98 protein-coding genes, 2 tRNA genes and 3 pseudogenes are annotated in these 107594 nt (G+C 46.4%); 58 read left to right on the top strand and 45 right to left on the bottom strand.

Annotation, left to right across the window (positions count from 1 at the left end):
• The first annotated feature begins 374 nt into the window (after positions 1 to 374).
• The 4 genes from HZB61_03730 (at position 375) to HZB61_03715 (ending at position 3840) form a co-directional block, all read left to right on the top strand.
• Positions 375 to 614: a hypothetical protein gene (locus tag HZB61_03730; GenBank protein MBI5055709.1), complete on the top strand. Its 240-nt coding sequence runs from the start codon at positions 375 to 377 to the stop codon at positions 612 to 614.
• Positions 615 to 999: 385 nt separating this feature from the next.
• Positions 1000 to 2376: a L,D-transpeptidase family protein gene (locus HZB61_03725; protein MBI5055708.1), complete on the top strand. Its 1377-nt coding sequence runs from the start codon at positions 1000 to 1002 to the stop codon at positions 2374 to 2376.
• 26 nt (positions 2377 to 2402) lie between these two features.
• On the top strand, positions 2403 to 2744 hold the full coding sequence (locus tag HZB61_03720) for a hypothetical protein (GenBank protein ID MBI5055707.1): 342 nt from the start codon (positions 2403 to 2405) through the stop codon (positions 2742 to 2744).
• Positions 2745 to 2862: 118 nt separating this feature from the next.
• A complete protein-coding gene (locus HZB61_03715; GenBank protein MBI5055706.1) occupies positions 2863 to 3840 on the top strand; it encodes a L,D-transpeptidase family protein in 978 nt (325 codons plus the stop codon).
• Positions 3841 to 4018: 178 nt separating this feature from the next.
• Here HZB61_03715 and HZB61_03710 read toward each other — a convergent pair.
• The 12 genes from HZB61_03710 to HZB61_03655 form a co-directional block, all read right to left on the bottom strand.
• A tRNA-Met gene (locus HZB61_03710) sits at positions 4019 to 4095 on the bottom strand.
• A 54-nt stretch (positions 4096 to 4149) separates the two neighbouring features.
• Entirely contained in the window at positions 4150 to 5502 is a 1353-nt protein-coding gene (locus HZB61_03705) for a phosphoglucosamine mutase (protein MBI5055705.1), read from the bottom strand.
• A gap of 34 nt (positions 5503 to 5536) precedes the next feature.
• Positions 5537 to 6184 carry a hypothetical protein gene (locus HZB61_03700; protein ID MBI5055704.1) on the bottom strand — a complete coding sequence of 216 codons (648 nt, stop codon included), beginning with the start codon at positions 6182 to 6184 and terminating at the stop codon, positions 5537 to 5539.
• Positions 6181 to 6954: a TIGR00159 family protein gene (locus HZB61_03695; protein ID MBI5055703.1), complete on the bottom strand. Its 774-nt coding sequence runs from the start codon at positions 6952 to 6954 to the stop codon at positions 6181 to 6183. Before HZB61_03695 ends, HZB61_03700 begins: the two co-directional genes overlap by 4 nt.
• Positions 6955 to 7152: 198 nt before the next feature.
• Positions 7153 to 7887 (bottom strand): TonB family protein, encoded by a 735-nt coding sequence (locus HZB61_03690; protein MBI5055702.1) that lies wholly within the window; start codon positions 7885 to 7887, stop codon positions 7153 to 7155.
• A 67-nt stretch (positions 7888 to 7954) separates the two neighbouring features.
• Positions 7955 to 8473, bottom strand: a complete 519-nt coding sequence (locus HZB61_03685) for a hypothetical protein (GenBank protein MBI5055701.1) — start codon at positions 8471 to 8473, stop codon at positions 7955 to 7957.
• A 20-nt stretch (positions 8474 to 8493) separates the two neighbouring features.
• A complete protein-coding gene (locus HZB61_03680; GenBank protein MBI5055700.1) occupies positions 8494 to 8946 on the bottom strand; it encodes a universal stress protein in 453 nt (150 codons plus the stop codon).
• Positions 8947 to 8996: 50 nt separating this feature from the next.
• The gene (locus HZB61_03675; GenBank protein MBI5055699.1) at positions 8997 to 9740 is read right to left on the bottom strand and encodes a type III pantothenate kinase; all 744 of its coding nucleotides are present in this window, start codon (positions 9738 to 9740) and stop codon (positions 8997 to 8999) included.
• A gap of 146 nt (positions 9741 to 9886) precedes the next feature.
• On the bottom strand, positions 9887 to 10678 hold the full coding sequence (locus HZB61_03670; GenBank protein ID MBI5055698.1) for a biotin--[acetyl-CoA-carboxylase] ligase: 792 nt from the start codon (positions 10676 to 10678) through the stop codon (positions 9887 to 9889).
• A gap of 12 nt (positions 10679 to 10690) precedes the next feature.
• Positions 10691 to 11320, bottom strand: a complete 630-nt coding sequence (nth, locus tag HZB61_03665; GenBank protein ID MBI5055697.1) for an endonuclease III — start codon at positions 11318 to 11320, stop codon at positions 10691 to 10693.
• Between the two features lie 78 nt (positions 11321 to 11398).
• Positions 11399 to 12016, bottom strand: a complete 618-nt coding sequence (locus tag HZB61_03660) for an MBL fold metallo-hydrolase (GenBank protein ID MBI5055696.1) — start codon at positions 12014 to 12016, stop codon at positions 11399 to 11401.
• 129 nt (positions 12017 to 12145) lie between these two features.
• The gene (locus HZB61_03655; protein MBI5055695.1) at positions 12146 to 12325 is read right to left on the bottom strand and encodes a hypothetical protein; all 180 of its coding nucleotides are present in this window, start codon (positions 12323 to 12325) and stop codon (positions 12146 to 12148) included.
• Positions 12326 to 12411: 86 nt separating this feature from the next.
• Between HZB61_03655 and mqnB the strand changes: the two genes are divergently transcribed.
• The 4 genes from mqnB (at position 12412) to HZB61_03635 (ending at position 14499) form a co-directional block, all read left to right on the top strand.
• Complete coding sequence (mqnB, locus tag HZB61_03650) at positions 12412 to 13131, top strand: futalosine hydrolase (GenBank protein MBI5055694.1); 720 nt, start codon at positions 12412 to 12414, stop codon at positions 13129 to 13131.
• The gene (locus tag HZB61_03645; GenBank protein ID MBI5055693.1) at positions 13121 to 13540 is read left to right on the top strand and encodes a hypothetical protein; all 420 of its coding nucleotides are present in this window, start codon (positions 13121 to 13123) and stop codon (positions 13538 to 13540) included. Before mqnB ends, HZB61_03645 begins: the two co-directional genes overlap by 11 nt.
• A complete protein-coding gene (locus tag HZB61_03640) occupies positions 13537 to 14103 on the top strand; it encodes a flavin reductase family protein (GenBank protein MBI5055692.1) in 567 nt (188 codons plus the stop codon). The genes HZB61_03645 and HZB61_03640 overlap by 4 nt, the downstream gene beginning before the upstream one ends.
• Positions 14104 to 14217: 114 nt before the next feature.
• Positions 14218 to 14499, top strand: a complete 282-nt coding sequence (locus tag HZB61_03635) for a hypothetical protein (protein ID MBI5055691.1) — start codon at positions 14218 to 14220, stop codon at positions 14497 to 14499.
• A 1-nt stretch (position 14500) separates the two neighbouring features.
• On the opposite strand, the gene HZB61_03630 is transcribed toward HZB61_03635, so the two are convergent.
• The 3 genes from HZB61_03630 to HZB61_03620 form a co-directional block, all read right to left on the bottom strand.
• Positions 14501 to 15004, bottom strand: a complete 504-nt coding sequence (locus HZB61_03630) for a nitroreductase family protein (protein MBI5055690.1) — start codon at positions 15002 to 15004, stop codon at positions 14501 to 14503.
• 3 nt (positions 15005 to 15007) lie between these two features.
• Positions 15008 to 16051: a peptide chain release factor 2 gene (prfB, locus tag HZB61_03625; GenBank protein ID MBI5055689.1), complete on the bottom strand. Its 1044-nt coding sequence runs from the start codon at positions 16049 to 16051 to the stop codon at positions 15008 to 15010.
• Between the two features lie 259 nt (positions 16052 to 16310).
• On the bottom strand, positions 16311 to 16820 hold the full coding sequence (locus HZB61_03620) for a metallophosphoesterase family protein (protein MBI5055688.1): 510 nt from the start codon (positions 16818 to 16820) through the stop codon (positions 16311 to 16313).
• A gap of 91 nt (positions 16821 to 16911) precedes the next feature.
• On the opposite strand from HZB61_03620, the gene HZB61_03615 reads away from it, so the two are divergent.
• The gene (locus HZB61_03615) at positions 16912 to 19902 is read left to right on the top strand and encodes a ChaN family lipoprotein (protein ID MBI5055687.1); all 2991 of its coding nucleotides are present in this window, start codon (positions 16912 to 16914) and stop codon (positions 19900 to 19902) included.
• Between the two features lie 108 nt (positions 19903 to 20010).
• Here the strand turns inward: HZB61_03615 and HZB61_03610 are convergent, their stop codons facing one another.
• Positions 20011 to 20760: a DUF3786 domain-containing protein gene (locus tag HZB61_03610; protein MBI5055686.1), complete on the bottom strand. Its 750-nt coding sequence runs from the start codon at positions 20758 to 20760 to the stop codon at positions 20011 to 20013.
• A gap of 106 nt (positions 20761 to 20866) precedes the next feature.
• Here HZB61_03610 and HZB61_03605 point away from each other — a divergent pair, with 106 nt between their 5' ends.
• A complete protein-coding gene (locus tag HZB61_03605) occupies positions 20867 to 24085 on the top strand; it encodes a PAS domain S-box protein (GenBank protein MBI5055685.1) in 3219 nt (1072 codons plus the stop codon).
• Positions 24057 to 24692 (top strand): response regulator, encoded by a 636-nt coding sequence (locus HZB61_03600; protein ID MBI5055684.1) that lies wholly within the window; start codon positions 24057 to 24059, stop codon positions 24690 to 24692. Before HZB61_03605 ends, HZB61_03600 begins: the two co-directional genes overlap by 29 nt.
• 63 nt (positions 24693 to 24755) lie before the next feature.
• Here the strand turns inward: HZB61_03600 and HZB61_03595 are convergent, their stop codons facing one another.
• On the bottom strand, positions 24756 to 25163 hold the full coding sequence (locus tag HZB61_03595; protein ID MBI5055683.1) for a hemerythrin family protein: 408 nt from the start codon (positions 25161 to 25163) through the stop codon (positions 24756 to 24758).
• A gap of 115 nt (positions 25164 to 25278) precedes the next feature.
• Between HZB61_03595 and HZB61_03590 the strand changes: the two genes are divergently transcribed.
• The 3 genes from HZB61_03590 (at position 25279) to HZB61_03580 (ending at position 27039) form a co-directional block, all read left to right on the top strand.
• Positions 25279 to 25908 (top strand): PHP domain-containing protein, encoded by a 630-nt coding sequence (locus tag HZB61_03590; protein ID MBI5055682.1) that lies wholly within the window; start codon positions 25279 to 25281, stop codon positions 25906 to 25908.
• A 95-nt stretch (positions 25909 to 26003) separates the two neighbouring features.
• Positions 26004 to 26390, top strand: coding sequence for a PilZ domain-containing protein (locus HZB61_03585; GenBank protein ID MBI5055681.1), 387 nt, complete (start codon positions 26004 to 26006; stop codon positions 26388 to 26390).
• Between the two features lie 4 nt (positions 26391 to 26394).
• A complete protein-coding gene (locus HZB61_03580; GenBank protein MBI5055680.1) occupies positions 26395 to 27039 on the top strand; it encodes a TIGR04282 family arsenosugar biosynthesis glycosyltransferase in 645 nt (214 codons plus the stop codon).
• A 41-nt stretch (positions 27040 to 27080) separates the two neighbouring features.
• Here the strand turns inward: HZB61_03580 and HZB61_03575 are convergent, their stop codons facing one another.
• The 5 genes and pseudogenes from HZB61_03575 to HZB61_03555 form a co-directional block, all read right to left on the bottom strand.
• Positions 27081 to 30080, bottom strand: a complete 3000-nt coding sequence (locus HZB61_03575) for a type I restriction endonuclease subunit R (GenBank protein ID MBI5055679.1) — start codon at positions 30078 to 30080, stop codon at positions 27081 to 27083.
• Between the two features lie 122 nt (positions 30081 to 30202).
• Positions 30203 to 31274: pseudogene (locus HZB61_03570) on the bottom strand (virulence RhuM family protein).
• A gap of 18 nt (positions 31275 to 31292) precedes the next feature.
• Positions 31293 to 32726 (bottom strand): restriction endonuclease subunit S, encoded by a 1434-nt coding sequence (locus HZB61_03565; protein MBI5055678.1) that lies wholly within the window; start codon positions 32724 to 32726, stop codon positions 31293 to 31295.
• Between the two features lie 16 nt (positions 32727 to 32742).
• Complete coding sequence (locus HZB61_03560) at positions 32743 to 33144, bottom strand: GxxExxY protein (GenBank protein MBI5055677.1); 402 nt, start codon at positions 33142 to 33144, stop codon at positions 32743 to 32745.
• A 9-nt stretch (positions 33145 to 33153) separates the two neighbouring features.
• A pseudogene (locus tag HZB61_03555) lies at positions 33154 to 34910 on the bottom strand (SAM-dependent DNA methyltransferase).
• Positions 34911 to 35198: 288 nt separating this feature from the next.
• Between HZB61_03555 and dnaJ the strand changes: the two are divergent.
• From dnaJ to clpB, 3 genes are read left to right on the top strand one after another with little or no spacing between them, the layout of a single operon-like run.
• Positions 35199 to 36260, top strand: coding sequence for a molecular chaperone DnaJ (gene dnaJ / locus HZB61_03550; GenBank protein ID MBI5055676.1), 1062 nt, complete (start codon positions 35199 to 35201; stop codon positions 36258 to 36260).
• Between the two features lie 2 nt (positions 36261 to 36262).
• The gene (locus tag HZB61_03545) at positions 36263 to 36604 is read left to right on the top strand and encodes a MerR family transcriptional regulator (GenBank protein MBI5055675.1); all 342 of its coding nucleotides are present in this window, start codon (positions 36263 to 36265) and stop codon (positions 36602 to 36604) included.
• A complete protein-coding gene (gene clpB / locus HZB61_03540; protein ID MBI5055674.1) occupies positions 36604 to 39210 on the top strand; it encodes an ATP-dependent chaperone ClpB in 2607 nt (868 codons plus the stop codon). The genes HZB61_03545 and clpB overlap by 1 nt, the downstream gene beginning before the upstream one ends.
• Positions 39211 to 39260: 50 nt before the next feature.
• On the opposite strand, the gene HZB61_03535 is transcribed toward clpB, so the two are convergent.
• Positions 39261 to 39626: a DUF5615 family PIN-like protein gene (locus tag HZB61_03535; protein MBI5055673.1), complete on the bottom strand. Its 366-nt coding sequence runs from the start codon at positions 39624 to 39626 to the stop codon at positions 39261 to 39263.
• Positions 39627 to 39631: 5 nt separating this feature from the next.
• The gene (locus HZB61_03530; protein ID MBI5055672.1) at positions 39632 to 39859 is read right to left on the bottom strand and encodes a DUF433 domain-containing protein; all 228 of its coding nucleotides are present in this window, start codon (positions 39857 to 39859) and stop codon (positions 39632 to 39634) included.
• Positions 39860 to 40366: 507 nt separating this feature from the next.
• Between HZB61_03530 and HZB61_03525 the strand changes: the two genes are divergently transcribed.
• From HZB61_03525 to HZB61_03430, 20 genes are all read left to right on the top strand, one after another.
• Complete coding sequence (locus HZB61_03525; GenBank protein MBI5055671.1) at positions 40367 to 40978, top strand: TetR/AcrR family transcriptional regulator; 612 nt, start codon at positions 40367 to 40369, stop codon at positions 40976 to 40978.
• Between the two features lie 26 nt (positions 40979 to 41004).
• On the top strand, positions 41005 to 42330 hold the full coding sequence (locus tag HZB61_03520; GenBank protein MBI5055670.1) for a TolC family protein: 1326 nt from the start codon (positions 41005 to 41007) through the stop codon (positions 42328 to 42330).
• Positions 42327 to 43310 (top strand): efflux RND transporter periplasmic adaptor subunit, encoded by a 984-nt coding sequence (locus HZB61_03515; protein MBI5055669.1) that lies wholly within the window; start codon positions 42327 to 42329, stop codon positions 43308 to 43310. The genes HZB61_03520 and HZB61_03515 overlap by 4 nt, the downstream gene beginning before the upstream one ends.
• Positions 43307 to 44224 (top strand): ABC transporter ATP-binding protein, encoded by a 918-nt coding sequence (locus HZB61_03510; GenBank protein ID MBI5055668.1) that lies wholly within the window; start codon positions 43307 to 43309, stop codon positions 44222 to 44224. Before HZB61_03515 ends, HZB61_03510 begins: the two co-directional genes overlap by 4 nt.
• Positions 44225 to 44226: 2 nt before the next feature.
• Complete coding sequence (locus tag HZB61_03505; protein MBI5055667.1) at positions 44227 to 45153, top strand: ABC transporter ATP-binding protein; 927 nt, start codon at positions 44227 to 44229, stop codon at positions 45151 to 45153.
• 1 nt (position 45154) lies between these two features.
• Positions 45155 to 46264, top strand: a complete 1110-nt coding sequence (locus tag HZB61_03500; GenBank protein MBI5055666.1) for an ABC transporter permease — start codon at positions 45155 to 45157, stop codon at positions 46262 to 46264.
• 2 nt (positions 46265 to 46266) lie between these two features.
• Positions 46267 to 47379 (top strand): ABC transporter permease, encoded by a 1113-nt coding sequence (locus HZB61_03495; protein ID MBI5055665.1) that lies wholly within the window; start codon positions 46267 to 46269, stop codon positions 47377 to 47379.
• Between the two features lie 20 nt (positions 47380 to 47399).
• Positions 47400 to 49658: a PAS domain S-box protein gene (locus HZB61_03490; GenBank protein MBI5055664.1), complete on the top strand. Its 2259-nt coding sequence runs from the start codon at positions 47400 to 47402 to the stop codon at positions 49656 to 49658.
• Positions 49659 to 49783: 125 nt separating this feature from the next.
• Positions 49784 to 50422 carry a hypothetical protein gene (locus HZB61_03485; protein MBI5055663.1) on the top strand — a complete coding sequence of 213 codons (639 nt, stop codon included), beginning with the start codon at positions 49784 to 49786 and terminating at the stop codon, positions 50420 to 50422.
• A gap of 292 nt (positions 50423 to 50714) precedes the next feature.
• The gene (gene nosZ / locus HZB61_03480; GenBank protein MBI5055662.1) at positions 50715 to 52670 is read left to right on the top strand and encodes a Sec-dependent nitrous-oxide reductase; all 1956 of its coding nucleotides are present in this window, start codon (positions 50715 to 50717) and stop codon (positions 52668 to 52670) included.
• An 11-nt stretch (positions 52671 to 52681) separates the two neighbouring features.
• Positions 52682 to 53080 (top strand): hypothetical protein, encoded by a 399-nt coding sequence (locus HZB61_03475; GenBank protein MBI5055661.1) that lies wholly within the window; start codon positions 52682 to 52684, stop codon positions 53078 to 53080.
• A gap of 175 nt (positions 53081 to 53255) precedes the next feature.
• Positions 53256 to 53648 carry a c-type cytochrome gene (locus HZB61_03470; protein ID MBI5055660.1) on the top strand — a complete coding sequence of 131 codons (393 nt, stop codon included), beginning with the start codon at positions 53256 to 53258 and terminating at the stop codon, positions 53646 to 53648.
• A gap of 3 nt (positions 53649 to 53651) precedes the next feature.
• Positions 53652 to 55025 (top strand): nitrous oxide reductase family maturation protein NosD, encoded by a 1374-nt coding sequence (gene nosD / locus HZB61_03465; protein MBI5055659.1) that lies wholly within the window; start codon positions 53652 to 53654, stop codon positions 55023 to 55025.
• A 10-nt stretch (positions 55026 to 55035) separates the two neighbouring features.
• Positions 55036 to 56100 carry a hypothetical protein gene (locus tag HZB61_03460; protein ID MBI5055658.1) on the top strand — a complete coding sequence of 355 codons (1065 nt, stop codon included), beginning with the start codon at positions 55036 to 55038 and terminating at the stop codon, positions 56098 to 56100.
• Between the two features lie 4 nt (positions 56101 to 56104).
• Positions 56105 to 57016 carry a 4Fe-4S binding protein gene (locus HZB61_03455; protein MBI5055657.1) on the top strand — a complete coding sequence of 304 codons (912 nt, stop codon included), beginning with the start codon at positions 56105 to 56107 and terminating at the stop codon, positions 57014 to 57016.
• 10 nt (positions 57017 to 57026) lie between these two features.
• Positions 57027 to 57671, top strand: a complete 645-nt coding sequence (locus HZB61_03450; GenBank protein MBI5055656.1) for an ABC transporter ATP-binding protein — start codon at positions 57027 to 57029, stop codon at positions 57669 to 57671.
• Positions 57671 to 58498: an ABC transporter permease subunit gene (locus HZB61_03445; GenBank protein MBI5055655.1), complete on the top strand. Its 828-nt coding sequence runs from the start codon at positions 57671 to 57673 to the stop codon at positions 58496 to 58498. The genes HZB61_03450 and HZB61_03445 overlap by 1 nt, the downstream gene beginning before the upstream one ends.
• A complete protein-coding gene (locus tag HZB61_03440) occupies positions 58495 to 59013 on the top strand; it encodes a TlpA family protein disulfide reductase (GenBank protein ID MBI5055654.1) in 519 nt (172 codons plus the stop codon). Before HZB61_03445 ends, HZB61_03440 begins: the two co-directional genes overlap by 4 nt.
• The gene (locus HZB61_03435) at positions 59010 to 60251 is read left to right on the top strand and encodes a cytochrome C (protein MBI5055653.1); all 1242 of its coding nucleotides are present in this window, start codon (positions 59010 to 59012) and stop codon (positions 60249 to 60251) included. The genes HZB61_03440 and HZB61_03435 overlap by 4 nt, the downstream gene beginning before the upstream one ends.
• Before the next feature lie 28 nt (positions 60252 to 60279).
• The gene (locus HZB61_03430; protein MBI5055652.1) at positions 60280 to 60627 is read left to right on the top strand and encodes a DUF488 domain-containing protein; all 348 of its coding nucleotides are present in this window, start codon (positions 60280 to 60282) and stop codon (positions 60625 to 60627) included.
• A 6-nt stretch (positions 60628 to 60633) separates the two neighbouring features.
• Here the strand turns inward: HZB61_03430 and HZB61_03425 are convergent, their stop codons facing one another.
• Positions 60634 to 60927: an antibiotic biosynthesis monooxygenase gene (locus HZB61_03425; GenBank protein MBI5055651.1), complete on the bottom strand. Its 294-nt coding sequence runs from the start codon at positions 60925 to 60927 to the stop codon at positions 60634 to 60636.
• 127 nt (positions 60928 to 61054) lie between these two features.
• Complete coding sequence (locus tag HZB61_03420; protein ID MBI5055650.1) at positions 61055 to 62023, bottom strand: 4Fe-4S binding protein; 969 nt, start codon at positions 62021 to 62023, stop codon at positions 61055 to 61057.
• Between the two features lie 52 nt (positions 62024 to 62075).
• On the opposite strand from HZB61_03420, the gene HZB61_03415 reads away from it, so the two are divergent.
• Together HZB61_03415 and HZB61_03410 are read left to right on the top strand one after the other, a co-directional pair.
• Positions 62076 to 62711: a CBS domain-containing protein gene (locus tag HZB61_03415; GenBank protein MBI5055649.1), complete on the top strand. Its 636-nt coding sequence runs from the start codon at positions 62076 to 62078 to the stop codon at positions 62709 to 62711.
• Positions 62712 to 62739: 28 nt separating this feature from the next.
• On the top strand, positions 62740 to 63282 hold the full coding sequence (locus tag HZB61_03410; GenBank protein MBI5055648.1) for an HPP family protein: 543 nt from the start codon (positions 62740 to 62742) through the stop codon (positions 63280 to 63282).
• 296 nt (positions 63283 to 63578) lie between these two features.
• On the opposite strand, the gene HZB61_03405 is transcribed toward HZB61_03410, so the two are convergent.
• The 3 genes from HZB61_03405 to HZB61_03395 form a co-directional block, all read right to left on the bottom strand.
• Positions 63579 to 64946 carry a cbb3-type cytochrome c oxidase subunit I gene (locus HZB61_03405; protein ID MBI5055647.1) on the bottom strand — a complete coding sequence of 456 codons (1368 nt, stop codon included), beginning with the start codon at positions 64944 to 64946 and terminating at the stop codon, positions 63579 to 63581.
• A gap of 136 nt (positions 64947 to 65082) precedes the next feature.
• A complete protein-coding gene (locus tag HZB61_03400; GenBank protein ID MBI5055646.1) occupies positions 65083 to 65754 on the bottom strand; it encodes a c-type cytochrome in 672 nt (223 codons plus the stop codon).
• Between the two features lie 158 nt (positions 65755 to 65912).
• Entirely contained in the window at positions 65913 to 66806 is an 894-nt protein-coding gene (locus HZB61_03395; protein ID MBI5055645.1) for a TIGR02757 family protein, read from the bottom strand.
• A 130-nt stretch (positions 66807 to 66936) separates the two neighbouring features.
• Here HZB61_03395 and HZB61_03390 point away from each other — a divergent pair, with 130 nt between their 5' ends.
• Complete coding sequence (locus HZB61_03390) at positions 66937 to 67524, top strand: MarC family protein (GenBank protein ID MBI5055644.1); 588 nt, start codon at positions 66937 to 66939, stop codon at positions 67522 to 67524.
• Positions 67514 to 67945, top strand: coding sequence for a PaaI family thioesterase (locus HZB61_03385; GenBank protein ID MBI5055643.1), 432 nt, complete (start codon positions 67514 to 67516; stop codon positions 67943 to 67945). Before HZB61_03390 ends, HZB61_03385 begins: the two co-directional genes overlap by 11 nt.
• 75 nt (positions 67946 to 68020) lie before the next feature.
• On the opposite strand, the gene HZB61_03380 is transcribed toward HZB61_03385, so the two are convergent.
• The 3 genes from HZB61_03380 to miaA form a co-directional block, all read right to left on the bottom strand.
• Complete coding sequence (locus HZB61_03380) at positions 68021 to 68422, bottom strand: NUDIX hydrolase (protein MBI5055642.1); 402 nt, start codon at positions 68420 to 68422, stop codon at positions 68021 to 68023.
• Positions 68423 to 68433: 11 nt separating this feature from the next.
• On the bottom strand, positions 68434 to 68667 hold the full coding sequence (gene hfq / locus HZB61_03375) for an RNA chaperone Hfq (GenBank protein MBI5055641.1): 234 nt from the start codon (positions 68665 to 68667) through the stop codon (positions 68434 to 68436).
• A 91-nt stretch (positions 68668 to 68758) separates the two neighbouring features.
• A complete protein-coding gene (miaA, locus tag HZB61_03370; protein MBI5055640.1) occupies positions 68759 to 69700 on the bottom strand; it encodes a tRNA (adenosine(37)-N6)-dimethylallyltransferase MiaA in 942 nt (313 codons plus the stop codon).
• Positions 69701 to 69911: 211 nt separating this feature from the next.
• On the opposite strand from miaA, the gene HZB61_03365 reads away from it, so the two are divergent.
• Positions 69912 to 72335 (top strand): DUF3536 domain-containing protein, encoded by a 2424-nt coding sequence (locus tag HZB61_03365; protein MBI5055639.1) that lies wholly within the window; start codon positions 69912 to 69914, stop codon positions 72333 to 72335.
• A gap of 144 nt (positions 72336 to 72479) precedes the next feature.
• Here the strand turns inward: HZB61_03365 and HZB61_03360 are convergent, their stop codons facing one another.
• The 5 genes from HZB61_03360 to selB form a co-directional block, all read right to left on the bottom strand.
• Complete coding sequence (locus tag HZB61_03360) at positions 72480 to 72830, bottom strand: hypothetical protein (protein ID MBI5055638.1); 351 nt, start codon at positions 72828 to 72830, stop codon at positions 72480 to 72482.
• 65 nt (positions 72831 to 72895) lie between these two features.
• Positions 72896 to 73186, bottom strand: coding sequence for a GIY-YIG nuclease family protein (locus tag HZB61_03355; protein MBI5055637.1), 291 nt, complete (start codon positions 73184 to 73186; stop codon positions 72896 to 72898).
• Positions 73187 to 73276: 90 nt separating this feature from the next.
• Positions 73277 to 73374 (bottom strand) — tRNA-Sec (locus tag HZB61_03350).
• Positions 73375 to 73462: 88 nt separating this feature from the next.
• Entirely contained in the window at positions 73463 to 74536 is a 1074-nt protein-coding gene (locus tag HZB61_03345; protein ID MBI5055636.1) for a hypothetical protein, read from the bottom strand.
• A gap of 99 nt (positions 74537 to 74635) precedes the next feature.
• Positions 74636 to 76525 carry a selenocysteine-specific translation elongation factor gene (gene selB / locus HZB61_03340; protein MBI5055635.1) on the bottom strand — a complete coding sequence of 630 codons (1890 nt, stop codon included), beginning with the start codon at positions 76523 to 76525 and terminating at the stop codon, positions 74636 to 74638.
• 303 nt (positions 76526 to 76828) lie between these two features.
• Here selB and HZB61_03335 point away from each other — a divergent pair, with 303 nt between their 5' ends.
• The 10 genes and pseudogenes from HZB61_03335 (at position 76829) to HZB61_03290 (ending at position 83634) form a co-directional block, all read left to right on the top strand.
• Complete coding sequence (locus HZB61_03335) at positions 76829 to 77830, top strand: WYL domain-containing protein (protein MBI5055634.1); 1002 nt, start codon at positions 76829 to 76831, stop codon at positions 77828 to 77830.
• Positions 77831 to 77948: 118 nt separating this feature from the next.
• Positions 77949 to 78448: pseudogene (locus HZB61_03330) on the top strand (ORF6N domain-containing protein).
• A 276-nt stretch (positions 78449 to 78724) separates the two neighbouring features.
• Complete coding sequence (locus HZB61_03325) at positions 78725 to 80056, top strand: AAA family ATPase (GenBank protein MBI5055633.1); 1332 nt, start codon at positions 78725 to 78727, stop codon at positions 80054 to 80056.
• Positions 80057 to 80066: 10 nt separating this feature from the next.
• A complete protein-coding gene (locus HZB61_03320; GenBank protein MBI5055632.1) occupies positions 80067 to 80561 on the top strand; it encodes a hypothetical protein in 495 nt (164 codons plus the stop codon).
• A complete protein-coding gene (locus tag HZB61_03315; protein ID MBI5055631.1) occupies positions 80558 to 81334 on the top strand; it encodes a hypothetical protein in 777 nt (258 codons plus the stop codon). Before HZB61_03320 ends, HZB61_03315 begins: the two co-directional genes overlap by 4 nt.
• Positions 81331 to 81903: a hypothetical protein gene (locus tag HZB61_03310; GenBank protein MBI5055630.1), complete on the top strand. Its 573-nt coding sequence runs from the start codon at positions 81331 to 81333 to the stop codon at positions 81901 to 81903. Before HZB61_03315 ends, HZB61_03310 begins: the two co-directional genes overlap by 4 nt.
• Before the next feature lie 70 nt (positions 81904 to 81973).
• On the top strand, positions 81974 to 82294 hold the full coding sequence (locus HZB61_03305; protein ID MBI5055629.1) for a nucleotidyltransferase domain-containing protein: 321 nt from the start codon (positions 81974 to 81976) through the stop codon (positions 82292 to 82294).
• A gap of 87 nt (positions 82295 to 82381) precedes the next feature.
• Positions 82382 to 82669 (top strand): nucleotidyltransferase domain-containing protein, encoded by a 288-nt coding sequence (locus tag HZB61_03300; protein ID MBI5055628.1) that lies wholly within the window; start codon positions 82382 to 82384, stop codon positions 82667 to 82669.
• On the top strand, positions 82650 to 83087 hold the full coding sequence (locus tag HZB61_03295) for a hypothetical protein (GenBank protein ID MBI5055627.1): 438 nt from the start codon (positions 82650 to 82652) through the stop codon (positions 83085 to 83087). Before HZB61_03300 ends, HZB61_03295 begins: the two co-directional genes overlap by 20 nt.
• Positions 83088 to 83163: 76 nt before the next feature.
• Positions 83164 to 83634, top strand: a complete 471-nt coding sequence (locus HZB61_03290) for a hypothetical protein (GenBank protein MBI5055626.1) — start codon at positions 83164 to 83166, stop codon at positions 83632 to 83634.
• A gap of 9 nt (positions 83635 to 83643) precedes the next feature.
• On the opposite strand, the gene HZB61_03285 is transcribed toward HZB61_03290, so the two are convergent.
• Complete coding sequence (locus HZB61_03285) at positions 83644 to 85029, bottom strand: L-seryl-tRNA(Sec) selenium transferase (protein ID MBI5055625.1); 1386 nt, start codon at positions 85027 to 85029, stop codon at positions 83644 to 83646.
• 165 nt (positions 85030 to 85194) lie between these two features.
• Here HZB61_03285 and HZB61_03280 point away from each other — a divergent pair, with 165 nt between their 5' ends.
• Positions 85195 to 86256, top strand: a complete 1062-nt coding sequence (locus tag HZB61_03280; protein ID MBI5055624.1) for a TIGR00730 family Rossman fold protein — start codon at positions 85195 to 85197, stop codon at positions 86254 to 86256.
• A gap of 19 nt (positions 86257 to 86275) precedes the next feature.
• On the opposite strand, the gene HZB61_03275 is transcribed toward HZB61_03280, so the two are convergent.
• The 5 genes from HZB61_03275 to HZB61_03255 all read right to left on the bottom strand — a co-directional run bounded on the left by HZB61_03275 (position 86276) and on the right by HZB61_03255 (position 97264).
• Positions 86276 to 90214, bottom strand: coding sequence for a hypothetical protein (locus tag HZB61_03275; GenBank protein ID MBI5055623.1), 3939 nt, complete (start codon positions 90212 to 90214; stop codon positions 86276 to 86278).
• 210 nt (positions 90215 to 90424) lie between these two features.
• The gene (locus HZB61_03270) at positions 90425 to 90910 is read right to left on the bottom strand and encodes a thrombospondin type 3 repeat-containing protein (GenBank protein ID MBI5055622.1); all 486 of its coding nucleotides are present in this window, start codon (positions 90908 to 90910) and stop codon (positions 90425 to 90427) included.
• A 1896-nt stretch (positions 90911 to 92806) separates the two neighbouring features.
• The gene (locus tag HZB61_03265) at positions 92807 to 93523 is read right to left on the bottom strand and encodes a hypothetical protein (GenBank protein MBI5055621.1); all 717 of its coding nucleotides are present in this window, start codon (positions 93521 to 93523) and stop codon (positions 92807 to 92809) included.
• A 54-nt stretch (positions 93524 to 93577) separates the two neighbouring features.
• Positions 93578 to 96325, bottom strand: a complete 2748-nt coding sequence (locus tag HZB61_03260) for a DUF4215 domain-containing protein (GenBank protein MBI5055620.1) — start codon at positions 96323 to 96325, stop codon at positions 93578 to 93580.
• A 303-nt stretch (positions 96326 to 96628) separates the two neighbouring features.
• A complete protein-coding gene (locus tag HZB61_03255) occupies positions 96629 to 97264 on the bottom strand; it encodes a hypothetical protein (GenBank protein MBI5055619.1) in 636 nt (211 codons plus the stop codon).
• A 313-nt stretch (positions 97265 to 97577) separates the two neighbouring features.
• On the opposite strand from HZB61_03255, the gene HZB61_03250 reads away from it, so the two are divergent.
• Entirely contained in the window at positions 97578 to 98312 is a 735-nt protein-coding gene (locus HZB61_03250) for a response regulator (protein MBI5055618.1), read from the top strand.
• On the opposite strand, the gene malQ is transcribed toward HZB61_03250, so the two are convergent.
• Both malQ and HZB61_03240 read right to left on the bottom strand, forming a co-directional pair.
• Positions 98309 to 99808 carry a 4-alpha-glucanotransferase gene (gene malQ / locus HZB61_03245; protein MBI5055617.1) on the bottom strand — a complete coding sequence of 500 codons (1500 nt, stop codon included), beginning with the start codon at positions 99806 to 99808 and terminating at the stop codon, positions 98309 to 98311. The two genes, HZB61_03250 and malQ, sit on opposite strands and share 4 nt — an antisense overlap.
• Before the next feature lie 163 nt (positions 99809 to 99971).
• Positions 99972 to 102392, bottom strand: coding sequence for a DUF3536 domain-containing protein (locus HZB61_03240; GenBank protein ID MBI5055616.1), 2421 nt, complete (start codon positions 102390 to 102392; stop codon positions 99972 to 99974).
• Between the two features lie 202 nt (positions 102393 to 102594).
• Here HZB61_03240 and HZB61_03235 point away from each other — a divergent pair, with 202 nt between their 5' ends.
• The 4 genes from HZB61_03235 to HZB61_03220 all read left to right on the top strand — a co-directional run bounded on the left by HZB61_03235 (position 102595) and on the right by HZB61_03220 (position 107482).
• A complete protein-coding gene (locus HZB61_03235; GenBank protein MBI5055615.1) occupies positions 102595 to 103926 on the top strand; it encodes a GAF domain-containing protein in 1332 nt (443 codons plus the stop codon).
• Between the two features lie 48 nt (positions 103927 to 103974).
• On the top strand, positions 103975 to 105192 hold the full coding sequence (locus tag HZB61_03230) for a U32 family peptidase (GenBank protein MBI5055614.1): 1218 nt from the start codon (positions 103975 to 103977) through the stop codon (positions 105190 to 105192).
• A 105-nt stretch (positions 105193 to 105297) separates the two neighbouring features.
• Positions 105298 to 106737, top strand: coding sequence for a hypothetical protein (locus HZB61_03225; GenBank protein ID MBI5055613.1), 1440 nt, complete (start codon positions 105298 to 105300; stop codon positions 106735 to 106737).
• A 106-nt stretch (positions 106738 to 106843) separates the two neighbouring features.
• On the top strand, positions 106844 to 107482 hold the full coding sequence (locus tag HZB61_03220; GenBank protein ID MBI5055612.1) for a glycerophosphodiester phosphodiesterase: 639 nt from the start codon (positions 106844 to 106846) through the stop codon (positions 107480 to 107482).
• Positions 107483 to 107594: the final 112 nt, after the last annotated feature.

Below are 107594 nucleotides of genomic sequence, written 5' to 3'. Positions count from 1 at the left end.
TCTGCAGATCATCCTTGGAGGAGGTATAAGCCTGAAACTCAAAACAACAATTATCAGCAAACAGAATCATCATTAACTCAAACATGAAAACCGGACATTTCTATTTTGGTAAAATCCGGACATTCTTATTTTGGCTTGACAGGTTTGAATTTCCTTCTTGACTAAGAAAAGAATTATTTAGTATAGTTAATCGCCTCGGTTGAGTTCTAACTTCAAGCCTAATTAACTCTAACTTAAATCGGAAACAGGAAATCAATAACGTACGGCACAACTACGCCACAGTTATATCGCGATGCGTTAGGTTGTCTAATAAAACCAAAGGAAGAACACAATACCTAATAATAGTTGCATAAAGAACAAGAACAGGGGGTATCATGGCAAAAACAAGAAAGATAAAATTTGAGTTACTTGTGGTCACAAAAAACGATACTAAAGGAAACAGCGGGAAGTCTCCAAGTGTCTGGAGAAATCTTATGTTCACTGAAGCTCGTGAGCTTATTCAAATGGCTCTAACTGTTACAGCAATCATTATCGTGTATGCCCTTATTGTTTATTCGGATAATATGATAAAACGGATCTTGACATGGTTTATTAATCTCATAAAGGATATCTAATCAATATAACCTTAAGGACGCCTGTTGAATAATTTAAGCCTTAACGCCAACAAAAAAAAGACTTACGGAAAACCGTAAGTCCCTGATTTGCATTGGTAGCGGGGAGAGGATTTGAACCAATGCAACATTTGAAAAAGATAAATAAGCAGGAATTCCCTAATATTGTTGTATGTAAAACCCTACAAGTTGTTATGAAAACCATACAAATCTGATCTCCTCTTAAAAATTAAATCATGCTGTTTGAATAACATCTTCTTAATATTAAAGAGATTATCACGGGGTTATACCTTGAGGCATTACTTTTGCATTTCAATTCTATTCAGCGCTTTTACTGAATAATGGTTTTTAAATTTTCTTCATTAAAGAAAGGGCCTTATTTTGACTCATGTGCCGAATCATTGACATGTCGCTCTTATCCAACATGCTGCGCCTTATAGCTCTTTTTATCGTCATCTTATCTCTCCCTGGATGTGCTACAACGAAAAGCGTTCATGAGGAATACCAGGCCGTTCCAAAACGTTTGGAAGAGTATGTCAAACGAAATGAGTTTTCAGTTGCAAAGGGAGATGATGTCATTGGCCGGCCGGCGTTCATCACTCTTGAAAAAGGGGATACGCTGCCGGATATTTCAAGGCACTTCAGCCTGGGAATCAATGGAGTCAGTGCAGCTAATCCATGGGTAGATACATGGGCGCCTGAAGCCGGAGAACGTATCATGTTGCCTATGAGTTTTATCCTGCCGGATGCTCCCAGAAGCGGCATCGTGATCAACCTGGCAGCAATGAGGCTGTTTCAATTTAAAGGAGATAGTGAGTCACCGGCGGTGTTGACCTACCCTGTAGGTGTCGGTACCGAAGAGCGGCCCTCGCCCACTGGTCAAATGTATGTGGAGCGCAAGGTAACCCGGCCGACCTGGCGTGTGCCTGTCTCAATTGCTGAGGACCATCGAAAAAAAGGAGATCCTCTGCCTGCTAAAGTTCTGCCGGGACCTCAAAATCCACTGGGAGAATACGCGCTATATTTAAGCAAGCGGGGTTACTTGCTCCATGGCACTAATAAACCGGCCAGCATTGGTCTCAGGGCAACCAATGGCTGCATAAGACTCTATCCGGAAGATGTGAAGAAACTCTATGAAAGCACCCCGGTCAAAACACCTGTACGCATCGTTAACCAGCCATATCTCATAGGTCAACTTAATGGAGTGGTTTACATGGAAGTTCATGCGCCCCCGGAAGACCTGGACACTGTTGAGTTTGACAGGATGTATACAAAATTGAGGAATATTGAAAAGGAATCGGGGCGCACACTTGACTGGAGCAAAGTCAAGAAAGTATTGGCCGAGGCCCGTGGGATCCCTGTCCCCATATTCGAGCTCAGACAGGGAAGTGGAAAAGAGGTTGCGGAAACCATAGAAGTCAGGCACCCGGGCAAATTATACGGCAGACCGGAAATACCGGAACTGAAGGCAGATGCGTGGTCTGTTTTGGCTGCTGACGTGCGTGACGAGGTTGATGCTGAGAGGCTTGCCGCCATCATCAACCACCAGGGGCCGCAAATCCCGGCAAGGGTGTTATCAAATTTCGGCAGCTACCTTGTTATCGCGGGACCTTTCGATAATATCAAAGAGGCCAAAGACACCATCAAACGCCTTAAAATTGATCTGGAAATAGATGGCAAATTGATTGAAAGAGCGGCCGCAAAACAATCAACAAAGAATACCAGGGTCCCTGGTTTAAGCGCAGGTAGAAATACCTTGCAATAATTTTTCATAGAAGGAGGTGATTAGACATGATGAAGACTCTATTAGTGATTTCAATGATGCTTGTTTTTGCTGTTACTGTGGGTTGTGCAACAAAAGGCGACCTCGCGCAAGTTCAGTCGCAGCAGATGCTGACCGGCGCGAAGGCTGATCAGGCAGCGCAGGATGCGCAGGCTGCCAGGGCGGCTGCTGATGCGGCCACGTTAAAGGCAGAGGATGCCGCAGCCCGCGCCGAAAATGCTATCAAGATGGCAGAGGAAAGGGAGAAGCTCGCGGAGGAAAAGGAGAAGATAGCAGAGGAACAGATGCAGCTCGCAGACCAAAAGGCAAAGAGGGCTGACGAAATTTTCCAGAAGTCAATGAGGAAGTAAGTCATTGGGAAGCTGTTAACTTTATTTTTAGCGCTCTGGTTAAAGGAGTGGCAGGGAGACCTGCCACTTCCTTAACGCTTCGCTTTTATCAAAGGATGAGGAGATTCGGGAATTGAGAATTTTTCATAGCAGGAGTAGGGGGCTTTTTTACTTATTCTTTGTATTCATAATAACACCGCTTCTAATATTTGGATGCAGTCACCTTAATGAAAGATCTCAGGCCAATGCAACCTTCAAGGAAGCGAATGATCTTTTCAGCCGGGGAGACTACAGGGCCTCTCTGAGCAAATATGAGCAGATCATTGAAAAATATCCCGACGCGGGAGATAGGGTCCTTTTCGAAATGGGTATTATTTATACCTATCCCGGGAATGAGCAAAAGGATTATCAGAAGTCTCTGGAATGTTTTCAGGAACTCATAAATAATTACCCGGAGAGCGGCTACAGGAAGGACAGCGAGATGATGATATTCCAGATCAATAATGTCATCTTGAAAGATAAGACGATTGCTGCGCAGCAAACACAGATTGAAGCTCTCCGGCAAGAAGGTAAAAGCAGGGGGAATGAGATTATTACGCTGCAAAAAAAGATTGAAGCGCTTGAACAGGAGGTTAAGAGCAAAGAGGATGAAATTATTACGCTGCAAAAAGAGGTTTTTGCAATCCAGAAGGGACCGGCAGATAAGATTCTGATAGAAAAGAAAGAGCGTCGATTGACTTTGCTCTCAAAGGACAAGGCGCTCAAAACCTACAACATAGCCTTGGGGGGAAACCCGGATGGTCCAAAAGAAAGGCAAGGCGACAACAAAACCCCTGAGGGAACTTACGTTATCGATTCAAGAAACAGGGACAGCCGTTATCATCTGTCTCTTCATATTTCCTATCCAAACGAGAAAGACAAAAAGCGGGCAAAAGAACTTGGTGTTTCTCCGGGCGGAGACATCATGGTCCACGGCATTAAGAATGGTTTCTCGTGGGTTGGTGATCGTCACACAGAGGTTGACTGGACGAAAGGGTGTATTGCCGTTACAGACGAAGAAATAGAGGAAATTGACAGGTTAGTGCCAAATGGTACGATTGTTGAGATAAGGCCATAGACTTAAGAAAGCGACATTCAGGGATTTACAGAGATATGGTTAAAGAGTTATGCAGAGCCGAATGTTAAACCTTCCACGCTGACCGAACTTTCAGACAACTCTTATAAATCCGTTAGAAAATCCCGCCATTTTCAACAAAAAAGGACCCACGGAAAACCGTAAGTCCCTGATTTGCATTTGGTAGCGGGGAGAGGATTTGAACCTCTGACCTTCGGGTTATGAGCCCGACGAGCTACCAGGCTGCTCCACCCCGCGAACCGTATCTAATGTAACATATTGAGGAAGTTTTGGAAAGTTACGATCCAAGGGCTAAGTCATCTTTTTTCTAATGACTTCGGCAACCTCCCCGGCTATTGTTTTTATACTGTCCATATCATCCCCCTCTACCATCACCCTGATTTTCGGCTCAGTGCCGGAGGGCCTGACAAGGATCCTGCCGCTGTCGAGTTTTTTCTCCGCCTTTTTTATCATCGCAGCAATTTCGGGGAAATCATCCATATGTTTCGATTTTGCAACCGGGACATTTATAAGTACCTGGGGATAAATGGGTATATTACACGCAAGTTCTGAAAGGGACTTTTGTCTCCGGCACATCACGGACAGTATCTGCAATGCGGTTATCGGGCCGTCGCCTGTGGTATTGTGGTCTAAAAATATTATATGCCCTGACTGCTCGCCGCCAAGATTGCAGCTTCTCTTGACCATTTCTTCAACAACGTATCTGTCACCCACTTTGGCCCTGACAACTTTTATCCCTGATTTCTTTAAAAATAATTCAAACCCTATGTTGCTCATCACGGTAGCGATAACCGTGTCGGCTTTCAAATTTCCGTCTTTTTTCATGTCAAGGGCACAGATGGCCATTATCTTGTCGCCGTCAACTATTTCGCCTTTTTCATCGCAAATGATAGTCCGGTCCGCATCGCCGTCATGGGCAATGCCGATATCTGCCTTATGCTCCAGGACCGCCTTTTGCACTATCTCCGGATGCATGGCCCCGCAGTTCAAGTTAATATTTATCCCATCGGGCTTATCATGGATTGATATCACCTCAGCGCCAAGTTCATTAAGCACAGTGGGGGTGATCTTGTATGCCGAGCCGTTGCTGCAATCAACCACGACCTTCAGTCCCTCAAGTGTCATGCCTTTGGGGAAGGCTGATTTTACAAATTCAATGTATCTGCCGGTGGCGTCTTCAATCCTTTTGGCCTTGCCTATTTCAGCTCCTTCAGGCCGGATTTTCTCAAGGGTCTTTGAGAACATGGCCTTCTCTATAGCTTCCTCAGTGCTGTCCGGGAGCTTAAACCCGTCCGATGAGAAAAACTTTATTCCGTTGTCATAATAGGGGTTGTGCGATGCGGATATGACAATTCCGGCGTCAACCCTCATGCTGCGCGTTACAAAGGCAATGCCGGGAGTGGGCATGGGGCCGATGAGAACCACGTTCATCCCCATTGAACAAATCCCTGAGGTAAGCGCGCTCTCAAGCATATAACCTGAAAGCCTCGTGTCCTTACCGATCAATATCTTGTTGCGGCCGTGCTTTTTCTTGAGAACGTAAGCCGCCGCCCTTCCGACCTCAAACGCTATTTCGCCGGTCATCGGATAATGGTTGGCCTTCCCTCTTATGCCATCGGTCCCAAAAAGCTTCCTCTTTGTCATTAGATGTTCTCCTTCATTTATGCAGCTCTTAACATTACCTGATTTTTTTAACAAATATATTTACGTCTACCTTCTGTTCATTTGCGCGGATATTGAAATTCGCCAGATTGACCTTTGCCTTATATTGCAGATCGGCATTTAATCCGCTTATGTCTATCGGCTCTGTCTTGACATTATAAATCTTGGAAATAACACTCCTCGGCCCTTCAATGATTATCATATCCGGCTCAACTGTTATTTCCATGATTACAAAACCGCGCGCCGGGACACCCACGATAGCTGGCTGCACGGAGACGGTTTTTTTCATCTGCTTTTCTAATGTCAAACTGATCGTTTGCGGTTCAATGCCGGTCACCTCAAGCGTGCTGGGCAGTTTAATGTTTTCATGCGTGAGGGTGATAAAAGACCTTCCGGCCTTTACGTCGCCCAGATCAACAACCGCGCTTATTTCGTTCTGCCTCAGGCTTTTCAGTATCCTCTCCTGTCCTTCTATGTTAACGCTTACCGTCTTTGGGAAATCCACCACCTCAAGGTCCTGGGCAACATTTTCATACATAATCGGGATATCCATGACAATGCCCGATCGTCCGCTCAAAATCACAAAAAACCACAGCGCGATTGCGAGCATAAATGAAGCGAGCTTCAGCCAGATGTTTCTTGTAAGAATATTTTCCTTTTTCATTTTTTCGCTTCCTGCGGCTTCACGAAGTTCTCGGTAAGAAAATTCCTGAGCGCGGCCATGTCAATATTTTTCTGGAGAACGCCTCCTGTGGCAGTGGTTATGCTGCCTGTTTCCTCAGAAACTATTATGACAACGGCGTCTGTCTCTTCTGTCAGGCCTATTCCCGCCCGGTGCCTCGTGCCAAAGGATTTTGAAATCTCAGCGCTTAATGTCAGCGGAAGGAAACATCCCGCGGCAACGACCCGGTTCCCCCTGATTATGACGGCGCCGTCGTGAATCGGCGATGTTGGATGGAAAATGCTTAACAGCAATTCGCGCGAAACTTTTGCGTCAAGCTGTGTTCCCATTTCAATGAAGTCTTTCAGGTTGGTTTCTTTCTCAATGACGATCAGCGCGCCGATCTTTCTGTTAGAAAGAGCCACGGAGGCCTTTACTATTTCCTCAAGGGAGCGTAATTCATCGGCTGTAGTGAAGGAAGGTAAAAACCGGGCCTCACCCATTTGGGCCAAAGTTCTTCGTATCTCAGGCTGAAATAAAATGATGATAGCAAGCACTATCTGCGCCCAGAGGCTTTGAATGATCCAGTCTGTTGTATAAAACCCGAAATACTTTGAGAAGACAAAAGCCAGGAACAGGACGCCGAGCCCGATCAGCATCTGGGCCGCCTTAGTGCCTTTTATTATCAAAAGCGCCCTGTAAAGTATTACGGTTACAAGCAGTATATCAACGATATCCTGCCATCTTATGAGATGGAATATTTTAGTCGTCATTTATGTTTTTTGCCTTTTGCCTTCATCCTTCAGCCTTTTTTAGTCCGGCATTATTGTAACAGTTTAGGCGTTATTTTAAAATTTACGATTTAAAATTTACAATTTTCTCTGCGTTGAAGCCTGCGTGTCTTTAACTCTATGCTCTCTGCTCTTAGCACTCTGCTTTTTTCATTTCGGCAACCATTGGAACAGGGGGGCTTACATTATTACGCCGCTGCCGTATACATATAGGAAATGCCCCTTGATCTCGAGCTCGTCCATTTCCCAGTCATCGGGCAGGGGCCAGTAAGGCTCAGCGTCTTTTAAAGCCTTCATTGCGGCCTCATCAAGTTCCTTATAGCCTGAGGTCCTGAGCAGTTCCACGCTGCCTAACTTGCCGTCTTTCTTAATCGTAAATTTAATATAAAGCTCGCCGGATAGTCCAAGCTTTGCAGCTTCTTTCGGATATTTCCATATACTCTCAATCTTTTCCTTCAGCATCCTCATATATCCCCTGTGCTTGAATCCTGGTATGTCGAAGGTCAGCCCTTTGTCCGCTGGAGGTTCTTTTTTAGCAAACTTTTCTATTGTGCCCTTGTCAAAAAGAGTTGAAGGCGGGACTATGGAAGGACCGTTTTTATCTGAAGGCAGAGGCCCCTTCTCGTCAGAAAGTCCACCTGTATCCCCCTTTTCCAAAGGGGGACTGCCTGACCCCACCTTACTCCTCCCCTTATTTAAGGGGAAGACGGGTGGGGTTTCTCTTTCGCTGTCGCCATACAGAGTTTCCGGCTGCAATTTTTCCGAAGGCTTCTGAGGGCGCTTCGCAACAGGCGGCGCTTGTTTTTTTGCCTGGGGCCTGATGATATTCGGAGAGGGCGGCTTTTCCGCCGGAAGGGGGTCAACGATTTTTACATTAAAGACAGGAGCCGCAGTTTCAACTGTGGGATGGATCATCCATAGGAAACCAAACAACAGCAAATGTGATAATACTGATACAACTATATAACGGCTCAGCTTCAATTTATCCTACTTTTAATCCGGGAGGGAACGGACAATAAATACGGGACCTTTGCGGCACACTGTCAACTTCTGGATAAAAATATGCGGATATCTTGAAAAAGAAATCACCCGTGCTTCCTGATATGCTGCCGTCTTTATTTTCTTTCCAGGGCTTGGGTGAGTTCAATTCGTTTATGGCTATTATTAAATAGAGGTTGTCTTTTTCCATCCCGTTGATATCTTCAACGCTTGGGATGGGAATGCCTTTGGCGTCTCCGTAAGGCGTGTGAGAGTGAAAGTCCCCTACGATTTGCAGCTTTACAAACTTTGACAGGATCGGTTCTATTTTTTTCTTGTCCCGGTGATGGAATATGACCCCTCGCCGCTTTCTTCTGGCTGTCTGCAGGCTGAACGCATATTCTATTATGAACCGGTCATGCAGGCGATAACCTAACAGATAGCCGAGAGATTCTTTTTTATAGACCTCCGCGCTGCTTAAAAGAATACCCATGAAGGCATTCTCCGAAAGATATACCTTCATGGGTTTCATCCTTTTTGTTATTACTGTCTGTGCTCCGGTATCCGGACTGTCATTACTGCGCACGGCGCACTCCTGACAACCCTTTCCGCTGTACTGCCGAATAAAAATCTCTCAAGGCCGGATCTCCCATAAGTCCCAATTACTATTATATCGATTTTTTGACTCGAAGCGTATTTTGTAATCTCTTCATATGGTATGCCTTTTACCACAATCTTTTCAACATTCGGAAGTCCCCTGACTTGTTCTATGCTGAAGGTGTCCATCTCTTTCATGGCCCATTGGTTCAAATCCTTATAGAGTTCTTCCTGGGACATGTGCGGCACATGCATCCCAGTGGCTTTTGCAAAATCATAAACGACGTGCATAATATGGAGTTTGGCATTATATTGCTTTGTTAAATCCACTGCGAACGGCAGCGCGAGTGAAGCCCCTTCGGAAAAATCCGTTGCGAAAAGAATGCGTTCTACTTTCATACATTATCCTCCTCGTTTATTGCCCCTCTACGAGACATATTTTAATAATTTCACAAATTAAATGAATATATTAAGCGCAATCCCTCAAGTGTTAATAAGGGATTTACAAACTCAATCGCCGCTGAATAAGGCTTTACTAAATGCGCGAACCCGCCAGTGGCAACCACTGTGAAGTTTTTACCGCTTTCTTTTTCGATCTCCCTGATGATCCTTTCAGCAGCGCCCGCATGTCCAAGGACAACGCCTGAAAGTATATTGCCTTCCGTGTCCTTACTTAGTATTTTATCAGGTTTTTTTAATTCAACAAGTGGAAGTTTCGCAGTTTTCTCTGAAAGGGCCGTAACCGATAGCCCAAGCCCCGGCATTATAGCCCCGCCCAGGTATTTCCCTTCTTCGGTAATTGCATTGAAAGTAGTTGCCGTGCCAAAGGTCACAACGATCAAATCACCTTTATAAAGTCCCCGGGCTGCAACAACGCCGGCAATCCTGTCAGCTCCTGTTTCTTCAGGGAATTTAATGCCTGTTTTTGTCCTATGAGTAACATTTATCGCCTTAATATCAAGGCTTTTTCCCACGGCCTTAATCACAAAAGGCGTAACTTCAGGCACAACAGAACATATTGCAGCACCCCGTGGTTTCTTTATGTTATTTTTTTTGATAAGGCCCTCAAGAATATAGCAATATTCTTCCGTGTCCCGCTGCCTCGCTGTTTTAAGGCTGAAGACCCTCATGCCGTTTTTCTCACTAAACCCGATCTTCGTGATTGTATTGCCTATGTCAATAAGTAATAACATGTTTAACAATTAATGAATTATTTATTACTAATTATTTCGGTTCGTCATTCCCGTGAAAACGGGAATCCAGAAGATGCAACTGGATTCCGGCTTAAGGACTGCCGGAATGACAGACACAGTTATGAACAGCCTCTAATTCTTCATTGCTATTCTTTTAAGATCGTCACATCCCCCGCGCTCAGTGTTTCAACGCCGCCGTCTGAAAGCCGGAGGACCAACTCTCCGTTTTCGTTAATATTTTCAGCAACTCCGGTCATGATCCTGTACTGGTCCTGGACTTTGACCTTCTGTCCGATGGTGCAGTTTAAACGAATCCATTCATTAATTAAAGCCCTCTTATCACCTTGTAAGATGATTTTATAACAGCGTTCAAGCTCCTCAAGAATTTTTGCTAAAAGTTCCACCCTGTCAACTGGACTGCCGGTTTCTATTTTTATTGAAGTTGCCGACTGCCTTATTTCATCAGGAAATTCATTTAAAGACATGTTAACGTTTAATCCGACGCCGACGGCAATGAGATTTATTTTATCTTTGCCGGATTTCATATCAAGTAGAATGCCGCCTGCCTTTTTACCGTTTATCATAATATCATTGGGCCATTTTATCTCGGCAGGCAGTTTTGTATTCTCCCGGATTGCGGAAGCAACAGCCACTGCGGCAACCAATGTAAGAATCGAAGCGTTCTGCGGGAGGAAAGGCGGTTTCAAAAGGACTGTGAAATAGAGATTGACCCCCGGAGGAGATATCCATGTCCTGCCCATCCTCCCCTTGCCGTGAGTCTGAGTATCAGCGACAACTACAATGCCCTCAGGGTTTTCCCTCTGCCTCCCGGTCTCGATTGCGGTATCGTTTGTAGAAGTTGTTGATTCAAGAAAGATGACCTCTTTCCCGATGATCTCACCCTGATACACCAATTGTATTTTTTCTTTTGTGAACATATGGGGATATTATCAGGCGTTCAGTTTTTCAGGCCATTCACATTCTTCATAAAGAACGCATACCGGGCACTTCGGCTTGATCGCGGTGCAGGTTTCCCTGCCGTGAAGGATCAGGGCAAGATTGAACCGGGTCAAAATATTTTCCGGCAATTTGTTAACAAGCTCTTCTTCCATTTTGTCCGGGTCGCCGGAGTTTGCAATGCCGAGCCTGTTTGAAACCCTCAGCACATGTGTATCAACAGCGATTGTCTGTTTGCCGAATGCGCTGCCGAGGACAACGTTCGCGGTCTTTCTGCCTACGCCGGGAAGAGTTGTGAGCTTTTCCAGGGTGTCGGGAACTTTGCCATTAAATTCTTTCACAAGCTTTTGACAGCATCCGGTGACCATCCTTGCCTTGTTTTTATAAAAGCCCGTCGGCCTTATCTCCTGTTCGAATGTCTTCAGGTCGGCTCCGGCATAATCCCCGGCAGTTTTATATTTTTTAAAAAGTGTTTTTGTAACTTCATTCACCTTGACATCAGTACACCTTGCAGAAAGTATCGTTGCCACAAGGAGCTCCAGCGGGTTGGAAAAATTGAGGGCGATCTTCGGGTCAGGATATTTTTTAAGTAATAGTTTCGCTATCTTTTTTGCGTCAGCCATTTATAAAAAAGTAGTTAGTAGACAGTAGTCAGGAATTTGGCTGTCGAGGTTCCCTAAGTTCCACCTACTTGCTACCGACTACTCCTCTTTCAATATTTTTACTTCCACCTTGCCTTTTAAACCTTCGGCAAATCTGTTGGCGTCCTTTTCTGTCCCGACGATTGAATTGTAGTGCATGGGTATCGCGACCTTGGGTTTAATGTCCAGCGCTGCCTGAACAGCCTCTTCCGCGGTCATTACATAAGTCCCTGATATCGGCAGAAGCGCGATATCTATATTGCCCAGGGTCTTCATTTCAGGTATATGGTCCGTGTCTCCGGCAATATAAATCCTCTGTCCATTGACTGTGAAAATGTAACCGGCCCAGTTTCTGTCCTTTGTGTGAAACTGTTTGTTTGTATTGTAAGCAGGCACAACTTCTATATCTATCCCGCTGACTGTAAGCTTGTCCCCGGGCTTTACTTTCTTTACATTCCCCGAAAGTTTTGAAGCGCAGTCGGAAGGGGCGACAATAACAGTGGCAGTACCCTGAATTTTCTTTATATCATCGGGTGAACAATGGTCATAGTGTTCGTGGGTGATCAATATTATGTCGGCGGTATCTCTCTTTTTAAGCTTAAAAGGGTCTGTGAAAATAACCTTCTCGCCGGTGATTTTAAATGTATCATGCCCAAACCAGTGAATGTTCTCTGTCATCTTGCCTACCTCCTCCGCTCCGGCAGGAGCAGAACATACAATTGCGACTGATAGGAACGAACAAAAAATAAGCGCAATCATTTTGTTAACCATTGTGTCCCTCCCTTTAGGGAGATTATATCACAGCGGTTACAGTATCCTGCCCCGTTTACTGAAGAACTCGCTCAGGGCCACTCTTATAACAGCGCCCTTCGACCACTTCTGCCCGGTCTCTTTTGCATATTGCCCGGCAAGTTCGGCCAGCGCTTCAATGACTTCCTCTTCGAGATAGATTGTGGTTTTGATTAGCTTTTCCTGTTCATCGGACATCTTTGAATCCTTTCTATTGGCCACAAACAATTAACGTATACTATAATACATCACAAATTATGAAATCTTTAGCGGTGCTATCATCAGTGCCATTTGAATCAGACAGGCTCCTTGCTTCTCTGAAGAACGTCCGGTCGATCAAGGTCGCGGGCAAAAAAGTCTTCCGGGGCAAGCTTCAAGGACATGACATTCTCCTGCTCAACACTGGAATTGGAAAGGTAAATGCCGCGCATTTCGCAACATGCGTCATTGAAAATTTCCATGTGAAACACATTATCAATATTGGCGTCGGCGGGGCTTATCCCGGCTCAGGGCTTCACATCGGAGACATTGCAATAGCATCAAAGGAGATCTTCGGCGATGAGGGCGTGATGACTGCAAAGGGATGGGCCGACATGACAGAAATCGGCATTCCGGTTGTGCAGATAGGAAAGAAAAAATATTTCAATGAATTCCCCCTGGATAACGGATTTGCTAAAAAGATTGTTCACCTCGTTACCCGTCATCCGTTACCCGTCACTCGTTACTCGTCACCCGTTACTAAATCTGGGACTTTCCTCACCGTCTCCTCAACATCCGGCACGCGCAAGAGGGCTGTTGAGCTTGCGAAACGTTTCAATGCCGCCTGCGAGAACATGGAAGGCGCGGCCATTGCGCAGGTCTGCGCGATTTACAAAATACCTTTTCTTGAGATCAGAGGCATCAGCAACATGGTCGGCGAAAGGGACAAGAGAAAATGGGACCTGCAACTCGCTTCAGAAAACTGCCAGGGGGCGGTTTTGGAGGTGATTAAAAATGCTTTCTGACATCACAACAGGCAATGCAAAGACCGACGGCAAAGAGTTCCGCTTCTGGTTTGTGGGGCAGGTCAGCCAGTGGTGCAGGGACAATAATATCCCGTTCGATGAAAGCAGATATGGCCTGCGAAATACCGGAGATGTAGAAATCAAATGGGGGATTTATAATAAGGACGATATCAGGACTGTGTGGGCGTCATGTTCTGATAAGATTGCAATGAGCATACTTATCAGAGGAGATTTTACTTTTCACTTCCGTGAAGTAAATGACCACGCCAAGGGCAAAGAGGTAAGGCTGAAAAACCAGGGCGACTATGTAATATGGCGCGAGGATGTCGAACATACATGGAAGATGTTCGAGGACTCGGAGATACTCACGCTTCGCTGGTCGCCGCAAGATGACAGGAGGATCATATGAAAAAATCATTGGGAGCAAAAACCATTGCATACCCGGCGCCTGTTTTTGTCATCGGCACTTATGATAAAAACGGGAAACCGAATGTAATGACCGCTGCGTGGGCGGGCTTGTGCTGTTCAGCGCCGCCGTGCATTGCAGTCGCCATCAGGAAAGCCACATATTCTTATGGCAACATCGTTGACCGGAAGGCCTTCACCATCAGCATTCCCTCCGAGACATTTGTGAAGGAGGCGGATTACATCGGCCTTGTTTCAGGAAGAGACCATGACAAGTTTTCCGCTGCTTCGCTTACGTCTGTTAAGAGCGACCTTGTCGACGCTCCTTATGTGAAGGAGTTCCCGGTCATAATTGAATGCAAATTGGTCCATACCCTTGAATTGGGACTGCATACTCAATTCATCGGAGAAATCATGGATGTCAAGGCTGATGAGCAGGTGCTTGCGGAAAACGGATTCCCTGACATTGAAAAAGTGAAGCCCCTTATATTTACCCCCGGAAGCCGCACATACTTTGGAGTCGGCCAGTTCATAGGCAAGGCGTTCTCCGCCGGGAAAGAGCTTTAAGCCAAAATGTAGAGACGCCCCGGCGGGGCGTCTCTACAGGTCAATGCATTGACTTATTCTGCCGTACTTAATATATTGTTAATATAACTTCTGAGTCAGCAAGGAGAGATGAATATGAAGAAAATATTAATTGTATTTTTGACACTGGTGATTGTTTTTACATCTACTGCGGTCTTTGCCAAAGACAAACCCGAGGCATCACATGTCATAGGTGACCTGGCGATAATGAGGCCTCTCGGTTTATGCTCTTTTGTTCTTGGCACCGCGATCTTTGTTGTTGCTTTGCCGACAGCTTTAATATCTGGAAGCACCAAACAGACCGCTGAAGTCCTGGTAGGCGACACCTTCAGATTCACGTTTACAAGACCGATCGGAGAAATCCCGTCAGGGTTGTAAATTACTTCCTGAAAATGATTGTTTGCTCCAGGCTTTTCCTGCTGCCCTTGCCGCCTTTTTGCGCCGGATAACCAAGCGCTATCACTGCCATGAGTTCAAGGTCTTGCGGGCCGCCGGTCAATTCCAGGATCTTGTCTTTGCTTCTTAATATTTCTCCAAGCCAAACAGCCCCAAGCCCCATTGAATGAATTGTCAAAAGCATGTTCTGGATACACGCGCCGATGGCCTGGCAATCCTTTGTCCTGTCGTAGCTCAAAGAGTTATCGAGGAACACGGCAATCAATGCGTTTGAGCTTAAGACGATCTTTGAGTAATGTGTGAGAGATGAGATCTTTGTCTTCATCTCACTGTCTTTAATGACTGCGAACTTCCACGGCTGGTTGTTCATTCCTGAAGGAGCCCACATGCCTGCCTCGATTATCCTGTCAACAATCTCATCAGCGATTGGTTCTTCAGTGAACTTCCTTATGCTCCGGCGGGTCTTTATGATCTCAAAGATGTCCATGGATCATTTGCCGTTTGTCTTTTTCATCAACAGATATTCCTTGATGAAAATATCTATCGCGCCGTCCAGCACCGCGTTTACATTTCCGCTTTCATGGCCTGTACGGTGGTCTTTGATGAGCTGATACGGCTGTAAGGTGTATGAACGTATTTGGCTGCCCCATGCGATGTCTTTTTTCTCCCCGATAAAACCCTCAAGCTTTTCGTCCTGCTCCTTTTTCTTCATCGTATAGAGGCGTGACTTGAGTATCTTCAGCGCCGTCGCCTTGTTCTTAAACTGGGAGCGCTCATTCTGACAACTGACGACAATTCCTGAGGGAATATGAGTGAGCCTCACAGCGGAGGAAGTCTTGTTAACATGCTGCCCGCCCGCGCCTGACGCCCTGAACGTGTCGATTCTCAGATCATCCTCTTTTATCTCAATGTCGATGTCCTCACTGATCTCAGGATAAACAAGTATGGCGGCAAATGAGGTGTGGCGTCTTTTGTTGGCGTCATACGGCGAGATCCTCACCAGACGGTGAACTCCAGCCTCACCTTTTAAATACCCGTACGCGTACGGCCCGCTGATGGTCAGGGTCGCGCTCTTTATCCCGGCTTCTTCGCCGGGCAGGAGGTCTACCAGCTCCACTTTGAAACCTCTGCGCTCGGCCCATCTGATATACATCCTCATCAGCATCTGCGCCCAGTCCTGGCTTTCAGTGCCGCCAGCCCCGGGATGGATGGTCATAATTGCCTCTGCTTTGTCTTCCGCCTGTGAGAGAACACTTTTCAATTCAACTTCATCGATCTCCGATGTCAGGCCATCAACTCCCCTTTCAGCGTCCTCAAGCAGGACCTCTCCGCCTTCTTCTTCAGAGAGTTCAAGCAGGACCTGGAGGTCTTCGTATTTTTTTTCTAATAATTGAAAAGGCTGGAGCGTATTTTCAATAGAGGATTTTTCTTTTAAGAATCCCTGCGTCTTTGCAGGGTCGTCCCACAGGCCTTCGGCTGAAAGTTCTTTTTGCAGGTCTTCAAGGCGTTGCAATTGCGAGGGGACATCAAAGATACCTCCTGAGGGCGGCGATCTTTGACTGGATCACACTGAGTTTATCTTTTAATTCTGAATACGTAATCATTTATTTTTTACCTCTTTCCTTCTGATACAGAGTCAATTTAAATTCAATTGTTATTATACACAATAGCCCGTCAGGTAGCCACATAGGATTATTGAATCGTAACGCGTGATGCGTAAAGCGTTATGAGTGAGGCTTTAAAAGGGTACAGTAGTTAGTAGATAGTAGCTGGGATCCCCTAACTACTGTCGACTAACTACCAGCTACTGTTTTGTTGTCAATAATTTCCACTATCCGCGCATCGAGGGCGCCTGCTTTTAAACTCAGAAGCGCAACTGACACCGGAAGGGTGAATCTCCTGGGCCCCGCGCTGCCGGGATTTATATAGAGCACACCCTTGTGGCTGCTTATTGAGGGCCTGTGAGTATGCCCGCTTATGACAGCCTTGATGTGAGAAGTTGCCGGGTCAAGATCGAGCGCGCTGATATTGTGGAGCACATAAAGAAGGACATTATTCAATTCAATGACTTCCGTCCTTTGAAATTTATAGGCCCACATTTCGCTGTCCATATTCCCGCGTACAGCTATAACCGGAGCAATTGCGCTGAGCTCATCAAGTATGTCCTCTTTCCCAATGTCTCCGGCATGAATGATCAGGTCGGAGCCCTGCAATGCGTCAACCGCTGCCGGGCGTAACAGCCCGTGAGTGTCGGATATGATGCCTATCCTGAGGTTGTCTTTGGACCGGATGTTCTTATACATTTTATTATCATATAACAACTAAAATGCATTTTCCTTTTTTTGCTTTCTCTCCCTGTTTTGTTATACTGGTCTCTAAGATAAATCATTCAATATGAGAACACTTAAAACAATAATTGCCTTTCTGGTCCTGCTGTTTGTTTCATCCGCCGCCATCGCGTCTGCGGCAGCAGATGTAACAGACTACAAACTTGACGTTTCAATTGATGCGCGCAATTCGCAGCTGTCGGGGATTGCCCGTATCAGCGCGAAAACAGGCCGGGATATTTTGCTGAACAAGGGCACGCTTGAAATAAACTACGTAAAATTGAATGACAAGCGGATCGATATTCATGACAGCGACAGGGCCGTTAAAATAACGCCTGACAAAAACGGGACCCTGGAGATAAGTTACAAAAAGATTTTCAAAAATACCCCGTCCTCTCATGACGGGCCGGCGGGAACATCGCAAAGTGTTATCGCCGAAGGCGGTGTGTCACTTACCGGCACATGGTACCCGGAAATAGAGGGGCTGAATTATTACAAGCTGAAAGCCGTCCTCCCGAAGGGATATGAGGCCTTATCAGAGGCTGAGGAGATAATAAAGATCGAGAAGGCCGATACCGTAGAATTCTACTTTAGTTTTCCCTATCCGCTGGACGGCATTAATCTCACGGCGTCAAATAAATTTAAAGTCAAAAAAGATAATTACAGGCACGTTGAGATCTGCGCTTATTTCTTCCCTGAGGATTTAAAGCTCGCGGAAACCTACATTGAATTCACGAAGAAATATCTGAAGCTGTACGAAGGCCTCATCGGAAAATACCCTTACAGGAGGTTTTCAATAGTTGAAAACTTCCTGCCCACCGGGTATTCAATGCCCACTTTCACTTTACTTGGAAGCGCGGTCGTGCGGCTGCCGTTTATCGTAGAGACTTCATTGGGGCATGAGATACTGCACCAGTGGTTTGGCAATCTCGTGTACATTGATTATGAAAAGGGCAACTGGGCGGAAGGCCTGACCACATATCTTGCCGACCACCTCTATGAAGAACAAAAGGGCCGGGGATGGGAATACAGGAAGCAAGTCCTCACAAACTATAAAAGCTATGTAAGCGCTGAAAAGGATTTTCCGCTCAATAATTTCATCAGCAGAAGCGACCCGACGTCACAGGCCATTGGATACGGCAAGGCCGCGATGGTTTTTCACATGCTTAAAAATATCACGGGAGAGAAGGCCTTCTATGATTCCCTGAAACATTTCATAAAAGAAAACAGCTTCAGGGCTGCTTCATGGGAAGACCTGGGGAAATCATTCGGGAAAACCTCCGGCAGTAACCTTGACTTGTTTTTTGCGCAGTGGACCAGGGAAAAGGGACTGCCTGAGATTGAGATCAATAATATCCAGTCAACGCAGGCGGGCAGCGGGTTTGAGCTGAGTTTTGACGTAAACCGGAAAACGGACGCTTTTATGTTCACCCTGCCCACAAACATTTACCTGAAGAGCTCCGTCATCAGGAAATCCCTGGAGATCAATAAAAAACAGAACAGCTTTAAATTTGCCCTGCCTGAGAGGCCGGTGAAAATCGTCTTCGATGAAGATTACGACGTCGCGCGTGATATCGGCAGAGATGAATTCCCCCCTGTCATTGCGCGGCTTCTTGCGGAAGATAAACCGGTTATCGCTGTGCCGTTAAAGGATGAAGACATCTATAAAAGCGTGATCGCGGGTTTCATAAAACAGGAGGCGGCAAAGAAAAATCCCAATGACATTAAAGAGCAGGACATAAAGTCCAGTTCAATCGTCATCCTCGGCATTGATAATCCTCTTATCGGAAGGCTCTTCGGGAAAATCCCCCCGGTGAAGGAAGGGTTCGCAGTCCTTGTGAAGGAGAACCCGTTGAATCCTCAAAAAGTCGTTGGGATATTTTACGGCAGGACCAAAGCCGAAGTGGATGCCGCGTTCGGAAAGATATCTCATTACGGGAAATATTCCATGCTGACATTTGAGAACGGAAAGAACATAAAAAAAGAGATCGCGCAGACTGAAAGGGGAATTGTGATGGAATTAAAAGATGACGCTGCCGTGGTTGACCTTTCAACTTTAAAGAAATTATCTGATGTCGTAAACGGAGCGGCTGACAAAAAAATAATCTACGTCGGCGAGGTGCATGATGTGTTCGCCCATCACGCGGTCCAGCTTGACATCATAACGGGGCTACACGACAAAAATAAAAAAATAGCGATCGGCATGGAGATGTTCCAGCGGCCTTTCCAGAAAACCCTCGACAGTTTTATCGGGGGGAAAATGACGGAAGCGGATTTTCTGAGGCAGTCCGAGTATTTCAAAAGATGGGGTTTTGACTACAACCTCTATAAGCCCATACTGGATTTCGCGAGGGAGAAGAAGCTGCCGGTGGTCGCGTTGAACATGGAGCGGGAGATCATTGAAAAGGTCTCAAAGAAAGGGGTCGACTCTCTTACAAGTGAAGAAAAAAAGATGCTGCCCCGGGAAATGGACCTGACCGACGGCGAATACAGGGACAGGCTGAAAGATATCTTTGCCCAGCACAAGAATGAGAAAGACGCCAACTTTGATTTCTTCTACATGTCGCAGCTTCTGTGGGACGAGACAATGTCGCAGTCGATAAACACATTCCTGAAAGAGAAGCCGGATTATCAAATGGTGGCGCTTGCTGGAAAGGGTCACATTGAATACGGCTCAGGCATTCCTAAAAGGACTTTCAGGAGAAACGGATACGGTTATTCAATCGTCCTGATAGACGCAGAGGTAGAAAAGGGCATTGCCGACTATGTCATCTTTCCGAAATCCGTTGAAGGCGTGACCTCTCCAAAACTGATGGTGTTTGTAGATGAAGAAAACGGGATACTGAAGATAACGGGATTCCCCGAAAAGAGCGTTTCCGAAAAAGCCGGGCTGAAGGCCGGGGACATCATTATATCAATCGACGGCATAACAGTGAAAAGCGTTGAAGATATCAAGATCCACCTTCTCTATAAAAAGACAGGAGAGACTGTAAAGGTCAAGGCGCAGAGAAAAGAAAAAGAAGAGGAGAAGAAGATGGACTTTGACGTTGTGCTGTAGGGACCACAAAGAACACGGAGATAAAAAATCCGCAGATTACTCAGGTAACCGCGGATTTTTTATTGAGGTTATTTTTAATCTGTGTAATCTGCGAAATCTGTGGAAATATTAATTACCCATCGCCCGCACCAGCGCCATGCCGAGATAGAGCAGCGCTTCAACATCAATATATTCCGTGACTGTTGAATCAAAGAGTATTTTGCAGTCGGGCCCGAATTCTTCATCTCCTGCCCAGAGAAGCACAAGAAAGGGGATTTTTGGAAGCGCGTTAATCATCAGGCTGTGTGTTGCGGAAAAGCCGGATGTCTGTTGCGCGCCTAACCCGGTCAGCTTATTGAGAAAGCGTTCAGGATCTTTGCCGAACATATTTGCCAGAGAGACCTCACATGCCTCGTGAAAACTTTCCGACCTGATCAGTCCGTCTTTCAATTCCCTGAATGCCGCCCACTTGCCTGTAAGGGCCGCGCTGCCCGAAGTTTTTATATACATGAGGATGAGAAGCTTGTCCATGATATTCAACGCCCCATTAAAGCCCGATGGACTAACTATGATCTCCTTCCCAATGTAACGGATTTTCATGGCGCCAGATTCAGTCTCTGCGCCGATGCTCTTTGCGACGTCTGAAAAATTTATCCCTGCAACCTCCTGAAACAATTCCTGAAGCCGTCTTTCCTTCCAGTCACCGGGATCAAGCAGCATGGCGTCAATCTCATTTCTGCCCTGCTCATCGAGTTCAGTACAGTCAGACGAAGAAGTCAGCCTTCTCAGGAATTGTACGGCGAAAGCCATGCATGTTCCAGCGGAACACTTGCCGCAGTTTTTGCGGGGAAGCTTCTTGTAAACATCAAGCGGGTTCATGGTTTTAATATACCACACGTAACAACGGCAAAAGCCTGAACTGAAAATGATATACTTCCGTTATGGAACATCTATTGGATAAGCTGTCGTTCCGGAGTAAACAGATATGAACGGAAAGCAAAAAATATTCGGCAAAATGACAGGCCGGTTTGCCAGGAGGCCGTTCCTGCTCATCTTATTTCTTACCATTGAGATACTTATCGTATTCTATTTTATCAATGACTACAGGCGGCATGACAATCTGTACAGAAAGCAGATGATTCAGGCCCTCGATGCAGGCTTCCGCGAGGCTGCTGCCAGTTACGACCATACTACCCAAATGGTCTTCGATGATGTTGTGAATACTCCTGAAGTATTAAAGCTGGTCGCATCAGCGCTTGATGACAAATACAAAAGGGATGCTTACAGGAACGAGCTTCACCGCATCATGCTTTCCTCATACGAAAAGCAGAAGACGATCGGGATAAGGCAGCTCCATTTCCATCTGAAGGACGGCGCAAGCTTTCTGAGGATGCACGCCCCTGAAAAATACGGTGATAATTTATTCAGGAGGACGGCTGTCTACCAGGTCAACAAAGAGCAAAACCCCGTCAAAGGGTATGAGGTGGGCTATTTCGCGGACGGATACCGCTTTTTGTATCCTCTTTTTTTCAATGGCAGGCATGTCGGAAGCGTAGAATTCGGTATTACGGCTGAAGGTATTATCAACCACCTTAATCAGGTTTACCCAGCACATTACATATTCATGATTAACCGGGCAATTGTGGATAAAATGACATATGCGGACTGGAAAAAGCGCAATTACAGAGAAAGCAAACTGTCGGACAGGTTCGTGATAGGACTGAATGAACCTGAGGACGAGATAGATGCTTCCATCAATCAAAAGATTAAAAACAAGGTCGGCGACAGGCTTGCCCGTATGGTGCAGTTTGTGGAAAAGGAAACAGTAAACGGTAAAGACCATCTGATCGTTTTTCTTCCAGTAAAGGATGTGACGGGAAAACCGGCAGCATATTTTGTTCAGTATCTGCGTGATGATTATTCAGGACATCACTCCAGGCTGGCAATGATCGATATTGCTTTATTTACAATGCTTCTTTCCGGGATATTCTATTCCATTGACAGTATCCAGTCCAGACGGAAATCCCTCGAACAAAAGAATATTGAACTTGAGCAGGTCATGACTGCCTTGCAGCAGTATAAACTCCTCTCCATCTACGCGCGGGACATTATTCTTTTTATCGATAGAGATGGGCGCATTATCGAGGCAAATGAAGCTGCGGAGAAGGCATATGGCTTCAGCCGGAAGGAGCTGACGGCTCTCCATATTAAAGACCTGAGGGGCGGGCAGACACTGCATTCCGTTGAAGAACAGATGAAGCTGGCCAATGAGCAGGGCTTGCTGTTCGAGACCGTGCACCGCAGGCGCGACGGTTCGGCATTTCCTGTTGAAGTAAGCTCCGTCGGCGTGGATATCGGAGACAGGCGGGTGCTTCTAAGCATCCTCCGGGACATCACCGCGCGTAAGCAGGCGGAGGAGAAACTGCGCAAAAGCGAAACCTTGCTTAAGCAGACTCAGGAAATTACCAGGATCGGCGGTTGGGAATATGATGTTGCTACTCAAAGGATTTACTGGACTGATGAAGTATATAACATTTACGAAGTACCTGACGATTATGATCCAAATAATATAAAGCAGGCTATACAGTTCTATGCACCGCACGAAAGGGGAATACTCGAACGGGCCTTCTGGAATGCCGTTGAAAATGGCACACCTTATGATCTTGAACTGCAGTTCATCAGCGCGAGGGGAACGCATAAATGGGTCAGGACCACTGCCAGATCAGAAAGCGCTTCCGGCAAAATAACAAAAGTGATCGGAAACATTATGGACATCACGGAACACAAGATAATTGAAGACGCCTTGAAAACCAGCGAGGAAAGGTATCGTACATTGTTCGAAGGCTCCCCCGACGCAATATTCCTTGCAGACCCTGAGACAGGAGAAATTGTTGACGCCAACCCCTCGGCGTCAAGGCTGCTCAAAAGGCCCCTTAATGAAATAGTAGGCATGCACCAGTCGCAGTTGCATCCCCCAACTGTTCTTGAGAGCTCAAAAGAAAAGTTCAGAGAGCATGTAAATAAGACCTCACTTAAAGTTGAAATTCACTCTATCCAGCATGTTGTTCTCTGCTCTGATGGCACTGAAGTGCCGGTCGATATCCTGGCTCAAATGGTTACGATCAAGGGCAGGAGACTCCTTCAGGGTGTATTCAGAGACGTCTCTGCGCGCAAACGGGCTGAAGAGGCGCTGCGGGAGAGTGAGGAGATTTTCAGAAGTTTTATGGAGTACAGCCCTATTTATGTCTTTTTCAAAGATAAGGATATCCGGGGCATACGCCTGAGCCGCAACTATGAGACCATGCTTGGAAAACCGATGGAAGAATTGCTTGGGAAAACGATGTATGACCTTTTTCCTTCCGAGTTAGCGAAGAGCATAATCGCGGACGATACACGGATCATGAAGGAAGGCAAAACGATCAGTGTTGAAGAAGAATTTAACGGCCGGGTTTATTTTACAATCAAGTTCCCAATCCATATTGATGGAAAGCCGCGCTATCTTGCCGGGTACACTATCGACATCACCGAACGCAAAAAGGCCGAGGAGGAAATTCAGAAAGCCTTGTTAGAGAAAGAGACGCTTCTCAAGGAGATCCATCACAGGGTGAAGAACAACATGCAGGTCATATCGAGCCTTCTTAATTTGCAGGCCCGGAAGATCGATGACCCGCGTCTCAGGAAGCCGTTTGAGGAAAGCCAGCAGCGGATAAAGGCCATGGGGCTGGTGCATGAAAAGCTCTACCAGTCAAAAGATCTTACCGGCATAAATTTTGTCGATTACATTAACACAATAGTAAGGGAGTTGATGTCCTCTTACAAAATAGAGGGCGGAAGAGTGACCGTAAATATCAACGCCCCGGACATCGTCCTTGACATAGATACAGCAATTCCGTGCGGGTTGATAATAAATGAACTGATTACCAACAGCTTAAAATACGCCTTCCCTGAAGGCGAAAGCGGCGAGATAGCCATCAATTTTACAAGAACGGACAATACATACAATCTGACTGTTAAAGACAGTGGTATCGGCCTGCCGGAAGGCTTTGATTACATGCAGGCAAATACGTTAGGACTGCAGATTGTCAATGTCCTGATAAAACAGCTCGGCGGGACCATGCAGATCCGGTCGGACGGAGGCACGGAAGCAGTTATCACTTTTACAACAAAAGAGGTTAGTGGTGGCAAAGAAAATTCTGATAGTTGAAGACGAAGGTGTAGTTGCCTTGCAGATAAAAAGCGACCTTGAACAGATGGGATATTCTGTTACCGACATTTGTGTTACAGGCGAGCAGGCGATCGGGAGCTTTGAGAAGATACGGCCTGATTTAGTATTGATGGACATAACTCTCAAGGGACAAATGGACGGAATAGAAACCGCCGGTCAAATAAACGAGCGATATGACGTGCCGGTAATATACCTCACCGCGCATTCAGCGGGAAGCACTATAGAAAGAGCCAAAATGACCGCGCCATACGGATATATCCTTAAGCCGTTCAATGCCCGGGAATTAAGCATTGCTGTAGAAATGGCCCTGTACAAACATCAAATTGACAGGGAGAAAGAGCGGCTCTCTCAAGAGCTGAGAGAAGCTCTCGAAAAGGTAAAGCTGTTAAGCGGGATGCTGCCGATCTGTTCTTTCTGCAAAAAGATACGCGATGATAAAGGCTACTGGAAACAGTTGGAGGCTTACATCAGCGAACATTCCGAAGCGGAGTTCAGTCATTGCATCTGCCAGGACTGCGCCAAAAAACTGTATCCCGAATATTACGATAAAATTTACCGCGGCAAGGAAGATAAAACTGACAAGTGAATAGTTACGGAATGTCCTCTTCCCGGAAGATATTACAGTACATTTTTACTTTTGCAAACAAAACTATGAAATCCCGTTACGGACCAGAAATGGACTGTATTTCTGGTCGGTGCCCTTGATGTGCGTGGTGAGCCAGTCTTTTAGAAAAGTCATTATCAGAACAGTGACAACCAGTTTGCCTGCTTTGAGGTCACGGTCGAAATCTATTACCTGCCGGGCCAGTTCGTCATGCTCTTTCTTGTGGGGCAGATACCCCGGATATGAGTGTTCCGCCATGAGCTTCTCTTCATGAGCGAAGTGGGTCTTTGTATACTCTATGAGGTCGTTAAGCACCTTGCCCACTATATCTTTTCCCTTGCCTGAACTCATGGCTTCGTTGAGTTCATTGATAAGGGCAATCAGTTTCTTGTGCTCTGCATCTATTGAATTGATATTAACACTTAAATCATTTTTCCATGTCATCAGCGGCATAATGCCTCCTTTTTGCTTACCGCAACTTGAATTCTACGAATCTTATCGGAAATCTCACACCAATTCTTTAAGAACACTTTGACACGAAGCGGCAATGAAAGTGTATCATAGGATTATGAAATTTAAAATCGACCTTCACGTGCATTCAAAGTTCAGCGGTGACAATTACTCTGAACCTGAGGAAACGGTCCTCCATGCCATTGAGATAAACCTTCAGGGGATCGCGTTCACGGAGCATTACTCTTATGAGGCATCGGAGCACGCGGAGAAACTGAGGGAGAAATATATAGGCCGGATAATGATCTTCAGGGGTGTTGAGTTTTCCTCTGAAGAAGGGCACTGTCTCGTATTCGGTGTTAATACGGACAGGCTGTCTCTTAAACACGCCCCGGTTGAAGAGGTGATAAAAGTCGTCAGTGAGTACGGCGGCGTTGTGATCCCGTCGCATCCCTTCCGCGGCAGTAACAGTCTCGGAGATAATATTGAACGGGTCAAAGGGCTCACCGCACTTGAAGGATGTAACGGATACAGCCATCATTCACAGAACATGAAGGCCATTGAGGCCGCAAAGAGGTTGAAGCTCCCGTACACAGGAGGCTCCGACGCGCATGAGCCAAAGGAGGCCGGCGCGTGTTTTACGGAATTTGATGATGAAGTGACGTACGAAAATCTCCTTGACATGCTGAAGGCAGGAAATTACCAGGGAGTGGATACACGGAAGGTCAGCAGGGCCTGGATATTTTAAAGTATATTTATATGTTGTGAAGTGATCGGGCCGGGGAAAATTCCGTTATGTTTGTGTAATAATAAAATATTGCTTTATACAAGACGGTGATGAATATGCAGGACAATCCTAAAGAGAGAAGAAAGAATACAAGGACCTCTATCAGCATTAACGTGGAATTGCAAACGAGTAAAGGCATTTATCAGGGGAAATCGAAAAATATCAGCTTCAGCGGAATTTATATATTCTGCGCAAACTCGTCCAATATTCCTCTCGGCGAAGCCTGCGATATAAAGCTCATCCTTAGGTCCGAGCCGCCTCAAAGCATTATCAATCTCCGCTGTCAGGTAGTACGCACCGATAAGTCAGGCGTAGGGGTAAAGTTCATCAGCATCGACATGAGCGGATATCAGCAGTTTAAAAACCTGATGGTCTACAATTCGCCTGACCCCGACAAGCTGCTGGGTGAGTTGGAAAAAAATCCGGGACTGGAAATCGCTTAGCCCCATGAAAAAAGCCCTCATCACTTTTGTCAAAGCCCCTGTTCCCGGCACCGTAAAAACAAGATTGCAGGCCGATCTCGGCGCAGAAAAGACAGTTGAAGTCTACAAGACGTTTGTGGCGGAGATAGTTTCTCAGTGCGCGCGGCTAAAAGGGATAGACAGAATTTTAGGCTGCGCCCCGTCAGTAGACCACGATTTCTTTATTGAGCTTACGAAAAAGCATAATATGAAAAGCTTCAGCCAGTGCGGCGCGGACCTCGGAGAAAGGATCGTCAACGCCTTCAAGGACCATTTTAAAAAGGGTTTTTCGGAGATCGTGCTGATCGGCAGCGACAGCCCTACAATACCGATGAATTATATAAGGAAGGCGTTTACATCCCTGGGGAAAAACGACTTTGTGCTTGGCCCCTGCTGCGACGGCGGCTTGTATCTGATAGGCGCAAAGAAAAAGATCGTCCCTGAGATATTTAATAATATTCAATGGGACTCATCCAAAGTCCTGAATCAAACCCTCGATAACATAGGGCCGCTGGACATTAAGCTGTCCCTCCTTCCTTTCTGGTACGACGTGGACACCATAGCTGAACTTACCTTCATGAAAAAGCATCTCAAGTACCTGAACCGGAAGCTTCCCCTGCCGGCTTTCTAATTTTCTTTTTTGAAACTGTTTGGGATATTTTATATTATTAACTAAGCCTGTTTTTCGTTAAACCGCTGATAGATTTTCCTGGTCAGCCAATCCTTAACATCGTTCTTGAATTCTGTGTTCTCCATGATTTTGTCAAATATCTCCTGATTAGAATCCATCCGTTCAATCAGTTTGTTGATAAATACTTCTTCAAACGCATATTTAAAGTTGTCTATCGGATTGTTCAAGGCCCGTTTCTTAAGGTCTTCATCCTGATAGAGTTCTTCTTCTATTTGGTCAAAGAACAGTTTGTCGGTGTTATTGAAATCAGTTCCATATTTATCATTCAGAACTTTGATGATATTGGATAACTTATCCTTCTCGTCTTTGGATCTGCTGATACCTGCTTCTGTTGTCGGATCTATACCATATTCACCTTGCACTTGCAGTACTAAATCTCCCTCGGCTATTTTTTGCAGGCGGTAATATTCCAGTGCCACTTCATTATCAAGTTTAAGCCTCTCTGTATAGTCTGACTTGGGAAGCTTGCTCAACAAAAACCGTCCGAATGAATACAGCTTTTCCAAATCTACATCCTGGAAAGGCATTATTTGCGAAAGGAATGAATACAAACGTACATAACTTGTCATTGATTTTCTGAATTCGTCCTGCGGTTCTTCTTCCAGAGCCTTAAAACGGTCTACTGCCGGATCAATAAAGGCATACATTTTACCTTGATCATTTATCGACGAGATGCCTGGTTTGTAAAACACTTTGGAAAAAGCATCCACCTCTGATTGAAAATAGACATTGGCCGCATCCATCTTTCCTTTCAGGTCATATAAATGGTTTGGGTCAGTGGGTTCGGAAACTGTTGTCAGTTCGTAATACGGCTGGAAAGAATCAATAATGGTTTGCCGGTCATTGGCAAAATCCAGCACAAAGGTATCTTCCTTGCCAGGATGGGTCCTGTTTAAGCGTGAAAGCGTCTGCACAGCCCGTACGCCGGACAGTTTTTTGTCCACATACATCGTATGCAGCAGCGGTTGATCAAATCCATATTGATACTTGTCTGCTACAAGCAAGACCTGGTATTCATCCGTGGTGAATTTCCCTGGCAATTCAAGTTCACCGAAACCATTCAATTGCGATTCTGTCACACCTTCCGGAAAAAGATCATCAACCACTGCGCCGGAAAAAGCTACCAATGCACGGATGTCTTTTTCATAACCCTGCTCTTTTATATAATCCTTGAACTCCAGATAATACCTTAAAGCATGCTTGCGGGAGGCAGTGACAACCATGGCCTTTGCCTTGCCCCCTATTTTTTTCATCGTTACCTGCCGAAAGTGCTCAATCATTACCTCGGTCTTTTGGGCCAGACTGTGCGGGTGCAGGGATGCAAAGCGCCCTATCGCCTTTGTCGCTTTACTCTTATTCAATTCGGGATCATCTTCGATAGCTTTTGAGAAACGATAGTATTCTTTATATGACGTATAATTCTTAAGCACATCCAGAATAAACCCTTCTTCAATCGCCTGCTTCATTGAATAGAGATGAAAGGGCTTCGGTTTTCCCTCGGCGTCCTTCACCCCAAACACCTCCAATGTCTTGGCCTTGGGTGTAGCGGTAAAAGCAAAGATGCTTATGTTCTTCTGCGGCCCGCGCTTTTTAATAGTTTCACGGATATAGTCGTCTTCGTCCGCTTCCTCATCCTCGAATTCTCCCTCAATTTTTTCCGCTTCTTCCAATGAAACATTCTTTCCAGCCAAGGCCTCTGTCATTTTTCGGCTTGACTCACCGCCCTGGCTGCTGTGCGCTTCGTCAATAATAACTGCATAATTTCGGCCCGGCATCTCAGAGAGATGTTTTAATGCAAAGGGGAATTTTTGCAGGGTCGTAATTATAATGCTCGTTCCGGATTTTATTGCTTCCGCCAATTGTTCAGCATTTTCATCTATGCGTTGTACAACTCCCTGTTTGTGCTCAAACTGATAGACGGTATTTTGAAGCTGCTGGTCAAGTACATTCCGGTCCGTTATTACGATGATGGAATCGAAAACCTTCTTGTCCTGCGCATTGTAGAGGCTGCTCAGACGATAGGCGAGCCATGCAATTGAATTGCTCTTGCCGCTGCCTGCTGAATGTTCAATAAGGTAATTCTTGCCTGGCCCATTCGCCTTTGTATCTGCGGTAAGTTTTCTAACTACACCGACCTGGTGATAGCGTGGAAACAGCATTTTCTCTTTCCAGTATTTTTTGCCGTCAACCAGATATTCCTCTTTTTGTAAATGCATAAAGCAGTTGATGAGTTCGAGCCAACTGTCTACACTCAGCGCTTCTTCCCAAAAATATGAGCTTCTGTAAGATGCGTAATCTTTTGCAGGCGGATTGCCTGCACCGTTATTGAAACCCTTGTTGAACGGCAGAAATCTTGTATTAATGGATTCTAATTTTGTAGTGAGATACACCTCGTCCGGGTCAACAGTGAAATGCACCAATGCCCGTTTCTTGAACTGGAACAGTAATTCTTTCGGATCACGGCTGGTCCGATACTGCTCCATTGCTTCTTTTACAGACTGCCCGGTGAAATGATTTTTCAACTCAATGGTGGCAACCGGCAAGCCGTTTAACGAAAGTAAAAGATCAATACTCCTATTGTTTTTGCTTGAGAAGAAAACCTGCCGCGTCACATATAGTTTATTTTGCCTGTATTGCTCAACCGTTTCGGGATTTAGGCCGCTGTCAGGTTTGAAATACGCCATCCTGAATTTAACACCGCTGTCTGTTATGCCGTGTCGTATAACATCCAGCATTCCCCGCAGATCAAGTTCCTTGAAAAGACGCTGTATGAATTTACTTTCCGTTTCGTCTTTGTAATAGGACTGAAGTTTTAACCACTCATTATGCTGCGAAGATTGGATGAATGAAAGAACCGCTTTCTTATCAAAGGCCAAATCACGGCTGAAGTCCGAGGCATTGCCGAGATGCCAGCCGTTGGAGGTTAAGTGTCCCACGATTGCTGATTCAAATGCGGATTCTGTATGTATTCCGTTGTTCATTGTTTTCTACAGCTATTTAATCTCTGAAAATATCTCTAATAACATTTTTTGTAACAGCTTGAAATTTCAAGCCAAATTCAAAAAACTCTTTTAAAAGACGTTTAAAACTCTTTTAAACTTATTTAATCTTTTTTAAGTTTCTTTACTTCCCTATCAAAGTCCGACTCAAAAGCCCTGTCCTGTATTGCCCTAAACTTATCATTATTCTTTTTCGGCAAGATTTAGAGCTACTTCGTGAGATACTTTTCCTGCGTCTTTCAAAATATCATATTCATTAAACTGCAGGAAGGCATCCAGCTTTTGCACCCAGTCTTTCATTTTCATGGGTATCTGGCGAGCAGTCTGATTCTCAGCGTAGTCCAAATACATCGTAACGATCCGCTCCAATGCCTTGATCTCTTTTTCCTTCAGGTAGTTCTTGGCTACACTTATATCCGATTTTAATATTTTTCCCTTTGGCGCATTCTTCCACGTCTGCAAACCCATGTAGGGTTTTTCTGCATCAGCTCTGCCCGCAATAATTTCAGGCGCTGTCTTGCCCGTTATCGCCCAATGGAGTTTGTTTTGGACCGTTTTGTAAAACAACAGAGTGATTTCAGCTTTGGGGTCATAGTCGATACTGCATTGTGCATAGATGTCAGTGATTTTTTGATAGAAGCGTCTTTCAGATGCCCGTATTTCACGGATGCGCTCAAGCAGCTCATCAAAGTAATCCTTCCCGAATCGCTTGCCCTGCTTTAGCCGTTCATCATCCAGCACGAAACCTTTGATGATAAACTCACGAAGAGTCCTGGTTGCCCATATGCGGAACTGAGTAGCCTGATAGCTGTTAACCCTGTAGCCCACGGCGATTATAGCGTCAAGATTATAAAAGTTGGTGAGGTAGTTCTTACCGTCCTCGGCAGTTGTTCGAATTTTTCGAATAACTGAATCTTCTTTTAATTCCCCGGACTTAAATATTTCTTTAAGGTGATAATTTATAGTGTGGACCTCCACTCCGAACAACTCAGCCATCTTCTTTTGACTCAGCCAGAAGGTTTCGTTCTGAAAGAACACCTCGATATGTACTGCTCCATCTGGAGTTGAATAAAAAATTATGTCGCCTTCTTTTGGTGTAAGTTGTCTTGAACTATGATTTACTTGATTGACTGATGGACTTTGATTTTCAGTTTTTTCTGTTTTATCTTTTTTCATAGTATTCAATTAATCATCCTAATCAAAGTTCGAGACCTTCACCTTCCCAGTCACTACTTCGCTGATTAAGGCCGTGCGGTATTCCTGCATCAGCTCTATTTCTTTTTCGATTTTGGAGATGGTGGCGGCGATGCGGGTAGTGTGGGTTTCTATGTGGTGAACGATGGAGGTTTGTTCGTCTTGCGGCGGCACTAATAAGGTAACCTCTTTTATTTTTTCGCCGGTTAAATGAGCAATGCTTATCCGATTAACCATTGACTCGAAAATGCCGTTCTGCCCTAAGCTGTAAAATTGATAAAGAAAATATTTTGGTTCGTTCGGATTTAGGACAGTTATTTTATGAACTGAATTCTGAATATAACACTCGTCAAGTTCTTCATTCCAAATACAAGTTCTTCCTACCTCACCGCCTTCGCTTACTAATAAATCGTTCTCTTTTAGTTTGAGCTTTTCAAGCTCAGCAGGAGAAAACCACATTTCTTTCACATCTGAAACATCAACATTTAACCATTGTAGATTGGCGGCTCTCAGATAAGGCTTCAAATGATAACCACCTTTGTCCTCATTTGTAAGCATCTTGCCTAAAACCACATCTGCCACATACCTCAACTTCTTAACTTCCCAATGCTCCGGGATATCGCCGAGCCATTCAATGCCGCTGGGTTTCATCCGTCTTGAACTATGATTTATTTGATTGTTTGATTGACTATGATTTTTCTCGTCGCTTCTTTTAATCATAGTGTTCATTGAATCATTTGAATCATAGTTCAGACCTTTTGTCACCGCCTGATTGATGATCGCTGTTCGTTCCTCTTTCAACAGATCAATCAGCTTTTGCTTGTTGGCGATGAGAGAGTCTATTTGAGTGGTCTTCTCGTCAAGGTAGTTGGCAATGGCAGTTTGTTCTTCAGGCAACGGTAAAATAAATGGCAGATTAAAAAAAGTTTCTTGGTAGAGATGATTGATAGTGGAACCTTTTGAAGTATAATTCACGTATTCAGAAAAAACAGGTGATTGTAACGCCCAATACATAAAAGGCGTCACATATTCCTTTCTTTCAGGCCTTACAACAAATACGCCACTATTGAGTGTGGCCCTTTCATTTAAGTTTTTTACAACTGCAACTTTCCCAATTGTGCCGTCTTTGGTTATTAATAAATCGTTTCCCCTTAGCTGTATGTAAGGGTCTTCCTCATATCTTTCCTCGCTCACACGATAGCAGTTCTCCCAATTAATCTCTCCATTTTGTAAGTCCGTTCCGGTCACGCAAAAAACACCCTCTGTTAAAGAAAACTCATCTGCTCGGAGCCCATGCCAACCCACTCGTGCTTTTATATAGGTGTTGAACTTTAGCCGCTTCACTCCCCAATGTTCCGGTATCTCACCTAACCATTCAATTCCTGAAGGCTTATATTTTTCGTAGTGCTTCATCTGTCTTAAACTATGATTCATATGATTGCATGATTGACTATGATTTTATGCAAGGCTTCATTACCCGTTTGAATTGTAAGCTTGTCTTGCCGAAATTTATCAGCAGCCCGATATTAAGTCCGTAGGCCTCAAGATAATTTATTGCCTGAGCCAAATGCACATCTTCCAGCTCTTTTATCGCTTTTAGCTCAACCATGATTTTATCTCCTACAAAGAAATCGACTCTTCTTGTGCCGATATTCTCTCCTTTATAAAAAATATCCATTTCATGCTCTCGACTGAATACCAGGTTTTGTTGTGTCATCTCAATTGCCAAAGCCCTTTGATAAATGACCTCCTGAAAGCCATTTCCTAAAATGCGATGAACTTCCATCGCACATCCGATGATTTTGCCAGTTAACTCACTCTCTGGATATTCCTTGTTAATCATAGTCTTCATTTAATCATTTTAATCAAAGTTCAAGACTCTCTTTATCTCTCCATCCGTTTCCGCTTCCAGCGCCAGAATATCTTTCCTTATCTCTTCCAGACTGCGGAGCGGCTTATACTTGTAGAAGTATTTGGTGAAATTTATCTCATATCCCACCTTGGTCTTGCCGTGGTCAATCCAGGCATCCGGCACATGCGGTAACACTTCCCGTTTAAAGTATTCTTCAACATCTTCATTCAGCGGCACATTTTCAAAATCACGCAAATCAGCATCCGGCACAGGGTTGCCTTTTCGGTCTTTTTCTATCTTGCCCTTCTCACCCCGCTTAGGCCGCTCAACAGTTATCCGCCTGTAACCAAAATCGTCGTTGTCGAATATTTTACAATATGGGCCTTCTTTGAATTCTCCGTAGATTCTGGTTATGAGGCTAATGGCTTCTTCATGAATCTCTTTTCTCTTATTACCAAGACTGCGGAGCATCTTGCTGTAATATGGATTGTTTTTGTCTTCCTTATCAGCGCCGGTTGCATTGATAAGCTGTACTTTGCCTTTACGCTCTTTACTCTTTCGGTCAGTCACTATCCAGATGTACGTGGAAATCCCCGTGTTATAAAACAACTGATCAGGCATGGCAATGATCGCTTCCAGCATGTCATTTTCAATAATCCATTTGCGTATTTCGCTGGGGCCGCTACCTGCCCCACCGCTGAACAAAGGAGATCCATTGAACACTATACCGATCCGGCTCCCACCGGCGCTGCGTTTCATCTTGGAAATCATGTGCTGTAAGAACAGCAACTACCCATCGCTGATAGGTGGCAATCCTGCGCCAAAGCGGCCCGCAAAACCTTTGTTGGCAAATTCGTCTTTAATGTATTTCTCTGCCTTCTTCCAGTCCACGCCAAAAGGCGGATTACTTAGCATATAGTCAAAGTTTTCACCTTCCAGGCCATCCTGTGTGAAGGTATTGCCGAATTTGATGTTTGCAGGATTCTGTCCTTTGATGAGCATATCAGATTTGCATATGGCGTAGGACTCAGGATTGATCTCCTGCCCGAATACTTCCAGCTTTGCATCAGGATTCAATTCATGCAAATATTCCTCTGCAACCGAAAGCATACCGCCTGTTCCGCCAGCAGGGTCATACATTGTTTTAACAATCCCTTGTTTGCGCAGAATTGCTTTATCGTTTACAAACAGCAGATTTACCATAAGGCGGATGACCTCACGGGGGGTGAAGTGTTCTCCGGCAGTTTCGTTGCTTAGTTCAGCGAACTTGCGAATGAGCTCCTCAAATATATAGCCCATATGGATAGAGTCCACATCTTTAAACACTCCGTTAAACTCAGCAAAACGTTTCACTATCAAATACAGTAAATCGTATTCGTCCAGCTTTCTTATCTGATCTTCAAAGCTGAAATATTCAATGATTTCCTGAACGCTAATTGAAAATCCCTTGATGTAATTGCGGAGGTTCGCGGCAATGTTGTTGTGGTCCTTGGCCAATTCAGCAAAGTCAAATTTGCTTCGATTATGAAATTTGGCTTTTGCAGCATTATTTAAAATCGGCTCAAGAACTTCAGGCTTCTTGCCTTTATGCTTTTCGTAGGCAACCAGTACATTTTTTTGGTAGGTTGTAACACTGAGTCCAGCCGCCTCAGCACGGTAAAAGGCAAAATCACCTTGCCATAGTCAGCCTGTTTATAATGCCCGCGCAGCAAGTCAGCGATTGAGCAGATGAAATTTGCTTTTTCCCTGAAGTTATTTGCCGCCATGATATTTTTCTAATTCTCCTTAAAAGAAAAGTGGGGTGATGGAAAATATCATACGCAAAACGTCGGTAATGCGCAACAGAAAAAAGCGCGACAACTCTCATAGCGTGAAGGATAGCGACGTAATAAGACAACATATCTTGTTTTGCACTGCCATGTGTGATATATGATTTAAAAGAAGGGCTGTCCCCATGCGGTCTTACATAACACATATTGACACGGTTTGTATCAAGTGATATTATTTATTTTATAGAAGGCATTAATCGATAACCGGAAGGAAGAAAAAATATTATGTCTACGGCAACTCAAGATTATTATGAAACACTCGGCGTCAGCAAAGACGCCTCTGTCGAGGAAATCAAAAAGGCTTACAGGCGGCTTGCGCGCAAGTACCATCCTGACCTGAATCCGGGCGACAAAAACTCCGAGAAAAAATTCAAAGAAATTAATGAGGCGTACGAAGTACTGAGCGATCCTAAGAAGAAGGCTGAATACGACCAGTTCGGAAAGGCCGCGTTTGAGCCGGGCCAGGGCTTTGAAGGGTCCGGCAGGCGCGGCTTTGATTTCGGGCACGGGGGCGGCGGCGAAGATATGTTTTCCGACCTGTTCAGAAATTTCAGGCAGGAAGACATGCCGATGAAAGGCGATGACCTTGTCACGTCGCTTGAGATCTCACTTGAAGAGGCTTATAAAGGACTGACAAAACCGATAAGCCTGACAAGAGAGGTGCCGTGCAAAACCTGCGGCGGCAGCGGAGCTGAAGACGCGCAGACATGTTCCCGATGCAATGGCGCAGGCTCAGTGAAACAAAGCCGGGGTATCTTCAGGATGAGTCAGCCCTGTCCCGCGTGCAAGGGCAGCGGAAGGGTTGCGACAAAAGTCTGTAAAGCCTGCAGGGGCAAAGGCACTAATGTATCCGCTGAGACCATAAAAGTTAAGATCCCTCCGGGCGCGGAGACCGGCAGCAGGATAAAGTTGAAAGGCATGGGCGGCCCTGGCGCGCAAGGCGGGCCGCCCGGTGATTTGTATATTGAGTTGAGCGTGAGGCCCCACCATTTATTTAAAAGAGAGGGGAACAATATTTATGCGGATGTCCCTGTCACCATCAGCGAGGCAGTCCTGGGAGGCAAGATCCAGGTGCCGACCCTCGACGGCACAGTATCAATGACCCTGCCTCCCGGAACAGACAGCGGCAAAAAGTTCAAACTGAAAGGCAAGGGAATTCCAAGTAGGAAGACGGGAGTAAAAGGCGACGAGTTCGCAGTGATAAAGATAGTTGTCCCTAAGAATGTCTCTGACAAAACCAGAGAGGCCTTGCATGAATTGGCAAAGGCGTATGAGTCGGAGGAATAATCATGCGCGATAAAAGACGTCCGTTATTTATGATCGGCGTGGTCTGCGAGATGTTCGATATCCATCCTCAGACCTTAAGATTGTATGAACGGGAAGGTTTCCTGCATCCCCAAAGGGTCGGCGGCGCAAGGCTTTATTCCCAGGAAGACCTTGAGCGGATAAGGACGATCCTGAGCCTGACAAAAGAGCTCGGCGTCAACAGGGCCGGAGTGGACATCATTCTCAGGATGAAACACCGGATGGAGACACTCAACCGCGAGATGGACGAAATGATGGACTACCTTGAAAGAGACATCAGGAATAAATTTCAGAAAAGGATAAGGCAGTTATTTGAGGAGGAGTGATGAGATCGGATAAATTCACAATAAAGAGTCAGGAGGCGGTCCAGAAGGCGCAGGAATTCGCCCAGCAAAAGGGCAATCAGCAGGTCGACGTTGAGCACCTGCTTCATGTCCTGCTTGAGGAAGGGATCGCGCTTGAGATCATAAATTCGCTGAAGGTCAATGTCCCGGCTTTAAGAAAAGAGGTTGACGCTGAGATAGAAAAATTTCCGAAGGTGCTTGGCTCCACGGCTGTCGGGCAACTGTATATTACTCAGGAGTTGAAGAATGTCTTTGAGTGCGCTTTTCAAGAAGCGGAACATTTAAAGGATGAATATGTGAGCGTCGAACATCTGCTCCTTGGGATCTTAAAGACAAAAAACCGGGTGGAAAAAATCCTCAAACGCCACGGCGTCACGGATGATAAACTTCTTTCCGCGATGCGCGAGATCAGGGGCGCACAGCGAGTGACAGACCCCTCGCCTGAGGACAAGTATCAGGCGCTGAAGAGATATGCTAAAGATTTAACAGACCTCGCAAAGAGGGGCAAGCTCGACCCCGTTATCGGAAGGGACGAGGAGATCAGAAGGGTCATACAGGTGCTTTCACGCAGGACAAAGAATAACCCTGTTGTGATCGGCGAGCCTGGAGTCGGCAAGACAGCGATTGCCGAAGGCCTTGCCCAGCGGATCACATCAGGCGACGTACCGCAGAGCCTGAAAGACAAGAGGGTTGTTTCCCTTGATATGGGGGCGCTTGTCGCAGGCGCAAAATACAGAGGGGAATTTGAGGAAAGGCTCAAGGCGGTTTTAAAAGAGATCGAAGAGGCGCAGGGCAAAGTGATTTTATTTATTGATGAGCTTCATACAGTCGTAGGCGCGGGCGCCGCGGAAGGCGCGATTGACGCGTCAAACATGCTCAAGCCGGCCCTCGCGCGGGGCGATCTCAGGTGCGTGGGCGCGACCACACTTTCAGAATACAGGAAGCATATTGAAAAAGACCCCGCGCTTGAGCGGAGGTTCCAGCCTATTTATATCAAAGAGCCGAGCGTTGAAGATACTATTTCCATCCTCAGGGGATTAAAGGAGCGTTACGAAGTCCATCACGGCGTAAAGATAAAAGACTCAGCGCTTGTGGCCGCGGCAGTGCTGAGCCACAGGTACATCGCCGACAGGTTTCTGCCTGACAAGGCGATTGACCTCATCGATGAAGCGTCGTCGAGACTGAAGATGGAGATAGACAGTATGCCTGCGGAGCTTGACGAGCTTGAAAGGAAATTGAGGCAGCTTGAGATCGAGAAGCAGGCAGTTATGAAGGAAAAAGATGAGGCTTCAAAGGAGCGGCTCAAACGCATCAATGAAGAGATCGCGGAGCTTACTGAAAATCGCAACGGCCTTAAGGCACAGTGGATGAGGGAAAAAGAGGCGATAGGAAAGATAAGCTCGATCAAAGAAGAGATTGAGCGCACAAGGCTCGGCGCTGAAAAGGCGGAGCGTGAAGGCGACCTCAACAGGGCCGCTGAATTGAAATACGGCACGCTTTTAAATCTCCAGAAGAGGCTTGATGAAGAAAATAGAAAACTCCTTGCGCAGGGCAAATGCAGGATGCTGAAGGAAGAGGTTGACGAGGAAGACATCGCGGAGATCGTCTCTAAGTGGACAGGCATTCCCGTCAGCAGGATGCTTGAAGGCGAAGTTGAAAAACTCCTGAAGATGGAAGAGCGGCTGAGGCTCCGCGTGGTCGGACAGGACGAGGCGATAAAGGCTGTCTCGGATGCCGTGAGAAGGGCGAGGGCAGGCATTCAGGACCCGGACAGGCCTATCGGTTCATTCATCTTCCTCGGCCCCACAGGTGTCGGGAAGACGGAGCTTGCGCGCGCGCTTGCTGAATTTCTCTTTGACGCTGAAGACGCGATGATAAGGATTGATATGTCCGAGTATCAGGAAAGGCATACCGTCTCCAGGCTTATCGGAGCTCCTCCGGGATATGTCGGTTATGACGAAGGCGGGCAGTTAACAGAAGCGATAAGAAGAAGGCCGTATGCGGTAATCCTCTTTGATGAAGTGGAAAAGGCGCATCCTGAAGTTTTCAATGTGCTTCTGCAATTGCTTGACGACGGCAGGCTTACGGACGGACATGGAAGGACTGTGGATTTCAGGAACACTGTTGTCATCATGACGTCAAACATCGGAAGCCAACACATTCAGGAGATGCTGACCGAATGGATTGAGGAAGTCCAGATACGAAAAGGCGTGATGGAGGAATTGAAAAAATTCTTCAAGCCTGAATTCCTCAACAGGGTGGACGAGATAATCATCTTCCACGCGCTTACAAAAGAACTGCTGATGAAAATCGTTGAGATACAGATTGAGAGAATGAAGAAATATCTCAAGGACAAGAACGTTAACATCGTCCTGACCGGCAAGGCAAAGGCCTATCTCGCGGAGATCGGATATGACCAGGTCTACGGCGCGCGCCCGCTGAAACGCGCCATCCAGAAAGAAGTCCTCACCCCCCTTGCCACAAAACTCCTTGACGGCACTTTTAAGGAAGGCGATGTCGTGGAGGTTGATATGGAAGGAGACAAGATGGTTTTCGGGAGAATAGTCGAGGCGGAGCTGGAGGTGTGAGGATATCAAGGCAAGCGGAGCCACGAATTTGATGGCAGCCGCGTGTGCCTTTATTTGTCTTCTTTGCCGCGAATGCGGATTATGGTTTCCTCCACAATCCACAAGCGCTGATTGAGGGGTTCACTGCCAATGACAGGGATGATTCGTTGAATTGCGTTTATAACATGTTGTCTTGCCTGACTACCGAGCCTCAAAATAATTATTCCGGCAAGTTCATGTGGCGGATATGCCCTGATATCGGAAAAATCGGTATCCAGAGTAATTAGAACGCGATTCTCATTCTTGCATTTATCTGTAAGAATCGGATCCTTTGCGCCTTGCAACTGTTGTTCGATTACTGTTTTTGCATCGTATCCGGCAGTAATCAGTTGCTGCGCAATTTCTATCGGCAGGTTTTCGTCTATTTTGAATTGCATCTTCACTACGCTGGTAAGGATACCAGTCTTTCACGGGACAGTTCGGCAGCATAGGCTAAGGCTGCCTTAATATCTTGAAGGGACAGCGACGGGTAGCTTTTCAGGATTTCTTCTTCCTTAACACCTTCGGCCAGGTTATCCAGAATAACCGATACCATAATGCGTGAACCTTTAATGCAGGCCTTTCCATGGCATACAAGCGGGTCAACGGTTATTCTCTCTCTCCAGTTCATGTCTCGCCTCCTTAAAAAGGGTAATTTTATTTTATCATAATATGAATTTTATTCTCTTATTTACAACACAGATGATTCTATCTGATAGAAAAGCTTCCTACACCTCCACCGCCAAAGACGTGGGGCAGTGGTCGCTTGCCTCTGTGTGTTCCTGTCCGATTGTCGGATATCTTGCACCCGAATAGTCTTTGCATTTTGTGGTCAGTCCCTTGCGGATTATGTCTTCCGGTCTTTCATAAATTTGGAGATGCGGGGAGTAATAGAACTCAAGCCAGAAGTATCTCTTGCGGCCATTGCAGTTCGTCCCCTCTCATTTAAATCTTTCCTCTTTGCCAGCGGGTTATCTATTCCGCATTTTTCTGATGCACAATTATACAAAATAAATAACGCCGTTTGGTAAAAAAAATTAAAGAGGCGCAGCATTACGCGAATTTGGGAAACCCCCTTGACAAAGGTTGTTTGATAAATTAAAATGTGAGTGAATACTCACTTACAAAAGGAGCTGTCATGCAAAAAGGCACTTTAAAGATGGCAAAAGATATCAGGCGTGACCAGATATCGCAGGCGACCCTTCGGATCATCGCTAAAAAAGGCGTCAACGGACTAACAACCGCCGCCATTGCAAATGAAGTGGGGATATCGGAGGCCAATCTCTACAGACATTTCAAAGGCAAGGATGAGATTCTCGCCCTTACCGCGGAAAAGATCGGAGAAGGCCTTCAAGATAACCTTTCTAATGCCTTTAAAGCCTGCGAATCCGATTTGCCTGTTGAAAAGCTCAAAAAGATATTTATGCTCCATCTCACTTACATTGAGAAGAACGAGGGCATCCCCCGTCTTCTCTTTTCCGAGGAAATGCATATCGGGAATAAAAAACTGAAGGGAAAACTGCTGCATTCGATTAATTCATATCTTTCAGCGCTTGAATCTCTTATCAAAGAAGGTCAGAAAACAGGCACAGTCAATAAAGATATAGAGCCGATGATTTCCGCCCTCATGCTTATAGGCATGATACAGATAACTGTGCTGAGGTGGTCCCTGGAAGGTTTTTCATTTTCACTTGTTGCAGAAGGGAAAAAGATGTGGAACAATTTCGAGAAATGTTTGAGGGTGAAGTGACCTTTAAGCGGTAAACGGAGACAGAGATGAAGATGGTATTTATTACATTATGCGTTATTCTTGCATCGCATACGGCTTTTGCAGCAGATGATGCGAAGTCATTTACCCTAAAAGAGGTAATTGAGTTTGGCCTCAAAAATAACCCCAACATCATACAGGCAAGCAGGAACATAGAGATAGAAACATATGGGATTGATAAGGCAAAAGGTGAAAAAATGCCGAGACTGGATTTTAACAGCGGCGTCGCAAGGTCACGGTATGCTTCACCCATAACACCGATCTCCGGCTCTCCTCTTTCAGGTTCAGCATTTCCGGAATTTGACAACAACATTTATGATTACGGCATATCATTGGCAGTGCCTTTGTATAGAGGCGGACGGCTTGACAGAGGCGTTAGGATTGCAGAACTGAAAAAGTATCTTTCAGAAGATATTCTTGTTATGAGCAGGCAGGAACTGGCCCATAATCTCACGAGTATCTATTTCAAGATATTACAATTTGAGAAGCTTCTTGAGGCGAGCGAAGCGTCAGAGAAGCAGATTGAGGGACACAGGAAAAATGTTGAATTGTTCCTTAAGGCAGGCGCTGCTGCAAGAGTTGAGCTCCTGAAGACGGAAACCGAACTTGCCCACGCAAGTCAAAACACCCTCATTATCAAAAATAATATCGAGAGCGCCTATTATCTGCTGAAAACATTTATGGGTATTGATGATACGAACATGAGGATTTCGGTAGTTCACGGACATTATTTTGATGATAACTACACATCTGTTGAAGAAGCATACAGAAAAGCCCTTTCCCGGAGACCTGACTATAAGGCGGTCTTAAAAAGGCAGAAAATAGCTGCAGAGCGGATTAAATTAACAGAAGGAAAACGTTACCCTTCAGTCAATCTCACCGGTGAATACACCGATAGGTCAGGAGATGATTTTGAATTCCGGGAAAACTGGAACCTTGCGATAAGACTGTCTGTGCCCATTTTCGATGGAGGGATTATAAGTGCTGAAGTAAATAAGGACAAAAAAGAAGCTGAAAAGGTCAGAGAAGAAGAGCGATCATCGAGGCAAGAGATAATGCGTGAAATAAATGATTCATATCTGAATATGGAGAATGCCGTAAAGAGGATAGATGTTGGCGTAGTTGCCATTGAATCCGCAAAAGAAAACCTCCGTATAGAGAGACTGAAATATGAAACAGGCTCGGGCACAAACACGGACGTGCTTGATGCTCAGACTTTACTGCTGAGAGCGGAGGCGGATTATTACCAGGCGGTTTACGATAAAAATATAGCAGCAGCATCACTGAGAAAAGCCGTCGGAGAAGATATATATCAATTGGGGGAAACTGAATGAAAAAGAAATTATTGATGATAGGGATTGTTATTTTGATAATCGGAGGAACTTTATTAATAAACAGGCTTACTAAAGAAAGCAGCAACGGTGAGTTCGTTCTGTCGGGAAATGTGGAAGCGACGGAAACCGACATCGGGTTTAAATATCCGGGAAGGGTCGCGGAGCTTTTTGTTGAGGAAGGTCAAAAGATTAAAAAAGGTGACAGGCTTGCTGTTTTTGACAGCTCTGAACTTGAAAGCCTTGTTTCACAAAGCAAGGCATATCTGAATGAAACTGTCGCAAGACTTGGGGAGCTAAAGGCAGGCTTCAGACAACAGGAGATCAGCCAGGCAGAGGCAAATGTAGGATATGCCGAGGCAGAACTCAGCAAGGCAAAAAAAGACTACAACCGGGCGGATGTTCTTTATCAAAATGGGGCAATTTCAGCGCAGCAAATGGATGCGGCAAGAAAGACATATGATGTAGCTGTTGCCCAGCATCAAAAAGCGCTTCAGGCATTGAGTCTCGTAAAAGAAGGTCCAAGGAAAGAAGAAATAGTTGCTGCAGAAAGCCGTGTTCGTCAGGCTGAGGCTGCATTAAAAGTATCTGAAGAGAGACTGAAGGATGCAATGATACACTCCCCTGTCTCAGGCGTGGTATTAAGAAAAATCATTGAAGCCGGCGAGACTGTTTCATCAGGCTCACCTGTTTATACCATAGGAGCTCTCGAAAATCCGTGGATCAAGGTATATGTAAAAGAAGACAAACTCGGGCATGTGAAGCTCGGGCAAAAAGCGGAGATCAAAGTCGATTCATATCCCGACAAAGTTTACGAAGGAACGGTGACATATATATCATCCGAGGCGGAATTTACTCCCAAAAATATTCAGACGCAGGAAGAAAGGGTCAAACTCGTCTTTGGCATGAAGATAAGCGTGAAAAATGTCAACGATGAATTAAAGCCGGGGATGCCTGCTGATGTGAGAATATTTTTACGATGAATGTACCGGTTGCAGTTAACACCCAAAATCTCACAAAAGCCTTCGGCGATAACATCGCCGTCAACAATCTCAGTTTTGAGATTAAAAAAGGCGAGCTGTTCGGACTTGTCGGCCCTGACGGCGCAGGCAAGACGACCATCATGCGGCTTTTAACGGCGATAATGGAGCCGACCTCGGGTGAGGCCTGGGTTTCAGGTCATTCTATTATCAAAGAGGGCGAAAAGCTGAAAGAGAAAATCGGGTACATGTCCCAGCGGTTCGGACTCTATGAAGAACTCACGGTGATGGAAAACCTGATTTTTTATGCGGACCTCTATGAAGTCCGCCAAAAAGAACGCCCCGCACGAATTGAGAGACTCCTTGGATTCAGCAATCTTACGCCGTTCAAGGAACGCCCGGCAGGGAAGCTGTCCGGCGGCATGAAACAGAAGCTTGGTCTTGCATGTGCCTTAATACACACGCCTGATGTCCTGTTTCTTGATGAACCGACAAACGGAGTTGATCCCGTATCACGAAGGGATTTCTGGAAAATCCTGTACGAGCTTTTAAAGGAAGGCGTGACCGTTCTTGTCTCTACTGCATATCTGGACGAGGCAGAACGGTGCACGAGAGTCGGGCTTATTCATAAGGGAACGATACTCATGAATAATACCCCGGGGGAGATCAAAAAAACCCTGGGCATGCCGATGGTGGAACTGTGGTCCGATGACTCGAGAAAGGCCGCGAACATTATAAAAAAGATTGACGGCGTAAAAAGTGTCGGTATGTACGGCAACAGGCTTCATATTGCTCTTACGGACAAAAAGATCATGCAGAAAATTATAGACGGCCTTATGACTGAAAAAATCGTGATTGAGAATTACAGGGATATCTTGCCGTCCATGGAAGACATCTTTATTTCAGCGGTGGAGTGACAATGAGAGAAGATAAAGCGGCAGTAAGTGTTGAAAGTCTGACACGCAGGTTTGGCGATTTTGTCGCAGTCGACAATATCAGCCTCAAGGTCCACAAAGGTGAGATATTCGGATTCCTCGGGCCCAATGGCGCAGGCAAGTCAACAACCATCAAAATGCTCTGCGGTCTCCTGCTGCCCACTGGCGGGAATGGCTCTGTGGGCGGCTATGACATCATGAAGGAATCGGAAGAAATAAAGAAAAATATCGGCTACATGTCGCAGAAATTCTCCCTTTACGATGACCTGACCGCGGAAGAGAACATACGGTTTTTCAGCGGGATATATGGCGTGAAGGGCGATAGAAAGAGGGAACGCATGGAATGGGCGCTGGAATTGGCCGGGCTCAAAGACAGGAGAACAACCCTTACAAGGACTCTCCCGGGCGGTCATAAACAGAGGCTCGCCCTCGGCTGCGCAATCCTCCATGAGCCTCCTATTATATTTCTTGACGAGCCCACGTCAGGGGTTGACCCTGTTTCGAGACGGAAATTCTGGGACCTCATCTATGAAATGTCACAGAGGGGTACAACGGTCTTCGTCACCACGCACTACATGGACGAAGCCGACTACTGCGACAGGCTTGCCCTCATTTACAGGGGGAAGATCATTGCCGGGGGCACGCCCAATGAGCTGAAACAAAAGCACATGACATATGACGTGCTTGAAATCGACGTTGACAGGGTTGTTGACGCCATGGAAGCCCTGAACAGGGGCGGGATGGATGCGGCAATCTTCGGCAGCCTGCTTCACGTGACCGTCCGGGACAGCCGTCTGGAAATCCCCCGTATCAGGAAAATACTCATGGGCGGGAGATTCTCAATAAACCGGATAGAGAGGATCATGCCCTCTCTGGAAGACGTATTTGTGACACTTATCGAGGTGTCGTGATATGAAATTATTGAGAATCAAAGCAATAGCAAAAAAAGAACTTATCCAGATACGTCGTGATCCCTTGAGCCTTGCAATGGCATTCATGATGCCAGTTATACTCCTCTTTATCTTCGGATATGCAATAACCCTTGACGTGAACAACCTCAGGACAGTCGTATATGACCTTGATAAAAGCAGCCTGAGCAGGGAACTTGTTGCGCAGTTCAGGGAATCAGGCTATTTTACGGTTGTCGGCAATGCATATACAAACAAAGACATTGACAGCTACCTTGATTCCGGCAGGGCGCAGATTGCCATATCAATACCATCTGATTTTTCCAAAAATATAAAAGCAGGTAAAAATGCAGGGCTTCAGACGATTGTTGATGGAAGCGATTCAAATACGGCAACCATTGCGCTTGGATATATATCCGCAATCTCTGAACTCTACTCACAAAGAATAAAAGGTGGACGAATAAAACCTCTCATAGAGCCTCGTGTCCGGGTCTTGTATAATCCGGAATTAAAGTCAAGGAATTTCATAATCCCCGGACTTATCGCCGTAATAATGGCAGTAATTGCAGCGCTCCTGACTTCCCTTACCATCGCAAGGGAATGGGAGAGGGGGACCATGGAGCAGTTGATCTCCACGCCGGTTAAAAAACCGGAACTGATAATCGGAAAACTGATGCCCTATTTTCTCATCGGCTTTATTGATGTGGCGGTATCTGTCCTGGTGGCCGTCTTTATATTTGACGTTCCGCTAAGAGGGAGTATCGTCTTGCTCGCCGCGCTTTCATCCATATTCCTTTTCGGCGGACTTAGCCTGGGAATACTAATATCAATTGCGGCAAAATCCCAGCTTGTTGCAAGCCAGATTTCGATGATCGCAACATTTCTTCCGGCATTTCTGCTCTCAGGATTTATGTACTCAATATCAAACATGCCGAAAGCGCTCCAGATTGTTACATATGTAATTCCCGCCCGATATTTTGTATCGATACTGAAGGGCATTTTTCTTAAAGGAACTCCCCTGAACCTCCTGATGTTTGAATCATCGCTTCTTGTTGTGTTTGGCCTGACGATATTCTTGCTTGCAAACAGAAAATTCAAAAAGAGGATTGCGTAGAAATGTTTGAACGAACAAAAAATATGGTGATAAAGGAGTTCATCCAGATTTTCAGGGACAAACGGATGAAGGCGATTGTTTTTTTTACTCCTATAATGCAGTTACTCGCCTTCGGCTATGCAGTTACGACTGATGTGAATAACATCTCAACTGCCATTTATGATCTTGATAAATCGTATGAGAGCCGGGAAATTGCAAGGAGGCTGGAATCTTCCGGATATTTCAGCATCAGATATTTTACCGAATCACCTGACGAGGCCCAATATCTACTGGACAAGGGCAAGGTTGTCACAGCTATCCAGATAAACAGGGGGTTTTCATCAGATCTAAAAAAGGGATCTCCGGCAAATATTCAAATACTTATTGACGGTACAGATTCCAATACCGGAACTGTCGCAATGGATTATGCCAGCAGGATCATTACGAAATACGCAAAGGATTCGGGCAAGCAGCAGACCGGCGCATTGAGGTCTGGAATCGATTTACGGTCGAGGGCACTGTACAATCCCGACCTGCGAAGCAAAAACTATAATGTGCCGGGCGTCATCTCAATTGTAATTATGCTGACCTGCCTGCTTCTTACTTCAATGGCTATTGTCAGGGAAAGAGAGATAGGCACCATGGAACAACTTATGGTCACGCCCCTCAAACCGGTGGAATTGATGCTTGGCAAGACAATCCCTTTCGCGGCAATAGGTTTCTTTGACATGTTTCTCGTGACCGCAGTGGGGATACTCTGGTTTGATATTCCGATAAAGGGGTCAATATCTCTGATGCCATTAACGACAGCTATCTATCTGTTGTCGGTGCTGGGTATCGGGCTTTTTATATCTACTATCTCAAAGACCCAACAGCAGGCGCTGATGGCGACCTTTCTTTTCTATATCCCCGCCGTCCTGCTGTCAGGCTTTATGTTTCCCATTGAGAACATGCCGAAGCTTATTCAGTATGTCACATATATAAATCCGCTCAGATATTTTCTCGTAATAATAAGGGGCATATTCCTGAAAGGCAACTGGATAAACATACTGTGGCCGCAGATTATATCTCTGCTTCTGTTAGGCACAGCGGTTATAACTGTGAGCTCTCTAAGGTTTAAAAAGAGGCTTGGGTAAGATACTTTGGGAGGTCAAAAATGGAACACCAAGACAAAGCAGTAAAAGATCAGATTGACGAGATGATAAAACAGGGGATACTCGAAGTCATTGGAGACGCCGTGAGCATTCAGGGCACCGATTTCAGGGTCTTATATCAAAATCAGGCACACAGGAAACTTATCGGCGATCACCTTGGAGAGTATTGCTACAAAGTCTACGAATGCAGGGACGAAGTCTGTGAAGGCTGCCCTGTTGATATGGCTTTTAAGGATGGCATGAGCCATACAACCGAGAGGAGCGCTGCAACTGAACGGGGCATCCTCCATGTTGAAATTACCGCATCCCCGATAAGGGATTCGTCAGGGAAGATCATTGCCGGAATTGAGGTTGCAAGAGACATTACAGAGCATAAGCGTACAGATGAACTGTTAAAAAGAGCGGCAACCGAGTGGCAGCACACCTTTGACTCGATATCGGATTTTGTTTCTGTGCATGACAAGGATTTCAGGTGCACGAAAGTGAACAAGGCATTGGCTGATTTCAAGGGAATAAAACCTGAAGATCTTGTTGGAGAACATTGTTACAAGATTTTTCACGGTACCCAGGGGAAATGGCCTGAGTGTCCTCTCGACAAGATGCTGAAATCAAAAAGAACCGAGACCGTCGAGATTGACGACCCGCATATCGGACGGCCGTTATTGGTAACAGTCTCCCCCATTCTTGATGATAAGGGCGAAGTAACCGGCGGCGTTCACATCGCCAGAGACATTACCGAACAGAAAAAGATGGAGAAAAGGCTGAAGGTCATGGACTGGGCCATTAAATCATCCACCAATGCGATGGTCCTTGCCGATCTTGAAGCCAATCTGACTTATGTAAATCCTGTTTTCCTTAAATTATGGGGATACGAGAGTGAGGATGAAGTCCTTGGGATGCACTGCACAAAGTTCTGGCAGGTAAAAGACAAGTCGACTGAGATAGTTGAAGCGCTGAGGAATAAAGGAGAATGGGCAGGAGAGCGGGGGGCCCTGAGAAAAGACGGTTCCGCGTTTATTGTTGAGTTATCGGCCAATATGGTCAGAGACGATGAGGGGAAGCCAATCTGCATGATGGCTTCATTGGTTGACATAACCGAGAAGAAAAAGCTCGAAGAGCAACTGCGCCAGGCCCAGAAGATGGAGGCCGTAGGGCAGCTTGCCGGCGGGGTCGCACATGATTTCAACAATATTCTTTCAGCGATAATCGGCTACGGGCATGTCACCCTTCTGAAGATGGCAAATGACGATCCGCTGCGCCTGAATATAGAACATATGCTTGAGGCAACAGACAAAGCATCTTACCTCACGCAAAGCCTTCTCGCCTTCAGCAGAAAGCAGATAACAGACAAAAAGCCGGTCGGCCTTAACGGGATAATAAAGAGAGTGGAAAAGTTTTTGTTAAGAATAATGGGAGAGGATATAAAAGTCAGAACAATGCTGAGTGAAGAAGCCCTGAAGGTTCTTGCCGACTCAGGGCAGCTTGAGCAGGTTTTAATAAATCTGGCAACAAACGCAAGGGATGCCCTGCCGAAAGGAGGTACATTTACAATTGCAACAGAAAAGAGCAGGATTGATAACGAATTCATAAGGGCGCATGGATACGGCAGTCCCGGAAGATACGCTCTCATAACAGTGACGGATAACGGCACAGGCATGAATGAGAACACGAAGCAAAAAATATTCGAACCGTTCTTTACAACAAAGGAGCCGGGGAAGGGCACGGGGCTCGGGCTTTCTATAGTCTATGGAATCATTAAACAGCATGAAGGATACATTAATGTCTACAGCGAACCCGGGGCGGGCACAATATTCAGGATTTACCTGCCGTTAATAGCGGAAGATATTCAGTCAGAGGGCATGACCTCAAAGACTGAATATCCCCAGCGCGGCTCTGAAGTGATACTCCTTGCGGAGGATGATGAATCATTGAGACAGCTTACAAAATCCGTACTCGATGAATTCGGCTATAAGGTAATAGAGGCAGCGGACGGAGAAGATGCAGTGAGTAAGTTCCTGGAGCACAAGGACATCATAGAGCTTTTTTTATCTGATCTTATAATGCCGAAGAAAAGCGGGAAAGCGGCATTTGATGAAATCAGGAAGATAAAGTCCGGCATAAGGGCAATATTCATAAGCGGATATACTGCCGACATCATTCAGCAGAAGGGACTGCTGGAAAAAGAGATGACCTTGATATTTAAACCGGTATCGCCGATAGACCTTCTCAAAAAGATAAGGGAGGAGTTGGATAAGAAATAGGGCTCCCGGACAATAAAAATTAGGTTTAAGAGATTTGATATTATTAAAATTTTTTTCTGTTGCAATTTATTTCACAGATGATAGACTTTTGACGTAAACCATAAAAAAAACAAAAGGAGGATAAAATGACTGCAAAGTTAAATTTTATCAGAAACGTATCAATACTTATATTTGATATATCAATTATTGTTTTTGGACTTACTCCTAATATTGTCAGTGCCCACTGTGACACCCTTGAAGGGCCAGTGGTGAAGGAAGCGAGAGTAGCGCTTGAAAAAAGCGACATCAAGCAGATTCTGAAATGGGTGAAGAAGGAAAATGAGGGGGAGATAAACGAAGCCTTCAAGAAAACATTGGCCGTCAGGAAACAGGGCAAAGAGGCAAAAGAACTTGCGGACATGTATTTCTTTGAAACTCTTGTGCGGGTCCATCGCGCAGGTGAAGGAGCGCCTTACACGGGACTGAAACCCGGCGAAGCTGTTGAGCCGGTCATTGTGGAATCAGACAAGGCGCTGGAAAGCGGTTCTGCGGATACGCTTGTGAAACATGTAACCGATGCAGTCGCAAAAGGGATACGGGAGAAATTTGCACACGCAAAAGAGACCAAAAAACATGCCGGTGAAAGCGTCGAGGCAGGCAGGGAATATGTTGAAGCCTATGTTGTGTTCACCCATTACGTAGAACGTTTATACAATGATGCGACTGCTAAAGTTGAACATCACGAGGGAGCGGAGACGCCCGGGCCGGAAGTGCATCAACATTAGAATTTAAACAAATATCTAACTTTCCTGTTTATCTCAATAACCCTGCTTTACCGGCGCAGGGTTATTTTTTTAAAGTGAACCTGAAAGGGTCTTCCTTACTACATCTGCTTTTATTCCCCTAACTTATTTTTTTCCAATAAACAGATAAGCAAATTTAATTTGACATAGCATGGCATGGTGATAGCCTTCTCTTACAGGGAGGTGAGTAAAAGAGTATCTATCTAAATAAACAAACAACTTTATCAATTCAATCACTTAACGTACTTTCATCCTTCATTGAAAGGAGGGGGAAATGGCAAAATTTAAAAAAACCTATAAGACGTGGTACCTGTTGGCATTGGCAGTAATAATCCTGCTTGGCCTGTTTACGGTCCCCGCACTTACACAGCAAAGGGCGCAATCGCTGGAAGCTGTGATGAAAGAAAGAGGGCTTACCGAAAAGGACATACTTGCCGCGGCAAAGACCTATACGCCGACAGGCAAATATGACCCTTACATTGCCTTGTCATCAGGCGGACAGAGCGGGCAGGTGATTGTCTACGGCGTGCCTTCGATGCGTATCCTGAAGGTCGTCGGCGTATTCACTCCTGAGCCCTGGCAGGGATACGGCTATGACCAGGAAAGCAGGGAGATACTTGCAGGCGGAAGGGTCAACGGCAAGGACGTGAACTGGGGAGATACACACCACCCGCATTTTTCAGAGACCAACGGCGACTATGACGGCGAGTATGCCTTTATCAATGACAAGGCGCATGCAAGGGTTGCGGTCATAGACCTCAAAGACTTCACCACAAAACAGATTGTGAAAAATCCGGTCATGAAGTCAGACCACGGCGGGGCGTTTGTAACGCCGAATACTGATTACGTGATAGAAACCTCACAGTATGCAGCGCCTCTTGAGAACAAATACTATCCGATCTCCAGGTACAAGGAAAAATACCGGGGCGCAATGACCTTCTGGAAGTTCGACAGGAGCAAAGGAAGGATCGACGAAAAGAATTCCTTCTCCGTGGAACTTCCGCCGTACATGCAGGACCTTGCTGATCTGGGAAAGCTCGTATCGGACGGGTGGGCGTTCACAAACTCATTTAATTCAGAAATGTACACGGGCGGTATAGAGGAAGGAAACGCACCTAATGAGGCCGGCATGTCGGCAAGAGATACCGACTATCTGCATGTGATTAACTGGAAGGGCGTAGAGAGTGAAGTAGCCGCAGGAAATTTCAAAGTCATTAACGGCCATAAAGTTGTTCCAATTGACACACTTGTCAAAAAGGGGCTCCTGTTTCTGGTCCCCGAGCCCAAAAGTCCGCATGGCGTTGATGTAGACCCGACAGGCCAGTACATGATCGTCTGCGGGAAACTCGACACTCACGCCTCTGTTTATGACTTTCAGAAGATAAAGACGCTCATTGACAGCAGGGATTTCGCGGGGAAGGACCCGTTCGGCATCCCCATACTCGATCTCAAGAAGGCGCTTTACGGGCAGGTACAGCTCGGCCTTGGCCCATTGCATACGCAATATGATTCACAGGATGGAATTGTATACACATCCCTTTATGTTGATTCAGCTGTTGTGAAGTGGGATTTCAAAAAATTGCAGGTACTCGACAAGATCCAGGTGCATTATAACATCGGCCATCTTGTAGCTCCGCATGGCGACACAGTAAAACCGCAGGGGAAATATCTGATCGCGCTTAACAAACTTGCGGTGGACCGGTTTAATCCGATCGGCCCATTGCATCCTCAAAACCACCAGCTCATTGACATAACAGGCGACAAACTGGAACTGCTTTACGATTTGCCGATACCGATTGGAGAACCGCATAATGTCTCCATAATCAACGCGAAACTGCTGAAGCCAGTAGTCCGCTATAAGACTGGCACCGATTTCAGGACAGGAGAAGCATCCTCATATGCGACAATGGCAGGCAAGGAAAAGATCGTCCGCAAGGGTAATGTTGTCGAAGTGTTTGCCACATCCATAAGAAGCCATATAAATCCTGAGCGTATCGAGGTGAAGAAAGGCAACAAGGTCATTATCCATGTGACTAACCTTGAGAGGGCGGAAGATGAAACACACGGCTTCGGCATATACGGCTACAGCGCTCATATGAGCCTTGAGCCGGGAAAGACCGCAACATTTGAATTTACAGCAGATAAAGAAGGAGTATATCCGTACTACTGCACAGAGTTCTGTTCAGCGCTCCACCTCGAAATGATGGGTTACCTTCTTGTAAAGCCATAGGAGGGCAAGACATGAGACATTTGAGATATTTCATATTCTTTGTATTGATAACACTGCCGTTTGCCTTTCATGCGGCTGCGCAGGAAGTTGATTACAAGGCAGGGTATGAAAAACAGATGAAAGAATGCACGGATACCCAGAAAGTAATTGACGGGGTGGTCCAGTGGCTGAAAGACCATCATTATGAAAATTATCCCACCGCAAAAAATACAGTGGAAGACGCCCTCGATCAGGCCGGTTACGGCGAGGAGGCAAAGAAGAAGGCCGAGGCGCTTGCCGCCAGGGGCGAATGGGAAAAGGCATACGGCTGGGCCAATCAGTACTGGCAGTACCAGGTGAAGGTTGCAACCCAGGGATTGCTGGCGCAGAAGATGGTTGTGGACGCTGAAGCAGCGGCACAGCAGAAGTGAAGCTCCCCCATGCAAGGCGGGGCTTCAAAAAGGAATAATTTTATTAATGATTCCTCATATATATTCCCCCCTTTAGCAAAGGGGGGTGAGGGGGGATTTGCAAACACTATAATTAAAAAATCCCCCTTAATCCCCCTTTTCCAAAGGGGGAGATTTGGAAGGAGGTCATAAACCGGTGAAAAACTTTCTACTGCTTCTCATCGTGGCGGGCTGTATTCTGGCCGGAGCTTTGTCAATTGCAGGAACAGAGCCCGATAAGGCCAAAGAGGCATTTGACACGTACGGCTGCTCGGGCTGTCATGTGCCGGGTAAAGACTGGAACGGCCCCGATCTGACCTACGTCACAGAAAACCGGCCCAAAGACTGGATAATCGATTTTATCCTCAATCCAAAAAAACATTATGACGAGCCCATGGTAAAGGACATGATCGAGGCATTCAATCTCCATATGCCGGAGCAGGGCGTTGAGCCGAAAGACGCGGAGCTTATTTATGAGTACCTTAAATCTTTGGCAAAGCCTGCTGAAAGGAAGGAAGAGAAGCGCGGGGAGAAAAAGGAGAAGAAATAATGGATGGATCTTAAGAAACTGTCCGGTCTTTGTATTTTCGTTCTTCTCCTGAGTATATCTGCCGCCGCGAAACAGGAAACAACGCAGGCAAACTTGCAGGAGCTCGTGGACCATGCTGCTGAAAATTCAACCATTGTGCTTGGCAGGAATGTTTACACCGGCCCTGTGGTGATAAATAAACCCCTCACAATCGACGGCGCCGGCGAAGCGACGGTAGACGGGCAGAAGAAGGGCACGGTGATCATCATAAAGGCCAACAGTGTCAGGATAAAAAATCTGAAGGTGATCAATACGGGGGACAGGCACGACATGATAGACGCGGCCATTGCTCTCTTTGATTCCTCACGCTGTGAAATAACGAACAATAAGATCGAAAAAAGTCTCTTCGGGATAAACCTCCAGAATTCCCATCGCAATCTGGTAAAGGACAATGAGATCTCATCATTGCCCTATGACCTCGGCCTGCGGGGCGACGGGATATGGGTATGGTGGAGCGATAATAATAATTTTACAGGCAACAAGATTACAGATTCGCGGGACATCGTTGTCTGGTATTCGATGGGCAACAACATTGAGAACAACACAGTGACCAATTCAAGGTACAGCCTTCACTTCATGTTCTCCGACGTCAATTTTGTAAGAAATAATACCTTCAATAATAATTCCGTCGGCATCTATAACATGTACTCCAACGGGATAGTTATTGAAGGCAATACGATAATGAGGTCTCCCGGCGCAACGGGCATGGGCATAGGGCTCAAGGAGGCTTCCGAGACCGTCTGCAAAAACAACAGGATAATCTATTGTTCACGCGGCATCGGCGTGGACCAGTCGCCGTTTGAGCCTGACACCTATAATTATTTTATTAACAACGAACTGGTCTTCAACAACGAGGCGGTGTCGTTTGTTACAGACGGCACACGTGTAAACAATATATTTGAAGGGAATATCTTTAAATGGAACATACAGGACGTGACCGTATCAGGGACGAGGGGGCTTGCAAAAGGTTCATGGGAAAGAAACTACTGGGACAAATACGAAGGGTTTGACAGCGACAGGGACGGGGTTGGAGACACCCCGTACAAATACTTTATATACGCAGACCAGCTCTGGGTGAATAATCCCGCGCTCCAGTTTTTCAGGGGGGCAGTTGTAATGACATTCATGGATTTTCTGGAAAGGCTTGCGCCGTTCTCAGAGCCTGAACTCGCGCTTGTCGATGAAAAGCCCCTCAGACATGCGGCAAGATACGCATGGAAGGATGAGGACGCGATAAGAAAGAGACTGAACGAGAGGATCGCGGCGAGCAAATTACTGGAAGAGAGAAGGGGCAGGAAAGGAGCGGTCCCCCTGCCGTATTCGGGAATACAGCATTAAGGAGCAGATCATGAAAAGATGTTGGCTGTTATTATTTCTGTTTGTCAGTCTTTGTCTTCCGCTTACAGGAGACGGATTTGTAGAACGAAGGTTTAAATATAAACCCGAAGACGTTCTTGCCGCGGACAAGTTTGTTCCCAAAAAAGGCTATTGGGAGGGCCATAAGGACGGCAAGCTTGCGGGATATGTCTTTTTGTCAATGGACTGGACGCCGAAACTTGTCGGTTATTCAAGCAAGCCCCTGGAGACACTTATCGGCATGGACACTAACGGGGTATTAACGGGCGTGAAGATCATTGCTTATTCGGAGCCTATTTTCATGATAGGGATCAGCGATGAAGACTACAATAAGTTCTTAAAACAATATGTCGGCAGGAATATAAAAGACACCCTGACAGTCGGCAGGGAGGTAACCATGGACGCAATTACCGGGGCCACTGTCACCGCTGTTGTACAGACAGCAACCATACTCGGAAGCGCGAGGGGTGTTGCGGACGCAACGGGCCTTGAAAAGACCGCAAAGAAGCAGGCGGGCAGGATCAGTAAAAAATATTCCGCCCTTTCATGGGATGAACTGTTAAGTTCCGGGGCGCTTAAAAATATTACCGTCAAAAACAGCGCACTCGGCTTAAAGGGAGAAGATGTTTACATCAACCTGTATTTTGGTGTTGTGACGCCTCCTTCGATCGGGAGGAATATCCTCGGAGACAGAACCTATAATGAGACCGTAAAAGAGCTGAGGCCTGAGGACTCGGCAATATTCATCGCCGCACAGGCCGGCTCTTTTAAAGGCACGGGCTTTGCCTACGGAGGGATATTCAGCACCTTTGAACTTGAACAGGGCGGCAGGAAAATATTCTTTACGGGAGAGGATTATGAGAACGCGCCTGACATAAACGCCAAAGGCGCGCCCCCGGTCAGGGAAGGCGGTGTGTTTTATATTAAGGAGAAAGATTTTGAGCAGGCCGATCCCTTTAAGCTTAATCTTATCCTGCCCTATTACGTGGGAGGCAAAAAAACATACAGGACCTTCAGCGCTGAATATAAAATCCCGGAGCAATTTTTAGAGAAATAATAAAATGGACTCTGAGCAGCTTTGGTTACAGGTCTGGCAGGAGAAGATCGGGCATATCATCGCCTTTTCAGTCTTCCTGCTGATAATACTTCTCACGATGATCTTCAAGGACAGGGTTGTAAAAAATAAGACCGCGCTGGACCTGATCAAGTACAGTATCTTGTGCGTCTCATTCGTATACGGAGGAATAGCACTTAAGGCGCAGCCGTCTACGGCGAATATCCTGATATTGCACACAGCGGCAGAAAGCAAACAGTTCCCACTCGGACTTTTCCTTCTTGAGCCCTTTGTATTTCTGTCCTTTGCGTTTATTGTCCTGACCATGTTTGTCTGGGGGAGAGGTGTATTCTGCGGATGGCTGTGTCCCTACGGCGCAATGCTCGAGCTTTTAAATAAACTCTACGACAAGGTCTCGAAATTCAGATTAAGCCTGCCTGAAAAGGTCCACTGGAAACTGATATATCTGAAGTATGTGCTGTTTGTCGTAATAATCGGGATAGGCTTTTATAATTTCTTCCTTGCCGAATATCTTACGGAGATCGAGCCCTTCAGGACCTTTATTCTTAAACTGAAAAGGCAGTGGTACTTTGTCGCATATTTTGTGATACTCACGGCAGGCTCGGTCATAATCTACAGGGCGTTCTGCCGGTACCTCTGCCCTCTCGGCGCTGCGATCGCGATGCCTTCCTTTCTTAAATTTATTCCGTTCATAAAGCTCAGGAGATATGATTTCTGCCGGAACTGCAGGATATGCCCCAGGACATGCAAGCCTGACGCGATCAGTGCTAACGGATTTATTAACAGCAGGGAATGTCTAAGCTGCCTTGAGTGTCAGGTGAATTTCTGGGATGAGGATAAATGCCCCGTACTGATCAGGAAAAAGAAATCAGTAGTCAGTAGTCAGGAGCCAGGATAAGGAGAAACGTTTGATAATCGCGGAGGGTCTGAGAAAATCATTCGGCAGGCGATGTGTACTGGACAATATTAATCTGACCATATCAAGGGGGGAGAGGGTGGTTTTCGTGGGACACAACGGCTCGGGAAAGACCACCTTCATACGCTGCCTTCTGGGACTTTACACATTCGACGGGAAATTGAGTATCGACGGTATGGATACCCGCAAGAGCCGGGTGGACATTTTAAAAAGGGTCGGATATGTGCCTCAAACTCCCCCGCCGGTAAATATGAAAGTGGCTGACCTCATGCAATATGCCGCCGCCATGTCCGGCAAACAGCCTGAGATTATTATGGAGACCGCAAACGCCCTTAACCTTGATAAAGAAGGCGACGTCAATAAAAATTTCATGAAGCTTTCTGGAGGCATGAAACAGAAGGTGATGATATCCATTGCAGCCGGGAGGGGGAACGATATCATCCTTATGGATGAGCCGACTTCAAATCTTGACCCTGAGAGCAGAAAGATATTCTATGACCTTCTTTCCGGGTGCTCAAAAGATACGACAGTCATTCTTACAAGTCACAGAGCGGATGAACTGAGTTTTCTTTCCAGCCGGATCATTGAAATGGATTACGGAAAGATCGCGCGGGACACGGGAACGGCAAAAACATGATGAACACTTTCCTGCTCATAACAAAGACCGAGCTTAAGGATTCAATAACGTCCAAATGGTTCTGGCTCTATGCGCTTGTTTTCGGAGGCGCGGTGATAGTCCTTTTTCTGACCGGCATCACTGAATCACAGATCATGGGCTTCACGGGAATAAGCAGGCTCCTGTTAACATATTTCCAGCTCTGTGTAGTTGTCCTGCCGATCTTTATCCTGATGACCACTGTCCGCTCGATTGTGGGAGACAAAGAATCCAGTGTCCTTGAATACTTCCTGTCAATGCCTGTCTCTTTCAGTAATTTTTTCTGGGGAAAAATTGCCGGAAGGTTCATCGTCATCCTCGTTCCAATTTTAGCAGCAATGTTATTGGCTGCCCTCTGGGCGGGGATAAAGGGGCTGAACATCGATCTTAAGATCTTTATCACATACTGCTGCCTCCTGGTCTCCATGTCATGGTGTTTCCTCGGCATCGGGATGCTGATATCCTCTCTGGTCAACCGGCAGGAAACAGGACTGGGCATTGCGTTCTTTTCATGGCTGATACTCGTTCTGTTTATCGATATAGTCCTGATAGGGGTATTCCTTCAGAAGCAGGTAAACCCTGAGCTTATAATAAGCATTGCCCTTCTTAACCCACTTCAGGACTTCAGGGTCGCTTCAATGGCGCTTTTTGACCCTGACCTGACAATGCTCGGCCCGGCATCGTGGTTTATCCTGGATCATTTCGGCAAGACAGGTTTTATATTGTTCGGCATTGCCTATCCATTGGCACTGGGATTCCTGACGGCTTTTAGCGGTTATTTGGTATTCAGCAGGAGGGACATTTTATGAAAGTCAGAAGGCGGAAGATAGTAGTTAGTAGTCAGAATAAAAAGACAACTGCACTTGCTATTATCATCATCGTCCTTTGCCCTCTTCTCCTTGCTCTTTCCGCCGGAGATCAAGCTCCGGATATTGCACTGCCTGATTTAAAAGGCAATAAAGTGGCTTTCCCCGATGACTTTAGAGGCAAGGTTGTCATGATACGTTTCTGGAAGGCCATGTGCCATCACTGTGTCAGGGAGATGCCGGCCATTGAGACGGTATTCAACAAATACAAAGATAACGGTTTTGTTGTCCTTGCAATAAATGTGGGACAGCCCAAAGAGGATGTGGAAGGATTTCTTTCCGGCATGACGGTCACTTATCCTGTTCTTCTTGATCTCTATTCCGTGGCCGCGAAAAGATACGGTTTTGTCAGCTCGCCCACCACTTACGTGGTTGATAGAAACGGCGTTGTCAAGGAAACATTCTTTGGTGAAGTGGAAGGGAAGGTGTATGAGAAAATTATCGGGAGTTTATTATGAAAAAAATTATTCTGATAATCATGATCATCTCGGGATGCCTGATCTTTACTGCAGTTGTCTTCGCTCAAATATGTGTCAACTGCCACAGAAAGACCACGCCCAATATTGTCTCTGACTGGAAGGCGAGCAGGCACAGCAAAAAGGGCATTGACTGTTCAGCGTGTCACGGGGACGGACACAAGTCCGCTAAAGACACCGCAAATGTTCTGATCCCCACGATAGAAACATGCGCCCCCTGCCATAAGGAACGGGTCCGGCAGTTCAAAAGCGGCAAGCACGAAAAGGCCTGGACGGCGATGAAGGCTTTGCCGACCGCGCATTTTCAGTTGGTTGCGGGAGAGGGTGACATTGATATGTGCGCCGACTGTCATAAGATAGGATTGAAAACAGAAACGGAGATCATGGTGTTGAAAAAAGCAGGCAGGAAATTCGGTGTTGCTTCATGCGACTCATGCCACACCCGTCATCTCTTTTCCGTGAAGGAAGCAAGAGAGCCGCAGGCGTGTAACCCCTGCCACAGCGGCGGCGACAATCCGCAGTGGCAGATATATTCATCTTCAAAGCACGGTGTCAGATACCTGCTGAAGCAGAGCAAGACCCTTCCCGAAGAGGTTTCCGCCCCCACTTGCCAGACCTGCCATATGCAGGACGGCAATCATACAGTCAGCTCGGGGTGGGGTTTTTTCGCCGTGAGGCTCCCATCTTACGGAGACAGTCAGTGGGCTGATGATCAGGCCGCCATTCTCAAAGGGCTCGGTTTGCTTGATCCTGACGGAAGGCCTGCGCCGCGCCTTGATATATGGAAGGAAGCTGACCTTCTGCGCATTACACATGAAGATTGGCAGAAGGAACGTGACAAAATGGAGAAGGCATGCAATCAGTGCCATTCCATTAATTTTGTTAAGGCAGAGATTGAAAGGGCTGAAGGGGTGATCAAACAGGCCGATCAGATAATGGCAGAGGCGATCGGCATTGTTGCGTCCTTATACAAAGAGGGCTTGCTCAGAAAACCGCCGGACTATGTTCATGCCTTCCCTGACCTGTTCAAATTGCCTGACGAACCGTCCATGATCGAAAAAAGATTGAATGACATGTTTTATGAGCACCGCATGAAGACCTTTCAGGGCGCATTGCATTCCAATCCTGATTATGTAAACTGGTACGGCCTGACAAATATGAAAAAAGAGTTGATGCTGATCAGGATACTCGAAAGAGATATGCGCAGGGAAGCGAAATAGAAAAGAACGCATCTGGAATCAAAATCCAATGGTCAGGTTAAAAAGAATATACGATCCTCCTTCCCCCAGCGACGGCCGGAGGGTCCTCGTCGACAGGCTCTGGCCGAGGGGGATCAAAAAAGAGGATGCCAAAATTGATCTGTGGCTGAAGGACATCGCGCCGGGCAATGAGCTGAGGAAATGGTTTTCGCATGGTCCCGCCAAATGGCCGGAGTTTCGAAAACGGTACAGAGAAGAACTCAAAGACAGGCCGGCGCTTTTGAAGCTGCTCCGTGAAGAATTAAGAAAGGGGACCGTTACGCTTTTATTTGCCGCAAAGGACATCGAACATAACAATGCAGTTGTGCTGAAGGAAGTGCTTTCAAAACGTCAGTAACAGGTATTACTGTACTGATTGGTCCGACTGCGGGACTTCTTTTAAAAAAATGATTTCGCGTTTCCCGACTATCCCGGCCTTTTCCATGCACTGCCGCACTTCTTTAAGCTTCATGAACCTCCGGGCGCTGGCGGCACTGCCCCACTCCTGTAGAAGGACCATTTCATTCGGATTGTCCGAGCTTCGGAAAACGCGGCAACTCCTTTCGCCGCACTTCTTCCGCATCTCAAAGGCGTCATTGAAAGCGGTTTTCCATTTCTTGTAATTCTCAATCTTATACCGTAAACAAACGAAAGCCATGATAAGTCCTCCTTGAATGAATATTTGCGGCTATTTTAGAAAATGAAGCTCATTTTGTATACCACAAAGTTCATGGCTGTTGTCTAATAAATAATTGTTCTGCATTCATTAAACATGCTAATGAAAATTAACGGAAGGTTTTCGCGCGGTGTTCATCACTGAGCTGCTTGTTGAAATTCAACGGCGGATCTTCCGCTTTCCTGACGGGTTCTTTTGAAGGCAGGGCGCAATGCCTTGATTGCGCGAAGCTGAATATACATTTCTCTTTACCCAGCTCCTTAGTGCACGCGGAGATACATTCGCCGCAGTTTACGCAATTTATATCTTTTCTAAGCAGCCTCGGTTTTACATTCATAAAGCATACCTTTTCGCATTGCCTGCAGTCCGTGCACGCGCCCAGTTTCGCGGGGTCTGTTTTTATTCTTAATGAAACGGGGCTGGCCCATCCGAATAACATCTGCATAAGCCCGGCGCCGCATATATATTTACACAGTGTATGACGGACGATCATCGCGGAGATGAAAAGATAGATGGAAACCCCGATGATCCCCGCCTTCACGCCGAATGTAAAATCCCAGTTCATTATCTGCCCCCACACTGTCCGGGGGGCCACAAAATAACCCGTAAGCATGATGCCGGTAAAAAGCGGAATGGCGATCATACAGAATAGAGAAAGGATTATGCAGGGCATCCTGTTCTTCGCATGTTCTCCGGGGTCATTGGGCCTTTTTGTGAACAGGCTTCTCCTGCCGAAGATCTTTACCGTTAAGAAATCGAAAAGCTCGAACACCGCGCCCTCCGGGCAGAACCAGCCGCAGAAGGACCTCCCGGTAAGCGTGCCGAGAAGCGGGAATACGGATAAAATCAATATCCACGGCAGTATCGCCTTGAGAAAAAAACGCAAAGCCACATGAAGCGACCCTGTGATACTGCGGTCAGTATAAAACCCCTGAGGCAGACCGAGACTCCACACATTACCGAAGACTATCAATGCCCTCGCATCCACGTCATAGCGGAAGATGTTTAAGACCGGCATGAGGAGTATGAAAAGTATGAACGCTGCCTGGGTGGTCCTCCTGTAAACGGTAAGCTTCATGTTTTTTTATACCATTTAAAGAAGAAGCGATGCCATGAGCTAAATCATAACTATGATTTTCGTCATAAGAAAATCCATCTGTTTTGATGATAATAGTGTTATGGACGATTCGCAAAAAGACTGCAATATTTCCGAAGAAGACTTACGGGCAGCGCTCAGTGAGATGAAAACCTATATCGATGTCACTGAGGAAGACCTGAGAAAGATTTACGAAATAGCGCTGAAACACGTGGGGCAGAGGCTCGCTGCCAGGACCACCGTCGGCGAGATAATGACCGGGAACGTAATCGCCGTCAAAAAAGACAATGATTTCCATGAGGCGGCGAGGCTTCTTTCAGAACATAATATAAGCGGGCTGCCGGTTGTAGATGAAGAAAACATTGTCATCGGCGTTGTCTCTGAGGCGGACATCCTGTCCACTGCCGGAATGAAAAAAGGTCACACGTTTAAAGATATTTTGAGACACATATTCGGAGAGCCGCTGCCTGAACGCAGGGAAGGCAATAAAGTTAAAGACATCATGACCTCTCCCGCGATTACCGCAAAAGCTGATGATGACATAAAAGAAGCGGCAAGAATCCTCGATGAAAAGAGGATCAAGAGGCTTCCTGTAGTTGATGAAGAGAACAGGCTCATCGGCGTCATCTCACGCGCGGATATAGTCAGAGCAATCGGGTCTGCAAAATAATGCAGACATTATTCAAAAATTTCTTTAAATGGTAAAAGAATATTTTCTAAAGATGAAGGGCGGGGCGCAGAGTCCGCCGGGAGTTGCATTCACGGAGATACTCTGGTCAGGGCTCGGCTCTGCCGCTGGTATTGGTATATGCGGCTATCTGTCTTTTAATTATTTCGAACCGAGGGATTCAACTCTTTTAATCGGCTCGTTCGGCGCATCAGCGGTGCTTGCATATGGCGCGATAAAGAGCCCTCTCGCCCAGCCGAGAAACCTGATTGGCGGTCACGTAATATCCGGCCTTGCAGGAGTTGCCTGCTATAATCTCTTTGGTGACACAATCTGGATGGCCTCGTCATTAGCGGTATCTCTTGCCATTGCGGCCATGCTTCTTACAAAGACACTTCACCCCCCGGGCGGCGCAACCGCATTGATCGCCGTTATCGGCGGCAAAAAGATACATGACCTCGGCTTTCTTTACGCCTTTATTCCGGCAGGACTCGGCGCGCTTATCCTTTTAGTAATTGCCCTCCTGATAAATAACCTCTCCAAAAATAGAAGATATCCCGAGTACTGGTTTTAGGCTACCGCAGGAAAAATAAAAAAATTTCCGCCACAGATTTCGCAGATTACACAGATAAAAAAATCTTTGCTTAACCCATCCACAAATATTGTCATTGCGAGCCAAGCAATCTCGCCTTTTAATATTCAGATTGCCACGCATCCTTCGTGCGCTCCCAATGACAAAGAAGGCAATGAATTTGTGATTTCATAACAATCTGTGAAATCTGCGTAATCTGCGGATTTAATTATTTACAGGAGAGAAAGGCCAGGCATTGCTGCCTGGCCTTTTTCTTTGAGGATGGAGGGGTCATAATTTTATTTTGCAGGTAAAGGTTTCTTGCCGAGAGTGAAAAAATCAGCAACAAGTATCAACACGCCGACAAGAAAGCCCACACCGAAGATCGCCCTGAAAATCCAGAACCAGAGATTGTAGCTGGCTTTTACCGTTACATAATCAAGGCCGAGAAGCCGCTCAAGATATGTCTGGACCATTCCGGCGCCTGTTATTGTTATCACTATAAAAACCATTGAGATCGTCATCCACCAGAAGGCGAGATAACCCTTTGACTGGTTGAATTCCTTTACGCCCCTTATTGACGGCAGGGTAACGTAGATCATTGCAACAATTAAAAGTACATATGCCCCGTAAAAGGCAAGGTGCCCGTGTGCTGTTGTCAACTGCGTGCCGTGGGTCCATTTATTCACTTGCGGAAGTGTATGTATCACTCCCCAGAGGCCCGCACCGACAAAATTAAATATCGCATGAGCAACAGTCAGGTACAATCCAATTTTATTTGGCACAGCTACGCGTGTTTCACGCGTGGTCCTGAAGGCGTCCCACACCATCAGCAGTAATGGTATCGGTTCAAGTGAGCTGAAGAAGCCGCCGACCCATAGCCAGTACTTAGGTGTGCCTATCCAGTAGTAATGGTGTCCGAGGCCGAGTATGCCTGTAAAAAGAACGAGGCCGGTCTCGATATACATCCATTTGGCTAACACCCTGACTTCAGCGCCAAGGAGTTTGTGCAGCATGAATGCAAGGAGCGCGGCTGCGATCAATTCCCAGGAGCCTTCAACCCAGAGATGCACTACCCACCACCACCAGAACTGGTCTTTCACCATGCTCTTTGTGTAAAACATTCCAGGCAGGTACATGAGCGCCAGGAAGGTCAGGCCTCCAAGCAGTACGCCTTGCACCGCGGTAAACTTTCTGGTTTTAAAAACCGTCATGAGGCAGTTAAACAAAAACAGGAGCACTGATACCACGATCAGTATGTCCGCCCATCTCGGCGCCTCGATGTATTCCCGGCCTTCGTTCAGTAACTGTGTGCCGAACACTTCGATGTTCGCCTGTGGGAACAAGCCCATCACAATATATCCGATAACAACAGCGCTTACAGCAATTACGGTTGCCCAGAATTGAAGCTGCGCCAGCGGAATGCTCCACAACTCTGTTTCCGATTCCTCAGTGACTACATAATACGTCGCGCCCATCATTCCCATCAGCAGCCAAACAACCAGCGCATTGATATGCAATGTGCGAATGGTGTTGAAGTTAAGGATAAAGAAATCCGGCCACATAAATTGCAGCGCCGCAATTATGCCTACTACAACTTGCACGGCAAAGAGCAGCAATGCAGCCGTGTAAAAGTTGACTGCTATTTTCTGACTTTGATATTTCATTATTTCCTCCGTAACCGATTTGAGTTTTTTAAGCCACGAATCTTCACGAATTGTCTCGAAAGAGACCAGCCCGGATTTTCGCTCACATTTAAATTTGTTTTTTTCATTCGTGTTTATTCGTGTTCATTTGTGGTAACTATTTCAATGTGACCATGTACTCTGCCAGGGCCCTCAAATCCTCATCGTTCAAATGGGCAAAGTCCGGCATTGCGGATTTCGGGACAACAGATTCAGGGTTTTTGAGATGCTTGATATGCCATTCGATATCAGCGTGTTTCAGACCTATGCGTGTAAGGTCAGGCCCTGCTGTGCCGCCTAACCCCTGGATCTGATGACATGCCGAGCAGTCATTTTGCTGAAAAAGCACCTGCCCCGGAGTTGCCGCCTTGCCAGCAGCAGCCGCTATGAGAATAGGTTTCGGCGGCCAGCCGTTGGTGTCTACTTTAGCAATCCAGTCAAGGAAAGCTATTAGGTCGTCAGCTTCTTGTTCAGATATCCCAAGCACCGGCATAGCTGAATCAGCTTTTATCGTCCTTGGGTCCATTATAAATTTTTTCAAATACCCTTTCGGCTTGCGTTCAACCGCCTTTGTCATGTCAGGGGCAAAGTATGAACCGTTGCCCAGGATAGTGTGGCAGCCGATGCAGTCATACTTGTGCCAGACCTTTTTGCCGGCGTCTACCTGGTCTGTAATTACAGGCGCCCTCTTGTCCAGAGTTCCCATTGTGTCAATGGTGAGCACAATAAGAACGATGAAGCAGAGCAGGCTGCCGTAGATGAACAGATTTTTTGCAGCATTAGTACTCATAGAGAAAACCTCCTTTTTAATTTTTTTAAATACAAAACTTTCAGATGATATTTTTATACACTACTTCCTCTTTATCAGGAAATGATTTGCGTCATATGATTTAAATCATATAGAGGGGCAAGGGGGTAGGGGCGGGTTTAAAACCCGCCCCTACATTGTTAAGATATGATCGCGCACGCTGTGCAGGTGTCTTTGAATTTTTCCCCTCTGCACATGCGTGATATGCCCTGATGACAGAGGGCGAAATCGTATTTGAGAGGGTCATCGGGGTCAAACTTTTTCAATGCCCTGGTTATCTCTTTTGCCGTCTTCCAGTCGGAGGCTTTTCTCTTTGTCAGGCCGAGGCACCTTGAGATCCTTGCGATGTGGACATCAAGAGGAATGATCAATTTAGAAGGCGTGATTTTGTTCCAGATGCCGAAGTCGATATCTTTTCTCCTTACCATCCATCTCAGAAAAAGGTTCACGCGCTTGCACGCGCTGCCGTTTTCAGGCGAGGGGAAAAGCTGCTTCACTCCGTCCGGTTTGATGTTCTTTCCGTAAACAGGAGATGTGTCAATGCTTAATAAATAATTTACAAATTCACTAAGCGCAGGGCCGATATCTTCATCCCCCTCTTTAATTCGCCCCTTGGCAAGGGGAGACGCAGAGGGGTTGTAACTGTGATAAAACAGATTTTTCAGCGAACCGAATTCGCCCAGAGTCTGATTCAAAATATATATGAGGCAGAGGACGTCCTTCTCCTTATTGAACCTGTAGCTGATCCCGTGAAGAGACTTCTTGTCTCTTTGCAGATCGAAATCCCTGATAAAGCCTGCGGGGTGTTTCCCGCCTGGCTTGAGGATTTTTTCTATCACAGGCTTGAAAAGGCCGACCTTTCCATAAGCAAAACATGACGCGATAAAGCCTGCGACTTCTATATCTTCAGGCCTGGAATACCTGTGAGGAAACTCGATCGGGTCGTGCTTGATCCGCTCCCTGAAATCATATTCATCGTAGAATTTGTCGAGGGTTTCCTTGAGAGGAGATCCAGATTTTAATCGAATCGGCATAGTTCATATTCTAACACAGGCTATATCTCAACCAGTTCCCACATGGGTGTGACATTTATTTAAAGAGGGAATGTTTCAATACATTCCCTCTTTTTTTGACCAATTCCACATTTCCAATTATAATCTACATATGCTCGAAGCCTTAACAAATCTGCCGATGACGTTTATACCCATTTTTGTAGCGATGGATGTGTTTGCTGTTCTGCCGGTATTCATCGCGGTTACCAGCGAGATATCCGGGGCTGAAAAAAAACTGATCGTCAAACAATCGATAGTGACCGCGCTTGCCGTAAGCCTTGCCTTTGTCGCGGTCGGAGAGGTGATCTTCAGAATATTGGGCATTACTGTCGACGACTTCAAGATAGCAGGCGGGCTTGTCCTTCTGGTCATAGCCGTGCTTGATCTCCTGCGATACGGCGGCGAGCGCAGGAAGGTTGAAGACACGGTCGGCGTTGTCCCCATCGGCGTGCCTTTGATAGTCGGTCCCGCAGTCCTGACCACACTGCTCGTCCTGATCGACCACTACGGCATTGCCCCGACCGTGATATCTCTTGTCCTGAATTTACTTATAGTATGGGGGACATTTGTTCATGCGGAAAAGATAACTCACATGATCGGCAAGAACGGCATCGTCGCGCTTTCAAAGATCATGGCGATCCTTCTGGCCTCTATTGCCGTGATGATGATCCGCCTCGGGGTTGAGCACCTTGTCAAATAACAAAATGGAACTCATTGACGACCAATACTGTTTTGTGTGCGGGAAGAAGAACCCGGTCGGATTGAAGCTCGATTTTTCTTTTGACGGAAAAACCATAAAGACGGAATTCATCCCGAAGAAAGAACACCAGGGATATTTCAATATCGTCCACGGCGGAATAATTTCGACACTTCTTGACGAGGCAATGGTCAAGCTCGCGATTGAACTGGGTATGCCCGCCGTCACCGCGCAGATGGACATCCGCCTGAAAAAGGCATTAGGCATAGGCGAGAAAATAATTGTTCATGCGGAGATGACCAGGGTGACGAAAAAAATACTTGAAGCTTACGCAAAAGCAGAGACAAAAGACGGTGTGATCGTTGCCGACGCTACCGGGAAGCTGATGAAAGTTTCACAAAATATAAAATATCAAAACTCATGACAGAGTGCCTCCCCAATTACAAAAAGTTTTTTATTTAATCTGAGCAATCTGCAAAATCTGCGGATTTGTTTTTAACTAATACTTACCGCTGAAATAATCCTCGAGAATCTGTCTGTGGTCAAAGGCGATATCATTGGGTAGGTTGTCTCTTGTAAAAATCTTTGCCTCTCCTGCGTCATCGCCCGCCTCCGGTTTGCCTGTTGCAGTGGCAATGAAAATCGTGGATACTGTGTGGTGCCTCGGGTCCCGTCCGGGGGCTGAGTATGTGTGAAACTGTCTGACAAGCCTGATATCAAGTCCTGTCTCTTCCTTTGCCTCCCGGCACACGGCGTCCTCAAGCGGTTCTCCGTAATCGACGAAACCTCCGGGTATCGCCCATCCCGGCGGAGGGTTTTTCCTTTTGATGAGCACTATCCCGCCTTCAATTTCGATGATCGCGTCAACTGTAAGAAGCGGGTTTTTAGGTTTGGGTTCCATGGGGGAGTCTGTTACTGACTTTCTGTCGGTACGGTAAATTCCTTTTCAGGGGAAATGGTCGATACGGCGTGTTTGTACACGAGCTGCTGGGTGTCATTGTTCTTAAGCAGGATCACAAATTTGTCAAAACCCTTTATCAGGCCCTTCAGGCGCGTGCCGTTGACGAGGAAGATTGTGACCGGGATCTTCTCTTTTCTTATCCCGTTGAGATAAAGGTCTTGAAGTTTGTGGTCTGCGTTGTTGATCATATGACGTCTCCTTTTTAAAGATTATCTATTGATGCACTGCAAAGTCACTAACTGCACTTTCCAAACATAAGGTGCCGATCAGCACTCATTAAGAGTAAATCAATTTCTTCAGAATTTCAACATTACTTATGACCTTTTCAAATATCCTGTCCGGCTCCATGATGCCCGTTATGTCCACCCAGTTTATATCAGGCTCTTTTTTAAACCATGTGACCTGCCGTTTGGCATACATCTTCGTGTGCTTTTTCAGCAGCCGCACTGCTTCTTCAAATCCGATCTGCCCGTTAATGTGCTGCGTCATCTCTTTGTATCCAAGCGCCTGCAGCGCGGTCCTGTCCGGGTCCATCTTCAGCAGGTCCTGCGTCTCATGCAAGAGGCCTCTTTCTATCATTGTGTCAATGCGGGCTTCGATCAGTCCGTAAAGCTCTTTCCTGTCCCGGCTGAGCCCTATCTTGATGAAATTGTACATCGCGGGTTTTGTTTCTGCCTTCTGAAATTCCGAGATCGTTTTGTCCCCGCCTGCTGAAACCTCGATAGCGCGAATGGTCCTTCTCAAGTCATTCGGGCTGATCCTCGCCGCGGCTTCAGGGTCAATAGAGCTCAGATATTTGTGAAGATGCCCCTTGCCAAAGGTCTTTTCTTCTTCCTTTAACCGCTCCCTTAACGGCCAGTCCGCAGGGGGGCCGTCAAAGAGTCCCCTGGTAAGCGATCTGATATAAAGGCCGGTCCCTCCGGCGATAATAGGAATCTTATTCATACTGTGCAGGCCGTCTATGATCTGCACGGCCTTTTCTTTGAACATTCCCGCGCTGAAAGGCTGATCAGGAGACAGAATGTTTATTAAATGATGCGGGACCTCTTTCAGTTCATCAGGCGAAGGCTTCGCGGTGCCTATGTCCATGTGGCGGTAGATCTGCATGGAGTCCGCGCTGATGATCTCCGTGCCCAGCGCCTTTGCAAGCTTGAGCGAGACCCCTGTCTTCCCAACAGCCGTAGGCCCGAGGATGATGATAACAATTTTATCCTGCATAAGATTGCTCCAGAATCTCTTTAATCGACAACAAAAAAGTAGCTGGTAGTTAGTAGACAGTAGTTAGGGGTCCCAACTACTGTCTACTAACTACTGACTACCCTCATTTCAATATCCATCGACCACCAACAAGCTGATCAAGCAATTATAACCGACAACGATGGTTGAAAAACAATTGTCATCAGGGCGATCACCTGCTATGATTTGCTATATGGAAAAGTATATCTGCCTGCACGGGCACTTTTATCAGCCGCCAAGGGAGAACGCTTGGCTTGAGGAAGTCGAGCTTCAGGATTCCGCTCATCCCTATCACGACTGGAACGAGAGGATCAAGGCGGAATGTTACGCGCCGAATACGGCGTCAAGAATTCTCGATACCGACGGCAGGATAACTGATATTGTTAACAACTATTCAAAGATCAGTTTTGATTACGGTCCTACCCTCCTGTCCTGGATGGAGCGGCATAGCCCTGAAACATACCAGGCCATCATCGAGGCGGACAGGCAAAGCATGGAAAACTTCTCAGGGCACGGCTCGGCGATGGCGCAGGCATACAGCCACATGATCATGCCCCTTGCAAACAGGAGAGACAAATATACGCAGGCGGTATGGGGGATCAAAGATTTTGAATACAGGTTCAAGCGGTTTCCCGAAGGGATGTGGCTTCCTGAGACTGCCGTTGATGTGGAGACCCTCGATATCCTTGCTGAGCTCGGCATATCATTTACGGTCCTCGCGCCGCGCCAGGCACGCAGGTCCCGTAAATTAGGCCGGGGCTCACGGTGGCAGAATGTCTCAGACGGGAAGATCGACCCGACCACCGCCTATCTCTGCCGACTTCCGTCAGGCAGGAATATAAGCCTGTTCTTTTATGACGGCCCGATCTCTCAGGACGTTGCCTTCAGCGGCCTGCTCGGCAACGGTGAGGAATTTGCCCGGAGGCTCACGGGCGCTTTTTTTGACAAAAGGAGCTGGCCGCAGCTCGTGCACATCGCAACTGACGGCGAGACATACGGTCACCATCACCGCGGCGGAGACATGGCGCTTGCCTACTGCCTGCATTACATTGAATCCAAAAAGCTTGCGAAGCTCACAAACTACGGCGAGTACCTTGAGAAACATCCCCCAGCATATGAAGTTGAGATCTTTGAAAATTCCTCATGGAGCTGTATACACGGCATAGAGAGATGGCGGGACAACTGCGGCTGCCACACGGGCACGCGCGAGGGGTGGACGCAGGAATGGAGGAAACCTTTGAGGGAAGCTCTTGATGAACTGAGGTATGCCGCCATTCCCATGTTTAATGAAGGCCTCCGGGACCTTCTGAAAAATCCGTGGCAGGCGAGGGATGATTACATCTCTGTCATCCTTGACAGGGACGAAGAGAATGTCAAACGGTTCTTCCAGAGGAACGCCGCTAAAAAACTTACGCCTGAGGAAAAGATAAGGGTCCTGAAATTTCTTGAGATGCAGAGACACGCCATGCTGATGTATACGAGCTGCGGATGGTTCTTCGATGAAGTGTCCGGTATCGAGACAGTGCAGATAATGCAATACGCGGCAAAGGTCATTCAGTTTGCATCGGAATTGAAAGGCGAGTCCCTTGAAGCCGATTTTGTGGACGCCCTTGCCAACGCGCCGAGTAATGTGTACGGCAACGCGGCAAAGCCCTATGAGATGTTTGTAAAACCCGCAAGCGTAGATCTCCTGCGTGTCGGTGCGCATTATGTGATATCGTCTGTTTTCAATGAGTATCCTCAAACGGCAGCGATATTCTGTTATTCGGTAAAGACAGAGGAATACAATGTGTGGAAAAATGAAAAGCAGAAACTTGCCGCCGGGAAGGTCCGCATCATTTCAAATGTTACCCTGGAAGAAAAGTCGCTCATCTTTGCGGTGCTGCATCTCGGGTACCAGAACATCTTCGCCGGAGTAAAGGAATTTGACGGAGATAAGCCCTACATCGCCATGCAGCAGGACCTGCAAAGATCTTTTAAAGGCGGAGACTTTTCCTCTGTTGAAACGCTCATAAACAAACACTTCGGCGAGAGGATCTTCTCTTTATCACATCTCTTTCGGGACGAGCAGAGAAAGATCATGCAGCAGATACTCGACCTGGCGTATGAAGGCATTGACGCCTCATGCAGACAGATATACGAAAATTACTACGCCATAATGGACCTCTTCCCGTCTCTCAATATGAAGGTCCCCGCAGCGTTCAGCGCGGCTGCCGGTCATATCATAAACAGGGACTTAAAGAAAATATTTGAAGAAGGGGACATCAAAATAGAGAAGCTTGAAAAGCTTATACCCGAGATCAAAAAATGGTCCGTGGAGCTTGATGCCGCAACAGTGGGCTACGTTGCCGGCTCAAGAATAAACACCCTCATGGAAGAACTCGCTCAGCGGCCTGAAGATGCCGTGCTCATTGACAGGGCAGAGAACATCCTGAAGCTTACAAGGATGCTCCCCGTGGAGCTCGACCTCTGGAAGGCGCAGAACATATACTTCTCGATAAATAAAAAGCTTTACAAGACCATGAAGGACGAAGCGTCAAAAAGAGAAAACGCCAGCCAGAAATGGGTCCACTCCTTTCGCAAACTCGGCCATCACCTGCACGTAAAAGTTTCGTGATTCGGCCCTGCGCACTTTCAGTCTTCCGCGCTTTTGTTCTTTTGCACTTTTGAAATATTTTCCTTTCTATACCTCGCTTTCTTTTTTATATCTTGTTCCGTGCATTAAGGAAAATCAAAGCGCGATAGCATTGAAGCGCTATCCTCACTCCCTGAACTGCTCCTTCAGCCTCTTAAATCTCGGTTCGTAAATGAGATCGTAGAGATCGATCTTGTCCGGGAAGAGCTCTGAGATCCTCTCCCTGAGCTTCTGCTTTTCTATTTCAATATCAATCATCGGATAGTCACTGGCGACGATCAGGGAAGCGATCCGGTCGGCCATGTCCCTTATCTCCCTGACCTTCCTGTCTTCAGCGCTCCGCGCATAAAGCGCCTCGTCCGTCATCCTCTCATGCCTGAACGTGACAGTCCTTCCGCAGGCACACGTAATGGACCTGTCAAATTCAAACAGGGTGACATCATAATCCCTGCCGCAATTTCCGCACCTGATTGCCATATTTGTACACTTCACTTCGTTTCGCGTACTTGGCAGTACCCCAAGGTAAGCGAAGCAACGCGGAGTTACCTGCCGTTATTAAACTTCTCCAAGACCTCTCTAAATTCACCCGATAGCAGTCTTTTTTTCATAAATGCCTTGCCAGAACTGGACTTAAGGTACAGTTCAAATCTTTGAGCTTCTTCTTTTTCAGAAAAAGCTATAGATGTTTCTATCTCCCATGGAGCGTGTCTCCTGGTATACCCGGTATTTTGAGGGTCATTATGCTGCTCCAATCTTGATGTCAGATCACCAGTATATCCGATATATATCGCCCCGGGAGTTTTGATGCTTTTCAAGATATATGTGTAATACATTGCGCCAAGCCCATGTCCCCGTGGTAAACTCCGTTTCAGTTCGCTTACCTAAAAGTACTGCCAAGTACGCGTAGCGCAAGCGAAGTGTACTGGCGGGAGCGTGTGGGAATCGAACCCACCCTGCTCACTTGTGGCAAGCAACACCGGATTTGAAGTCCGGGAGGGACACCAGAACCCTATACACTCCCAATGCATTACATGATACCTGTTTTTTTTGAGCAAGGCAACTGAATAAGAGCAAAAGTGTGATAGCGCGGAAGAGCGGAAGAACAAAGGTTAAGTGTTAAGCTTCGGCATGAATTCCCGCTCAATGATCTCAGAAGAGATATTGCCGCTGTTATAAATTTCTTTAAGAATTTTCACATAGCCTTTTGCTTTCATGCGGCCTTCTTTGCGCGCGCGCTCAACAAGCTTCCAGTCGCGTGTCGCTGTGAACCCTTCATACGCTTTTATAATCTCGGGGAAAATGCTCCGCCTGAAACCGCCGAGCAGGGCAACATAAAAAAACAGGGAGCCTGCCTTTTTGTTTTTGATTATATATGCCAGCATTCCGTTGTCACATGTGTCCGACATGACGTCTTTCAGCCCTCTCAAAAACAGTTCGGCCCTGCCGTACGGGAGTTGGAGTAACAGTTCCCGCCACCACTTCCCGAGTCTCCTTCTTTGCGCTGCTTCGCCGAGTTCGTGGCGGATGTAAACCGAGACCTCTTCATGTGTGATGCGTGTTAATTTCTCTTCAAGCTCTTCAGGAGAAAGCCGCGCCGCCTCATCTTTACCGAGGCCGTATTCGGAAAACGCGTGAAAGAGCGCGCCGCTGCATTTCCCTGCCATTACCTCTTCGAACTTGTCCCGGAAAAATAAATTCATGGTCTGCTGTCTCACAATGATCATATTGCCCCTGAGCATCGCAGGGGAAGTTGAAAGGTCGCGGGCCATTTCCCAGCCGGCGATAAAAATGCTGTGCTTTCCGACCGAGGTTTTCCCGGAGATCTCGGCAAGGAGGAATGCGGGCTTTAAAAGATTCCCATAACCGGCCCCGTAGAGAAGTCCACGGCTTGCAAGCGCGTTATTTATGTTCTTTACATCAAAGGGACCATACCGCTTACCGTCAATTTCTATTTTCTGAAAATCACGAAGCTGAAGTTCCTCCCACAGCTTTTCCCTTTTCCCGATCCAGTCAGCTATCCTTTCGGTCTCAACTTTCTCCCGGGGCTTCACGTCGTTTTCGATCTTGTACAGGTCCCTCATTCTCAGGAGAAGCCCGCAGGGCTGGTAATAGCCCCAGAATTTGGCGTCTGAAATATTACAGTTGAGCTTGACCTGCGAGGCGATTGAGTTGATGTCTGTCATTGTGTATCTATTGTGACACAAGGAAACGCGGAAGGGGAAGAAGCGGTCTGCCGTCAGCAGAAAAATAACGGCAGGGAACTGAAAGCTGATCGCTTACAGCTATTTTTTCAGAAACTTTCGTACTTCCCCGACGCGCAGTGTGATCTTATTGCTGTCGAGGTATTCAAGGAAAGGCAGGGCGTACTTTCTCGACGTCCCCAGAATATCGCGGAACTCACCGACCGTCATCTCGTTTTTCTGGGCGGAGAATTTTTTAAGGTTCTCCATCATCTTCGCGTGAAGGGTCATCGGGATATAGATGGAATCGTTTATGCGCACAAGGGTCTTCTCCGAGGCCATGATCTTGAACAGTTCGCCCACTTCTTCTTTCTTTAATGATATGGACTGGGCGAGTTCATCTTTTGTCGGCGGCTGGAATTCAGCCTGTTCAAGGGTCTTTAATATTTTGTCTTTTAAGACCTTCTTATCATCGCTCAAATTGATCATGAATGTCTTAAGGCGGAGGATCTCCCGTTCAACTACCACCTGATTAATAAGCCCGAGGAGTGATTCAAAGAGCCTTTGGTCCAGTCCTTTGAAAGCGGCCCTGAAGGACTCTTTCAACATGCCTTGCTTAAGGGGATTGCTCTTGTGAAAATTGGCAAGGGCCGTAATTACTTTATTGGCGAAGTCGTCAAAGATTATTTTATGTAAGAGCCTGTCTTCATAACGTGTGACCCTGCCTTCCGCGATCAGGGATTTTATTTCCTTGTTTATCTCCGGCAGTTCCGCCTTGATCCAGCCTTCAATATCAGCCTGCGTTAATCCGTTCAGGCCGCTCTGAAGAACCTTTAATGACAGTTTGTCCCTGAGATTGCCCTGCTCAAGAGCCTGAAGGTCTTTGAGCTTTTCACCTTTTCTCCTGCGCACCGGCGAGGGGTCCAGTACTTCTCCGCCGCCGATCGTCAGGAGAGGCGAGAATTTTCTGATGATATATCTGTCTCCGGCCATAACTGCAACCGGCTCTTTGAACCTGAACTGGCAGTACGCCTTATCACCCGGCTTCAGTTCATCTTTTTCATAAATGACTATCCTTGCGACAAGCTCTGATGTGCCGGAGTGAAAGTGGACGAGGCTCCTGCTTTTTAAGACCTCAATGGCAGTTTCTTTCAGTATCTCAAGTCCCGCATCGATAACATATGTGGTCTTTATTTTGTCCGGAATGGTGATGACATCGCCTCTCTGGATCTCGTCTTTTGAAAGGCCCTGAAGGTTCATCGCCACCCTCTGTCCGGCATAAGCAGTCTTGAGCGTCTCTCCGTGGCTTTGCAGGCCCCTTACTTTTGTGGCTATCTTTTTTGGAAGCACTTCAACAGGGTCGTCCACGGAAATGCTCCCTGAAACCGCCGTGCCTGTGACAACAGTGCCGAAGCCTTTCAGCGTGAATATCCTGTCTATGGGAAGCCTGAAAATGCCGTTGACCGATTTCGGCTCAACACTCATGGCAAGCGCGTGTATCTTTTCTTTCAGGACCTCAATATTGTCCCCGGTCTTTGAAGAGACCGGTATCATCTCCGCGTTTTCAAGGAAGGTGCCTTTCACGAATTTTCTTATGTCGTCTTCGATCAGGGTAAGCCATTCTTTTTCAACGAGGTCGGATTTGTTTATTACAATGAGCCCCCTCTTGACCTTAAGCAAATTGCAGATATCGAGATGCTCCCTGCTTTGCGGCATGATGCCTTCGTCAGCGGCAATGACCATGAGCACGATGTCGATACCGCCCGCGCCTGCAAGCATGTTCTTTATCAAACGCTCGTGTCCGGGGACATCGACGATGCCGACCTTCAATCCATCGGGGTACGCTAAATCCGCAAACCCGAGGTCAATGGTGATGCCCCGCTCCTTCTCCTCCTTGAGCCTGTCAGGGTCAGTGCCCGTCAGCGCCTTAACAAGAGAGCTTTTCCCGTGGTCAATGTGGCCTGCTGTGCCGAGTATTACGTAACGATTCATGTTTAAAAATTTAATTTTCGGACTTAATAGAAAAACAGTAGTTATTTTATCATTTTCTGAGATGGAAGGGATAAACTGTGGTTGTTACCGGCACAGACATACATGGCAATTCAAAAAAAGAAAAAGGGAACTTATTGCGCTTTACTGCTTTCTTTGCTTATGATATTTCAATCTTTGTTATATCAGATTGAGTTGGCAAGCGGGGAATCAATCAATGACTTTAACAATAAAGCCCTCTGATTTCTACAGTCTTTACAGTCCTCCCTCGTACAAATTCACCCGCAGATTGCTGAGGGCGATGGGGTGAAAGCAAGGTATCCTGAAAACATAAAGGCGAGACGTAAGAAAGATAAACCCTCCGGCATTACCGAAAGGGTCATCAGAGTTCTTGGTATCTATACGCTTATTGCGCAGAACAAATTCCCCTCAGTAAATTCGCTCACCGACAAATTTGAAGTAACAAAAAGAACCGTCCATAGAGACCTCGCGCTTATCAACATCATTGACCCTGTTGAGTTTGACAGACAGAGAGGCGGCTACAGATTTACCCACGGAGACCGCATAAAGAAACTGATCCTGTCAGAGGAACAGCTTTTGCTGCTGTTTACAATGGGAGAGACGGTTTCACACCTGGGCGCTCCCCTGAGGCAGGAATTTCAGAAGTTTGTTGAGGACCTTGCCAATATAAAGAAGATACCGCCGGACAAATTCCCTGTTGTCGTAAAAATGCCTGAGGCTATTGAGACCGAAAAACTGAATGATTATTTCAGTGCCATCTCTCATTGTATCCGGGAAAAGCTCTCGATTGATATTGTCTATAACGTCCTTTACAGCAGAAGAATCACTAAACGGCGGGTTGACCCCTACGGTCTGATATTTTACGACGGCGCATGGCTTATCACCGGCTATTGTCGCCTCAGGGAAGAAATGCGGACTTTTGCGCTGGACAGGATTGTGGAATTGAAGGAAACGGCCTTCCGCTTTAAACTGGGGGATGACTTCGATCTGAAGGACCGTCTGTTACATTGCTGGGGGATACAGTATAACGATAAACCCTCCTCTGTAACAGTAAGATTTTCAGAAAAGGTGGCCGAGTACGTCCTCAGAAAGGACAAATGGCATCCGTCTGAAAAGAGGCGGGTGCTTGCAAATGGCGATGTGGAGTCGTCATTCGAAGTGGCTGGGACGGACGAGATCAAGCGCTGGATATATTCATGGATGCCTTATATTGAAGTGGTAAGACCCGCACGCCTGAGAAGGCAGATAAACGAAGAACTTTCACAAACGCTCAAAAAGCATTCATGACATACTGCTGTCACAGATGCTATGTATCATGTGAATAAAAAAGGCAGAATGGCTGACGTTGGGAAAATAATGAACAGCAACCAATAGTTAAGAGGGGGACATATCAATGGAGATTGTTATTCAACAGGAAGTGGTTGATGGGAAAATTTATATGATTCGTGGACAGAGAGTTATGCTGAGCATGCATTTGGCCGAGCTTTACAAAGTAGAAACAAGGGCGCTCAACCAGGCGGTGCGAAGGAACATAAGGAGATTTCCGGCAGATTTCATGTTTCAAATCAGCGAAGAAGAGGCCGACGCACTGGTATCACAGAATGTGATACCTCACAAGAAGCACTTCGGCGGATTTCTTCCCTATGCCTTTACAGAACAGGGCGTTGCTATGCTTTCAAGCGTATTAAACAGCGAAAGAGCTATTGATGTAAATATTGCTGTCATGCGGGCTTTTGTAAAATTGCGGGAGATACTTTCAACCCATAAAGACCTTGCCCGAAAACTTGAATTGATGGAAAGAAATATGACGCACATTTTAAGATTGTTTTTGATGCGATCCGCCAGTTGATGACGCCGCCTGAAACCAAAAAACGTAAAATCGGCTTTAACAGAGAGAAAGAATAAACAGATTGATCGGCAAGACACTACTTTTAAAAATCTTCGACGCCGCATACATGCAGCGGTGGAATGACAAGGTGCGCCCTGTGGAGATGGTGGAGCTGCCGCATTCATCGAGGCATATTCGGCAATCAAGAACGGGAGCGCCAATGAAGAGCTGCGTGAGGCGATGCTGGCGATCAAATGCAAGTATGAAAAGGCGAATGTCGCGGGGAATGAGTTTGGGGGATTTATGGGGAGTTTGGGGTTAAATAATATACACAAATGAGGAGGAGATATCTGATGGACAAGCCTATGTTTACCTGGATTCCGATTTATAAAGAGATTGCGAGAAAACTTCTTGAGTATGAGAACAGGCAGGAGGAATTGTTGGAGTTCTTAAAGAGATTGAAAAAAGAAAATATACCTACTTTTAAACTTGAAAGTTCTGAGGAAATAGACCCGTTTACCTTTTTTGGGAATTTTAACAGAAGGTTAACAGATAGCAACAGGATAAATATATTAGAAAACATAAAACGTGAATTGAATCTAACATCATTAATTCCATCGGACTTTTCTGGTATCCCTCTTGTCGATAATCAGCGAACATGGTTTGTTAGTCGTAATCACGAGAAAGCTGATATTAATAAATTGTGGGAACTGTATAAGGAAGCTTTGAACGAAGACTTTAAAAAAATGGATATTGAATCAGTACTAAATGTAAAGGAAGTTGGAGTTGCAAAAATTACAATGGGTCTATTCTGGTTAAATCCTGAAAGGTATATGCCATTGGATAGTAAATCTATTGACTATCTCATGAATCACTTGCCTGACGATAATATAATGCCATACTTGAATGAATTAAAAAAACCAAATGCTAAAAAGGTTTTTTCTTTTGACAAATATAAAGAAATTATTGAGAGTGCAGCAAAATTGAATAAACCTTTTTTTAAAATTTCTCATGAAGCGCACATAGAGTCAGAACGGAAAGGTAAGAAAGAAATTAAATCCAAGAAAGAAGCTATTGTTCCTCGGATGAACTCATCTGAGCACCCCCTCAACCACATCCTCTTCGGCCCTCCTGGCACGGGGAAGACGTACTCTACCATCTTCAAAGCACTTGAGCTATTAGGTAAAGAAAAAGAGATCGTGGATACCTTTAATCGAGAAGGATATGTTAATGATGCGAGTTACAATAAAGCTAAAGAAACTTTTGATTCTCTACGAGGAGGTGACAAACCTCGAATCGAATTCATCACCTTCCATCAATCCTACTCATATGAAGAATTCATTGAAGGCATTAAGCCCATAAACAATACAAAAGAAATTCAATATGATGTCAAAGATGGTGTGTTCAAACGTCTTTGTGAACGGGCGGATGATGACCCTGATAAGAAACCATATGTCCTTATCATTGATGAAATCAACCGAGGGAATATTTCTAAAATCTTCGGAGAGCTTATCACTCTGATTGAAAAAGATAAACGGTTAGGCAGTAAGCATGAAATGAGAGCAACGCTTCAGTATTCTCAAGATTCTTTCGGTGTGCCGGATAACCTCCACATCATCGGCACGATGAACACAGCCGACAGATCAATTGCCCTGATTGATACAAGCATTGAGAAGACGGTTTGAATTTGAGGAAATGATGCCGAGACCTGACTTGTTAGAGGCAGTTGAACACCCACTGGGGGCATCCATTAACCTTAAGAAATTGCTTGCAAAGGTAAATGAGAGAATCGAGTTCCTTTATGACCGGGACCATCAGATTGGCCATGCATATTTTATGGAGGTGAAGGATTACCCTGCATTGTGTAATGCGTTTGCCACCAAAATTATTCCCCTTCTGCAGGAATACTTCTATGATAATTGGGAGAAGATACAGATTGTACTGGGCGATCACAAAGAGCAGTGTAAGAATTATAAGGCTGAATACAAAAAGGATTCAATGAGATTTATTAAAGACATTTCTAATAATGAACTTAATATTATAGGGTTTGATCATGATAATTATGATAATGACAAATCAATGTATGAACTTAATGATATTAAAAAGCTGGACCCAGAGGCATTTATAAAAATCTATGATTCTGCTTGCATAAAATCGCCTACAGCTTCACCTGAGCAGCAAACACAATGAGCAAGAAAGCCATAACCATAACAGAATACGGAGCTATCGGACATGAGAAGACGCCTGCATTGGATAAATTCCTCTGCGACGAAGCGGATGCTAAGACGTTTGAAGCCCTGAAGAAATTCAATGCAGACAATGATGACGCTATCTTTACCTTAACAAGGTGCAAGACAAAAGACGGCACTAAAGTAGATGCGCTCAAAGCCAAATCCTATGTCGGCGTAATCGAGACAAAATGCGGCACGGTTGTCGAGATACTGCCTAAAATCTATGCGGGAGCCTCCGAGGATGATAAAAACAATACCCGCAAGATATTTCTGAATATGTTGAGATGTCTCCGGGATTCTCCTTTTAAGAAAATCGATGACGCTCATCTCCATACGACAAAGCATTCTCTTCTTGAAATCTTCATCACCCTTTTCCTGAAAGACCTCGAACAGCTTATCCAGAAAGGAATAGCCAAAGATTATGTGAGCGTGGAGAAAAATCAGCCCTTTCTGAAAGGCAAGCTACTCTTTAACCAGAATATTAAATACAACTTCCTGCATAAAGAGCGGTTTTATGTATCCTTTGACGAATTCATATCAAACCGTCCTGAAAACCGTCTCATTAAATCAACGCTCCAGCTTTTAGCGAAGAAAGCCCGGTCAAACAATAATCAGAAAAGAATACGGGAATTTATATTTACATTCGATGAAGTGCCGGAATCCTGCGATATTAATGCAGACATCTCAAAAAATAAACATAACAGGCTAATAACGCATTATGAAAAGACATAAGATGGTGCCGGGTCTTTCTGCGAAACGAGAGCTTTACTAATTTCAAAGGCACAGCAGTGTCGCTGGCGCTCCTTTTCCCGATGGAGAGGATATTTGAGGATTACGTTGGGACGTTGTTTAAAAGACATTTTAATAAAATAATGGATATCAGTCTTCAGAACAAACAAAATTTTCTTGTAGAGAATCATTGTAATCAACCCAGATTTAAGTTGAAGCCTGACATAGTGGCAAGAGAAAAAAATAATTCCGGGATAATAATCCTTGATACAAAATGGAAACTCATAAATCAGAACAAATCAAGTGACAGATATAACTATGACATTTCTCAGCCTGACATGTATCAGATGTTTACATATGGCAAGAAATATAAAAAAGTGAAGAAGCTCTTTTTGCTCTATCCTGAAAGTGATGATTTTAACAGTCCGTTACCTGAATTTTTATATCATGAAAGCGAAGATGTGATGCGCCTTTATGCATGTCCTGTTAGACTGCCTCTTAGCGGCAAGGATGAAAATAGCTCTTTAAAATGCATTGAATGTCTCCTCTCAGAACAATATCAAGGTAAATGATAAACGTACAGTTAAAAAACAGTAGCACATATTATGTTATTTGAATAAAATAGTACATAAGGCACTGAATATGACTACTCTCGAAAGAAACATCCTCGACACCTTCAAGGCATTACTGTTAAAACGCCTTTCACTTTATAAGATGATTCTCTTCGGCTCAAGGGCAAGAGGTGACGCTGCTCAATATTCCGACATGGATGTGTTGGTCATTCTGGATAGGGTCTCCGGCGGGCAGGATTATGAGTATGTCAGCGACTGCGCATGGGAAGCCGGTTTTGAGCATGGGACTGTAGTAGTCCCGGTTGTCTTCACGCGGGAGGAATGGGAGGACAGCCCTGAACGTTATTCCCTTCTTGCTCAGGCAGTTAAAGAAGAGGGGGTGCTTATTTGAAAGACGAAGAAATAAGCGCTCTCCTTAAATATCGACTTGAGCAGACAACAACATTCTGTTATCATGAAAAGCCGGAAGGAGTAGATAATGATCCCTCAGCATGAGCTTGAACAGGCCATTGAAATAGCAAAGAAGCACGGGGTAGGGAAATTATATTTAATCGGTTCCTCCCTTTATAAAGATTCGGCAGATGCAAATGACTATGATTTTGCAGTAAGCGATGTGCCAGTCGGCAATTTTTTTAAATTTTATGGTGAACTGTTCAGAAAATTGTCAAAGAATGTGGATCTGATAGACCTTTCCGGCGGTAAAACAAAATTCAAGGATATTATCATCAAAGAAGGCAAACTCATATATGACAAAGCAGCAGCTTAAAGAATATAGTGATGCGGAGTTTGAGAATATTGATACTGTGCTCTATCAACTCAAAGCACTGTTGAAACCCGAAGCCGGTTATTCAATCGCAGAGCTGGCTGCTGTTGCAACGTTTATTCATAACTTCTACAACGGAGCGGAAAATATTTTGAAAAGGATTTTCTCTTACAGACGCATAGAACTCAGGGATACCCCAACATGGCATAAAGATATATTAAAAGCGGCAGCGGATATCGGGATTATATCCGATGACCTGTACAACGCGTTGTCAAACTACCTTTCGTTTCGGCACTTCTTTGTCCATTCATACAGTTTTACTCTGCGGTGGGAAGAGCTTAAGCCTCTTGTGAGTGACATTGAAAAGACTTTGGAGAATTTTAAAAAGGCAACCTACATTTTTATTGGCTCGCTTGATTAACCGAGTCCCTTCCGACCGCTGACACCCTGCTGTCACCATCATTTGATAATATGTTTCTAAAATAAGGGAGGCAATTATGCTGAACAGGCGGGTTTTTCTCAAAGGCTTTGTTGCAACCGGGCTTGCATTAAACCACGGTAATCTTTTCGCAGAAACATTGATGAACATGTCTAATAAAACCAGTCGCAAACTGGGTCCGGCAATTTACTGCGTTGTGGATAATCCGGAACTGGAAGCTGCATTAAAGACATGCGCCGAAGAGATAGACTGTGAAATACTTTTTGACTGGCCCAATAGTATCGAATTGATTTTGGAACATCATTTTATTGCTGTCGTTGACGGAAGCATTATAGATAAAGATGTGTGGGATATGTATGTTGAGCTTTGCAATGACGGAGAAATTAAAGTCCCATGTTTATTAGTCGGCAGCTCAGAGCATCTTCAAATGCCGAAGCAGGGCAGTATATATCATTTAGCTTTAAATGATCATGATGCTATTGAGAAGACAATAAAGAATATTAAATGCGGTTTATTGACATCTGCATGATTTGGTTGATCAGAGCGCCGCAATTACGCATTTCACCAGGTCTTTCACTTCCCCGTCCTGGATCGTCCTTGCGTCAATAAGAAGCGCGTTACCTTTGATCCTCGCGATCACCGGCGGATCGCCGAGCCTCAACTTTTTCTCTAATGAGTTTACGGAAATGCCTGACGGCTTTATTGATACGGCAAAGGTCGGGAAGTTTATCTCCGGCAGAGAGCCGCCGCCGGCCTGTGATTCGTCAGGGACAACAGCTAAATCGGCCTTACCGGCAATCTCTTTCAGGGATGTAAAGATCTTCTTCGCCCTCTTTTTGATTATCTCAACAGGCTCCGTCATCATCCTGAGCGTGGGGATCTCCTTCATCGCCTTTTCCTCATCGAGATACTGCATGAATGTGGTTTCAAGCGAAGCGAGGGTCATCTTGTCTATTCTCATTGCCCGGAGCAAAGGGTTCTTCTGGATCTTTTGAATAAGTTTTTCCTTACCGATGATGATGCCCGCCTGCGGTCCGCCCAGGAGTTTGTCTCCGCTGAATGTCACGATGTCAGCTCCTGTTTTAACAACTTCCTGCACAGTCGGCTCTCCGTGCACGCCGTATTTTTCGAGGCTGATCATGCACCCGCTGCCGAGGTCGTCTACAACCGGTATCTTATATTCTTTTCCGATCTTCAACAGCTTTTCAATCGGGACTTCTTCGGTAAAGCCGATCACCTTATAATTGCTCTGGTGCACCTTTAACAAAAGGGCGGTGTTGCCGCACAGGGCATTTTCGTAATCGGCAAGATGGGTCTTGTTCGTTGTACCGACCTCTCTCAGTATCGCCCCGCTCGCCTTCATCACTTCTGGTATCCTGAATGAACCGCCTATCTCCACAAGCTCCCCGCGCGACACAATGACTTCTTTCCCCTTCGCGAATGTGTCAAGGCAAATTAAAACTGCCGCGGCATTATTGTTGACAACAACGGCGTCTTCCGCGCCGGTCAATTCCCTGATGATATCTTTTATGTGCGAATACCTCTTGCCCCTCTTGCCTGTGGAAATTTCATATTCGAGGTTTGAAAAGCTCCGGGCGGTTGTAGTTATATGTTCAATTGCCTTGTCAGATAAGATCGACCTGCCGAGATTGGTATGGATGACAATGCCGGTTGCGTTTATAATCGGCCTGAGCTTGTAGGCGGAATGTTTTTTGATCGCGGTCTCAATGTCCCGTGAAATGGCGTCAATTGTCACGTCGGCATTTGCGCCGCTTAATATCTCTTCGCGCTTTGATTCAATTACCTCTCTGATCGCGCGCAGGACCGTCTTCCTCGCGTAGGAGGAAAGCCACTTCTCACCGTACACGCTCTTTAAACATTCGTCAACGGAAGGCAATTGTGAAAGCTGCTCCTGAATTGTCATGTGTTTTTTGTAGCACAATAAAGGCACTATGGTCAAGGCATTTTATATTCACCGGCGCAATTTAAAATGTTATTCGCATCTTCCAACAAAAGCGCTGGAACTGTTAATATATATCTGCTTTCTTGGAAATTCAGTTTTCATCCATGAAAATAAATCAGGAGATGGATGTTTCATAAAAATTCAAATCGCAACAGTACGCTGCACTTCACAAGGACCAACGGCCCGGTCGATGACGCTATTGACAGTCTGATCGGCCTTGCACGCAATGTCGAATATCCAGACCTTGTACGCGAGATGATCCTGGCTGCCCTGAAGGTTGGACAGGAGGGCAATGACAGGGCCCACCTGAAACTCATGAACACCACCATGAAGGAAATGAGGTTCACCGGAAAGGTATTCGGGCCCTATCGCACCGTGCGGAAGGTCACGGTCTTTGGTTCCGCCCGCACACAGCCTGATGAGCCTATTTATAAAATAGCTTGTGAGTTTGGAAAGAAGCTCGCCGACACAGGATACATGGTCATTACCGGCGGCGGGGGCGGCATCATGCAGGCAGTCAATGAAGGCGCCGGGCCTGATCACTCCTTTGGCGTGAATATCTCCCTCCCGTTTGAGCAGAAACCAAATCCCGTGCTCGCAGGCAATCCCCGCCTTATAACGTATAAATATTTCTTCAACCGGAAGGTCGCCTTTCTAAAAGAGGCGGACGCGGTCGCGCTTTTTCCCGGCGGCTTCGGCACGCTTGATGAGGCCATGGAAACCCTCACACTTCTGCAGACAGGGAAGCATACTCCCCTGCCGCTCGTGCTGATCGATGAGCCGGGAGAAGGGACTTACTGGAAACGTTTTCTAATGTTTCTTAAAGAAGAGCTGCGGGCGGAAGGATATATCACCGATACTGACTTTAATCTTTTTGAGTGCGTTGAGTCCGTAGACGCCGCGGTTGAACGTATCAAATGTTTTTACAAGCGCTATCACAGCCTGCGTTATATTGATAAAAAGCTGGTCATAAGGCTTACTACTGTTATCACTCCCTCAAACATTCAGGAGCTGACCAGGCGCTTTGCCGACATACTCTTGCCGGGCGGCGGCATGTGCCTTTCTGATGCCCTTGATGAAGAAGCGGATGAGCCTGAGATGGAGCATCTGCCGAGACTGGTAGTTGATTATAACCTCAAGGACTTCGGACGCCTGAGAAACCTCATCGACGAGATCAATAACTGCTGACCGTTAACTCAGCCGGTCTTTAGTCCCCCACTCCCGGCCCCGGAACTTTGCCGTAATACTTGCGCCAGATGTTGAAATCCTGTATCCACACGGTCCCGTTTCCGTCCAGATCAATATCTGCCGGAGCCCCTTGCGCAACGGTCTTTCCGGCCCACTTGCGCCATTCGTTGAAGTCTATGATATTTACAAATCCGCTTTCGTCGAAATCAGGATCGCACAAGTTTCCGTAATGCTGGATGCCATCAAGTGCCTTATTATCATCTTCTGCTGCATTGCCATCCAACTGGTCAGGGTTTGAAACCAGCCTGCAATTGTCGCAGACATCTCCGACGCTGTCAAGGTCTATGTCGAGTTGCTCTTTATTCGCGGTCTTCGGGCAGTTGTCAAAGCAATCCGCAACGCCGTCACCATCTGCATCAAAGCCTTCATCAGTCATTCCGTTACAGTTGTCATCTGCTCCATTGCATACTTCAGCGGCAGCCGGGTGTATTTCTTTGTCAGCGTCATTGCAGTCTGTATTGTCAGCTACAAATCCTGCAGGCTGTTCGCAGGCTTCGGCTGCCTTGTCCGGATTGCCGTAACCGTCTCCATCTTCATCCAAGTAATACACCGTCATTTCATCAATAACGCCATTGCAATTATCATCAATCTTATTTTTACAGATCTCCGTGGTCCCGGGATGCACATCAGGATTTTTGTCATTGCAATCTGTAAAGTCCGTAACATAACCCGCTGGTTGTGAACAGTCCTGAATTGCTTCATTGGGGTCTCCATAACCGTCGCTGTCTTTGTCCGCGTAGTAAGTGCTGCTTACTCCTTCATCAACTTGCCCATTGCAGTTGTTATCAACACCGTCGCATATTTCAGCAACTCCGGGGTGGATAGACCTGTTATCGTCATTGCAGTCCGCATTGTTTGTTACATATCCGGCAGGCTGTGAACATGCCTGAATCGGGCTATTGGGATTGCCGTAACCATCTCCATCAATATCCCTGTAGTATGTTGTCCCTGCATCGTCTATCAGTCCGTTGCAATTGTTATCTATCCCATCGCATACTTCGAGAGCCCCCGGATGGATCGCCGCATTATTGTCATTGCAGTCCGCCGAACCACAGGCGCCTCCGCCCATAGGCGAATATCCGTCACCATCGCTGTCAGTAAAATTCCCTGCAGCCCGCAAGTTGTCAAACTCGCCATATATTCCACCGACCCCGCGGCTGACACCGTTGGGGTGCTCAACAAGATTGTTCCTCGATGAGAACAGGATGTACTTGATATCACTCGTCGCCCTGTTTATTGTCAAAGTTTGCCAGGTGCCCCAGCCGGGGTTCCCATATTCATAAGGATAATACACGGTCTCAAGATAATTGCCTGCTGAATCAAAGGCCTGAATGAAAGGCTTTTCATGATGGGTCCCGACAATTTCCATAGCCTCAACCCCTCTGACATCAATGCTCACATGGTTCTGTAGTGCGGAGAATTGCGCCTTTACAGCGCCTTCTTCTCCGGCAAAAGTTGACGTCCAATCATGTAACGAAACTCCATTTGGCGAGGAGTCTGCAAGAAGGGATTGCATCGCGAAAGCAGACCCGGATGTACAGGTCACACATGAAAAGAGAATTCCTGGTCCGGAGTAATGTGTATTTATATTCGTTCCATTGGCAACATCATCAAATCTGACAATAACAGGGGAGTTGTCCGCTTTCCCATCGCAGTTGTTGTCCAGACCGTCACATATCTCCGGAGCATCAAGATATACAGTTGAGTTGTTATCGTTACAATCTCCTGACAACGCAGTCAGTTCAGATGCTAACCTGTAACCCGCGGGCCTTGCACATTGCGTCAGTGAATTGCCGGTAGAAATTCCATCGTTGTCTGCATCCTGATGCCACGTCTGTCCCGGATGTTCATTCGCGTTATTGTCATTACAATCCAAATTATTTGCCACATAGCCGATAAGAAATTCACATCCCACCCGTACCCACATTAATGGGTCGCCATAGCCGTCATTGTCATAATCTCTGTAATAGGTTGTCAGCGGACAGGTTACGTTGAGAGTTTGCGGCCCAAAGATATTATTATTCTCATTGGACTCTGACACATACTGGTTTGCATCAACCTGAGCCCACATGCTGTACATGCCTTCTGCCGCATAGCTGACATTGACGATACATGGAGCCGAAGCCCCTGCCGCCAAACTACCGATGTAACAGTACGCATCTCCATATTCCAATGGACCCGGCGCAGTTATTCTGTCCTTGTAGAAATCCACATAGAATTGCCCGGCGTCTGCGCTGCCCTGGTTTCTGACGTTCACAGTTATCGCAACGTTCTCGCCATAGACAGGAGTTGCCGGTTCAGCAGAAACACTCTGTATTGCAAGGTCGGGAGCAGTATAAACATTTACAGCAACATTTGGAGTATAGTCCCCAAACCATCCTGCGGTATCATGTATCATACGCCATTGAAAATTATATGTCCCCGGTGCAGAAGGGGCCGTAACGCTGAAATTAAAAGTCACCTGCGCCCCCAGTAAAGTAAGCACTGGTACAGTCACGCGGTTTATGCCCCATGTAAGATTATCCTGCGGATTTTGCGAACCCAGCTTGTCTGTTGACCAAGACGCCCACAAGTTAATCCCGGTATTCCTCATCGTAACTGATACATTGTATGTCTGACCTGCGAACATCGAAGCCGGAACATCTTGAGCTATGAATTGAGCAGTCCTGTCTGGCATCGGCGGGAGAATCCCATAATGGCTAAGAATGCGGTCCAGTCCGGGCTGGTCAAGACCGCGCGCTATCCAGGCGTTTCTGAAGTCCCAGATTGTTGGTGCTACGCCATAAATATCAAGTTCCTTGTCAAATATCTGAAATATTGCGGTGTCCATTCGGCTCAAAAAATCAAACGGTTCATAAGCATAGCTGTCATATGGATACTCGTCAATCAGGTCCCACAGACTGGCAGCCACAAAACTTTCCACTGTGTCCGCTGAAGCAACTGTACAGGGCGGAGGACTTTCAATATTGATATTTCCAATTGCAAGCCATGGATATGCGCTGCCATTTAATGTACCGGCTGGCAGATTAAATCCGACCGCACCTTCAAAGAAATCTGCAAAGCCTTCCATCCAGGCATGTTCAGGGGAATTTATGATATTGCCGAATATGTCACGCGCAGCGCAGCCATCATGATCAGTTGCGCTCCATATAAAACTACTGATGTTGGCTTCAAGCCAATGTGTATATTCATGCAAAATCAAATAGTCCTCAAAGGCCCGCGCAGCTTCTATAATGACTGTATTGGCAGCCGGGTTGTACCAACTCAAGTTTCTCGGATTACCTGTGACCGAAGTTTTCTGCATATTTGCCTGCGGAAGAGGATCTGTTTCGCCCGGATCTCTGCGCGCATTTGCATAATCATATCCGTGGCGGACTGTATCAGCAATATTATAATGCCCGGCAGACCATGAGTCAGTAAAATCATATGTGAAATCTGCGACTTCCTGCACTGAAAAGACCTGCCTGTGAATGACCGGACCGGGTTCGCCGGGTTCCCTGTGAAAAGGAACTGTATGAAGAACATCATCGGGCCAAACAACCGCGGCGTAGTTAGTTGCAAAGACCCTCACTGCATATGTGCCGTCGCTGCTGTTGTCAAAATAGTACATCCAACCGTCTGCGTACGTAGTTGTTTCTCCAACTTTGGCCCATGTGTTGCCGAAATAGGGACCCACATGCCAAATCTCTACCTTCGCATAAGCAATCGGCCGGGGAGGTGAACCAGCAGGGTCCAGTTCATCAAGGAACCGGAACGTCCCGGTAACAGTCGCAGACTGGGCCGATATAGCGGAAAGGAATACGGTAATGAATAAGATTAAAGAGGATACGGCTGGCTTCAGTTGTTTCAGAAATTTGAATATATCATCGGTATGCCTGAAAATTTTGTGAATGTTCATTTTGGCCCTCCTTGTCCCCCTTTTTTATCCATTCCTATCGGAACGAGGGAGATTTTAAGTTAAACAATAGGGATGAATCAATTTTAACCTCAGGCAACCAAATACTCAAGGTAAATTCACGCACCGGAGAACTGTGTGTGTATCATTAAACGCCTTTACATTCAGGCAGGTTTAAACTGCCCTACTCTGCGTTTGCCTCTAATCCCTGCCTTAGTCTCCAACTCCCGGCCCCGGGGCTTTGCCGTAAAATTTGCGCCAAATGTTGAAGTCCTGTATCCATACGGTCCCGTTGCCGTCCAAATCAATATATGCAGGAGCTCCCTGTTGGACCGTCTTGCCAGCCCACTTGCGCCATTCGTTGAAGTCGATGATATTCACAAATCCGTTGTTGTCAAAATCAGGATCGCATGCATCTCCATAATGCTGAATGCCTGCTTTGTTCAAATTGTCATCTTCGGGATAATTGCTGTCACGCTGGTCAGGGTTTGAATCAAGCCTGCAATTGTCGCACGCGTCGCCGACATTGTCGCCATCGGTGTCTGTCTGGTCTGCATTGGATATGCTGGGGCAGTTGTCGTTTGAGTCAGGCACGTCGTCCATATCAGTGTCAATAGCGCAGTTACTGCATCTGACGCCTGCAAGTATTTCTCTGTGGAAGAGCTCGTTGGGGTCAAAACTGGGATTGATTATTATCATGTTGCCGTTATTTCCTATAGCACCAGCATAAGAGGGAGAATCGGGGTTCAAAGATGAACCAAAGCTTCCGTCAGATGCAACGGAAAGAGTTACATTGGACGATTCATACTTAATAGCGCCGTCTCTCTGGTCTTTTGCTGAATAAATACAGCGCCCATTATTATCGCAAGTAAATGTGCCGAACTGGGCATTAAAGCTTGTCTCGCTGTCATCACCAAAGGCGGCTATTACCCATTTCCCAGCAAGGTCGGATGTTGAGTATTCCTTGTCCTGCTTTTTGATGCGGATACCGAGAGAAAATATATCAGCGGTATCAGCATGAGTGCTTCCTGCACCGATGCCATCCCACATCAGGCCGCCTACGATCCCGCCGTCCCTCGTAAATGTCCCGTCGGAATTAACAGCATAAGTATGAGATTCTGCATATTCATCCACGATCCCGTTCTTATTCCTTTTCGTAATAAAATTACTCATATTTCCATTTCCGTCACATTCAGATAATCCTGACATGGCCCGGTAGGTTTCGTCCGACTTCCAGTAGCCGTATCTCGCTTTATAATAAAAGCCGTACATATCAGCGTTTGAATAGGTCTTTGAGGTGTCAAGCCTTGTAGCGATCCTCATCTTCTGAACGTCCGTATCATCTGTTCCGTCCATTACCATCTCATTTCCGTTATCCGCCATAACGTATCTCTCTGTACCGGTAGTATTATCCTGATAGACATAGTTAACAGTTATGCTACTGTCCGTATTGGAGACAGCTGTATAAGTGAAGTTTTTTATTTTAGTGCTTGGGGTCCCGCTGCCATTAGTGCTGAAAACGTCAGTACCTGTCCCATCATTATTAAATATGATCTTTCCGCTTTTAGAGTTCCACGCGCCGTTGTTATTGTGCCTTAGATGAGCATACCCCCATGTGCCGATAATAGAAGGAGCAGAAATATAACTACGGAGCTCAATAAGCGCTTCAAAATTTCCGGTAGCTGCATCTATATTGCCATTAGCTATCAGCCCGATACCTTTAGCATAAATTTCGAAACCTGTAAGCGCCCATGTTAAAGGGCTGTTTGAATTTGGCAGATATGTTGAAGGGAAACCCAATGTGTTGACGCCAAAATTAACATCTGTGGATTGATACTCCGTATCAATCGCAAACATTACTAATGCGTTGGGATAAGTAACTCCGGAAAGTGTAACGTCCCGTATATCTATCAACTGAGAACTAATCTCGATAGCATTTCTTGCTCCGCTTACCCGGTCGATGCAGTCTACTGTTGCTGCAGGCAGGATATCACCGTCGTTTAATGTGCCGGAGAACATTGTTATAGATGGATCAAGTAAGCATGACTGAGTTCCATAAAACATTACTGTAGTACCGTCATTTGTAACATTAAAAAAATCTTCATATGTATTACTATCCAATTTTGCATGCGGGAAGACACCTGTTTTTGTTGTCATGGCGCCGCTGATCAATTCAGTTCCTAATACCTTGTTCTCATATATCGTTCCAATATCTGCCGGATTACCAACTGTGGCAACTAATATGCGTTTGGATGTGTCCAATGGAAAGTAATCCGCAAAATTTACTGCGTGGGCAGTCGTTACAGCAGAAATAAAAAGTAAGAGTGAAAGCCGGACAATTAAAAATAGTCCCTTGTTTTTTAATGTCTTCATTGTTGCCCCCTTTATTATGTGAAATGGATTGCTTCAAGATTACGTTGCTCCCCTGAAACAGTAAAGGTAAAATTCACTTCGTTTAATTTTATCCCGGCAGGCTGAAGCCTGCGGCTACCATTCTGGCTGTCATTCCAGCGCAGGCAGGAATCCAGAGGGGCGTGCACCTACATTCAGGCAGGTTTAAACTGCCCTACTCTGCGTTTGCCTCTAATCCCTGCCTTAGTCTCCAACACCCGGCCCCGGGGCTTTGCCGTAAAATTTGCGCCAAATGTTGAAGTCCTGTATCCATACGGTCCCGTTGCCGTCCAAATCAATATATGCAGGAGCTCCCTGCTGGACCGTCTTTCCCGTCCACCTGCGCCATTCGTTGAAGTCGATGATATTCACAAAGCCGCTTTCATCAAAATCAGGGTCGCACAGATTCCCGTAATGCTGTATGCCCGCAACTGCTTTGTTATCATCTTCTGCTGCATTGCCGTCCATCTGGTCAGGGTTTGAAACAAGCCGGCAGTTGTCGCACAAGTCGCCGGCTCCATCACTGTCCGCGTCAGCCTGGTCAGCATTAGATGTGTTAATGCAGTTGTCATCACAACCAACCGCATTCCCCCCCGTGCACGGATTTGTACCATCACCGTCAGGGATTCCGTCACCATCAGTATCGCCTGATGGTATACCCAGAAATGTGTACCAAAAGCCTGCCTGGTTTTTGTAATTCGCGCTCGCTGATTCTCCGATAGCGGTGGATTGACCCGTTGTGTGACCGACAGTGTAATTCGCAGAGCCTCCGCCGCCTCCGCCGCCTGAAATTACATCTGTTGGTATCTGGTAATGCGCGCTCGACTGCCCTGCGGCATGAAGTATGTTTGCAGTCAGGAGGAAGATCGCAGCAAACACTGTTGATGACAGATACTTTGTAAACCATTTATTACTTTTCATATTTTCTCCTTGATTACAAAATCTGTATCTAATGGTATTCGACATTATCATCACTTACTGTCCGCATATATTATTGGCGCATATACCGCTTGAACAATCAGAGTTACTATTACAATCCTCGCCGATACTGCATTTAGAGCAGACGCCTCCTCCGCAATCAATGTCCGTCTCACTGCCGTTCTTTACCATGTCCATGCAGGTGGGAGCTAAACAGAAGCCGGTATAATGGCAGACGCCGCTCGCACAGTCCGGGGAGGCACTGCACATCTTTCCATCCACGCATTTATTCGGGCAGAATCCTCCGCAGTCAATATCAGTTTCATTGCCGTTCTTCACCCCATCTCCACATGATAAAACAACGCAGCTTCCGCTGCCGTCGCATACACCGCCGGAACATGCCGTCCCTGCCGCAGAATTGTAATGAATACATCCCGAAGCGGGATCACAGGAATCACTTGTACACTCATTGCCGTCATCGCAATTCACGGGAGTCCCACCCTGGCAGACACCCGACACGTATGTCTCGCCGGTCGTGCACGCATCTCCGTCATTGCAAGCCGCACCATCAGACGGGACGCAATCTTCATCCGTCTTGCCGTCACAGTCATTATCAAGGCCGTCGCAGATTTCTGCTGAGGGGCCGATCTCTCCAATGCACTGACTCCATATTCCGTCAATACATGTCTGAGTGCCCTGTCTGCACTCACCCACATTGGATGACCCGCACAGCATGGTTGAATTGTTAATGCAGTCAAGCTGACACAGCGTGTTGCACCCGTCTCCATTGACGGCATTGCCGTCATCACAAACTTCACCGATACCGGGCTGCTGGATCCCGTCGCCGCAGTACTCTCTCATGCAGATGTAGTTGCAGCCGTCATTGTTCATAGTGCCGCCGTCATCACATTCTTCATTCAACTGAACAATGCCGTCGCCGCAATATTCATTCATGCAGTTTGAGCTGCAGCCATCGTTGTTGTTCGTATTGCCGTCCTCACACTGCTCTGAGGGCTGCAATGTGCCGTCGCCGCAAACAGGACAATCGAACGCGCATTTGGCAAGAGTTTCTCCTTTATCCGCTTCACAAATGCCGTTACCGCATGAATAGCAGTTGTCGTCAATCTGCCCGTTGCAATTATTGTCGTTCCCGTCGCATACTTCATCAGTGCCGGGATGAATATCACTTCGGGAATCATCACAGTCGCTTGAATTGGGTACGTATTCAAACGACGGCGGAGAACAGGCATCAATACTCATGTAAGGGTCCCCGTAACCATCTCCATCGCGATCGATGAAGTATTGAGTCGTCACACCCTCATCTGTCTGCCCGTCACAGTTGTTATCAATACCGTCGCATACCTCCACTGCAGACGGATTAATGGCCGGATCGCCATCATTGCAATCGTCTCTACCAATAAAACCGTCACCATCGTTATCACTGCAAACCCATTGATCGTCAGTTGTACCGTTGCAGTCATTATCAATACCGTCTCCGCATATTTCCGCAACAGGCGCGATCTCACCGGTGCATATATGGTCCCATACGCTGTTGACGCAGGTCTCAGCGCCCTGACGGCAAGCGCCTATGTTCGACCCGCAAACCTTTGTCTCCCCGTTATCACACATTGATCCGTAAATATTTATCCATTGATTGGGGCAGCTGGCCATCATGCAATTCGGGTCCATATTACACCCCTCACCTATGGAACACATGTAAAGACTCATGAACGCGTTCCCGCAAGCCGGAGTCGCTGAAGACAGACACATCTGCTGACATACAAAATTGCTTCCGCAGTTTGTGACGCAATTGTTGAGCACGTCCAGTTCCTGAGCAGCGCAGGCAGTGTAGACACAGCTCTCATCCGTTTTGCCGTCACAGTCATTGTCCATGTTGTCGCAAATTTCTCCTGCTCCAGGATGTACTGAGGCCAGGCTGTCATTACAGTCATTTCCTGTTTCTATGTATCCCGAAGGCTGAGTACATTTCATCACTCCCGCTGACTGGTCCCCGTAACCGTCATTGTCATTGTCCGGATACCATACCGGCGAACCAGGGACATCATCAACAACTCCGCTACAGTCGTTGTCAATGTCGTCGCAAATTTCAGCAGAAGGTAGTGTCTGCCCTGTACACTCTCCGAACCCGGTGCCTGCAGCGTTGCATCTGCGAATACCTGATTTGCAGATACCAACATTCATAGTCCCGTCCGGCCCGCTATAACAGTTGATAAAATCTCCGGGGGAACAAACCTGAGAAATTATCTTTCCGCATACCCAGCCGTTTGCAGTCATCACCAGAGCTTGCCCTTCACTACAAATGCTTGCAAGTTTGTCAGGAGTGATCGATCCTCCTGCGATAGCGCTGCCGGAAACACTGACTGCTATATCCGCGCTTGCGGCCCTCAATGCATACGGCACGCTGGTCAACGGCTGTCTTGGCGAAAGGGGTTCAAAAGCGTTTGTGTTAAATACAGCCACTTCAAGATAATACTGCGCACTGAAATCGAGTGACACAGGGAATGGCGCTGCTGTACCAAGGACAACATTGTATATCCCATTCTGTACATTTATCGTTTGAGTTTCATTCCATAACTCGGCCCCCCCGTTAAGCGAGTCATGCAGAGAAAACCGCATCTGCACCGCTGCATTGTTGACCGGAGTGCCGTCCGTCTCCGTCAGGAATCCCTGATAGTTGATGGTCTTCGGAATTGCTGCCAGCACACCATGCGAAAAAATACTTAACAACACTACTACAATTGCAAAAACTCTCGCAACCTCTTTCGTGGATTTCAGTTTCAGCATGTTTTACCGCTCCTTTTTGTTTAATATTTTATTTATAAGCATAAAGCTGCTCATTTATTATCCGTTACTCAACTTGTCGCCTCACGTCACTTCCTTACCTAACCTCTTCTTCATTCCACCTCCGGTAACTGGCTCATGGAGCACAGGTGCCGGTGCAGAGGCAAATGGTCCCCTTTAAGATTACGTAGTTCAGCCTTTGCAGCACTTCGGCAAAGCAGGCTACTGTCCCTGGCTTGATAGAAAAAAAGGGAAAGCAACTCACGTCACCTTCCCTTTCTTAGCTTATTCTAATCAGCTTACTTCTTATTTTTTCTTCAAGAAACGTCTTACACCAAGGGTCGCTCCGCCGGCTAAGAAGAGAATGGTGCTTATTGGCTCAGGCGCAACCGGTGTCTGCTGGGCAAGATTGACCTTTCCGCCTTCAAAGTTAAATGATGCAGAGTTAAAATCTTTATCAAATGCGGAATCATTACCATTCAGAAAGCCCGGCATAATATCCATATTGCCATCGGTTACAGGATTTTTGGCGGTCCAGTTTATAGTTGCTATTGTAGCAGTAACGGAGCCTTGAGAAGAACCCAACATATTAAATTGTGAGAAATTGAGAAGGTATGGCTCTGAAATACTCAACGGATCCAAAGCGCCCCACGCCACTGTAATAGGCGAGACACTTATGTTGCTCGCCGCAGGTGTGTTTAGCTCCGCTATGTCAAAAAACAGCGAATAGCTTAATGAAGAAAGACTCTCCGTATTATCATGCAGAGTTAATAAGATACTTGCTGTAAATGCCTGTCCCGGGTTCACCATTATATCCGTTTGAATACCATCTGTTAATGGGTCCATATCTACGCTAATGGTTGGCGCAGAAAAGGCCAATGACGGGACCACAATGACCCCCAACATTAGAATGAACATCCACATCTTCCTTAAAGTTTTCATGTCACTTCCCTCCTATGATATTTATAGACCGTATTCCCTCCTGATTGAAGAGTGCAACATCAGTCGTTGTAGCTTTTGATATTACAAGAATCATGCCAAACTGTTAAGAAATTTTATAAGCCTTATTATTTTCTGAAATCAGCTACTTGCATGTTTCCGCAAATACAGAAGTTGTTACTGCCTATGTAACACGACCTGAATATTGCGGCGCACTTATGTGCCATGTCTCACTTTTTTACATCCATCAAACTACCAATATGTTTTGCGTAAAGGTTTTTCACCTTTCTACCGATTATAAAGCTGGAGAAATGCCATGAAAAAATTGAAGGTTTTAGTAGCTGATGCCACAGCGTCTGTAAGACAATTCATAAAATATGCCCTTGAGGATTCTTTCCCGGATATTGATATTGATATGGCGCCCAACGGAAGAAATGTGCAGCAGAGGCTCGAAGATACACGTTTTGACCTTGTCATCTATGACAGTGATATGCCTTTTTTAAGCGGCGATGCGCTTCTGGAATGGCTGCGAAAACATGACACATTAAAAACTACCCCTTTCATAATGATGTCTGCCAACAGTGACGGTGAATGTCTTAAGAAGGCTGTACACTTAGGGGCGGACGCTTATCTTGTCAAACCGTTATTGAGGGAACATCTGATTGCCAAGGTCAAGGAGATCTTAAGCAAAAATGGGAAGGACTCTATTGACAGGAGAAAGGACCCGAGGTTTAGTGCGGATGGCGGCATATTCATAAGGTTCAAACCACATAACAGCAGGGGCAGGCTTGTAAATGCCGGTATGGGAGGGGTGCTGAGTTTGTTCGACAGTAAAGATGCCGTGCCTCATATACTTGACAAGGTTGTTTTAAGCATAGAACAGGACAATAAACAAAATATTGAAGGGATCGAAGGGGTAGTTGTGAGAATTGAAGTTATCGGTACCGTTGCCAGGGCCCGGCAGATCCAGGTTGCGGTGAAATTCATAGACGAGATCAGCGAAGAAACGAAAAAGGGGATTTCTGCCCTGGCTGCTTCGTTAAACTATTAGCCCCTGCCGTAAATTTTTGTGATCTCCAAAAACTTTTTAGCAAGCGGCGGGGTGATCTGCTCCTGCGCCAGTCGCCACTCCCAGTTGCCCTCAGGACTTGCCGGAAGGTTCATCCTGTCCTTTTCGCCAAGCCCGAGGATGTCCTGCATGGGTATAATGACCATGTCTGCTACAGACATCATGGCAAGCCTGATGATGTCCCAGTGAATGGCTTTGTCGGTTGCTTCATGCCCTATATAATCAGAGACCCTTTTTTTGCCTTCAACATCCAGCTCCTTCTTAAACCATCCTTTGACCGTGTTGTTGTCGTGCGTGCCTGTGTAAACAACGCAGTTTTTCACATGGTGGTGCGGTGCGTAGGGATTAGCGGGCAGCTCTTCTCCAAACGCGAATAACAGCACCTTCATACCGGGGAACCCGAACTTCTTCATTATCTCCCGCACGTCCGGGGTTATGATGCCGAGGTCTTCGGCAACGATGGAGATCTGCGGGAAGTGTTTGAACAGCGTACTGAAAAAATCATCCGCCGGAGCGCTGACCCATTTGCCGTTTATCGCGGTCTTCTCCGAAGCAGGCACTTCCCAGTAGCCGACAAAACCCCTGAAATGATCAAGCCTGAAGATATGATAAAGTTTCAGGTTGTGTTCAACGCGCTGCAGCCACCATGAGTACTTTGTTTTTTTGATCACGTCCCATTTATAGACCGGGTGGCCCCACAACTGTCCCGTGGAGCTGAAATAATCCGGCGGCACGCCTGCGACATACACTGGCTTTTTTTCTTTGTCCAGGCTGAATATCTCAGGGTTGGCCCAGACATCGGCGCTGTCGTAATTCACATATATGGGAATGTCGCCGAATATTTTTATGTTTATGCTGTCGCAGTAATTTTTGAGCGCGTTCCACTGAGTGAAAAAAACATATTGCAGGAATTTCTCCTGCTGGATATTGTCGTGCAATTTCCCGGTCCATTCTTTTAATGCGCTTTCCTTTCTGTCCCTCAGCTCCTCAGGCCATCTGCCCCAGTCAATTCCTTTTAAATGGTTTTTAATCGAAATAAACAGGCAGTAGTTATCAAGCCAGTGCGTATTTTCGCCGCAGAATTTCTGAAAGTCATTATGGTCTGCAAGCTTATCTTTGGTTTTTTTGAAGGCCGTGCGGAAAAGCTTTTCTTTATATTTGGTGACCGCGGCAAAATCTACCATGTCCCTTGGAAATTCAGGGGGGGATTGAATATCGGCTTCAGACAGAAAGCCGTCCTTGAGCATCCTCTCAGGGCTTATCAAAAGAACATTCCCGGCAAAGGCCGAGAAACTGCTGTAAGGAGAGTTCCCGTACGCAGTGCTCGTCAGGGTCAAAGGCAGTATCTGCCAGTAGCTCTGATGCGTTTCAGCTAAAAAATCGGCGAACAAATACGCCTCGGACCCGAAGTCTCCTATGCCGTAAGAAGACGGAAGAGATGTTATGTGGAGAAGAATCCCGCTGCCTCTTTTTTCCATATGCATACCTGTCTTAGTTGATAGAGAACCACTGAGTCACTGAGACACAGAGAAAGAAATTAAGAAGATAAGGCTTCTCAATTTCATATCTTTTTTCTGTCTCCCCGTGCCTCTGTGTCTCTGTGGTAATTTAATATATATTGCAACTTTATTGTGAATAACCTTAAATCTTCACATGCAAATAATAACCCAATTTTGAAAAGCCTTCAACCCATTTCCTGCCGAGACTGTCTCCCTTTGCGGCCCATTCCTTCATTTTATCAAGATGGTTTCTCCCGATTGAAAAGTAGATGTTCTGCGCCTTCCAGAGATTCAGCGGAAGAGAAAGCGGTTTCAGGAGCTCGAGGGCAGTATCTATCTTTTCAAAAAGACTGACGTCTTCATGCTGTTGGCTGAGCCTTTCCATGACCGATGTTATCCACGAGCTTGCAACAAACCCTATTGTGGTTGTGTCAAGAGGGATGGACCATCGCTTGATCTCGTCCATCAATTTTTTCAGTTCATCTATATTGAGGTCCTCTTTTTCAAAGATCCTCTTCATGTCAGTATTAATTATGTATTCAGCCGCTGAAAGAAAAGGACGGGGTATCCTGTGCAGGAGGCTCTGGTAGAAATTCATTATGGTGGAATTGTCTTCGTAAATATGGCGGTAGGAGGCCTCGACCCCCTCATATGTCTGGTGAAGCACCTGGTCGAGGACCTTCTTCTGCTCATCCCTGAACAGATGCCAGAGAGAAAATATATTGCCGTCAAAGTGTTTGTCCATATGCCTTATCAGCTCAGGGATATCACCCTTTTCAAACGCCTCCGTTATCTCGGCCTGCATGACCGCGAAGTCTTCAGCCCGGCTGAACTCTTTGACCCCTGCGTTGATGTTATGGTCTCCGAGGTGCAGCACCGCAAAGCTGATGGTCATTTCATCCCAGGTCACATCAGAGCTGATATTCGCCTTGCCTGTTGCGAGCTTTAACTTCCCGGCCTCTCTCTTGTTGTAGACCTCGCTCTTTGTGGTATAGCAGTATATCTTCATCTTTTCGGGGTACTCTTCAAATATGGACGATATGCTGTAGTGTGCGCCTACGCGGAGGAGGTCGCTCTTTGCGTTTTTCACGAACATCCCGTAAGGGACTACCGCGTTTTTGTATACATTGCTCGGGGCCTTTTCGAGGTACTTTAAAAATCCCTCTTCAAGCTTCAGCCCCCTGAGTTCTTCCGCGTACTGAATGGCCTTTGAGGCATATTGCATTATCTGTACGGTCTCAATGCCCGAAACCTCGTCAAAGAACCAGCCGCAGCTTGTGTACGAAAGCATAATGTTCCTCTGTATCTCCAGGAGCTTCAGCGCGGTCATCTTTTCTTTTTTTGAAAGTTCCCTGACGGCGTGCATTGTCAGAAAATTTTCTATGCTCTCATGCGACCTGTCGAGCATGACGCCGATATAATCATTTCTTGCGTCCCATGGATTATGGAAGTATTTTGAGGCCTCTTCACTGTAAACCGGGATAAGGCTGTCGCGCAGCCAGTCCAGCGCATCACGCAGGGGCTTTCTCCATGCCTGTGTCCAGCCGGGGTGCATCCCTGAATTGCATCCGCAGTTATTGCGCCATCTTTCAACACCGTGGACGCAGCTCCATGATGAGTTTTCAAAAATATCTACAACGTGGTCCGGCGAGTGTTTTTCAAGGTACTCGCCGTAGTTTGTGATCTTCGCAAGCCTGTTGGATTCGATGTAATGCAGCGCGTATGAGAGCGCCATGTCTCCAAAGCGGTGGTGATGTCCGAACGTCTCTCCGTCGGTTGCCGTATGCACAAGCTGCGGCCATTTCCTCTGATCATAAAATGCTGAGAGCAGTTTTCTTGCAAAGCCCTCGCCGTTGTTTAACAGGCCTCCGAATGATATGTCGCGGGAGATGGGGCCGTCATAGAAGAAAATGTCTATGTTCCTGCCGGAAGGGAGCACGCAGGTATACGCGGTTGTCGGGTCGACCCTTTCCCCTCTCACGTCGTTCCAGTTGACGGCCTCCCCGGATTTGCGCACCCTCTGGGCCTGCCTCGGGGCAAGTACCGTGAATTTAATGCCGAGGCTGACCAGCACCTCAAGGGTCTCTTTATCTACGGCAGCCTCCGGGAGCCACATACCTTCGGGGAATCTCTTGAACCTTCTTTCAAAATCTTTTATCCCCCAGGTTATCTGGGTGTACTTGTCCCTCCTGTTGGCGAGGGGCAATATTATGTGATTGTATCCGTGCGCGATGGCAGAGCCGTGCCCTGAAAACCTCTTCATGCTGAGCCTGTCGGCTTCGAGGATCGCCTCATACACATCCGGCTTATGCCGCTCAAGCCACGAAAGGAGGGTAGGGCCGAAATCAAAACTTATCTTCGAGTAAATATTTACGATATCGACAATCTTCTCTTCTTTGTCGAGGATGCGGGACGCAGCGTTCGGGGCGTAACACTCCGCGGTTATCCGCTCGTTCCAGTCATGATACGGATAGGCGCTGTCCTGAAATTCTATCTCCTCAAGCCAGGGGTTTTCCCTCGGGGGCTGGTAGAAATGTCCGTGAACGCAAATGTATCTATCCATTAATTAACTTACCGACATAAGCAGTGATATCTTTAACTCCGCAATGCACAATTATATTAAAAATCCTTCATAACTGCAAAAGACCCTGCGCTTTCCGCTTTTATTACTTCGGCATATTCCCGGAAGAACCTAAAGTTTCCACTCCCAGAGTCGATATTATGAGTAGGATTATTGTATTCGTTAAGCATGAAGGAAATTATTGATGCACAATCTTGAGGGCAAAACTTTTTTTGATGACATCCGCCGCTCCGTCAAAATCTCGTATTTTGTCGCGTCCGTAATTCCACTGGCCCTGCTCGTATATTTTTCCATAAAGTACGTCTACCCTTATATCACCCACGGCGATATTTCAAAAGTGCCTGTTAATATCGGCATACTGCTTGTGCTTGCCGTTGTCGTGTCAGTCCTCGGATTGCTCCTTTCGACAAAGGCGACCGACTCATCGATCGCCTCCGCCCAGGAGCTGAACAAAAAGATAAACAGCCTCTTTGCCATAACAAAGCAGTTCCGGGAAACCATTTATCCTGACGTCCTGCTGCAGAAGATCGTGGAGTCCGCGATGGAACTCACAGCCGCAGGATCAGGAACTCTGCTCCTCTATGACGAGCAGGGACATCTCAGGTTTAAAGTGACCGCGGGCAAGGACTTTGAGAAGATCAATTTTAAGAGCCTGAAATCCGATGACGGTATTGCCGGGTGGGTCGCGGAAACGGGAAAGCCGGCGATGATCAACGATGCATCAAAAGACAACCGGTACAACCCTGAGTTCGACCATGAAACCGGCATTAAGACTGTGTCTGTTCTGTGCGTCCCGCTTATTTCTTCAAACGAAACAATAGGCGTTCTTGAATTGAGAAACAACCGGCGGGGTGAGTTTACGGCCCAGGACGAGGCCCTGCTTCACAGCCTTGCCGACCAGGCAAGCATCTCAATTGTGCAGCATGGAATAAAAGAACGGCAGCATATGGACTTTATCCAAATAACCGAGGTCCTTGTCAGCGCGCAGGATTATATGCAGAACAGGAAAGGACACGTCAGAAAGGTTGCAAACTACGCAAACCTCATCGGCAAACAGATGGAGTTCTCAGAGGCCGAACTGAAAAGGCTGTATCATGCGGCACTTCTTCACGACATCGGGATGCTGAAGATAGGCGCGAGCGAACAGTGGGACAAAGACAAAATAATGCTGCATCCGAAACTTGGCCATGACCTGCTTAAACCCATTTCCCTCTGGAGCGGTTCCGCCGATATCGTCCTGTGCCATCATGAAAAATATGACGGGACAGGTTACCCTTTGTCAAAGGGAAAAGATGACATCCCTCTTGCCGCAAGGATATTGGCAGTGGCGGACACCTTTGACGTGCTGACAAGCAGCTATTCATTCAAGAAACAGCTCGATTGCGAAGCTGCCGTAAAAGAGATCGAGACATATTCAGGCACACAGTTTGACCCCCTTGTCGTAGAGGCGTTAAAGTCAGCGGTATCAAGTGATGAAATTATCAAACGCATCAACCAGTCAACTAAGCCGGAATGAAGTACTCCCTCTGTGTTCTCTGTGTTTAATTAAGTTAAAATATAACCCATGAAATTACCCGAACTTCTCGCCCCTGCCGGGAATTATGAAAAACTGATCACCGCGCTTCATTACGGCGCTGACGCCGTGTATATGGGGTTGTCAGAATTCAGTCTCAGGGCCAAGGCGGACAATTTTAATTTAGGGGAGCTTGAAAAGGCCGCTCACCTTGTTCGTTCAAAAGGCAAAAGGTTTTACATTACCATAAATATTTTTCCCCACAACAGGGACATCCCTTGTATGAAAGAACACCTGAGGTCGCTTGCGGAAATGAAACCTGACGCACTCATAATTTCAGACATCGGCGCGTTTGACATGGCAAATGAAATCATTCCCGATGTCCCGGTCCACATCAGCACGCAGGCGAATATTACAAATTACCGTTCGGCAAAGGTTTGGGAAAAACTGGGCGCTAAAAGGCTCGTGCTTTCAAGAGAGCTCACCATTGATGAGATCAAAGATATCCGTGAAAAAGTGTCGATTGAGCTGGAATGCTTTGTCCACGGCGCAATCTGCATTTCATACTCCGGCAGATGCTACATCAGCAGTTTCCTTGCCAACAGACCGGCAAACCTCGGAGAATGCACTAACTCGTGCAGATGGAATTATACATTGATGGAAGAGACAAGGCAGGGACAATATTTCCCGGTGTATGAGAATGACCGCGGAACATATGTCATGAGCTCACGGGACCTGTGCATGATCGAACACCTCGATAAACTTTCAGACGCAGGGGTGAACAGCTTCAAAATCGAAGGAAGAATGAAAGGCATCAATTACGCTGCCGGTGTTGTTAAGACATACAGAGAGGCGGTTGACAGCCTGAAAGTCAGGCCGTACAAAGTCAGGGAGACGTGGCTTAAGGAGCTTTCAATATTTTCAAGCAGGGGCTACACTACGGGTATGTTTTTGGGCAGGCAGCCGGACAACAGTTACACTCACGATGATGAAGTTTACAAGATGAGCCATGAGCTTGTAGGGGTCGTCAAGTCAATCAGAAACGGCAAGGCAGTAGTCGCCCTCAGGAGCAGTCTGAGGGCCGGAGACTATATTGAATTCCTTTCAAGCGGCCTGGAGCATAAGACTTTTGAAGTGCAGCAGCTTTTTGATTTGGAAGAAGACAGGATTGACTCGGCAAAAAATGAGGAGCAGGTGCTGTTACCTATCCAGCCGGGGGTGAGAGAACATGATTTGATTCGCCGTCCGCTTAAACCCTCTATCCTGTAGCTTTCAACCCTCTGCTCCCTTTTCTTACTGGATTCCCCTTAAGATTCCCCGGCAAGATGTCGATATCATTTGTATAGGCAGGCATATTTTTTAAGGAAGACAAAATTGTTTAAGATTGCAAAACCAATATTGCTTTTGCTATTTGTGATCGCGGCCATCATTTCGATTTCATGCGGCTCTAATAATGGAGGAAGTAACCCTGCCCTGCAATCTGAGACAAGCCCTTCGCCGGATCCAGGGACAAACCCTGTTCAGGATCCCGGTACAAGTCCTGTTCAGGACCCGGTTGTAATCACTCCTAAATCATGGGGAACCGCGGAGCTAATTGAAACAGATAGTACCGGAGATGCCTTGAGCCCACAGATAGCTTTTGACTCAAGTGGAAATGCTATCGCAGTCTGGGAACAGTGGGGCGGCTCAACTTATAGCATCTTGGCTAACCGTTACACCTCTGGCTCAGGGTGGGGAACTCCTGAACTGATTGAAACTGATGATACCGGTGACGCTTTAAATCCCACGATAACCTTTGATTCAAGTGGAAATGCCATTGCAGTGTGGGAACAGTGGGATGGCTCAACTTACAGCATCTTGGCTAACCGTTACACCTCTGGCTCAGGGTGGGGGACTCCTGAACTGATTGAAACTGATGATACCGGAGATGCTTCTCGCCCGCAGGTAGCCGCTGACTCCAACGGAAATGCCATTGCAGTGTGGGAACAGTGGGATGGCTCAACTAATAATATCTGGGCAAATCAATTTACAACGAGCTCAGGTTGGGGGACTGCTGAGCTTATTGAAACTGATGATACAGGAGATGCTTTTCGCCCACAGATAGCCGTTGGTCCAAACGGGAATGCTATTGCTGATTGGTATCAGTCGGATGGCTTAATAAACAACATTTGGGCAAACCGCTACACCGCAGGGTCAGGTTGGGGAACTGCCGGACTGATTGAAACTGATGATGCCGGTGACGCTTTAAATCCCACGATAGCCGTTGACTCAAACGGAAACGCTGCCGCTGTCTGGGAACAGTGGGATGGCTTAATGAACAGTATCTGGGCAAACCGCTACACTGCAGGTTCAGGATGGGGAACTGCCGGACTGATTGAAACTGATGATACCGGAAATGCTTCTCGCCCGCAGGTAGCCGTTGACTCAAACGGAAACGCTATTGCTGTCTGGTACCAGTGGGATGGCTCAACTAATAATATCTGGACAAACCGCTACACTGCAGGTTCAGGATGGGGAACTGCCGGACTGATTGAAACTGATAATACCGGAGATGCTTCTCGTCCGCAGGTAGCCGTTGACTCAAACGGAAATGCTATTGCTGTCTGGTATCAGTCGGATGGCTCAACTAATAATATCTGGACAAACCGCTACACTGCAGGTTCAGGATGGGGAACTGCCGGACTGATTGAAACTGATAATGCCGGTAACGCATTAAACCCCAGGATGGCCGTTGACTCAAACGGAAATGCCATCGCAGTATGGCAGCAGCATGACGGCTTAATAAACAGCATCTGGACAAACAGTTATAAATAATTCTGAAGTTTTTCACCCTTCCCGTCACCAGTTACTCGTCACTTATCACTAACTGTTTTATTCCCTGTTTACAATCCTTAATAAATCTTTTATATTTTGAACAATCATGTCCCTCATTTATCCTGAAATAATTGCGCACCGGGGGGCTTCTCATGATGCCCCGGAAAACACATTGGCCGCTTTCAAACATGCCTGGCTTCAGGGCGCGGACGGGACCGAAGGGGATTTCCGCCTGACTAAAGACGGCAGGATCGTCTGTATTCATGACGCGACAACGAAGCGCACTGCCGGAGTTAATATCACTGTTTCAAAGTCCGCTTTCAGCCGGCTCCATGCTCTTGATGCCGGTTCGTGGAAAAGTACAAAATGGGCCGGGGAACGGATTCCCGCTCTTGAAGAAATATTCTCAACTGTCCCTGAAGGCAAAAAGATTTTTATTGAGATCAAGTGCGGCGTGGAGATCATGCCGCCTCTGAAGGATGCGATAGAAAGATCAGGACTTCAGCCCCGGCAAACGGTTGTCATATCTTTTAATGAAGATGTGGTCCTTGAAAGCAAAATACAGATGCCCCGGATAAAAGCCCTGTTGCTTACAAGTTTCACAAGGGACAAGAACACAGGGGAATGGGGACCATCTATTGACCGCATAATTAAGACATTGAAAAAAATCAGAGCCGATGGCCTGAGCTGCATGGCCCATCAAATGATAGATGAAGCCACTACTGTCCGGTTAAGAATCGAATAGATTCAACTGGTTTTGATTTTCGGTTATATTGAAACCATAATTGGAATACTGAACTATTTGTTGTAAAGGCATTTTTTCGAAAAGAGTAACTGACAGAATCTGTAATAAAGTA

The organism is Nitrospirota bacterium, assembly GCA_016214845.1.
Taxonomy (GTDB): domain Bacteria; phylum Nitrospirota; class Thermodesulfovibrionia; order UBA6902; family UBA6902; genus SURF-23.
This window is presented reverse-complemented; position numbering and strand designations above follow the sequence as displayed.

Bases quoted from the DNA above. Each gene is read 5' to 3' on its own strand.
- miaA (MBI5055640.1), bottom strand. From the start codon at position 69,700: ATGCAGGATAAAATTGTTATCATCATCCTCGGGCCTACGGCTGTTGGG.
- HZB61_03380 (MBI5055642.1), bottom strand. From the start codon at position 68,422: ATGGAACCCAAACCTAAAAACCCGCTTCTTACAGTTGACGCGATCATC.
- HZB61_03505 (MBI5055667.1), top strand. From the start codon at position 44,227: ATGAGAGAAGATAAAGCGGCAGTAAGTGTTGAAAGTCTGACACGCAGG.
- HZB61_03270 (MBI5055622.1), bottom strand. From the start codon at position 90,910: ATGATAATAATCAATCCCAGTTTTGACCCCAACGAGCTCTTCCACAGA.
- HZB61_03325 (MBI5055633.1), top strand. From the start codon at position 78,725: ATGGACAAGCCTATGTTTACCTGGATTCCGATTTATAAAGAGATTGCG.
- nth (MBI5055697.1), bottom strand. From the start codon at position 11,320: ATGGCTGACGCAAAAAAGATAGCGAAACTATTACTTAAAAAATATCCT.
- HZB61_03250 (MBI5055618.1), top strand. From the start codon at position 97,578: ATGAAAAAATTGAAGGTTTTAGTAGCTGATGCCACAGCGTCTGTAAGA.
- HZB61_03400 (MBI5055646.1), bottom strand. From the start codon at position 65,754: ATGAGTACTAATGCTGCAAAAAATCTGTTCATCTACGGCAGCCTGCTC.
- HZB61_03520 (MBI5055670.1), top strand. From the start codon at position 41,005: ATGAAGATGGTATTTATTACATTATGCGTTATTCTTGCATCGCATACG.
- nosD (MBI5055659.1), top strand. From the start codon at position 53,652: ATGGATCTTAAGAAACTGTCCGGTCTTTGTATTTTCGTTCTTCTCCTG.
- HZB61_03510 (MBI5055668.1), top strand. From the start codon at position 43,307: ATGAATGTACCGGTTGCAGTTAACACCCAAAATCTCACAAAAGCCTTC.
- HZB61_03260 (MBI5055620.1), bottom strand. From the start codon at position 96,325: ATGCTGAAACTGAAATCCACGAAAGAGGTTGCGAGAGTTTTTGCAATT.
- HZB61_03475 (MBI5055661.1), top strand. From the start codon at position 52,682: ATGAGACATTTGAGATATTTCATATTCTTTGTATTGATAACACTGCCG.
- HZB61_03425 (MBI5055651.1), bottom strand. From the start codon at position 60,927: ATGGCTTTCGTTTGTTTACGGTATAAGATTGAGAATTACAAGAAATGG.
- HZB61_03240 (MBI5055616.1), bottom strand. From the start codon at position 102,392: ATGGATAGATACATTTGCGTTCACGGACATTTCTACCAGCCCCCGAGG.
- HZB61_03320 (MBI5055632.1), top strand. From the start codon at position 80,067: ATGATGCCGAGACCTGACTTGTTAGAGGCAGTTGAACACCCACTGGGG.
- HZB61_03545 (MBI5055675.1), top strand. From the start codon at position 36,263: ATGCGCGATAAAAGACGTCCGTTATTTATGATCGGCGTGGTCTGCGAG.
- HZB61_03305 (MBI5055629.1), top strand. From the start codon at position 81,974: ATGACTACTCTCGAAAGAAACATCCTCGACACCTTCAAGGCATTACTG.
- malQ (MBI5055617.1), bottom strand. From the start codon at position 99,808: ATGGAAAAAAGAGGCAGCGGGATTCTTCTCCACATAACATCTCTTCCG.
- HZB61_03620 (MBI5055688.1), bottom strand. From the start codon at position 16,820: ATGTATAAGAACATCCGGTCCAAAGACAACCTCAGGATAGGCATCATA.
- dnaJ (MBI5055676.1), top strand. From the start codon at position 35,199: ATGTCTACGGCAACTCAAGATTATTATGAAACACTCGGCGTCAGCAAA.
- HZB61_03705 (MBI5055705.1), bottom strand. From the start codon at position 5,502: ATGACAAAGAGGAAGCTTTTTGGGACCGATGGCATAAGAGGGAAGGCC.
- HZB61_03660 (MBI5055696.1), bottom strand. From the start codon at position 12,016: ATGACAGAGAACATTCACTGGTTTGGGCATGATACATTTAAAATCACC.
- HZB61_03535 (MBI5055673.1), bottom strand. From the start codon at position 39,626: ATGCAATTCAAAATAGACGAAAACCTGCCGATAGAAATTGCGCAGCAA.
- HZB61_03595 (MBI5055683.1), bottom strand. From the start codon at position 25,163: ATGCCGCTGATGACATGGAAAAATGATTTAAGTGTTAATATCAATTCA.
- HZB61_03235 (MBI5055615.1), top strand. From the start codon at position 102,595: ATGCACAATCTTGAGGGCAAAACTTTTTTTGATGACATCCGCCGCTCC.
- HZB61_03440 (MBI5055654.1), top strand. From the start codon at position 58,495: ATGAAAGTCAGAAGGCGGAAGATAGTAGTTAGTAGTCAGAATAAAAAG.
- HZB61_03530 (MBI5055672.1), bottom strand. From the start codon at position 39,859: ATGAACTGGAGAGAGAGAATAACCGTTGACCCGCTTGTATGCCATGGA.
- HZB61_03460 (MBI5055658.1), top strand. From the start codon at position 55,036: ATGAAAAGATGTTGGCTGTTATTATTTCTGTTTGTCAGTCTTTGTCTT.
- HZB61_03220 (MBI5055612.1), top strand. From the start codon at position 106,844: ATGTCCCTCATTTATCCTGAAATAATTGCGCACCGGGGGGCTTCTCAT.
- HZB61_03360 (MBI5055638.1), bottom strand. From the start codon at position 72,830: ATGGCAATCAGGTGCGGAAATTGCGGCAGGGATTATGATGTCACCCTG.
- selB (MBI5055635.1), bottom strand. From the start codon at position 76,525: ATGAATCGTTACGTAATACTCGGCACAGCAGGCCACATTGACCACGGG.
- HZB61_03420 (MBI5055650.1), bottom strand. From the start codon at position 62,023: ATGAAGCTTACCGTTTACAGGAGGACCACCCAGGCAGCGTTCATACTT.
- HZB61_03610 (MBI5055686.1), bottom strand. From the start codon at position 20,760: ATGAACCCGCTTGATGTTTACAAGAAGCTTCCCCGCAAAAACTGCGGC.
- HZB61_03670 (MBI5055698.1), bottom strand. From the start codon at position 10,678: ATGTTCACAAAAGAAAAAATACAATTGGTGTATCAGGGTGAGATCATC.
- HZB61_03345 (MBI5055636.1), bottom strand. From the start codon at position 74,536: ATGACAGACATCAACTCAATCGCCTCGCAGGTCAAGCTCAACTGTAAT.
- HZB61_03290 (MBI5055626.1), top strand. From the start codon at position 83,164: ATGCTGAACAGGCGGGTTTTTCTCAAAGGCTTTGTTGCAACCGGGCTT.
- HZB61_03275 (MBI5055623.1), bottom strand. From the start codon at position 90,214: ATGAACATTCACAAAATTTTCAGGCATACCGATGATATATTCAAATTT.
- HZB61_03590 (MBI5055682.1), top strand. From the start codon at position 25,279: ATGAAATTTAAAATCGACCTTCACGTGCATTCAAAGTTCAGCGGTGAC.
- HZB61_03615 (MBI5055687.1), top strand. From the start codon at position 16,912: ATGAGAACACTTAAAACAATAATTGCCTTTCTGGTCCTGCTGTTTGTT.
- HZB61_03730 (MBI5055709.1), top strand. From the start codon at position 375: ATGGCAAAAACAAGAAAGATAAAATTTGAGTTACTTGTGGTCACAAAA.
- clpB (MBI5055674.1), top strand. From the start codon at position 36,604: ATGAGATCGGATAAATTCACAATAAAGAGTCAGGAGGCGGTCCAGAAG.
- HZB61_03405 (MBI5055647.1), bottom strand. From the start codon at position 64,946: ATGAAATATCAAAGTCAGAAAATAGCAGTCAACTTTTACACGGCTGCA.
- HZB61_03395 (MBI5055645.1), bottom strand. From the start codon at position 66,806: ATGCCGATTCGATTAAAATCTGGATCTCCTCTCAAGGAAACCCTCGAC.
- HZB61_03580 (MBI5055680.1), top strand. From the start codon at position 26,395: ATGAAAAAAGCCCTCATCACTTTTGTCAAAGCCCCTGTTCCCGGCACC.
- HZB61_03365 (MBI5055639.1), top strand. From the start codon at position 69,912: ATGGAAAAGTATATCTGCCTGCACGGGCACTTTTATCAGCCGCCAAGG.
- HZB61_03695 (MBI5055703.1), bottom strand. From the start codon at position 6,954: ATGACGACTAAAATATTCCATCTCATAAGATGGCAGGATATCGTTGAT.
- HZB61_03575 (MBI5055679.1), bottom strand. From the start codon at position 30,080: ATGAACAACGGAATACATACAGAATCCGCATTTGAATCAGCAATCGTG.
- HZB61_03635 (MBI5055691.1), top strand. From the start codon at position 14,218: ATGAAGAAAATATTAATTGTATTTTTGACACTGGTGATTGTTTTTACA.
- HZB61_03495 (MBI5055665.1), top strand. From the start codon at position 46,267: ATGTTTGAACGAACAAAAAATATGGTGATAAAGGAGTTCATCCAGATT.
- HZB61_03285 (MBI5055625.1), bottom strand. From the start codon at position 85,029: ATGACAATTCAGGAGCAGCTTTCACAATTGCCTTCCGTTGACGAATGT.
- HZB61_03560 (MBI5055677.1), bottom strand. From the start codon at position 33,144: ATGAAGACTATGATTAACAAGGAATATCCAGAGAGTGAGTTAACTGGC.
- HZB61_03585 (MBI5055681.1), top strand. From the start codon at position 26,004: ATGCAGGACAATCCTAAAGAGAGAAGAAAGAATACAAGGACCTCTATC.
- HZB61_03265 (MBI5055621.1), bottom strand. From the start codon at position 93,523: ATGAAAAGTAATAAATGGTTTACAAAGTATCTGTCATCAACAGTGTTT.
- HZB61_03680 (MBI5055700.1), bottom strand. From the start codon at position 8,946: ATGAAAGTAGAACGCATTCTTTTCGCAACGGATTTTTCCGAAGGGGCT.
- nosZ (MBI5055662.1), top strand. From the start codon at position 50,715: ATGGCAAAATTTAAAAAAACCTATAAGACGTGGTACCTGTTGGCATTG.
- HZB61_03515 (MBI5055669.1), top strand. From the start codon at position 42,327: ATGAAAAAGAAATTATTGATGATAGGGATTGTTATTTTGATAATCGGA.
- HZB61_03565 (MBI5055678.1), bottom strand. From the start codon at position 32,726: ATGAATCATAGTTTAAGACAGATGAAGCACTACGAAAAATATAAGCCT.
- HZB61_03280 (MBI5055624.1), top strand. From the start codon at position 85,195: ATGTTTCATAAAAATTCAAATCGCAACAGTACGCTGCACTTCACAAGG.
- HZB61_03500 (MBI5055666.1), top strand. From the start codon at position 45,155: ATGAAATTATTGAGAATCAAAGCAATAGCAAAAAAAGAACTTATCCAG.
- HZB61_03415 (MBI5055649.1), top strand. From the start codon at position 62,076: ATGATTTTCGTCATAAGAAAATCCATCTGTTTTGATGATAATAGTGTT.
- HZB61_03490 (MBI5055664.1), top strand. From the start codon at position 47,400: ATGGAACACCAAGACAAAGCAGTAAAAGATCAGATTGACGAGATGATA.
- HZB61_03455 (MBI5055657.1), top strand. From the start codon at position 56,105: ATGGACTCTGAGCAGCTTTGGTTACAGGTCTGGCAGGAGAAGATCGGG.
- HZB61_03655 (MBI5055695.1), bottom strand. From the start codon at position 12,325: ATGTCCGATGAACAGGAAAAGCTAATCAAAACCACAATCTATCTCGAA.
- HZB61_03355 (MBI5055637.1), bottom strand. From the start codon at position 73,186: ATGTATTACACATATATCTTGAAAAGCATCAAAACTCCCGGGGCGATA.
- HZB61_03605 (MBI5055685.1), top strand. From the start codon at position 20,867: ATGAACGGAAAGCAAAAAATATTCGGCAAAATGACAGGCCGGTTTGCC.
- HZB61_03300 (MBI5055628.1), top strand. From the start codon at position 82,382: ATGATCCCTCAGCATGAGCTTGAACAGGCCATTGAAATAGCAAAGAAG.
- HZB61_03485 (MBI5055663.1), top strand. From the start codon at position 49,784: ATGACTGCAAAGTTAAATTTTATCAGAAACGTATCAATACTTATATTT.
- HZB61_03230 (MBI5055614.1), top strand. From the start codon at position 103,975: ATGAAATTACCCGAACTTCTCGCCCCTGCCGGGAATTATGAAAAACTG.
- HZB61_03445 (MBI5055655.1), top strand. From the start codon at position 57,671: ATGAACACTTTCCTGCTCATAACAAAGACCGAGCTTAAGGATTCAATA.
- HZB61_03720 (MBI5055707.1), top strand. From the start codon at position 2,403: ATGATGAAGACTCTATTAGTGATTTCAATGATGCTTGTTTTTGCTGTT.
- HZB61_03690 (MBI5055702.1), bottom strand. From the start codon at position 7,887: ATGATCCATCCCACAGTTGAAACTGCGGCTCCTGTCTTTAATGTAAAA.
- HZB61_03435 (MBI5055653.1), top strand. From the start codon at position 59,010: ATGAAAAAAATTATTCTGATAATCATGATCATCTCGGGATGCCTGATC.
- HZB61_03645 (MBI5055693.1), top strand. From the start codon at position 13,121: ATGCTTTCTGACATCACAACAGGCAATGCAAAGACCGACGGCAAAGAG.
- HZB61_03315 (MBI5055631.1), top strand. From the start codon at position 80,558: ATGAGCAAGAAAGCCATAACCATAACAGAATACGGAGCTATCGGACAT.
- HZB61_03295 (MBI5055627.1), top strand. From the start codon at position 82,650: ATGACAAAGCAGCAGCTTAAAGAATATAGTGATGCGGAGTTTGAGAAT.
- HZB61_03525 (MBI5055671.1), top strand. From the start codon at position 40,367: ATGCAAAAAGGCACTTTAAAGATGGCAAAAGATATCAGGCGTGACCAG.
- HZB61_03675 (MBI5055699.1), bottom strand. From the start codon at position 9,740: ATGTTATTACTTATTGACATAGGCAATACAATCACGAAGATCGGGTTT.
- HZB61_03430 (MBI5055652.1), top strand. From the start codon at position 60,280: ATGGTCAGGTTAAAAAGAATATACGATCCTCCTTCCCCCAGCGACGGC.
- HZB61_03725 (MBI5055708.1), top strand. From the start codon at position 1,000: ATGTGCCGAATCATTGACATGTCGCTCTTATCCAACATGCTGCGCCTT.
- HZB61_03390 (MBI5055644.1), top strand. From the start codon at position 66,937: ATGCTCGAAGCCTTAACAAATCTGCCGATGACGTTTATACCCATTTTT.
- HZB61_03255 (MBI5055619.1), bottom strand. From the start codon at position 97,264: ATGAAAACTTTAAGGAAGATGTGGATGTTCATTCTAATGTTGGGGGTC.
- HZB61_03700 (MBI5055704.1), bottom strand. From the start codon at position 6,184: ATGAAAAAGGAAAATATTCTTACAAGAAACATCTGGCTGAAGCTCGCT.
- HZB61_03685 (MBI5055701.1), bottom strand. From the start codon at position 8,473: ATGAAGGTATATCTTTCGGAGAATGCCTTCATGGGTATTCTTTTAAGC.
- HZB61_03630 (MBI5055690.1), bottom strand. From the start codon at position 15,004: ATGGACATCTTTGAGATCATAAAGACCCGCCGGAGCATAAGGAAGTTC.
- HZB61_03410 (MBI5055648.1), top strand. From the start codon at position 62,740: ATGGTAAAAGAATATTTTCTAAAGATGAAGGGCGGGGCGCAGAGTCCG.
- HZB61_03640 (MBI5055692.1), top strand. From the start codon at position 13,537: ATGAAAAAATCATTGGGAGCAAAAACCATTGCATACCCGGCGCCTGTT.